Annotated in this window: 100 protein-coding genes and 2 pseudogenes (2 of these 102 running past the window's edge); 62 read left to right on the top strand and 40 right to left on the bottom strand. The window is 39.8% G+C overall.

The genetic code is table 11. The features are described from left to right. The 8 genes and pseudogenes from F955_RS16230 to F955_RS01280 all read right to left on the bottom strand — a co-directional run. Positions 1-31: pseudogene (locus F955_RS16230) on the bottom strand (thymidylate synthase) (its annotated part extends 152 nt beyond the left edge of the window); the annotation flags it as partial. 1 nt (position 32) lies between these two features. Next, on the bottom strand, positions 33-809 hold the full coding sequence (gene pcaD, locus F955_RS01310; protein WP_004890271.1) for a 3-oxoadipate enol-lactonase: 777 nt from the start codon (positions 807-809) through the stop codon (positions 33-35). A 93-nt stretch (positions 810-902) separates the two neighbouring features. Further along, positions 903-2,108, bottom strand: a complete 1,206-nt coding sequence (pcaF, locus tag F955_RS01305; RefSeq protein ID WP_004890268.1) for a 3-oxoadipyl-CoA thiolase — start codon at positions 2,106-2,108, stop codon at positions 903-905. 177 nt (positions 2,109-2,285) lie between these two features. Next, positions 2,286-2,936 carry a 3-oxoacid CoA-transferase subunit B gene (locus F955_RS01300; RefSeq protein ID WP_004890266.1) on the bottom strand — a complete coding sequence of 217 codons (651 nt, stop codon included), beginning with the start codon at positions 2,934-2,936 and terminating at the stop codon, positions 2,286-2,288. Between the two features lie 19 nt (positions 2,937-2,955). Further along, complete coding sequence (locus tag F955_RS01295) at positions 2,956-3,624, bottom strand: 3-oxoacid CoA-transferase subunit A (protein WP_004890264.1); 669 nt, start codon at positions 3,622-3,624, stop codon at positions 2,956-2,958. Between the two features lie 137 nt (positions 3,625-3,761). After that, on the bottom strand, positions 3,762-4,682 hold the full coding sequence (catA, locus tag F955_RS01290) for a catechol 1,2-dioxygenase (protein WP_004890262.1): 921 nt from the start codon (positions 4,680-4,682) through the stop codon (positions 3,762-3,764). Between the two features lie 130 nt (positions 4,683-4,812). After that, on the bottom strand, positions 4,813-5,103 hold the full coding sequence (catC, locus tag F955_RS01285; protein ID WP_004890261.1) for a muconolactone Delta-isomerase: 291 nt from the start codon (positions 5,101-5,103) through the stop codon (positions 4,813-4,815). 29 nt (positions 5,104-5,132) lie between these two features. After that, positions 5,133-6,242, bottom strand: coding sequence for a muconate/chloromuconate family cycloisomerase (locus F955_RS01280; RefSeq protein WP_004890259.1), 1,110 nt, complete (start codon positions 6,240-6,242; stop codon positions 5,133-5,135). Between the two features lie 113 nt (positions 6,243-6,355). On the opposite strand from F955_RS01280, the gene F955_RS01275 reads away from it, so the two are divergent. Next, positions 6,356-7,255, top strand: a complete 900-nt coding sequence (locus F955_RS01275) for a LysR family transcriptional regulator (protein WP_004890256.1) — start codon at positions 6,356-6,358, stop codon at positions 7,253-7,255. 108 nt (positions 7,256-7,363) lie between these two features. Here F955_RS01275 and F955_RS01270 read toward each other — a convergent pair whose 3' ends face one another. Further along, positions 7,364-7,831: a MarR family winged helix-turn-helix transcriptional regulator gene (locus F955_RS01270; protein WP_004890253.1), complete on the bottom strand. Its 468-nt coding sequence runs from the start codon at positions 7,829-7,831 to the stop codon at positions 7,364-7,366. A 142-nt stretch (positions 7,832-7,973) separates the two neighbouring features. Between F955_RS01270 and F955_RS01265 the strand changes: the two genes are divergently transcribed. The 18 genes from F955_RS01265 to F955_RS01180 all read left to right on the top strand — a co-directional run bounded on the left by F955_RS01265 (position 7,974) and on the right by F955_RS01180 (position 26,781). Further along, on the top strand, positions 7,974-9,107 hold the full coding sequence (locus F955_RS01265) for an amidase (protein ID WP_004890250.1): 1,134 nt from the start codon (positions 7,974-7,976) through the stop codon (positions 9,105-9,107). Next, positions 9,104-10,264: an acyl-CoA dehydrogenase family protein gene (locus F955_RS01260; protein ID WP_004890248.1), complete on the top strand. Its 1,161-nt coding sequence runs from the start codon at positions 9,104-9,106 to the stop codon at positions 10,262-10,264. Before F955_RS01265 ends, F955_RS01260 begins: the two co-directional genes overlap by 4 nt. A 52-nt stretch (positions 10,265-10,316) precedes the next feature. Then, positions 10,317-10,676, top strand: coding sequence for a hypothetical protein (locus tag F955_RS01255; protein WP_004890246.1), 360 nt, complete (start codon positions 10,317-10,319; stop codon positions 10,674-10,676). 25 nt (positions 10,677-10,701) lie between these two features. After that, on the top strand, positions 10,702-11,250 hold the full coding sequence (locus tag F955_RS01250) for a nuclear transport factor 2 family protein (RefSeq protein ID WP_004890243.1): 549 nt from the start codon (positions 10,702-10,704) through the stop codon (positions 11,248-11,250). Between the two features lie 28 nt (positions 11,251-11,278). Then, entirely contained in the window at positions 11,279-12,556 is a 1,278-nt protein-coding gene (locus F955_RS01245) for an aromatic ring-hydroxylating oxygenase subunit alpha (RefSeq protein WP_004890242.1), read from the top strand. A 10-nt stretch (positions 12,557-12,566) separates the two neighbouring features. After that, the gene (locus F955_RS01240) at positions 12,567-13,052 is read left to right on the top strand and encodes an aromatic-ring-hydroxylating dioxygenase subunit beta (protein WP_004890239.1); all 486 of its coding nucleotides are present in this window, start codon (positions 12,567-12,569) and stop codon (positions 13,050-13,052) included. Positions 13,053-13,062: 10 nt separating this feature from the next. Continuing rightward, complete coding sequence (locus tag F955_RS01235) at positions 13,063-13,800, top strand: SDR family NAD(P)-dependent oxidoreductase (protein WP_004890236.1); 738 nt, start codon at positions 13,063-13,065, stop codon at positions 13,798-13,800. Between the two features lie 19 nt (positions 13,801-13,819). Next, a complete protein-coding gene (locus tag F955_RS01230; RefSeq protein ID WP_004890233.1) occupies positions 13,820-14,773 on the top strand; it encodes a PDR/VanB family oxidoreductase in 954 nt (317 codons plus the stop codon). Positions 14,774-14,807: 34 nt separating this feature from the next. After that, positions 14,808-15,758 (top strand): p-hydroxyphenylacetate 3-hydroxylase reductase component, encoded by a 951-nt coding sequence (locus F955_RS01225; RefSeq protein WP_004890230.1) that lies wholly within the window; start codon positions 14,808-14,810, stop codon positions 15,756-15,758. Positions 15,759-16,102: 344 nt separating this feature from the next. Then, positions 16,103-17,371 (top strand): OprD family outer membrane porin, encoded by a 1,269-nt coding sequence (locus tag F955_RS01220; RefSeq protein WP_004890227.1) that lies wholly within the window; start codon positions 16,103-16,105, stop codon positions 17,369-17,371. A 41-nt stretch (positions 17,372-17,412) separates the two neighbouring features. Next, entirely contained in the window at positions 17,413-18,555 is a 1,143-nt protein-coding gene (locus F955_RS01215; RefSeq protein WP_004890224.1) for an ABC transporter substrate-binding protein, read from the top strand. Positions 18,556-18,653: 98 nt separating this feature from the next. Then, positions 18,654-19,691 carry a branched-chain amino acid ABC transporter permease gene (locus F955_RS01210; RefSeq protein ID WP_004890222.1) on the top strand — a complete coding sequence of 346 codons (1,038 nt, stop codon included), beginning with the start codon at positions 18,654-18,656 and terminating at the stop codon, positions 19,689-19,691. Continuing rightward, the gene (locus F955_RS01205) at positions 19,688-21,490 is read left to right on the top strand and encodes a branched-chain amino acid ABC transporter ATP-binding protein/permease (protein ID WP_004890220.1); all 1,803 of its coding nucleotides are present in this window, start codon (positions 19,688-19,690) and stop codon (positions 21,488-21,490) included. The genes F955_RS01210 and F955_RS01205 overlap by 4 nt, the downstream gene beginning before the upstream one ends. Continuing rightward, positions 21,487-22,266: an ABC transporter ATP-binding protein gene (locus tag F955_RS01200; protein ID WP_004890218.1), complete on the top strand. Its 780-nt coding sequence runs from the start codon at positions 21,487-21,489 to the stop codon at positions 22,264-22,266. Before F955_RS01205 ends, F955_RS01200 begins: the two co-directional genes overlap by 4 nt. A gap of 41 nt (positions 22,267-22,307) precedes the next feature. Then, positions 22,308-23,315 carry a ketopantoate reductase family protein gene (locus F955_RS01195; RefSeq protein ID WP_004890215.1) on the top strand — a complete coding sequence of 336 codons (1,008 nt, stop codon included), beginning with the start codon at positions 22,308-22,310 and terminating at the stop codon, positions 23,313-23,315. Next, a complete protein-coding gene (locus tag F955_RS01190) occupies positions 23,312-24,058 on the top strand; it encodes a class II aldolase/adducin family protein (protein WP_004890211.1) in 747 nt (248 codons plus the stop codon). The genes F955_RS01195 and F955_RS01190 overlap by 4 nt, the downstream gene beginning before the upstream one ends. A gap of 20 nt (positions 24,059-24,078) precedes the next feature. After that, positions 24,079-25,080: a TauD/TfdA family dioxygenase gene (locus tag F955_RS01185; protein WP_004890210.1), complete on the top strand. Its 1,002-nt coding sequence runs from the start codon at positions 24,079-24,081 to the stop codon at positions 25,078-25,080. Positions 25,081-25,929: 849 nt separating this feature from the next. Next, positions 25,930-26,781 carry a thymidylate synthase gene (locus F955_RS01180; protein WP_004890206.1) on the top strand — a complete coding sequence of 284 codons (852 nt, stop codon included), beginning with the start codon at positions 25,930-25,932 and terminating at the stop codon, positions 26,779-26,781. A gap of 393 nt (positions 26,782-27,174) precedes the next feature. On the opposite strand, the gene F955_RS01175 is transcribed toward F955_RS01180, so the two are convergent. Then, on the bottom strand, positions 27,175-27,666 hold the full coding sequence (locus tag F955_RS01175) for a lipocalin family protein (protein ID WP_004890204.1): 492 nt from the start codon (positions 27,664-27,666) through the stop codon (positions 27,175-27,177). A 419-nt stretch (positions 27,667-28,085) separates the two neighbouring features. On the opposite strand from F955_RS01175, the gene F955_RS01170 reads away from it, so the two are divergent. Beyond that, entirely contained in the window at positions 28,086-28,631 is a 546-nt protein-coding gene (locus F955_RS01170; protein ID WP_004890200.1) for a CHAP domain-containing protein, read from the top strand. A gap of 33 nt (positions 28,632-28,664) precedes the next feature. Here F955_RS01170 and F955_RS01165 read toward each other — a convergent pair whose 3' ends face one another. The 3 genes from F955_RS01165 to lgt all read right to left on the bottom strand — a co-directional run bounded on the left by F955_RS01165 (position 28,665) and on the right by lgt (position 30,326). Further along, positions 28,665-29,039, bottom strand: a complete 375-nt coding sequence (locus tag F955_RS01165) for a hypothetical protein (RefSeq protein ID WP_004890196.1) — start codon at positions 29,037-29,039, stop codon at positions 28,665-28,667. Further along, positions 29,032-29,421 (bottom strand): hypothetical protein, encoded by a 390-nt coding sequence (locus tag F955_RS01160; protein ID WP_004890194.1) that lies wholly within the window; start codon positions 29,419-29,421, stop codon positions 29,032-29,034. Before F955_RS01160 ends, F955_RS01165 begins: the two co-directional genes overlap by 8 nt. A 95-nt stretch (positions 29,422-29,516) precedes the next feature. Further along, a complete protein-coding gene (lgt, locus tag F955_RS01155) occupies positions 29,517-30,326 on the bottom strand; it encodes a prolipoprotein diacylglyceryl transferase (protein ID WP_004813235.1) in 810 nt (269 codons plus the stop codon). A gap of 94 nt (positions 30,327-30,420) precedes the next feature. On the opposite strand from lgt, the gene F955_RS01150 reads away from it, so the two are divergent. Further along, positions 30,421-31,203, top strand: a complete 783-nt coding sequence (locus tag F955_RS01150; RefSeq protein WP_004890192.1) for an NRDE family protein — start codon at positions 30,421-30,423, stop codon at positions 31,201-31,203. 114 nt (positions 31,204-31,317) lie between these two features. After that, entirely contained in the window at positions 31,318-32,199 is an 882-nt protein-coding gene (locus tag F955_RS01145; protein WP_004890190.1) for an AEC family transporter, read from the top strand. A 102-nt stretch (positions 32,200-32,301) separates the two neighbouring features. Here F955_RS01145 and rdgB read toward each other — a convergent pair whose 3' ends face one another. The 11 genes from rdgB to F955_RS01090 all read right to left on the bottom strand — a co-directional run bounded on the left by rdgB (position 32,302) and on the right by F955_RS01090 (position 49,559). After that, entirely contained in the window at positions 32,302-32,928 is a 627-nt protein-coding gene (gene rdgB, locus F955_RS01140; RefSeq protein ID WP_004890188.1) for an RdgB/HAM1 family non-canonical purine NTP pyrophosphatase, read from the bottom strand. 102 nt (positions 32,929-33,030) lie between these two features. Further along, positions 33,031-33,621, bottom strand: a complete 591-nt coding sequence (locus F955_RS01135) for a tetratricopeptide repeat protein (protein WP_004813225.1) — start codon at positions 33,619-33,621, stop codon at positions 33,031-33,033. Continuing rightward, positions 33,618-34,211 (bottom strand): methionine biosynthesis protein MetW, encoded by a 594-nt coding sequence (gene metW / locus F955_RS01130; protein WP_004890183.1) that lies wholly within the window; start codon positions 34,209-34,211, stop codon positions 33,618-33,620. Before metW ends, F955_RS01135 begins: the two co-directional genes overlap by 4 nt. Beyond that, complete coding sequence (metX, locus tag F955_RS01125) at positions 34,211-35,371, bottom strand: homoserine O-succinyltransferase MetX (RefSeq protein ID WP_004890181.1); 1,161 nt, start codon at positions 35,369-35,371, stop codon at positions 34,211-34,213. The genes metW and metX overlap by 1 nt, the downstream gene beginning before the upstream one ends. A gap of 112 nt (positions 35,372-35,483) precedes the next feature. Then, positions 35,484-37,181, bottom strand: a complete 1,698-nt coding sequence (gene leuA / locus F955_RS01120; protein WP_034429501.1) for a 2-isopropylmalate synthase — start codon at positions 37,179-37,181, stop codon at positions 35,484-35,486. A gap of 466 nt (positions 37,182-37,647) precedes the next feature. Beyond that, positions 37,648-39,939 carry a TonB-dependent receptor gene (locus tag F955_RS01115; protein ID WP_017401528.1) on the bottom strand — a complete coding sequence of 764 codons (2,292 nt, stop codon included), beginning with the start codon at positions 39,937-39,939 and terminating at the stop codon, positions 37,648-37,650. A gap of 315 nt (positions 39,940-40,254) precedes the next feature. Then, positions 40,255-41,361: an alpha-hydroxy acid oxidase gene (locus F955_RS01110; protein ID WP_004890172.1), complete on the bottom strand. Its 1,107-nt coding sequence runs from the start codon at positions 41,359-41,361 to the stop codon at positions 40,255-40,257. Next, positions 41,361-42,044, bottom strand: coding sequence for a Fe2+-dependent dioxygenase (locus F955_RS01105; protein ID WP_004890168.1), 684 nt, complete (start codon positions 42,042-42,044; stop codon positions 41,361-41,363). Before F955_RS01105 ends, F955_RS01110 begins: the two co-directional genes overlap by 1 nt. Before the next feature lie 79 nt (positions 42,045-42,123). Next, positions 42,124-44,379, bottom strand: a complete 2,256-nt coding sequence (locus F955_RS01100; RefSeq protein WP_004890164.1) for a catecholate siderophore receptor Fiu — start codon at positions 44,377-44,379, stop codon at positions 42,124-42,126. Between the two features lie 383 nt (positions 44,380-44,762). Continuing rightward, positions 44,763-47,093, bottom strand: coding sequence for a TonB-dependent receptor (locus F955_RS01095; protein ID WP_004890163.1), 2,331 nt, complete (start codon positions 47,091-47,093; stop codon positions 44,763-44,765). A 291-nt stretch (positions 47,094-47,384) separates the two neighbouring features. Beyond that, on the bottom strand, positions 47,385-49,559 hold the full coding sequence (locus F955_RS01090) for a TonB-dependent receptor domain-containing protein (protein ID WP_004890160.1): 2,175 nt from the start codon (positions 49,557-49,559) through the stop codon (positions 47,385-47,387). Between the two features lie 263 nt (positions 49,560-49,822). Here F955_RS01090 and tig point away from each other — a divergent pair, with 263 nt between their 5' ends. The 4 genes from tig to F955_RS01070 all read left to right on the top strand — a co-directional run bounded on the left by tig (position 49,823) and on the right by F955_RS01070 (position 54,173). After that, entirely contained in the window at positions 49,823-51,154 is a 1,332-nt protein-coding gene (gene tig, locus F955_RS01085) for a trigger factor (protein ID WP_004890158.1), read from the top strand. Positions 51,155-51,349: 195 nt separating this feature from the next. Beyond that, on the top strand, positions 51,350-51,955 hold the full coding sequence (gene clpP / locus F955_RS01080; RefSeq protein ID WP_004813202.1) for an ATP-dependent Clp endopeptidase proteolytic subunit ClpP: 606 nt from the start codon (positions 51,350-51,352) through the stop codon (positions 51,953-51,955). 29 nt (positions 51,956-51,984) lie between these two features. After that, positions 51,985-53,295, top strand: a complete 1,311-nt coding sequence (clpX, locus tag F955_RS01075) for an ATP-dependent protease ATP-binding subunit ClpX (protein ID WP_004813200.1) — start codon at positions 51,985-51,987, stop codon at positions 53,293-53,295. 164 nt (positions 53,296-53,459) lie between these two features. Then, positions 53,460-54,173, top strand: a complete 714-nt coding sequence (locus tag F955_RS01070) for a DUF2846 domain-containing protein (RefSeq protein WP_004890155.1) — start codon at positions 53,460-53,462, stop codon at positions 54,171-54,173. A 69-nt stretch (positions 54,174-54,242) separates the two neighbouring features. Here the strand turns inward: F955_RS01070 and F955_RS01065 are convergent, their stop codons facing one another. Next, entirely contained in the window at positions 54,243-55,769 is a 1,527-nt protein-coding gene (locus F955_RS01065) for a fumarate hydratase (protein ID WP_004813196.1), read from the bottom strand. A gap of 657 nt (positions 55,770-56,426) precedes the next feature. Here F955_RS01065 and F955_RS01060 point away from each other — a divergent pair. Together F955_RS01060 and F955_RS01055 are read left to right on the top strand one after the other, a co-directional pair. After that, complete coding sequence (locus tag F955_RS01060; protein WP_004890153.1) at positions 56,427-56,666, top strand: DUF2171 domain-containing protein; 240 nt, start codon at positions 56,427-56,429, stop codon at positions 56,664-56,666. A gap of 322 nt (positions 56,667-56,988) precedes the next feature. Beyond that, positions 56,989-57,741 (top strand): IclR family transcriptional regulator, encoded by a 753-nt coding sequence (locus F955_RS01055; protein WP_004890150.1) that lies wholly within the window; start codon positions 56,989-56,991, stop codon positions 57,739-57,741. Positions 57,742-57,794: 53 nt separating this feature from the next. Here F955_RS01055 and F955_RS01050 read toward each other — a convergent pair whose 3' ends face one another. The 6 genes from F955_RS01050 to F955_RS01025 all read right to left on the bottom strand — a co-directional run bounded on the left by F955_RS01050 (position 57,795) and on the right by F955_RS01025 (position 67,311). Next, entirely contained in the window at positions 57,795-59,291 is a 1,497-nt protein-coding gene (locus F955_RS01050; RefSeq protein ID WP_004890147.1) for a CoA-acylating methylmalonate-semialdehyde dehydrogenase, read from the bottom strand. A 49-nt stretch (positions 59,292-59,340) separates the two neighbouring features. Then, the gene (locus F955_RS01045) at positions 59,341-60,498 is read right to left on the bottom strand and encodes an iron-containing alcohol dehydrogenase (protein ID WP_004890145.1); all 1,158 of its coding nucleotides are present in this window, start codon (positions 60,496-60,498) and stop codon (positions 59,341-59,343) included. A 36-nt stretch (positions 60,499-60,534) separates the two neighbouring features. Further along, on the bottom strand, positions 60,535-61,923 hold the full coding sequence (locus tag F955_RS01040) for a GntP family permease (RefSeq protein WP_004890141.1): 1,389 nt from the start codon (positions 61,921-61,923) through the stop codon (positions 60,535-60,537). 248 nt (positions 61,924-62,171) lie between these two features. Continuing rightward, positions 62,172-64,310 carry a phosphate acetyltransferase gene (gene pta / locus F955_RS01035; protein WP_004890139.1) on the bottom strand — a complete coding sequence of 713 codons (2,139 nt, stop codon included), beginning with the start codon at positions 64,308-64,310 and terminating at the stop codon, positions 62,172-62,174. Between the two features lie 53 nt (positions 64,311-64,363). Further along, positions 64,364-65,587, bottom strand: coding sequence for an acetate/propionate family kinase (locus F955_RS01030; RefSeq protein WP_004890138.1), 1,224 nt, complete (start codon positions 65,585-65,587; stop codon positions 64,364-64,366). 461 nt (positions 65,588-66,048) lie between these two features. After that, the gene (locus F955_RS01025) at positions 66,049-67,311 is read right to left on the bottom strand and encodes a glutamate-5-semialdehyde dehydrogenase (RefSeq protein WP_004890133.1); all 1,263 of its coding nucleotides are present in this window, start codon (positions 67,309-67,311) and stop codon (positions 66,049-66,051) included. A 325-nt stretch (positions 67,312-67,636) separates the two neighbouring features. Here F955_RS01025 and F955_RS01020 point away from each other — a divergent pair, with 325 nt between their 5' ends. Continuing rightward, positions 67,637-68,974, top strand: a complete 1,338-nt coding sequence (locus F955_RS01020; RefSeq protein WP_004890131.1) for an alpha/beta fold hydrolase — start codon at positions 67,637-67,639, stop codon at positions 68,972-68,974. A 53-nt stretch (positions 68,975-69,027) separates the two neighbouring features. On the opposite strand, the gene F955_RS01015 is transcribed toward F955_RS01020, so the two are convergent. Both F955_RS01015 and nagZ read right to left on the bottom strand, forming a co-directional pair. Further along, positions 69,028-69,894: a class I SAM-dependent methyltransferase gene (locus F955_RS01015; protein ID WP_004890128.1), complete on the bottom strand. Its 867-nt coding sequence runs from the start codon at positions 69,892-69,894 to the stop codon at positions 69,028-69,030. A gap of 115 nt (positions 69,895-70,009) precedes the next feature. Then, positions 70,010-71,035 carry a beta-N-acetylhexosaminidase gene (gene nagZ / locus F955_RS01010; RefSeq protein ID WP_004890126.1) on the bottom strand — a complete coding sequence of 342 codons (1,026 nt, stop codon included), beginning with the start codon at positions 71,033-71,035 and terminating at the stop codon, positions 70,010-70,012. 200 nt (positions 71,036-71,235) lie between these two features. On the opposite strand from nagZ, the gene F955_RS01005 reads away from it, so the two are divergent. Both F955_RS01005 and F955_RS01000 read left to right on the top strand, forming a co-directional pair. Then, a complete protein-coding gene (locus F955_RS01005; protein ID WP_004890124.1) occupies positions 71,236-73,425 on the top strand; it encodes a carboxy terminal-processing peptidase in 2,190 nt (729 codons plus the stop codon). A 449-nt stretch (positions 73,426-73,874) separates the two neighbouring features. Then, positions 73,875-75,935, top strand: coding sequence for a bifunctional diguanylate cyclase/phosphodiesterase (locus F955_RS01000; RefSeq protein WP_004890121.1), 2,061 nt, complete (start codon positions 73,875-73,877; stop codon positions 75,933-75,935). Between the two features lie 38 nt (positions 75,936-75,973). Here F955_RS01000 and F955_RS00995 read toward each other — a convergent pair whose 3' ends face one another. Beyond that, on the bottom strand, positions 75,974-76,438 hold the full coding sequence (locus F955_RS00995) for a PaaI family thioesterase (RefSeq protein ID WP_004890119.1): 465 nt from the start codon (positions 76,436-76,438) through the stop codon (positions 75,974-75,976). A gap of 303 nt (positions 76,439-76,741) precedes the next feature. Between F955_RS00995 and F955_RS17050 the strand changes: the two are divergent. Together F955_RS17050 and F955_RS00990 are read left to right on the top strand one after the other, a co-directional pair. Further along, a pseudogene (locus F955_RS17050) lies at positions 76,742-76,813 on the top strand (hypothetical protein); the annotation flags it as partial. Positions 76,814-77,032: 219 nt separating this feature from the next. Beyond that, entirely contained in the window at positions 77,033-78,232 is a 1,200-nt protein-coding gene (locus tag F955_RS00990; protein ID WP_004890115.1) for a tyrosine-type recombinase/integrase, read from the top strand. On the opposite strand, the gene F955_RS00985 is transcribed toward F955_RS00990, so the two are convergent. Continuing rightward, the gene (locus tag F955_RS00985; RefSeq protein WP_000541018.1) at positions 78,225-78,446 is read right to left on the bottom strand and encodes a hypothetical protein; all 222 of its coding nucleotides are present in this window, start codon (positions 78,444-78,446) and stop codon (positions 78,225-78,227) included. The two genes, F955_RS00990 and F955_RS00985, sit on opposite strands and share 8 nt — an antisense overlap. Positions 78,447-78,660: 214 nt before the next feature. On the opposite strand from F955_RS00985, the gene F955_RS00980 reads away from it, so the two are divergent. Further along, positions 78,661-79,551, top strand: coding sequence for a hypothetical protein (locus F955_RS00980; RefSeq protein WP_004890113.1), 891 nt, complete (start codon positions 78,661-78,663; stop codon positions 79,549-79,551). A 57-nt stretch (positions 79,552-79,608) separates the two neighbouring features. Here the strand turns inward: F955_RS00980 and F955_RS00975 are convergent, their stop codons facing one another. Further along, positions 79,609-80,517 (bottom strand): hypothetical protein, encoded by a 909-nt coding sequence (locus F955_RS00975; protein WP_004890111.1) that lies wholly within the window; start codon positions 80,515-80,517, stop codon positions 79,609-79,611. Positions 80,518-80,715: 198 nt separating this feature from the next. Next, positions 80,716-81,762, bottom strand: a complete 1,047-nt coding sequence (locus F955_RS00970) for a YagK/YfjJ domain-containing protein (RefSeq protein ID WP_004782012.1) — start codon at positions 81,760-81,762, stop codon at positions 80,716-80,718. A gap of 414 nt (positions 81,763-82,176) precedes the next feature. Here F955_RS00970 and F955_RS00965 point away from each other — a divergent pair, with 414 nt between their 5' ends. Next, the gene (locus F955_RS00965) at positions 82,177-83,121 is read left to right on the top strand and encodes a YagK/YfjJ domain-containing protein (protein WP_004890109.1); all 945 of its coding nucleotides are present in this window, start codon (positions 82,177-82,179) and stop codon (positions 83,119-83,121) included. 179 nt (positions 83,122-83,300) lie between these two features. On the opposite strand, the gene F955_RS00960 is transcribed toward F955_RS00965, so the two are convergent. After that, positions 83,301-84,224, bottom strand: coding sequence for a hypothetical protein (locus F955_RS00960; RefSeq protein ID WP_004890107.1), 924 nt, complete (start codon positions 84,222-84,224; stop codon positions 83,301-83,303). Positions 84,225-84,233: 9 nt separating this feature from the next. After that, the gene (locus F955_RS00955) at positions 84,234-84,953 is read right to left on the bottom strand and encodes a YaaW family protein (RefSeq protein WP_004890105.1); all 720 of its coding nucleotides are present in this window, start codon (positions 84,951-84,953) and stop codon (positions 84,234-84,236) included. Positions 84,954-85,140: 187 nt separating this feature from the next. Between F955_RS00955 and F955_RS00950 the strand changes: the two genes are divergently transcribed. The 15 genes from F955_RS00950 to F955_RS00880 all read left to right on the top strand — a co-directional run bounded on the left by F955_RS00950 (position 85,141) and on the right by F955_RS00880 (position 101,801). Further along, positions 85,141-85,782: a tetratricopeptide repeat protein gene (locus F955_RS00950; RefSeq protein ID WP_017401524.1), complete on the top strand. Its 642-nt coding sequence runs from the start codon at positions 85,141-85,143 to the stop codon at positions 85,780-85,782. Positions 85,783-85,852: 70 nt separating this feature from the next. Continuing rightward, positions 85,853-86,341, top strand: coding sequence for a hypothetical protein (locus F955_RS00945; RefSeq protein WP_004890101.1), 489 nt, complete (start codon positions 85,853-85,855; stop codon positions 86,339-86,341). A gap of 133 nt (positions 86,342-86,474) precedes the next feature. Next, a complete protein-coding gene (locus tag F955_RS16220) occupies positions 86,475-86,762 on the top strand; it encodes a hypothetical protein (RefSeq protein ID WP_004890098.1) in 288 nt (95 codons plus the stop codon). A gap of 44 nt (positions 86,763-86,806) precedes the next feature. Beyond that, positions 86,807-87,850, top strand: coding sequence for a DUF932 domain-containing protein (locus F955_RS00935; RefSeq protein ID WP_004890095.1), 1,044 nt, complete (start codon positions 86,807-86,809; stop codon positions 87,848-87,850). 168 nt (positions 87,851-88,018) lie between these two features. Then, a complete protein-coding gene (locus F955_RS00930) occupies positions 88,019-89,059 on the top strand; it encodes a YqaJ viral recombinase family nuclease (RefSeq protein WP_004890093.1) in 1,041 nt (346 codons plus the stop codon). A gap of 184 nt (positions 89,060-89,243) precedes the next feature. After that, the gene (locus tag F955_RS00925; RefSeq protein ID WP_004890091.1) at positions 89,244-90,185 is read left to right on the top strand and encodes a recombination directionality factor; all 942 of its coding nucleotides are present in this window, start codon (positions 89,244-89,246) and stop codon (positions 90,183-90,185) included. Positions 90,186-90,487: 302 nt separating this feature from the next. Next, positions 90,488-92,281, top strand: a complete 1,794-nt coding sequence (locus F955_RS00920; protein WP_004890089.1) for a KAP family P-loop NTPase fold protein — start codon at positions 90,488-90,490, stop codon at positions 92,279-92,281. A gap of 27 nt (positions 92,282-92,308) precedes the next feature. Then, the gene (locus tag F955_RS00915) at positions 92,309-93,073 is read left to right on the top strand and encodes a hypothetical protein (RefSeq protein ID WP_004890086.1); all 765 of its coding nucleotides are present in this window, start codon (positions 92,309-92,311) and stop codon (positions 93,071-93,073) included. Beyond that, positions 93,066-94,391 (top strand): Qat anti-phage system QueC-like protein QatC, encoded by a 1,326-nt coding sequence (gene qatC / locus F955_RS00910; RefSeq protein WP_004890084.1) that lies wholly within the window; start codon positions 93,066-93,068, stop codon positions 94,389-94,391. Before F955_RS00915 ends, qatC begins: the two co-directional genes overlap by 8 nt. Next, positions 94,391-95,131 carry a Qat anti-phage system TatD family nuclease QatD gene (gene qatD / locus F955_RS00905; protein WP_004890081.1) on the top strand — a complete coding sequence of 247 codons (741 nt, stop codon included), beginning with the start codon at positions 94,391-94,393 and terminating at the stop codon, positions 95,129-95,131. Before qatC ends, qatD begins: the two co-directional genes overlap by 1 nt. 212 nt (positions 95,132-95,343) lie before the next feature. Next, complete coding sequence (locus F955_RS00900; RefSeq protein ID WP_004890078.1) at positions 95,344-98,028, top strand: class I SAM-dependent DNA methyltransferase; 2,685 nt, start codon at positions 95,344-95,346, stop codon at positions 98,026-98,028. Positions 98,029-98,032: 4 nt separating this feature from the next. Beyond that, positions 98,033-99,964: a DEAD/DEAH box helicase gene (locus F955_RS00895; RefSeq protein WP_004890075.1), complete on the top strand. Its 1,932-nt coding sequence runs from the start codon at positions 98,033-98,035 to the stop codon at positions 99,962-99,964. 3 nt (positions 99,965-99,967) lie between these two features. Continuing rightward, positions 99,968-100,255 (top strand): hypothetical protein, encoded by a 288-nt coding sequence (locus F955_RS00890; RefSeq protein ID WP_004890073.1) that lies wholly within the window; start codon positions 99,968-99,970, stop codon positions 100,253-100,255. Positions 100,256-100,259: 4 nt separating this feature from the next. Continuing rightward, on the top strand, positions 100,260-101,174 hold the full coding sequence (locus F955_RS00885) for a GIY-YIG nuclease family protein (RefSeq protein WP_004890071.1): 915 nt from the start codon (positions 100,260-100,262) through the stop codon (positions 101,172-101,174). Positions 101,175-101,561: 387 nt separating this feature from the next. Then, positions 101,562-101,801 carry a hypothetical protein gene (locus F955_RS00880; protein ID WP_004890069.1) on the top strand — a complete coding sequence of 80 codons (240 nt, stop codon included), beginning with the start codon at positions 101,562-101,564 and terminating at the stop codon, positions 101,799-101,801. A 7-nt stretch (positions 101,802-101,808) separates the two neighbouring features. Here the strand turns inward: F955_RS00880 and F955_RS00875 are convergent, their stop codons facing one another. Next, positions 101,809-102,741: an IS5 family transposase gene (locus tag F955_RS00875; protein ID WP_008302424.1), complete on the bottom strand. Its 933-nt coding sequence runs from the start codon at positions 102,739-102,741 to the stop codon at positions 101,809-101,811. Here F955_RS00875 and drt2 point away from each other — a divergent pair, their 5' ends adjacent. The 12 genes from drt2 to F955_RS00815 form a co-directional block, all read left to right on the top strand. Beyond that, positions 102,742-104,010 (top strand): antiviral reverse transcriptase Drt2, encoded by a 1,269-nt coding sequence (gene drt2, locus F955_RS00870; protein ID WP_004890065.1) that lies wholly within the window; start codon positions 102,742-102,744, stop codon positions 104,008-104,010. It abuts the gene before it with no gap. 115 nt (positions 104,011-104,125) lie between these two features. Next, the gene (locus F955_RS00865; protein WP_004890062.1) at positions 104,126-105,130 is read left to right on the top strand and encodes a Fic family protein; all 1,005 of its coding nucleotides are present in this window, start codon (positions 104,126-104,128) and stop codon (positions 105,128-105,130) included. A gap of 187 nt (positions 105,131-105,317) precedes the next feature. Continuing rightward, positions 105,318-106,079 (top strand): PP2C family protein-serine/threonine phosphatase, encoded by a 762-nt coding sequence (locus tag F955_RS00860; RefSeq protein ID WP_004890060.1) that lies wholly within the window; start codon positions 105,318-105,320, stop codon positions 106,077-106,079. A gap of 21 nt (positions 106,080-106,100) precedes the next feature. Further along, on the top strand, positions 106,101-106,310 hold the full coding sequence (locus tag F955_RS00855) for a DNA translocase FtsK (protein WP_004890059.1): 210 nt from the start codon (positions 106,101-106,103) through the stop codon (positions 106,308-106,310). Between the two features lie 13 nt (positions 106,311-106,323). After that, a complete protein-coding gene (locus F955_RS00850; protein ID WP_004890057.1) occupies positions 106,324-107,967 on the top strand; it encodes an McrB family protein in 1,644 nt (547 codons plus the stop codon). Position 107,968: 1 nt separating this feature from the next. Then, on the top strand, positions 107,969-109,396 hold the full coding sequence (locus F955_RS00845) for a 5-methylcytosine restriction system specificity protein McrC (RefSeq protein WP_004890055.1): 1,428 nt from the start codon (positions 107,969-107,971) through the stop codon (positions 109,394-109,396). A gap of 161 nt (positions 109,397-109,557) precedes the next feature. Next, the gene (locus tag F955_RS00840) at positions 109,558-111,147 is read left to right on the top strand and encodes a peptide chain release factor 3 (protein ID WP_004890054.1); all 1,590 of its coding nucleotides are present in this window, start codon (positions 109,558-109,560) and stop codon (positions 111,145-111,147) included. Between the two features lie 91 nt (positions 111,148-111,238). Next, complete coding sequence (locus F955_RS00835; RefSeq protein ID WP_004890050.1) at positions 111,239-112,075, top strand: hypothetical protein; 837 nt, start codon at positions 111,239-111,241, stop codon at positions 112,073-112,075. A 51-nt stretch (positions 112,076-112,126) separates the two neighbouring features. Next, positions 112,127-113,080: an RsiV family protein gene (locus F955_RS00830; RefSeq protein ID WP_004890047.1), complete on the top strand. Its 954-nt coding sequence runs from the start codon at positions 112,127-112,129 to the stop codon at positions 113,078-113,080. Further along, complete coding sequence (locus F955_RS00825) at positions 113,077-113,898, top strand: TatD family hydrolase (RefSeq protein ID WP_004890045.1); 822 nt, start codon at positions 113,077-113,079, stop codon at positions 113,896-113,898. Before F955_RS00830 ends, F955_RS00825 begins: the two co-directional genes overlap by 4 nt. Before the next feature lie 129 nt (positions 113,899-114,027). After that, positions 114,028-114,834 (top strand): enoyl-ACP reductase FabI, encoded by an 807-nt coding sequence (locus F955_RS00820; RefSeq protein WP_004890043.1) that lies wholly within the window; start codon positions 114,028-114,030, stop codon positions 114,832-114,834. 179 nt (positions 114,835-115,013) lie between these two features. Further along, on the top strand, positions 115,014-115,343 hold the 5' portion of the coding sequence (locus tag F955_RS00815; RefSeq protein WP_004890041.1) for a cytochrome b562. Its footprint extends 66 nt past the window's final position; 330 of the gene's 396 nt are visible here — the first part of the coding sequence; its start codon is at positions 115,014-115,016; its stop codon lies beyond the right edge, outside the window.

The raw sequence follows: 115,343 nt of genomic DNA, 5'->3' as shown, positions 1-115,343 counted from the left end.
GTTCAAAGTGGTTGGCATACAGGTGCTTATCACTAATTTAAAAAATTAATTATAGTATTATTAAAATCTTCAGGCTGTTCAAGGTTAGAAATATGAGATGCATTTATATTAAATAATTGGCTGTTAAAAATTTGCTTTTGAATAAACAAGCCATCTTCCATAGTCGTAACGGGATCTTGTTGACCAGCAATGATAAATACCGGAATTTTAACTTGCTTTAGTTGTTCTCGAAGATCTGCCTTCGCTAAAGCTTCACAGCAACTTGCATAACCTTCCGGGCTGCCAGCTCCCAAGTCGTTTTGAAGATTATTTACCACTGTTGCGTTGCTTTGAATAAAGGGTTCAGTAAACCAGCGTGATGCTGCAGTAGAAGCAATCGGTTGTAAACCTTGTTCACGCACCAGCGTGGCACGTTCCAGCCAGGCCTGTTCCTGACCGATTTTTGCTGCTGTATTGCACACCACCACCTGATTAAAGCGTTCTGGACGGTTAATCACCAACCATTGACCGGTTAAGCCGCCCATTGAAATACCGCAGAAAGCTGCTTTTTCAATATTTAAATGATCAAGTAGATTCACCACATCTTGACCAAGTTGATCAATGCTATATGGGCCTTGTGGTGCAGATGAAGCCCCATGACCACTGGTGTCGTAGCAAATCACAAAGAAATCTTGCTGGAAAAAATCAATTTGTGGTTGCCACATTTTGAAATTTGTACCCAGAGAATTTGAGAAAACCAGTGCAGGTTTTGCAGCATCACCAAAAGTCTGGTAATTAATTTGTGCATCATTTGATGTAAATGTTGGCATTAAAATCCCTCCCGACCTCCCTTTCTTGCATTTGATTCAAAGCAGTACTTTGAATCTACATTCAGGGAGGAGGTTTATATTTTTAATTGTCTTTTAGACACGTTCAATAATCAAAGCGATGCCTTGACCCACACCAATACACATTGAACACAGCGCATATTGACCACCAGTTTGTTCAAGCTGGTTCAGTGCAGTCGTCACCAGACGCGCGCCAGATGCACCAAGTGGATGACCCAATGCAATCGCACCGCCATTTGGATTGACTTTCTCTGAGCCGTCTTCGATACCCAAGTCACGGGTACATGCCAGTGCTTGGGCAGCAAAAGCTTCATTCAGCTCGATCACATCCATCTGCTCTAAAGTAAGGCCTGTTTGAGCAAGCAACTTTTTAATGGCAGGTGCAGGGCCAAAGCCCATAATACGAGGTTCAACACCCACAACTGTTGAGCCAATAATTTTGGCACGTGGCTTTAAGCCGTGTTGAGCAACCGCTTCATCAGATGCGATTAAAAGAGCAGCCGCACCATCGTTAATACCAGAAGCATTACCCGCCGTTACCGTACCGTCTGCTTTCACCACAGGTTTCAGTTTTGCCAATGCTTCTGCTGTGGTAGAGGCACGTGGATGTTCATCAGTATCGACAACCACCGCATCGCCTTTACGCTGCGGAATCACCACAGGCACGATTTCATTCTTAAAGAAACCATTGGCCTGCGCTGCTGCGGTACGTTGCTGGCTGGTCAGGGCAAACTTGTCCTGATCTTCACGGTTGATGTTGAACTGTTCCGCCAGATTTTCAGCCGTTTGCGGCATGGTTTCTACACCGTACATTTCTTTCAGTTTCGGATTGATAAAACGCCAGCCCATGGTGGTGTCTTCAATCTTCTGGCTACGGCCATACGCCGTTTCTGACTTGCCCATCACGAATGGAGCACGCGACATGCTTTCTACACCACCGGCAATAATCAGATTGGCTTCACCGGCTTTAATCGCACGTGCTGCCATCGCAACTGCATCCAGCGATGAACCACACAGACGGTTTACTGTCGTTGCTGGCACCTGATAAGGCACACCTGCAAGCAATGAAGACATACGACCGACGTTACGGTTGTCTTCACCCGCCTGATTGGCACAGCCATAAATCACGTCATCGACCTGTTCCCAGTTCACCGATGGATTGCGTTTCATCAAGGCTTTGATTGGTACAGCACCTAAGTCATCTGCACGGACAGGGGCGAGGCCACCGGCATAACGACCGAATGGGGTACGGATGGCATCGATAATATATGCGTTTTTCATGGAGTATTCTCTTCTTTATAAAGTTCCCTCTCCTTTGAAGGAGAGGGTTAGGGAGAGGATGTCTGGAAATTCCCCTCATCCTAACCTTCTCCCTGAACCATATATGGCGCAAGAGAAGGAACGTTCAATCTCTATTCAATGTGTCGTTTAAAAATAGCGATGTTTGTCTATTTATACTCATCGAGTCGCATCAATCAGTTTGGCACCGGTCAATGACTGCAATTCTTCAAATGACAGACCTTCGACTTTCTCAATAACTTTCATACCTTCAGGCGTGACATCAATCACGCACAGGTCGGTATAGATACGGTCGACACATTTCAGGCCAGTCGCAGGATAAGATAGTTCAGCGACAATTTTTGGCTCGCCTTTTTTGGTCACGTGATCTGTGGTAATAAAGACTTTCTTGGCACCCACAGCCAGATCCATCGCACCGCCGACTGCTGGAATTGCATCTGGAGCACCAGTATGCCAGTTGGCCAGATCGCCATTTTCAGCGACCTGGAATGCACCCAGTACAGCGATGTCTAAGTGACTGCCACGCATCATTGCGAAAGAATCGCCGTGATGGAAGAAAGAACCGCCTTCCAGTAAGGTTACGAATTCTTTGCCGGCATTGATCAGCTCAGGATCGCGGTCTTCTTCAGCAGGAGGAGGACCGAATGCCAACAGACCATTTTCAGAATGCAGGAAGACATCTTTATCGCTTGGCAGGTAGCTGGAAATTTTGGTTGGTAAACCGATACCCAGGTTCACATAAGCACCATCAGGAATGTCTTGTGCCACACGTTCAGCGATCTGGTCACGGGTCAGTTTGCTATAGCTCATTATTTATCTCCGATGCCAATTATTGTGCAGGCTTAACTTGAACAATGTGTTGAACAAAAATTCCCGGGGTGATGATGTGCTCTGGATCCAGTGCACCCAGTTCAACCACCTCAGAAACCTGTGCAATGGTCACATCTGCTGCCATCGCCATGATCGGGCCGAAGTTACGCGCAGATTTACGGTAGACCAGATTGCCCCAACGGTCGCCTTTAGATGCTTTAATTAAAGCAAAGTCAGCTTTAATTGGATTTTCTAAAACGTAGTCTTTGCCTTCATAGTTCATGGTCGGTTTGCCTTCCGCCAGCAAGGTACCAAAACCGGTAGGGGTGTAGATTGGACCTAAGCCCATACCAGCCGCCTGGATACGGCAAGCCAGATTACCTTGCGGTACCAGTTCCAGTTCAATTTTTCCTGCACGATAAAGCTCGTCAAATACCCACGAGTCAGACTGACGCGGGAATGAGCAGATGATTTTACGCACTGCACCAGCTTTGAGTAATTTAGCCAGACCGTAGTCGCCATTACCGGCATTGTTATTGACGATCACCAGATCTTTCACACCAAGTTTGATCAAACCATCAATCAGCTCAGCAGGCTGACCCGCTGTACCGAAACCACCGATCATAATGGTAGAACCGTCCTTGATTTGGGAAAGAGCTGTTTGTAATGATGTTGATTTATTAATCATAAAAATTGCTCAAACTAATATTAATTTATATTTAAATCATTATTAATCAGTATTTTTACTTATAGTGATTAGTAATGATTCAATTCAATTAGAGAGGAAAAGAATGGATAGTGTGGACTATCCATTCTTAAGAGTAATTAAGCGCTGACGCGACGACGCTCGATTTCTGTAGTTGGCGCAGATGCAGTTTCTTTTACTAGTTGAACATTAAATTGAATATGTTTGAATGGCTTATTTACGCCACGACGTGCAATTTCCACTTCGTCAGTAATGTCTACAGCTATTGCCACTAGGCCATCACGGGTAGCAAAAGCAAAGTCATCCCAAAGATATTGATCACCTTCGATGTTAAATTGAGTCGTCAACTTACGATAACCAGGTGCTGATACGAAGTAATGCACATGAGAAGGGCGGTTGCCATGACGGCCCAATTTATTTAAAACAAATTGAGTGGTACCTTCTGGCGGGCAGCCATAGCCGACAGGCATTGTGGTCTGAGCAACATATTTACCGTCTTGATCTGCATGGATCGTACGGCGAAGGTTGAAGTCTGATTGAGACTTATCAAAGAATGAATAATTGCCTAAGCTATTTGCATGCCAAACTTCAACTTTAGCACCTTCAATAATATTGCCTTCAGTATCAGTCACGGTACCTTCAATAAATAAAGTATCAACTTTGTCAGATTCCGATCCATCGTCCATGCGTGCGAAACCTACAGACTCTGGTGCACCTGCTACATACAGAGGACCTTCGATGGTACGCGGAGTACCGCCTGTCACTCCTGCTTTTGCATCAGCTTCATCAGCACGAAGGTCTAAGAAATGTTCTAAGCCTAGACCCGCTGCAAGAAGACCAAGTTCATTTGCTTGACCTGCATCAGTGAAATATTCAAGACCTTTCCAAACTTCTGATTGAGTTAAGTCTAAATCCTCAATGGCTTTAAATAGATCTGAAACCAAACGAACAACAACTTGCTGTACACGTGCATCTACAGGCCCAGTTGCAGTATCTACGTTCATTTTTTTTACTAAAGCATCGATTTCTTGATGGTTCATGCTACTTACTCCTTAAGTATTTTTTGTTAATTAGGACAATTTTTACTTTTGAAAAAATCTTGTCCTGATCCTTATTACTAACTATTTATCGTATTTATTAGATTGATCTTAAGATATTGAGACAAATCAATTAACTATCATTATCTCGAATTGAAGATGGATGACGGTTTAAGGCCATCACTTCAATTTTCATAAATGGATAAAGCGGTAAGCCTTGTAAAAGGTTGTGTAATTCCTCATTATTTTCCACATCAAAAATACTGATATTCGAGTACTGTCCCGTAATTCGCCAGATATGACGCCATCTACCTTGACGTTGCAATTCTTGTGAATACGCTTTTTCAACAGCTTTAATTTCGTTAACTTGCGCTTCTTGCAAGTCACGAGGAATATTCACATCCATTCGTACATGAAACAACATAGTTTCACTCCTTAATATCAATGTTCAAATTATTTACGTCGAAGTTGATCTAGTTTATCTTCATTAATTTCAATACCTAGGCCATTACCTTGGGGTAAATGCAGTTCAAAGTTTTCGTATTGAAGGGGTGTTTTTAAAATTTCTTGAGTCAAAAGTAGGGGGCCGAATAATTCGGTTCCATATGCTAGATTCTTAAAAGTAGAAAAAAGATGTGCCGAGGCCATCGTTCCAATGGATCCTTCAAGCATGGTCCCGCCATACAAGTCAATTCCAGCTAGATTTGCAATAGTTGCAACATCACGTCCCTCAAATAGGCCACCTGATTGCGCAACTTTGACAGCAAAGACAGATGCAGCATTCGTTTTTGCTAAACGATAAGCAGAAGCAGGGCCCATCAAAGATTCATCAGCCATAATGGCAATATCAAATCGATGGGTTAATCGTTGCATAGCGTCGATGTTATCAATTGCACACGGTTGTTCGATTAGATCGACACCACCGTCTTGGAGGAGTTGAATTCCTTTAATCGCTTCTAGTTCAGACCAAGCTCTGTTTACATCTACACGGATTGACACGTCAGGGCCGAGTGCTTTCTTAATGGTCAATACATGTTCGACATCAGCCTCAACTGGGCGTGAACCAATTTTTAGTTTGAAGAAATTATGACGTTTTGCTGCCAACATTTTTTGTGCTTCAGCAATATCTTTATCTGTGTCACCTGAAGCCAATACCCATAGAACTGGAACGCTGTCACGTAGTCGGCCACCTAGAACTTCTGATAATGGCAAACCTAAACGTTGTGCTTGAATATCCAGTAAAGCTGTTTGGATTGCGCATTTAGCAAAACGATTCCCATTGATATTTTTTTGAATAATCTGCAATGTTTGTGCGATATTCAAATGTGATAAAGTTTTGAGTAGAGGAGAGAAGTAAGTATCAATGTTTACCTTGATACTTTCAGGACTTTCTTCACCATAACCTAAGCCACCAATCGTGGTTGCCTCACCCCAACCTACAAATCCATCTTCAGTCTCAATTTTGATTAAGACTAATGTTTGGGTTTGCATTGTTGCAACGGCCATTTTATGAGGGCGAATTGTCGGTATCTCAGCGAGTATAGTTTCTATATTCTTGTACATATAGCGTTATAATCCATATATTGCTGTAAATACCTTAATTGATATTTTTCTTTTTAAATAGAAATGTTTTAGTATTTAAAAATACTTAAAAGGTATAATAGTGGGAAATTTCAATGGAATTGAGAAGTTTAAAGTACTTTGTCGCAGTGGTTGAGGAAAAAAGTGTTACCAAAGCTGCGGCACGATTATGTATCGCCCAGCCACCTTTAACGAGACAGATTAAAAATTTAGAAGATGAATTAGGGGTTACCTTATTTGAAAGAGGTACACGGCCGATAAAAACTAGCGAAGTCGGTGAGTATTTTTATCAATATGCTGTGCAAATTTTAACACTTACGGCACATGCTAAAACGATGGTAAGCCGCTACAATGTTAAGAACACTGCGATCAGAATCGGCTACGTGGGTTCACTGTTCTATTGGAAGTTGCCTGAAATCATAGATCATCTTCGTAAGAATATAAGAGATATTAAAATTGAACTTATCGAATGTGGTACGCGAGATCAAGTTGAAGCCTTGAAAATGGGTAAGATTGATATGGGATTCGGTCGTCTCGGTATTAGTGACCCATCTATACGTAGAACAATCCTAGAGCGAGAAAAATTGCTCTTAGCCGTACATAAGGATCATCCTCTAACTCAATATCAGCAGCAGGGGGTTTATCTATCACAATTTCTTAACGAAATCATCTACATTTATCCAAATGCTCCAAAACCAAGTTTCTCGACATTTATTCAGAGTTTATTTTCAGAGTTAGATTTAATTCCACAGAACCTTAGAGAAGTACGAGAAATTCACATGGCATTAGGATTGGTATCATCTGGTGAAGGGATTTGCATTATTCCGGCAAGTGCGAGTGCTATTGGTATGCGTAATTTGCAATATATTCCTATCCTAGATAATGAGGCATATAGTCCTATTTCAATTGCTTATCGCAGCATTGATAATAATATCTATATCTCTCAGATTTTAGATTATATGCATGAGCTTTCCCCAACAAATACATCCATATGAGTATGAGGGATGTTCATAAGATAATTTAAGTAATAGAGCAAAAGAGTTTTCAATCGCTGCCTTAGGAAAGAGAATTAAAGCAGCAAAGATAGCAAGTTAAATACCAATTTAGCGTGTAGGCATTAAATCAAAAATTTTCTTTAATTGGGTATTAAGCTGCAAAAGCTCCTCTTCTTCAAAAGAGTTTAAAATCCCGGCTAAAGTAATTTTGTTAATCTGATTAATCTGTTCAACGAGGTCATAACCTTTATCAGTTAACTTCACCATTGAGATCCGTTCATCGAAAGGTGAGGAAAAAATGGTCACAATATCTTCATCAACCAAACGGTAAATTGCTTTTGTAGCAGTCGTAAGCTTAATGGTAGATAAATTTGAAATCTCAGTAATATTCGCTTCATTGAGCGCATTTAAGCTGAGAATGATTTTACGCTTTGTATTGTCTAATCCAATTTTTTTTAAAGATTTATCAATTAGTTGAGCATATTTCCCATTCACCTGTGAGATCCAGAAGAAAGGAAACTTCTCGAGGCTTTTAGGGTCCTGGTTAGGTAAGAAACTCTCAAAATCTTTCAACATAATCGTACGCTAGTAAATTGAAATAAATCGTATTATACAAGCATTCATTATATTACGGAAAAATAAATAACTTATTTACTTGACAATTACATTGAATTTTCAGATATTGGATTTAATTAATAAAATTACATGGAAAAGTGAATTGAATAGTGTATATGAAGCTACGTTAATCGGTTCAGGCCGCCATCGTGTAATCATAAAAGACTCAATTGATATTAAGGGATTGCGAACAACTTTGGGAAGTTGTGCACTACTTGATGTAGCACCAGCTACAAAGAATGCAGATGTGATAAACCATTTACTAGCTCATGATTGTCAAATTGTCGGTAAGGCAGTCATGCATGAGCTTGCTTATGGCATTACAGGAATAAACTATCATTTTGGAACGCCAACTAATCCTAAATATCCTGAACTGATTCCTGGAGGTTCGTCGAGTGGTTCTGCAGCAGCCATTGCAGAAAATTTGGCTGAATTTAGTTTGGGTACAGATACAGGTGGTTCTATACGTATGCCAGCAGCGTGTTGTGGCGTATATGGTCTAAAACCGACTTTCGCACGCGTTAGCCGTAACGGAGTTCATCCTAAGGATACGTCACTTGACTGTGTAGGTCCATTTGCAAACTCTGTAGATGCAATTGAACTTGCAATGCAGTGCATTGATCCAACCTTCAAACCTTTCCCTCTTATTAATAAGCCGCCACGCTTAGCACTACTTGATGTTGATGCAGAAGAAGTCGTGAAATCGACTCTGTTACAGGAATTGGAAAATACAAGTATCGCTTATGAGGTTGTGAAAGCAGAGTCTTTTAAGGCTGCTTTCGAAGCAGGCATGCATGTGATTAATTATGAAACATGGCAAGCCTTTGGTCATTTAACTGAGACTGGAAAAATTGCAGATGATGTTCAGCAGCGTTTGCTTAAGGCATCTGCTACAACACTGGAACAAGTCGATAATGCAAATCAAATTCGAGAAAAATTCCGTAAAGAAATTGATGACATCTTAGAAAAATTTGATGCGATCTGTTTGCCAACACTTCCACAGATTCCACCTAAAGTAGTTGATGCTGCTAATACTGTTGCGTTCCTAAATTTAACGGCATTAGTAAGACCTTTTAATTTATCAGGTCATCCGGCTATCACTATTCCTTATGAAACGGCACAAGGTCAACCCGTAGGGTTGCAACTGGTCGCTAAACACCATGCAGATGAACAACTCTGTGCCATAGCAAAATATATTTCAGATGCGAATAAATCTGCACAAGGAGCTAGCTCATGAACGCTTTAGCTGAAAAAAAATCAAAAATAGAAATAACGGATATGACAGCGTTATGTCAGGAAATTAAAACACGTGCATGTACTGGCGAGTTTGATGATCAGGGATACGTGTCTCAAGATATTATCGAAAAATTAAAAGAAGTTGGGATTTATCGTGCTTTGGTTCCAGCACGTTTTGGTGGTGATGAATGTTCTCCAAGACAATTCTGTGAATGTATTGAACGTATTTCAATGGCAGATGGATCCGTAGGTTGGGTGGCAAGTTTTGGAATGAGCCCAGCTTATTTAGGGTGTCTACCAGTCCCTACTTTGGAAAAAATTTATCAAAATGGACCTGATGTGGTTTTTGCTGCCGGTATTTTTCCGCCACAACCTGCTGAGGTCACAGATAACGGTTTTAGAGTCAAAGGCCGTTGGAAATTCTCAAGTGGATGCTTAGGGGCGGACATTATCGGCGTGGGAATTGCACCGAAAAAAGTCAATGAAGCTTCAGGTCTACCTCGAATTGCAGTGATGCCTGCAAGCAAATTGAAAATTGAAATGACTTGGGACACCGTCGGTTTAAAGGGCACAGGTAGTCATGATCTTGTTGTTGATAACGTTGAAGTAAGTGAAGACTGGACATTTGTTCGAGGGGTGGCTTCACCTTTACCTGAACCTTTTTTTAAATATCCATCTTTATCATTTGCGACACAAGTTTTAACTGTGGTTGGAATTGGTGTGGCAGCAGCAGCACTGGAAGAATTTAAGGCTTTAGCGCCCGGAAAAGCTTCAATCACAGGTGGTTCTGAAATCGCAAATCGTCCTGTTACTCAGTACGAATTTGCTCAAGCTGAAGCTGAATTTCAAGCGGCTCGTTCTTGGTTCTATCAGACGATGGATAATGCTTGGCAGGCAATTTTGAATGGTGAAAAACCAAGCCCTGAACAAATCAGCAATATGCGTCTTTCATGTACACATGCAGCGAGAACCAGTGCCGAAGTCGCACGAAAAATACAAATGCTAGCAGGTATGACAGCCATTTATACCAACAACCCATTTAGCCGCTATGTCAATGATGCAAATGTGGTGACGCAACATGCATTCATGGGGGATGCAACATTATTAAATGCAGGAGCAATGAGCTTTGGCTTACCACCAACTCCAGGCTATTTGTAATTTAAAAGACAAAATTGATCACATTTTAAAATGAACTAAAAGGAAAAATCTCATGGAAAAAAAATCACCTTTACGCGTTTTATTCTGCATGGGCATTAACCAAAACTTTTTTGATGCTGCTCCAGAAGAAGCAAAAGCAGTGTGGGCAGCATTTGGTGAAATGTGGAATGGTATTCATGACCTACCAGGTGTACATGTATACGGCAATTTAGATGATGACCAAAGTATGGTTGGTCCAAGTACTGGTTTTCCTTGGACAACTTATCTGCTCGCAGATGTACCTGACATTGAAACTGTACATGCGGCATGTAACTTAGTGCGTACAACACTTGTGGGTGAAGGTCCTTATAAGTTGTGGAAGTACTGCAAAATTGAAGCACGTACAGGACGTGAATTGATTATCCAACGTTAAGTTTAGACCGTTTGAAGGTAGTGTTATGGATGTCAGCGAATTAGATCTTAATCAATTGATTAAACGTGTGGAGCATTTAGAAGCAGCTAATGCGATCCGAAATTGTATTAATCGCTATATGGAAATTTGTGACAATTTAGATGCAAATACAAATCTAGATGAGCTCATGGCGCTATTTGCTGCTGACAGTATTTGGGAAGGTATTGGTGAGAAATATAGTAAAAGTTTTGGACGTTATACAACGTGGCAATCTATTTACGACATGTTCAAAAGCTATACACAAAAAGATTCCCATTTTCTTATGAACGCTCATTTTTTGAGTTCCGAGCAGATTTATGTAGATGGCACGACAGCAAAAGGTAGTTGGTTAATGCTACAGACCTCTACCTTTAAAAGCCATCAGAGCCATCTCAATGCTGCAAAGTTAACGGTTCAATTTAATAAAAACCCAAATGGGCAATGGCAGATTAAACACTTTCAAACGGAAAACATTTTTAGTCGTCCTGTAGGTCACTGGAATAGCACTGCTGAATTACCTGTACCTCAAGCGCATAGCTCAGATATGCAAGCTTAAGACTAGTCAAAAAAAATAGGAAATAGATATGAATAGCCTTATTCCAACACAAAATATTGAACTTGATTACAACGAATTAGTCCAAAGTGATCGTGTGCATACATCACTTTATAAAGATCCAGCTATTTTCGAACAGGAAATGGATAAGATTTTTAATAATACTTGGGTCTGGGTCGCACATGTCAGTGAAATCCCAGATACGGGTAGTTATAAAACCATCAATATAGGTTTACAACCTGTTGTAGTTGTACGTGATCGTAAAAAACAAGTACACGTTTTACTAAACCGTTGTCGTCACCGTGCAGCAACAGTATGTGAACATAAAAAAGGTAAAACCAATAGCTTCGTATGTCCATATCATGGTTGGAGTTATGCATTGGATGGCACATTACGTGGCGTTCCGTCTCCAGAAAGTTATGGCGAATGCTTAGATAAATCAGAATTGCCAATGGTGAGTCTGCGTGTCGAAGAATATAACGGCATGATCTTCGCAACCTTCAAACAAGACATCGAACCATTAGCAGACTTCCTTGGTCCTGCGAAAAAATGGATTGATTTATTTATGAAACAAGGTGCAGGTTATCCAGTTAAAGTCTTAGGAGAACATCGTTTTACTTTCCCGGGCAACTGGAAAATCCAACTTGAAAATACAACAGATGCGTATCACTTCCCCTTGGTACACAAATCCTTCTTAAGTTCAGTTGATGAAAAAACAGAAGAACTCTTTAACTTCGAAAATCAGCCGGGTTACGTTGAAGATTTAGGTAATGGTCACAGCGTCATGGTGATGATTCCAGAACTTATTGATTTAGAAGAAGAGTTAATGGAGCGCCCTATTCAAGAACGCTTTGAAGAACTTGCTCAAGCACTACGCAACGAAGGTCATGAAGAGCTCGAAGTTCGTCGTATATGCCGTGCAGTGGGTGGATCGGGTTTTAACCTGAATATTTTCCCAAATATCGCATGCTCAATGGCATTCTTCCGGGTTATGCAGCCTTTAGCAGTTGATAAAACGGAAATTCATCATTCAGTCATCACTATGGATGGCGGTCCACAAATTGCCAACCAATATCGTTTACGTTTGCATGAACATTTCCAAGGCCCATTTGGTTTCGGCACGCCTGATGATGCAGAAGCATGGGAACGCGTGCAAAAAGGTTCAAGTGCAGGCAATGATCTTTGGATCATGTTACATCGTGGTCTACCAGGCGAAATCAAAACTGAAGATGGCTTGAAGAGTGATGTAAGTGCGGAAACAGGCATGCGTGCTGCTTACCAGCAGTGGAAAAAGATGATGACGGTCTAAGGAGAATGCAATGAAAATTGATGTGAATTTAGTGAATGAAGTAACAGCATTTATCTGGTCAGAAGCTGACATGCTTGATCATTCCGAGTATCGGACATGGTTATCACTGTGGGAAGAGCAAGGTCTCTATATTATCCCGATTGATCCTGCATTAACCGATTATGAAAATCATCTGAACTATGCCTATGACAATCACCATATGCGTCAGCTACGTGTAGAGCGTTTAGAAAATGGTGAAGCAATTTCAACTTCACCGAAGGCCACTACAATTCGTAGCTTATCACGTGTCCATATTCTTCAAAATGACAACAATGAAATCGTATTACGTTGTGCGCAAAACCTACGCGAATTCCGTAAAGAAAACTTGCGTCATTATACCGCAGACGTTACTTATCATTTAGTTCGCGATGGAGAACAAGGTTTTAAGATCCGTCGTAAAATCATTAATTTAATTAACTCAACTGATACCTTAGCTGGTATTAGCTATATCTTGTAATGGAGTGAAGATGAAAAAAGTCGCTTTAGTTACAGGTGCAGCATCAGGTTTAGGTTGGACGATTGCAGAACATTTTGCATCATTAGATTATCAGGTTATCGTCTCAGACATGAATCCTGAGCTCGCTCAGCAAAATATTGCTAAAAGTCAATTTTTGGCAAATATGTCTGTTTTGAAACTGGATATAGCAGAGTGTGCTGATTTTAAAAATGCGATTGTATTTATTGAGCAAAATTTTCAGCGTTTAGATGTCGTAGTGAATAATGCAGCAGTGACTAAAGCGACGCCGGTACTTGAAATTACAGCAGAAGAATTTGACTGGGTCTGTCAAGTCAATCAACGAGGTACGTTCACTGCCTGCCAAGTCTTTGGTCAATACATGGCAAGTAAAGGCTATGGCCGTATGATCAACCTGTCTTCGCTGGCGGGTCAAAATGGCGGAACTGCAACGGGTGCACACTATGCCGCATCTAAGGGTGCCATTACAACATTGACCAAAATTTTTGCTAAGCAGTTTGCAGCACAAGGAGTGACTGTAAATGCAATTGCGCCAGGTCCAATGGATTCACCAATGGTTCGTCAAGTTGTCGGCGAAAAAAATCTCGAGAAATTCGTGACCAATATTCCTGTCCAACAACTTGGTTCTATGCATTTTATAGCACAGACAATTGCTTTATTGGCTCAGCCAGAGGCGGCCTTTGTTACAGGTGCAACATGGGACATTAATGGTGGCTTATTTATGCGCTAAATGCGTATAAGGTGAAAATATGACTGAATTATTTGATGTAGTACTCCAAAGCCGCCGAGTAGAGGGTGGCACAATTGCTGTGCTAGAACTCACCTCAGCAAATAACGTTACATTACCAAGTATAGAAGCAGGGGCACATATCGATGTGCATTTGCCAAATGGTTTAATACGCCAATATTCCCTATGTCAGAATCCCAAGCAGACTGGAATTTTCCGTCTAGGTATTTTAAAGGATCCACAATCGCGTGGTGGGTCAACTTGTGCATTTGATGAGTTGACACCAGGCATGCATTTACAAGTGAGTGCACCCAGAAATTTATTTCCACTCGTAGACGCTTCTCATTCGATATTGATTGGTGGGGGCATCGGAATTACACCATTGATTACGATGGCATATGAATTACTAGCGCAAGGTAAATCATTTGAATTGCATTATTGCGGAAGTAGTCGTGAATGCTGTGCTTTTGTTGAAGAAATTGAACATGGTCCGCTGGGTGAGTTTACACAATTCCATTTTAAAGCCGAAGGTGCACGTCACCGTGACTATCTGACAGACCATTTTAAACAGCTCGATACTAAATCACATATTTATACTTGCGGTCCGAATGGCTTTATGGATTGGGTAATCGATTTAGCGAAGGCAAATCAATTTATAGATCAGCAAATCCATAAAGAATATTTCAACGTAGAAATAGATGTTACTGGCGATACCTTTGAAGTTGTGGCTCAACGAAGTAATAAAATTATTACAGTTGCAGCGGATGAAAGCTTAATTGATGCATTAGCAAGAGAAGGCATCAAAATCGAAAAATCATGTGAACAAGGTGTCTGTGGTACATGTTTGTGTGACGTATTAGAAGGCGAACCTGACCATCGTGATGTGTATTTAACGGATGAAGAAAAAGCAGAGAATGAACAAATCTTAGTATGTTGCTCTCGTTCTAAATCTGCTCGTCTGGTCTTAGATATTTAAGATCCGACTTTAGGAATAAAAAGGAAAGAATATTATGTCTACATTATCACAAGCGCAGTATAGCGTTGATCCAATGAAATTCAGACGTGCTCTAGGTAACTTTGTGACTGGTGTTACCATTATGACAGCACAAAATTCAGTGGGTGAGAAAGTCGGGGTCACAGCCAATAGTTTTAACTCCGTTTCACTTGATCCTTCACTTATTTTGTGGAGTATCGATAAAAAATCTTCAAGCTATTCAGTTTTTTCTGAAGCAACACATTTTGCGGTAAATATTTTATCTGCAAACCAAATTGAATTATCGAACAAATTTGCACGCCGTACTGCAGATAAGTTTGATGGTGTGAACTACGAACCAGGCAAGGGCAATGCCCCAATTTTAGCCAACTGTTCAGCTGTTTTTGAGTGTGAGCGTCATCAAGTTATTGAAGGTGGAGATCACTGGATTATTATTGGTAAAGTTGTGGCTTTCCATGATGAAGGTCGTAGCCCACTGGTATACCATCAAGGAGCTTATTCCGCTGTCACACCGCATCCCATGGTTCAATTGAAACAGTCCATCCAAGAAAGTGAATTGGGCAAGATGCATCACGGTTATTTAAACCAGAATGTTTGCTATCTCATGAGTCGCGCTTTTAAGTTTTACCAAAATGATTATATTCCTAAACAACTGGGTAGTGGTTTTAGAACCAGTGAGGCTCGCTTACTGTTAGTGTTGGGTAGTGGTACAACTTCAAGCAAAGCAGATTTACCTCGTGATATTGCTATGCCAATGCAGCAAGTAGAACAGGCTGCAGAAATCCTGAAAAAAGATGGTCTATTAATTGAAACCGAGCAATTCTTCCAACTCACTGAAAAAGGGCAAGAAACTGCACATACTCTATTTGATATCGCAAATAGGCACCAAAATGAGGTGTTCTCAAAATATAGTGAAATTGAAAAAGAAAATTTCACTAAAATATTGAGAGATATTGCCGGAATTTAGTCGTAAAAACGCTTTTCTTAAAGGTATAAGTTAGTGATATTTATAGAAAAGTATAATATAGATATCACTGTTGTAAAAAAGAATAAAAATCACGTAAAAATTTTAAATTGGCATGGAATTCGCTTAATTTAATTATTGCAAATTACATTGAATATTCTTTATTTTAAGTATATTAATATACTTATAAGATAATTGAATTTTCTATGGAATTATAAAAGAATCAAAGAGCATCATTAAGTATTGGAAACTTAAATATGCTGAGAGTTCTGCAATGGAATACATTTCTCGCCAGCTAAAAAAGCGCCAGTGAGAATAAAAATTAATTTGATAAAAAGGTCTAAATAATGGAATTAGCAGTCAAAGTGGGGAAACAAAATCGTCTCAAATTTATATCAGCCTACACATTATTAGCATTGAGCTGTAGCAGTGTTGCATATGCTGATTTTGTCAAAGATAGTGAAACATCTTTAAACTTTAGAAATTTTTATTTAGAACGAGATTTTGATAGTGCTCAACCTGACATTGGCAGTTGGTCTCAAGCAGCAGGTATTAAATTTTCATCTGGTTATACGGAGACCCCACTGCAAGTAGGTCTTGATCTCACGGCAAATTACGCACTTCGTTTGTCTGATCGAAATGAAGAGCGCCCAGATACCGTTTTGCCATTTGAAGATGGAAAACAGGTGAATCACTATCATAAGTTAGGTGCAACGCTTAAGCTTAAATATCAAGATTCTGAATTGCGTATTGGTGAGCTTATGCCACGTACTCCAGTGGCATTTATTGATGATTCACGCCAACTGGTGACAACCTATGCAGGTGTGGCACTTGAAACTAAAGCGATTGATAACTTGAAGCTATCTCTAGGACGCATTACCCATATTAATGCTCGTAATGATGATTCATTTGAAAAACTCAGTTTATTTGCACCGAATGGTCCGCGATTTGAAAGTGATGGTCTAAATTACTTGGGGCTGGACTACAACTTTACTCCAAGTGTCACGGGTGCATATTGGTATGGTCAATTAGAAGATATCTATCAACAGCATTATTTAAATGCTGCTTATAACACCACAATCGGTGAGAGTAAGGTGAAATTTGATGCACGTTATTTTAATAACAGTGAAGCGGGTGATGCTTATTACGGTAACATCGACAGCCAAACTTTTGGTATACAAGCCAATTTAAACAACGGTCCACATACTATTACAGCAGGTGTGCAAAAAAATAAAGGCGATAGCCCGTTCCCAACATTGGCAGGTTATGCACCTCAACCATTTTTACATACATGGTCATTACTTGGATTTATTAAACCAGAAGAGTTGACCTATCACATTCTTTATTCATACGACTTTAAAGCACTAGGTGTACCAGGTTTGCGTGCGACAGCACGTTACTTGCATGGTAGCGATATTGCTCGTGCTGGATTTAAAGATAATGAAGAAACTGAAACCAACTTCATTTTAGGCTACACCGTTCCTCAAGGCACATTCAAAGGGCTAGGTTTGGAATGGCGTTATATCGACACAACCACAAAATATGGCGCAGGTAATACACCAGGCACAGATTTCGTTGAAAACCGAATTATCACTACTTACACCTATAAATTCTAAGTACTAAAAAAGACAGAATAATCTGAATAATGGAGATACAGATGAATTTTAAAAAACTATTGATGGCAAGCTGTGTCATTGCTGCCGCAAGTACTACGCAAGCAGATATTACAATTGGCGTTGTCACGTCATCATCTGGTCCAGTTGCAATGGTAGGCATTCCGCAGAAGAACAGTATTGCCTTATTACCTAAAAAAATTGGTAATGAAAATGTGCGTTATATTTCACTTGATGATGCAAGTGATCCCACAGCATCTGTAAAAGCTGTTGAAAAGCTGATTAAAGAAAATAAGGTTGACGCAATTATCGGTCCATCAGGTTCACCGAATGCAACTGCAGTCATTGGAACAATTGCTAAAGCACAAGTTCCACTTCTTGCTCCTGTAGGTACCTCTTCAATTGTTCAACCAATGAATGAACAGAAGAAATGGGTTTTTAAAACTACACAAAACGATGAAATTATTGCAGAAGCTCTCGTTCAGGATATGGTGAAGCGTAAAATTAAAACCTTAGGTTTTATTGGAACAGCGGATCCGTATGGTGAGAACTGGGGTAAGGTACTTGCAAACCTTGCTGCAAAACATGGCATTAAGATTGTCGCTAAAGAGTCTTTCCAACGTCAAGATACTTCTTTGACAGGGCAAGCTTTAAAACTTATTAGTCAAAAGCCTCAAGCGATTTTAGTTGCCGCGCCTGGTAGCTCTGCCGTTCCACCACAAGCGGCACTTTATGATCGAGGTTATCGTGGGCAAGTCTACCAAACGCATGGTGCTGCACTGGATCAGTATCTAAAACTTGGTGGCAAGAAAGTAGAAAATACGATTTTAGCTGCAAGTTTAATGTTGGTTATTAACGAAGTGCCTAATACGCATCCTTCGAAAAAAGTGGCATTGAAATATATCAATGACTATAAAGCAAAATATAAACAGGTTCCTGCAACCTTTGGTGCCAATGTCTATGATGCTGGCTTGCTACTAGAAAAGGCGATTCCAGTAGCCTTGAAAAAAGCAAAACCGGGCACAGTTCAATTCCGTAAGGAACTACGCCAAGCACTTGAAAATACAAAAGAAGTAGCAGGTACGCAAGGTGTTTATAACATGAATGCCAAAGACCATAGCGGATTCGATAAACGTGGTCGTGAGTTAATTATTGTTAAGAACGGTCAGTGGAAACTTCTCAAGTAATTCCTCATTTTTTAAATATTATTCAATAACTACCCAAAAGTGATGATTCATTCATCACTTTGGGATGATTCATCCGCAAGAATGGTTAGGAAGATGTTATGGATTTGAATATCGCATTAATTCTTGGACAGGATGGGATAACCAGTGGTGCAATTTATGCATTATTGGCTTTATGCATCATCTTAGTCTTTACAGTCACACGTATTTTATTGATTCCTTTAGGTGAATTTTCAGTTTTTGGCGCATTAACATTAGCTTCGATTCAAGCAGGTCATCCTAGTTTAATCGTTTGGCTAGTTGCTGCGCTATTTTGCATCAATACGGTTTTAGATCTGTATGCAAAATTCAAACATAACGCAACCTTTAATCATAAAGTCACATTATTCAGTGCAATTTACTTCGGGCTCATTATTGCTGCGATGTACAAATTACCTTTAGCTGAACTTTCAATGTGGTGGCAAGTTATATTAACGCTTGCAGTCATTACTCCACTTGGTCCGCAACTTTATCGAACTTTCTTCCAGCCTTTAGTGGCTGCTAAACCATTAGTCCTTTTAATTGTTTCTATTGCTGTTCATGTGGTTTTAGTGGGTATCGGATTACTGATCTTTGGGCCGAATGGCGCTCAAACTCAACCTTTCAGTGATGCAACATTTGAATTGGGTAGCTTGATGGTCAATAGTCAAACACTAGTGATTATTGCAGCATTCTTTATTTTAATTTTTTTATTGTGGTATTTCTTCGAAAAAACCTTATATGGAAAAGCTTTACATGCAACAGCAGTGAATCGTGTCGGTGCTCAGCTTATGGGTATTTCACCAATTTTTGCAGGTAAATTGACTTTTATTCTGGCTGCTTTCATTGGCACCCTTTCGGGCATATTAATCGCGCCTATTACGACGCTTTATTACGATTCAGGTTTCGTGATTAGCCTTAAAGGATTTGTAGGCGCTATTATCGGTGGTTTGATTAGCTTCCCCGTTGCAGCAATAGGTTCTTTAGTTGTCGGACTCATTGAAGCTTTCTCTATGTTTTGGGCAAGTGACTACAAAGAAATTATTGTCTTCACACTCATTATTCCTTTCTTACTCTGGAAATCTTTGACTGCTCGTCACGTCGAGGAGGATGAAGAATGAAATCTAAATATTTATTTTTAGCCTTTGCCTTAGTGGTATTTGTGAGTCCATTTTTTCTACCAACCTATCAAGTGACCTTACTGAATTACATTGGTTTGAATGCGCTGGTTGTATTAGGTCTAGTGCTCCTGACGGGTGTTGGTGGTATGACCAGTTTCGGTCAAGCAGCCCTCGTTGGTATTGGTGCATACGCAACTGCGTATTTAACAGTGACCGAACAGCTTCCTTCGTTTTTGGCGTGGACAGGGGGTAATCCTTGGTTAGGACTCTTGTTAGGTATTGTTATTACGCTGGTATCAGCAGTTCTTGTGGGTGGTCTAACCCTTAAATTATCAGGGCATTATCTACCTTTAGGCACAATCGCTTGGGGCATTTCACTTTATTACTTCTTCTCGACCATTGAATCTTTGGGTGGGCATTCCGGGATTTCAAATATCCCTAGTATCTCTATGGCAGGTTATGCCTTTGATAGCAGCAACAAAATCTATTATCTCATTTGGTTAATTTTGTTCGGCGCAATCATTATTACGAAGAACTTACTTAATTCACGTGAAGGACGTGCGATACGTGCCCTGAAAGGTGGACAGCTCATGGCTGAGTCGATGGGCGTAAATACTTTCCGTTCAAAAATGATGGTATTTATTACGGCATCTTTATTTGCCTCTGTTTCAGGTTGGCTGTATGCCCATACCCAAAGCTTTATTAACCCAACTCCATTTGGATTACAAATGGGTATTGACTACTTATTTATGGCACTTTTAGGTGGTGTGGGAAGTATCTGGGGAGCAATACTGGGTGCGGGTATTTTTACTATGGTTCGTCAATGGCTTCAGGATATTTTGCCAATCATTTTTGGCAGTGAAGGTCATTATGAAACCATTTTCTTTGGTTTGATCATTATTATTCTGATGCAAAAAGCACCTGCTGGTCTTTGGGCATTTATTGTTAAATATACGCCAAGTCGTTTTAAACCAGTTGATATTCATCCGACGATCCAACCCGTCGAAAATACATTGAAAGAAACCGAAATTCCTGCAAAAGGAACAGTGATTCTTGAAGCGAAAAACATTACCAAAAAGTTTGGTGGTCTTGTTGCCAATAACGATATGAATTTAACAATTCATGCCGGTGAAGTACTGGCACTCATTGGTCCGAATGGTGCTGGTAAAAGTACCATGTTTAACCAAATTTCCGGTGTAGATGTTCCAACCAGCGGAGAAGTAATATTCCAGGGTAAAAAAACCAACGGAATAGCTTCTCGTGAAATTGCCAAATTAGGTTTAAGTCGAACTTTCCAACATGTCAAAATTTTGCCTGAAATGACCGTTTTGGAAAATGTCGCGATTGGGGCACATTTGCGTGGTGATAAAGGGGTTTTATCCTCCATGCTTTATCTAGATCGTGAACAAGAAAATATCTTGTTAAACGAAGCTAAAACTCAACTCGAACGTGTTGGTCTAGGTGACTATTTATATGCTGAAGCAGGCAGTTTGGCACTTGGACAACAGCGTATTCTCGAAATTGCACGTGCTTTATGTGCAAGCCCAAGTTTATTACTCCTTGATGAGCCTGCAGCAGGCTTACGTTTTAAGGAAAAACAAGCCTTAGCAGAATTACTTTCCAGATTACGTGAACAAGGTATGGCTATTTTATTGGTTGAACATGACATGGACTTTGTCATGAACCTTGCAGATCGCATTGTCGTGATGGAATTCGGTCAAAAAATTGCTGAAGGCTTACCGGAAGAAATCCAAAAAAATGAGGCTGTTCTAGAAGCATATCTTGGAGGTGTGGCATGACACTCATAAATACAAATCAAAATGATCAAGGTAAATCTTTACTCGAAGTAAAAAACTTGAGTGTTGCCTACGGCAAAGTTGAAGCTTTGATGAATTTTAATATGCGCGTCAATGAAGGTCAGATCGTCTCAGTGGTCGGTCCAAATGGTGCTGGTAAAACCACTCTATTGTCCGCAATCATGGGACTATTAAGTTCTAAAGGACAGGTCGATTTTGATGGGCATATTGAACAAGGGCCACAAGTTGAAACTATGGTGGTCAGAGGTTTAGGCTTAGTTCCAGAGAAACGCGAGCTTTTTGGTTCTATGAGTATCGAAGATAACCTTATGCTTGGCGCGTTCCAGCGTTATCGTCAAGGTGATCGTTCTTTGAAAGATACCTTGGATGAGGTCTATACCATTTTCCCACGTCTCAAAGAGCGTCGCGGACAAGAGGCGGGTACACTTTCAGGCGGTGAGCGACAGATGCTGGCTGTAGGACGTGCATTAATGGCAAAGCCTAAACTCCTGATGTTAGATGAACCGAGTCTGGGCTTAGCACCACTTATTACACGTGAAATCTTTAAAGTGATCGATCAATTACGTGGTCAAGGTGTTTCAATTTTACTGGTTGAACAAAACGCACGTGCAGCCTTAAAACTTGCTGATTATGCCTATGTACTTGAAATGGGCGAGTTGTCTATGCAAGGGAAGGGCAGTGAGCTTGTTGAAGATCCAAGAATCATTGAAAGCTATTTAGGCATTAATAGTAAGCACCAAGATATTCTGGCGGTTTAATCGCAACTGTTGGGTGCAACTCGGCAATAAAGGAGGCGATGATGCAACAATCAGCTAAAAAGATATTGGTTTATGGAGCAGGTGCGATAGGAAGCGTATTGACTGTTCGATTGACCCTGGCTGGCCATCAAGTCAGCGTGATTGCACGTGGGGAAAACTATCATGTGATTTCTCAAGAGGGTATCCATCTTGAAGATCTCACCGGTCATCACCACATCCGACCTTACCGTGTGGTGAGTGATGTGAGTGAACTTGAACCACAGGATTATATTTTTATTGCAACCAAATTTCATGCCTTGGCTGAGATTACACCGCAGTTAAAAGCTTTATTGCATGATGATACGGTGATTGTTCCATTAATGAATGGAATTCCATTCTGGTATTTTTATGGAATAGAGCATTCAAGTGAAAAGACTTATATCAAATCCTTAGATTCCAATGCGCAATTATCAACACAATTTCCTTTGAAGAATTTAATCGGGTCAGTTGTTTTTATTACTGCACAATTATTGCAACCTGGAAAAGTGAAGTCTATTAATCCTTATTTGTTGATTTTTGGTGAACCAGACCATCAACTTAGTAATCGATTAAAACAACTTATTGAACTGTTTGTGGATACCAATATTGAAGCTCGACCAGTTGAAACAATTCGTGATCAAATTTGGACTAAGGTGATGGCTAATCTGAGTTCTAACCCACTTTCAGTAGTAGCCAATACCAGCCTAGACCAAATTTATTCTCATCCATATTTACATCCTATCTCACGTGCTATCACCCAAGAGGTTAGGCAAGTCGCAGCGTGTTATGGCGCCCGTATCACTATTGATCCCACTACTTTTTTGAAACTTGGTACAGAAATGGGCGCAACCTATACGTCCATGTGGTACGACTATCAAAAAAAACATCGGCTGGAATTAGAAAGTATTGCAGACGCAGTTTTTGAACTTGCTGAAGTTTATGGCTGTGAAATGCCCATGACACGCTGTATTTACGACCTTACTCAATTTCTTAGCACACAATCACTTAAGCAAGAAGGAGCTGCATCATGAATTCAACTGTAAATCCTTTAAATGTTTCAGATACTGAATGGCAACTCAGAGTAAAGCTTGCTCATTGTTATCATCTTATTGATTTTTTTGGCTGGACAGAGACGATTTTTAACCACATTTCTGCTCGTCTACCAGGTGATGAACATTATTATTTAGTGAATCCATTTGGTCTCAATTACACAGAAATCACCCCTGAAAATCTATTAAAAGTGGATCTAAAAGGCAATAAAGTAATGCCTTCCGAATATGATGCCAATCCTGCAGGTTTTGCTCTTCATAGTGCGGTTCATGGTGCCCGCGATGATATCCGCTGTGTGATCCATACCCATACAACACCAATTAGTGCGATTACACAAAAAAAGCAGGGCTTTAAATACGATAATTTCTATGGTGCACAGCTATATGGTCGAATTGGATACCACACTTTTGAAGGTATTACGCTTTTCGAAGACGAAAAACAGCGCATGATTGAAAGTTTAGGCGATCATCATATTTTGGTTTTACGTAATCATGGTGTGGCTGTCGGTGAAAGCAGTATTGAAAAAGCATTTTTCTTGCTCTGGACAGTACAGCGTGCAGCGGAAATTCAGTGTCAGGCAGACGCAATGCAAGGAGAAGATGTTCATTTGACTGAAACAGTACAGCAAAAGTGTGCAGACCTCACACAAATGCTGATCAAGGAAAGTAGTTTTGCCGATAAATTTTTCAATGCCATGGTCAGAAAAATGCAAGAAAACCATTAAAGAATAGGGGGAGCGTAACAATGGAATCTAATCTTAATAAAAATATTATTTTGACAACACCAATCCAAGAAAGAACTGCATGGGTTGGAAAAGATCTAATCCATAAAGATGACTGGATTTATCATTTGTCAGCAAATGCAATTCAGGCTTTAGATGAAAATCTAACTTATATAGAATCGGAAAAACTTATGCTAGCACAGATCAATCATGAGCATCTGACCGTAAAAGATCCAGGAATTCTGGCGGAATTTTCCAAATGGTCAGACGAATTAGAAAATGGATATGGATTCTTCCTTTTAAAAGGATTAGATGTTAACCGTTATTCTGAAGATCAAATGGCTACGCTGTATTTTGTGATTGGTTTATATATGGGGCAACCTGTCACACAAAACGCACATGGTGATTTACTTGGCAAGGTTGAAAATGTAGGTGATTTAAAGAATAAGTCAACACGTGTATATGAAACCAATGCCTATCTTCCATATCACACTGATTTGTCCGATGTCGTTGGTCTATTATCGATTCGTAAAGCAAAGCAAGGCGGGCTTAGCAGTCTAGTTAGTGCAGCCACTGTATATAATCAAATTTTGGAAAAATACCCTGAATATCTCGGTTATTACTATCATCCGACCTATTGTGATCATTTAGGTGATCCAGAGCCAAGTTTAACGCCCATTTTTAGCTATTGGGAAGGTAAATTAAGCTGCCGATATATGCGAGCATATATCGAGTTAGGGCATGAGCGTCTCGGCATACCACTTTCTAGTGTACAAAAGCAAGCATTTGATATTTTTGATCATTTTATTAATAATCCTGATCTTCGACTAGACATGATGCTTGAACCAGGAGATATGCAGTTCTGTAACAATTATAGTGTCATGCATTCAAGAACAGCATTTGAAGATTTTGAAGAGCAGAGTCAGCGTAGAAAACTCCTACGTTTATGGTTGAAAATGTCGAATGCACGTGAACTAGCTAAAGATTTTCCTGGTCGAAATGGTATAGCGGCAAAAGTCGCATAGTCTATTCGCAATATGCGGTATTCAAACAAGAAAACAAGCACTGTATTTTTAGCATAGTTTATGAAGAATTCAGCGTAGGATGGCTTATTTTTTACTAGTGGTTAAGTCATCCTTATGCTCTCTTTGTAGATGGATTTCAATACCAAATTATGTACATTTTAATTATTTAAATCATGAATTAAATTAAAAGAAAATCATAATTTTACCTCTAGTTTATTTTTATAGAATAGCGAAATATAAATATGAACTCTCTTTCGTAAATCACTTTTTATGTATAGATTCCGGTGATTAAATTGAATCTCAAACCAAGTCTTTTGCCTCTATTTTGATAACACTCAACAAAGATTTTAGAGGTTTTGTGCTGCCAAATATGTGCTTAATACCTATTCTTCTTTTATTGATTTCTCGATTATAGATTTTGAGGTTAGTAACCAATTTAAAGTTTTTTAGCCTGATAATTTAAATCCATATTAACAATGAGAAAACTTAATGGTTATAGAGCAGTCAGCATTCTACTTTAAGGTTTATAAGAAAGTGTAAGATTAATCAATTCGGAGTCCAAAAGTTACTTGAATTTATTATAAGCATTTGATAATTATATTTTATTTTTTTAAGTGCCTTGTCTGTTGGTATGCTGGTTAATCAAAAATTAGGATAATCACTTATAGATTTGTGAAAAAGGGCTCTTAAACTCTATAATGTGAATTGATTTCGTTGGGGAGAAATTTTTTGTTTAAATGCCACAGAAATTGTGACCTGATGAGAAGTTAATTTAGCTGAGCGAATTTGATAATTACTTAAAATTAGGCAATAGTCAGATTGTTAAGCTATAACAATTAAGGTAGTTAAATGAAGCAATATCTAGATTTGTGTCAACGCATAGTTGATGAAGGCGTATGGGTTGAGAATGAACGAACTGGAAAGCGTTGTTTAACCGTTATTAATGCTGATTTAGAATACAATGTAGGGGCAAATGAGTTCCCTTTAGTGACAACTCGAAAAAGTTATTGGAAGGCAGCTATTGCAGAGTTGCTAGGCTACTTACGTGGGTATGACAATGCTGCTCAATTCAGAGCGATTGGTTGTAATACTTGGAATGCGAATGCTAACGAAAATGCAGCTTGGTTAGCTAACCCCCATCGTAAAGGTGAAGATGATATGGGGCGCGTTTATGGAGTTCAAGGACGTCATTGGCGTAACTCCGAAGGTCAAGAGTTTGACCAACTTCGTAAAATTTACGATGACTTACGTAATGGAATTGATGATCGTGGTGAAATTCTAACTTTTTATAACCCAGGTGAGTTTGATATGGGATGCTTACGCCCATGTATGCATACTCATACCTTTTCTTTAGTAGGGGATACCCTTTATTTAACCTCATCTCAACGTTCATGTGATGTGCCCTTAGGTCAAAACTTTAATCAAATTCAAGTTTTTACTTTACTCGCTCTGATGGCCCAAATCACAGGGCATAAGGCTGGAAAGGCATATCATAAGATAGTAAATGCACATATTTATGAAGATCAATTACAACTCATGCGTGATGTTCAGCTAAAACGTGAACCTTATCCATCGCCTAAGCTTCATATCAATCCTGATATTAAGAGTCTAGAAGATATTGAAACATGGGTGACATTGGATGATTTTGAAGTTGAAGGATATCAATATCATGAACATATCGCGTATCCATTTTCTGTATAGAAACATCTCATCAAAATAAAATGAGAATTGGTAGCAAACACGTTTACTTTGATTCTTGACATATAACTTTAGAAAATCACCTATCTTGATTGAGATTTAACCTCCTAGACAAGATAGGTGATTTTCTGCTATCGATATTATTATGTGAGCTGATTTGAATTAATACCTTTGAGTTCTAATAATTTTTTAACTTCTCAATTTCCTGTTCAGCATTAAAAAGAGACTCCCGATCCGCTTTATATAACATCTCATAATAATCTCAAGGCGCTTTCATCTTAAAATTGCGCTCATCATGACTTTTTCTCAGTTCCACATCGCCGGGAAGGTGACTGGAGGAGAGAGAAAATGCAATAAAAAAGGCATCCATTATCGATGCCTTTTTTATTGCCTGCTTTAAGCTGTTGGCTTGCCGGTATGTACTGTGTCAATCAGATCAGACAAGTCATAACCGAGCGATTGTGCATAAGCCAGATATTCCTGCTTAGTCGCTTCATCAATGGTTGGGGTGCGATGCAACAGCCACAGATACTTCATGCTTGGCTCACCGACCAAAGCCGTTTGATAACTAGCATCCAGCTTTAGTACCCAGTAATCTCCTTTGGTAAATGGCACCCAGCGTAAACCTTCTGGCAGGAAACTGACCTCAAGTTTGGCATTGGCAGCATCTACAATCGTTGCTTCACCAATGGATTCATCCAGCTTGCCATCACCATCCAGACAACGGTTCTGAACACGTACGCTACCACTTTCATTCAGGCTATAAACAGCTGAAATATCAGTGCTGTCTTCAGGTTGATGTTTCATTGGGAGGCGGGCAATTTCATACCAGGTGCCTAAATATTTGGTGAGATCAAAATTTGAAACGGTAGGGATATCATGATTCATTATTTTCTCCGTTTTATTTCAGTTCATTTTTTTTCGCTCAATCAGTCTAAACATGAAGCTGCTAAAGAAAAGATGTAATCATGTAGTGAAATGTTGTGTTTGTTTTCAATGAGATGGGAATGGGTAGAGCATATACAAGAAATGTTAAGTAGGTCGGAATCTAGTCATATTTTTATAATTTATTGCTTAAAAACATGTCGATTAATTAATTTATTATTCAATAAAATTTAATAATAAAAAATTTTGTAAATTAATACATTTAAATAATTCTATGCAGAATAATGGCTTAAATTTAATCAGTTAAATATTGATAAATTTATTTACATTTTGAACGTGAAAAATAACATTAATGGGGCTAGTATTTGGGCCTTTCAAAAGATATGAACGCCTGCTTAAGGGCGAGGAGTACTTGGTTTAATATGATTTATGATCATCAAGTGAATATGAGTGAAGTTCATGCTCCTGTTCAAGCGAACGTCATAATTCGTTCCCAGTCGGGACAAAATTCTAAACGTCAGCCTCAGCGTAACAGCTCTGAATCAGCTCGTAATACAAGTTCTGAATCACGCAAGACTTTTAGTGCGATGAATGGTCAGCGTTTTAATATTGAAAAATTCACCAGTTATCTGCAAGGCATTACCCGTAGTACCAGTACACAGAAATGTGCGCGCAGTATTCGTATCGGCTTGCAATCTTCAGGTGCAAAAATTGTGAATCATCCTGTAGCAGCAGCTGACTGGGGCAGTACCTTACAGAAATTGGGCTACCGCAAAATCAACCTGTCATTTGACCGTCCGAAAAAGGGTGATATCTATATCATTGACCGGACTTCCAAGCATAAGTATGGGCATATTGCAGCATACTCAGGTTCTGCATGGGTATCGGATTTTAGACAGTCAGGTTATGCGGTTTATCGTAATTCTGATGTGAAATACACTTATTACCGCCTGGATTCTCACCTTTAAGTTAGAAGTTAGACTTAGCATTTGCGAAATGGTTCAATCTTCGAAGCGTTTCGCACGATTCCCGTAAATAGACAGGATAAACAGTCCAAGTGCGCTGAAGCCAATGCATTGAATGCCTAAAGCTATCTTGTGCTGTTCAGGCAGATAGCCAAACAGGGTGATCAGGGCAATCAGCGGAATACAGAAAAACAGTCGTGTAAAACCTTCCCGATAGGGATTCTGCTCAGGCAGTTTCAAGGCGACTGTACGTAAACCATGACTAAGCATCCCAACTGCCAGGCTGATGCCGACAAATATTGTATTTAGTTCTGCAAAGGTAGAAGCGTAATAAATCACTGCACAGGTGGCGATACAGACGATCAGCCTGATCTGGCGTGTGCAGCGTTCGGAATACCAGTAATTAAGCATGAGGCGGTGGAGTGTCCGTGTTTTTATGCATTAAAGAGAGTGGCGAAAACAGGCAGATGGCAATCGCCATAAAGCCAATACCTTGTGCACCTGCAACGAGGATCTCGCCATCTTTCATATTCATGAAGACTAATGCCAATAATAGGGCAATTGGAATCCAGGTTAGTATGCGATAGAACAAGCCTGTCGGATTCTTTGCAGCAAAATGAATTTTGCAATAACGGCAGATCAGGAAAATAATTCCAGTACCGGCGAACATCAGAATCGCATCCAGCGGTAAAGGTTCTATCCAGTACAGCACTGCTGTCAGTACGGCAATCACGATAAAAATCAGTAATTTTTTAATGACAGAAATTTGCGGATTAAACCAGTATTCAAGCATGGCAACCGTGAAGATCCAAAAGAGTTGATCTGCACTTTAGCATATTTCAGATATAAAAAAGCGAGGCAGATGCCTCGCAATATGTTCAGGATGTCTTATACGTTTTTCTGTGGACCCCAGTCATAAATTTTTTTCTGGTAGGCATACCACATCATCCATAGGCCAATCAGAATCATTGGCAGGCTGAGGAATTGTCCCTTACTCATCCAGCCAATAAACAATTGACCATTGTCCGGTTCACGGAAAAATTCGACGATAAAACGTGCCAGGCCGTAACCAATCAGGAACAGCGCAGAAACTGCCATACGTGGGCGAGGTTTAGAGCTGAACCACCACAGTACAATAAACAGAATCAGACCTTCACAAAGTGCCTGATACAGTTGTGATGGATGACGAACCAGTTGGAGTGGATCGGTTGGGAAAATCATGCCAAAAGCAAAGTTTGGGTCAGTCACCTGACGACCATACAGTTCCCCGCCGATGAAATTACCAATACGGCCAAACATCAGACCGGTCGGTACACACGGCGCGATAAAGTCCAGAGTCTGGAACCAGGTCATGTTGTATTTTTTACACCAGAGCAGCATCGCCAGGATTACACCTAGGAAACCGCCATGGAAGCTCATGCCACCTGTCCAGATCTGGAACAGCCACAATGGGTCTGCCAGAAACTGGGAAAAACCGTAGAAAAATACATAACCAACACGGCCACCGATAATCACCCCAAGCGCCCCGAAGAAGATTAAATCCGAGACCATATCTGATGTCCAGCCGCGTTGTTTAGCGCGATACGTCGCCAGCCCCCAGGCAAATAAGAATGCCATCAGGTACATCAGTCCATACCAGTGGACCTGCAATGGCCCGAGCGAAATCGCTACAGGATCAATATTGGGATAGTTGAGCATGCATCTTCCTTTGTCTTTCTGTTTTGTCCTGATTTTAGCCTAAACTTGGGAAAAATGTTGTACATTCAATGTGTAAAGATCTAGAGCATCAATTATGTGTATCGTTGCCTTGGCCTGGCGTGTACTGGATGACACGCCACTTTGTCTGATTTCAAACCGGGATGAGTTTTATCAGCGTCCGACAGCCGCCCTACATGCCTGGCAAAATAGCCCAATTATTGCAGGTCAGGATTTGCAGTCTGGTGGTACCTGGATGGGAGTGACTGCTGCGGGCCGTTGGGCAGTCATTACCAATTTTAGAGATGGGCAGGACCAAAAGTCTTATCCGACTTCACGCGGTCATATTCTTCAGGATTTTCTCGAATCTGAATTAACACCAATTCGGTTTGCCCAAGAACTGGAAAAAAAGCAATGTGACTATGCAGGCTTTAACCTGTTTGTCGGTGATCGAGAGCAGGCGGTCTATATGAGCAACCGTGGTGAAGCACCGCAAGTGTTGGCACATGGTGTATATGTGGTATCCAATGGTTTGCTGACTGAACATTGGGAAAAGACCCGTCACTTACGCAAGCGTTTTACCCAGGAATTCCTGCCCATGATGCAGCATCCCGATATACCTGAGTTGGATCTTTATTATGCCGTCTGGGATATTCTGGAAGATGAACGCAAGATCATTCCGGAGTTGTTGCCGAAGACCGGGATTTCACATGAACTGGAACAGTTGTTGTCTTCAACCTTTATTCAAAGTCCGGCTTATGGCACGCGCTGTTCCAATTTCCTGAGAATGAAAACCGATGAGTGGCAGTGGCTGGAAAAATCCCAGCAGGGTGAAACAGCAGGGCAGATCGTTGAACAAGTTATTCCGATTATTAGCTAAATAACAGTATTGGTGATGATATTTATAAAGATATCAGTTTAAACAACACCCTTCTGAGTATATAGAGATATGCTAGGATAAAGCCTATCTACTACTCCTCACTTTATATTCTTTATGGCACTGCTCCTACCACTTATCTCATTTCTGATTGGATTCTGGGGCATCCATTATTTAAAGCCGGTTCGTCCATTTATAGCCGCTTTACTGGCTCGTCTGCTGATCCCGTTGATTATAATTTACAACATGGTGTTCTATAAGCAGGGTAGCTTGTGGCTGATTGGCTTTAGTATCTTTAGCTCGCTGTTTCTGTTCGGCCTGTTCTACTTTTTCTCCAAAGATAAATTACGTGCACTATGTTTTAGTTATTTGAATGGTGTCTGGCTGGGATTTCCTTTTGCCTTGGCGTTATTTGGTCCTGATGCTTTAAATACCATTGTTGCCTTATATATCGGCGGTTCTTTATTTGGAAATGTCAGTGCAGTTGTAGCAGTGAGTGCTGAAAAGCAGACACCGCAATTCATAATTAAAAATATGCTGAAGTCTCCACCGGTGATTGCACTGACGGTTGCAGCAGTTTTATCATCTTGGGATTTTAGTGCTTATGAATCGCATCCAGTGATTCAGTGGGGCTATGCCGCGAACAAGTTTCTGGTGACCTTTGCTGGCATGTGTATTCTAGGCATGTGGCTCCGTCATGTCCGGATTCAGCTGAGTGATTTGACCCGTAGTTTAATCTTGATTAGTGGTCGCTTTATTCTGGCTTTAGGACTGGCAGCAGGTGCTTATTTCTTATTGCCAATTCCGCATCAAATACTAACTTATGCTGTTTTAATGATGTACTTCCTACTTCCACCAGCAGCCAATATTGTGGCACTAGAAACCCATTATCAAGGCACAGGTTATTCAGCGAAATATATTGCTTCAGGAACGATTGCCAGTGCGATCTTGATCGGCGTATATGGAGTGGTGGTGCATGCGTTGGTGCCGGGTTTATAAAAATATCAGAAAAGTCCTTTTCCCCGAGAGAGAATAAGATGCATTTTAAATCCCTCACCCCAGCCCTCTCCCAACGGGAGAGGGAGCCATGAGAGATGAAACTTACTTTTCCAGACTCGCTTTAAATAGCTGCATTGCCTGACCACGGTGACTAATTTTATTTTTCTCTTCCTTGCTCATTTCCGCACTCGCAATACCCAGTTCAGGTAACCAGAACAGCGGATCATAGCCAAAGCCATTTTCACCACGGGCTGCTTCCAAGATCTCACCTTTCCAGATGCCCTGGAAGATTTGTGGTAGAGGGTCTTCGGCATGTTGAACTAAAGCCAGTACACACACAAACATGCCTTCAATCGGTTCACCGTCGTTACGCAGTGGTTTCAGGTCAGCCAGTAATTTTTCATTGTTCGCTGCATCATCACCATGTTCACCCGCATAACGTGCAGAGTAGATCCCAGGCGCACCGCCCAGAACTGGTACACAAATCCCTGAATCATCAGCAATCGCAGGTTTGCCAGAAATACGTGATGCATGACGTGCCTTGATAATGGCATTTTCAACAAAGCTCAAACCATCTTCAATTGCGTCTTCAATATGCAGCTTACCTTGAGGAATAACTTCAACTGGAAGTTTGAGTTCTGCAAACATCTTTTCAAATTCTGCAATCTTGCCCTTGTTATTACTTGCCAGTACCAGTGTGCCTTGGGATAACCAGTCAGTTGAAGCCATATCAATTACTCATCTTTCAAATTACATATATGTAGTGTAGCAACTTGCTACAGTTTTCAGGCCATAAAAAAGCACCCGAAGGTGCTCTTTTGCAGATCCAGCTTATTGTGCCTGAATCCAACGGTCTGCACGATCACGTGCCTGACGGATCTGTTCCTGGGTCAAGTTGGCTGCCAATGCAGTTTTCTTGCCTTCAGATAAAGTAATCACTTTATTGTCCAGCATGCCGTCACGGGTAGAGAGTTCATACCACTGATAAGCACCCATATAGTTTTTCTTTTTCTCTTCCATCATCGCCAGGTTAAAGCTGGCACGATTATCACCACGGCTGGCCGCTTTTTCAAAGTACTGGCGAGCCAGTGTTTCATCTTTCTTGGTGCCAATACCATCTGCCAGCATACGGCCTACATTCAATTGAGCAACTGCCAGACCTTGATCGGCTGCTGCTTTATACCAGGCAAAAGCCTGACGTTCATCTTTCTGAATGTCTTTGCCATACTGGTATTTGGTTGCTAAATAGAATTGTGCACCTGGCTGTCCTGCCTTAGCTGCCTTAATCAGGCTATTAATGTCCATGATGGAATATTGTGCGGCCTGACTTGCGACAGAAGGTGTTGGAGCAACATAGTCTGCATGGGCCTGAAAGCTAAAAAGTCCAGCCAGTAGCGTCGTACTTAGTAATAATTTTTTCATAGAGCGCTCACTCGATAAATTGCGACTTCACCAAACAGATTAGGGAGGTGCTTGCTGAGCATGCTGCCTTGTTGATTCCCATTCACAGCGAGTCGGTTAATAATTTTGATATTATTTTCCGCGCAAAGTGCTTCAAAGTCACGGAAAGTACATAAGTGGATGTTCGGTGTGTTATACCACATATAGGGTAAAGCTTCCGAAACAGGCATTTTCCCTTTTAGTGCCAGGAAAGAACGAGTCTTCCAGTGCGCAAAGTTCGGGAAAGTAATAATCGCCTGTTTACCCACTCGCACCATATCACGCAATAAAACGTCCGGTGCATCTACAGCTTGCAAAGCCTGTGCCATGACAACATAGTCAAAAGACTGGTCTGCAAAACGACTTAATCCCAGATTTAAGTCTTGCTGGATGATATTTAACCCACGACTGACTGCAATTGCAATCTTTTCTTGATCAATTTCTAATCCGTATGCACGAATATTGTGCTTTTTGCTCATATGAGCCAGTAATTCACCGTCACCACAGCCCAAGTCAAGGACGCGTGAACCCGGTTTAATCCAACGTTCTGCCAGTTGTTGATCAATACGCATTACACCGTCTCCTTCGGGGTTGATTTTAACAGTTCTTCACCACCCAGGAAGGCACGCAATGACTTCACATACAGTGGAATTGGGAACAGGAAGGAGTCATGGCCTTGCTCAGCATCAATATCCAGATAGCTGACAGGCTTATTATTGGTAATTAAGGCGTCTACGATTTCAACAGAACGTGAAGGTGAGAACCGCCAGTCAGTTGTAAAAGAGACCACGAGGAATTTACATTTGGTTTGGGCCATTGCCTTTACCAATGATTGTTGGTATTCACGTGAAGGATCAAAGTAATCCAGCGCCTTGGTCATAATCAGGTAAGTATTGGCATCAAAGTTACGGCTAAATTGTTCACCTTGATAGCGCAAATAGCTTTCGACCTGGAACTCCACATCGAAACCATACATAAATTTACCGGATTTTAAATCACGACCAAATTTCTGCTTCATGGCTTCTTCAGACAAGTAGGTGATATGACCGACCATACGTGCCAGAATCAGCCCACGTTTTGGATAACTGTCGTGTTCCAGATAACGGCCATTATGAAAATCCGGATCTGACAGAATTGACTGACGTGCGACTTCATTAAAGGCAATGTTCTGTGCAGATAATTTAGGTGCGCTGGCAATAATCACACATTTTTGCAGACGATCTGGATAATCTACCGACCATTGTAATGCCTGCATACCGCCTAATGAGCCACCGATGACGGAATACCATACATCAATGCCGAGACGGTCAGACAGCATGGCTTGGGTTTTCACCCAGTCACGTACAGTCACTAGAGGAAAATCAGGACCATAAGGGCGGTTGTCATTTTCAGGGTTTGGAGAAGTTGGACCTGTTGAACCATTACAGCCACCAATATTATTCAGGGTAACCACAAAAAAATTATTGGTATCAATTGCCTTGTTTGGACCAATACAGGCATCCCACCAGCCTGGTTTTTTATCATCTTCATGATGATAGCCAGCAGCATGATGATGACCGGAAAGGGCATGACAAATCAGAATGGCATTGGACTTATCGGCATTGAGTTCGCCATAAGTTTCAACCATCAGTTCAAAACGGGGGAGGATGCGACCGCATTCAAGCTCTAACGGCTGTTCGAATTGGAACTTTTGTGGGACAACAAGGCCCACTGAGTCAGCTGGAAAAGACACGGGAATGATTCGCCTTAAATCTTTAGTATGAATAAATAAAAGGATACCATTTGCAGGTATCCTTCTAAAGTCTTTTTAGTGCTATGAATTATCGCTAATTCTAATACCGTGTCTAGACGGCAGCAGCAATCACCTGTTCAGTGCTTAACACACCCTGGTCAATCAGGCGATTGGTACATGCGATAATCGCTTCAATTGAAGAGGTCACGATGTTGTCATGCACACCTGCACCAAAGGCTGATTTACCAGTACCTTTCACTTGAAGTTCAACCAATGCCAAGGCTTTAGCATGGGCACCAGAACTGATGCTACGTTCTTCATAGTTCAAGACATCGATTGGTAATTGTAAGGCATCTAAGATCGCAGAGATCGGACCGTTACCTTCACCACGTAAGCGCTGAGTTTCACCATTGACTTCAACATCTAGCTCAATCACCTGGTTGCCATTTTCATCTGACAATTTATAGTTCTTGGCAGCGTAATGTGCATCTTTGGCATCAACATAGGTGTCTTTAAACAATGTCCAGATCGCTTGTGCTGAAATCTCAGTACCGTCTTCATCGGTTTTTTGCTGCACGATTTGCGAGAATTCGATCTGTAAACGACGTGGCAAGGTCACGTTATAGTTCGATTCTAACAAGTAAGCGATACCACCCTTACCTGACTGTGAATTCACGCGAATCACGGCGTCATAGTCACGGCCCAGGTCTTTCGGATCGATTGGCAAGTACGGCATATCCCAGATTTCTTGGTTTTTCTGGAATTCGAAGCCTTTTTTGATCGCATCCTGATGTGAACCCGAGAATGCTGTAAACACCAAATCGCCCGCATATGGATGACGTGGGTGTACAGGCAAACCGGTACATTCTTCAACAGTCGCGATGATTTCGTTGATGTTGGAGAAATCTAATTCTGGTGCAACACCCTGGGTATACATGTTCAAGGCAATTGCCGCTACGTCCACATTACCGGTACGTTCACCATTGCCGAATACACAACCTTCGACACGGTCAGCACCCGCCATAATCGCTAATTCAGACGCTGCGATCCCACAGCCACGGTCATTATGACAGTGAACAGAAATGATCACGCCGTCGCGACGCTCAATGTTGCGGTGCATCCATTCCACCTGGTCGGCATACACATTGGGTGTAGAGACTTCGACAGTGGCTGGCAAGTTCAAGATCACTTTGTTTTCTGGAGATGCTTCCCAGATTTCAGTCACAGCGTCGCAAACGTCTTTCGCCACTTCCAATTCAGTTGCAGAGAAACATTCAGGGCTGTACTGGAAAACAAATTCAGTTTCAGGCTGTTTTGCTGCGTATTCTTTCACTTTTTGCGCTGCATTAATCGCCAACTGTTTTGCACCTTCAACGTCTACGTTCAACACTTTTTGACGGAATGTCGGTGAATTAGAGTTGTAGATATGCACGATTGCGCGTTTCGCACCTTGTAAAGATTCAAAAGTACGTGCGATTAAATGGTCACGTGCCTGAACCAATACTTCGATGTAGACGTCATCCGGAATATGACCTTCTTCGATCAATTTACGAGTGAAGTCGAAATCAATTTGCGATGCAGATGGAAAGCCGATTTCAATATGTTTGAAACCGATTTTTACCAACATCTGGAACATTTTGAACTTCTGCTCGATGTTCATTGGCTCGAAGATCGCCTGGTTACCATCACGCAGATCAGTACTCATCCAGATTGGCGCTTTAGTGATTTCATTGTTCGGCCATTGACGGTCTGGTAAGTCCACACGTTGATACATGCGACGGTATTTTTTACTTGGATCAGCCAACATCATGAGAGAGCTCCTTAGGTAGCCTGGCATACTCGCTTGGTGTAGCAGTTGCTCGGTCTACAGCATAGATTTTGTCTATATATTCGTTTACATGCAGGTGTGGGTAAATAAGATCAATCCTGTATTTTTTAAAGTCTTGATCATCAGGATCGACCAGACACCTGCATGGTGAACCTATAAGATTAATTTTAGTCCAGAAAACGTGAAAAGTTTTTGCTTTTTCTATGGATTTTAGTCGTATCTTAAAAAAGATTTTCTTATAAAGTTATTAATTGGGAAAATATTTCTTTGATCTATTTTAATTTTGTTGGATTTTTCTGTGATTAAGCAATATGGCTAAAATATTTCTCTATATGATAACTTTATTGAGAAGTTTTGAACAATCTATATATGAGATTATTCTGGTGAAAAAATAAGGAACAGCCTGATGAATTCAGACTATCCCTGAATCTGATGATAATTGGCTAGCTCAGTATTTAAAATGTAGGCCTAATACAGCACTGAGACCTTCGGCTTCAGTTGCATAGTGGGAAGAATAGGCTTTGGTAAAATAACGTGTGTCGGACAGGTTATTCACATTTAGCTGTAGATCTACATTTGAATTGACCTGATAACGCGCCATGGCATCGTTACGGACATAACCTGGAACAAATTTGGTATTGGTAGCATTGCCATATACTTTGTCCATTGCCACCGCACCGGCACCCAGTGTCAGTTGGGGCATGACCTGATAGGTTGTCCACAAGGTTGCACTGTTTTCCGGTACGTTCTGCACCTGATTACCATCATTAGTAGCAGTACCATCGTCAACAATTTCACTGTCCAGATAAGTGTAGCCTGCAGAAATTGCCCACTTGTCAGTGACATTTCCATTGATACCTAGCTCAATTCCATCAACACGAGTCTCTCCAATATTACGGGTGGTACCATCAGCATCGGTTGAACGGGTATTGGTTTTTTCAGTACGGAAAATGGCGGCGGTCAAATTGAGTTTGTCTTCCAGAATGTCCCATTTAGTCCCCAGTTCCATGGTACGGACTTTTTCCGGTTTTAAATTTTCAATAGCTAAAGTAATACTTTCGGAACCATCACCGCCATCGATGCCAACCGGATTCGAGGAAGTGGCATAGCTGATATAAATACTGCCATTTTCTCTTGGCTTAAAGACCAGACCAGCCTGATAGTTAATAAAGTCATCTTCATTTTCAAGGCTGAGCTGATCGCCTGGAACGGCTGTAATCGGCGTATTGTTGGCACCTGTCACCGCATTATTGAATCGTCCATAGGTTAATGTTTGCTGGGTCTTATAGTCATCCCAGCGCACTCCCAGATCCACAATCCATTGTGGATGCAGTTCGATGCTGTCCAGGAAGTAGATCGATTGGGATTTTGTCTCAATATGATAACTGTCTGCACCATCCGTACTAATCGTTCCCGTCCAGGTACTCCGATTTGGATTGTCTACAGAGGTACACCAACCTAAGATAATATTGGCAGGAGTACCACAGGCTGCATAGGAACTGCCAGTCGCATTCAGACCGTTAATAATATATTGAGTACGCTCAGTATCCTGATCCGAATATTCTGCACCCAGATTAAAGCTATGCTGGATGATACCGGTGTTGAATTTACCGGTTAAAGCCAGCAAATCAGTAAAGGTATCGGTATCTGCGATACGTGAATTGGCCCGAGCCCAGACATTACCATTTAAAATGAAGTTTCCGCGTGAATCATCAGGATTGGTCCAGAGGTAGTCATTTTTAGAACGGTTAAATACCGCCGTATTGCTGAGGGTTAAATTGTCATTTAGATCATGTTCCAGCTTGAGGGTGCCAATCTGGTTTTCCTGTTTCTGGAAATCACGATCTTTCCAGCCATAATACTGCCCTTGTTTGACGTTAATCGGTTTACCATTGCCATTTAATGGCCGGTTATCAGGGTTATTACCAGTAGGCGCCCCAAACGGATTGTTATAGGGAATGCCTGAGCCTGGAATATCATCAGTTTTTAGATAGTAATAACTCAAAGTACCACGCGTTGCATTGTCCAGACCAAAACTGAAGCTAGGTGCAATACCGGTGCGTTTGTATTCTGTACCGTCATGCTGTCCTGCTTTTTCATTCTGATGGCCCATGACCGCGACACGAGCCGCCATACCATTATCAAAGTCCTTGTTAGCGTCTAAAGTGATACGTGCATACATGTCTGTGCCACTTGCAATGGAGCCTTCCAGCGCATCTCCCTGTTTCGCCACTTTTGAAATCAGGTTAATACTGCCGCCAGTAGTACCAGCGCCGCCCATGGCAGAGGCAGAACCTTTGGTGACTTCGACCTGCTCAACGGCAAACATTTCCCGGTTTTGTGAAGTCGAATTCCGTACACCATCCACATACATCGAACTTTCCGAGTTATAACCCCGAATAAAAGGTCGATCCCCATTTGGATTACCACCTTCTCCCGCGCCTAGGGTAATCCCCGGCACAGTACGCAAAGCATCTGCCAAGGTCGTAACCTGCGTATCTTCAATCAGTTGCTGAGGGATCACAACCACAGATTTCGGGGTATCCAGGAGAGGGGCAACAAATTTGCTATTTGTCGACTGATCGATTTTTAAACCTGGCACAGATTCCACTTGCACTTCCTGACGGATGGTTTCAAGCTGCACCACGTTTTCTTGGGCAATTGCATGTGCGGATGCAAGAGAAAGGGAAGAAACGATTGCTGAAGAAACGATTTTTTTACGAGATTTTATCTGGCTCATCATAGTTCTTTTTTATTTTTAAGTTTGGATTCGCAAATAATAATTATTATTGTTATCGTTGCTATCCTTTCTGAATTGATATTGGCGATGAATAAAATTTAATCAATTTTAAAAATAGATGAAAGGATCAGAGGGTGGAGGATTAACTCTATGTTTTTGCTACAAATTGATAAAATATGGGTCTAGTTTAGTTTTAATTGATAATAATTATCGAGATATAAAATATTTAAGATGGTCTTAAATAATAGTTCAAGAAGTAGAACATAGCACTTCCGACTTCTTGAAACTTCATCTTTATTTTCAACTAAATCCTAATTAATCAATTCTATTCAACACACAGCCCGGCTGAATTTCAGTTACTGTTGCTGTTCCCATTAGCGCCATGGTGATTTCAAATTCTTCTTTGAGGATTTTAATCACATGTGCTACGCCTAAAGCTCCGGCAGTCGCCAGTCCATAAATATAAGGACGACCAATCAGCACCGCAGAAGCCCCTAAGGCAATCGCCTTGAAGATATCCGAACCTCGGCGAATACCGCCATCATAAAGCAGAGGAAAATCTGCTGGCACTACCTTCTTAATTAGTTGTAGGGCAATCAGTGGAGAAATGCAGGTATCCAGTACCCGGCCGCCATGATTGGAAATGATCAGACCTTTTACCCCATGCTGAATCGCCAGCTGGGCATCCTGAGGATGCACGATTCCTTTTAGAATGACCGGTAAATGGGTCTGCTTTACCATCCAGACAATATCTTCCCAAGTCGGAGCAATTTTCATCAGCCCATGAAAGACCGGATGATCACCTTCTTTTAATTCTGGCAGGGGAATATGTGCTGGTGTATGCGGGTGCTGCATGTCTTTCGGTAAATGGAAAAAAGCACGACGTTCACGATCACGGATGCCGGTATGTGGTGAATCCACGGTAATTACCAGCGCCGTATAATGGTGTGCTTCAGCTATTTTCACCAAAGCCAAAGATTTTTCTCGATTCCCTTGCCAGTAAAGCTGGAACCATTTGCGAGGATTATCCTGCTTGAGTGCCCGCATATCGGTATTCGTAAAAGTGCTGAGAATGATATTGCTGCCCATGACTTCTGCCGCAAGTGCAGAAGCGACTTCGGCTTCAGGATGAAACTGCTGCTGATGTCCAATCGGTGCCAGGAAAATCGGATGCGGAAATTTCTGTCCAAAAATTTCAATTTCAGTACTGCCTTGGCTCAGGTCCTTCAGCATTCGAGGTAATAACTGAATATCCTGAAACTGCTGTAGATTATCCCGGACACTGACTTCATCCATAGAACCACCTTGCAGATAATCCCAGATCATACTGGACAGATGTTTTTTTGCCTCCATTTCATAGTCGGCAATGGTTTGTAAGTAGGCGGGAATCTGGGTCAGTGGTGCGATTGGGTCCTGCGACATTATAAGTCACCCCATTGACGAATCAGGTTGTGATAATGATGGGTCAGCTGCAAGACTTCTTGCGTATCGCCAATTTGCTGACGCAGTTTGATAATGGTCATATCCAGATCAAATAGCATGCTACGTTTGGCATCTTCCCGAACCATACTTTGAATCCAGGTGACAGCTGCTATACGTTTACCTTGAGTTACCGGTTCAACCCGATGCAGGCTGGTCGATGGATAAACAATCACATCACCAGCGTCCAGTTTCACTTCATGGCAGCCATACTGGTCTTCAACGACCAGCTCGCCACCTTCATATTCATCGATTTCAGATAAAAATAAAGTCAGTGACACATCAGTACGAATGCGCTGTCCAAGTAGGGGAGAATAATGAATGGCATTATCCACATGATTGCGATAGGTACCTGAATCCTGATAACAGTTAAACAGGGGCGGCAGGATATGTTTCGGCAGGGCAGCAGAGGTAATTAAATGATGACTTTTAAGCGCCTGTAAAATGATAGGGCTAATCTGCTGATACAGGGCAGACGAAGAATCCAGCTGCAGGTTTTTTTTGATTTTCTGTGCCTGACTCCCGGCACTGAGTTGCCCATTGATCCAATGTTCTGAGGTATCAAGTTGTTGTCTCAGTTCGGCAACTTGTGCTTTGCTTAATACTGCCGGGATATGTAACATCATTTTAAAAGCATTCCTGCAATTGAAAATATCGTGCATTCAAGAGAATACACGATATTGATAGATAGAGATAAAAGCTGAATTAAAATTTATAGTTCAGGGTTAAAGCTGCTGAACGTGGTTGGCCTAAGATCACACGGCCACCTCCATTATTCAGCGTGCTGATGTACTCTTTATCTGCCAGATTATAAACATTCAGGTTTAAGGAAGTTTGGTCATTAAAGGTATAACCGGCCATAGCATCAAATACCACATAGCTTGGAATACTTGGCATATTCGCTGCTGCAATACTATCGGTAATCACACGTTTTTGCTCATCCACATAACGTGCGCCCAAGCCCAGTTTTAAACCAGCAATGTTATAGGTCGTCCATAAAGAAGCGGTCCATTCAGGTGACCAACGTACACTATTGGTCTGGGTCACTACACCCGTGTTGGAGTTGACACTGAACTGGTCTTTTTGCTCGATTTTCATATGGGCAACACCTGCTGAAATATTCCAGGCATCAGTAATTTTACCGACAGCACCCAATTCGATTCCTTTAACTGTAGTTTTACCTTCCTGAACAGACTCGCGGGTAATTGGATCTTGGGTAAACTGGTTTTCATTTTCGGTGTAGTATGCCGCAGCATTTAAAGCCAGATCACCCTCTAGCAGATCCCATTTGGTGCCAATTTCATAATGATGAGTTTCTTGAGGGTCTGCGGCTGAGCTGTTTATTCCTGTGGATGAAAGGCTAAAGTTACTGCTACCCGGTGGTGTCAGGGATTTGGCATAAGATGCATAGACACTGCTGTAGGCGGTTGGCTTATATAAACCACCGAGCTTCCAGCTGAATAAAGTGTCATGGGCTTTTAAATCTGTTTTGGTTTCAGTCACTGCCAAGGTATTGCTGTCGGTTGAGTAACCCAATGCATCGTAGTTGGTATCGTAATAATCGACACGGACGCCACCATTGAGTTGAAAACGTTCACCGAACTTGAGCGTATCAAAAAGATAAGCAGCCGCCGTCTGGGTTTCACCATCTGAATAAGCGCCCGTATACACAGGATCAGGCAGATTCTGGTGACGGTCAGGATGATATAGATTTGCGGGTGGCGTACTGTTAGTAGGCTGCCCTGGCATTTGTGTAGCCAGTGTTCTGGAATGTTGCTGTTCTTTTAATAGTTCTACACCAGCGACCATATCATGCTCCACTGAACCGGTTTTGATATTCCAGTTCACCGTGCTCTGATTAGCCAGAATTTTATTTTCCTGATCGACGCCCTGGCGTGAACGGCTTACTGTCCAGTCTTGAGGATGGGTAGAGTCATTTCTTGAAAGGCTATTAATCCCCGTCAAAGTGCGCTGCATATGGGTATTGCCTAGACGGGTAATATTGGTAAATTTCAGATTTTCAGCCCAGTCACTTTCGATTTTGGCTGTATACATATCGGCATCGACATCTTCATGGTCATCTGCATGGCCATAATAATTTTCACGGTCTACTTTAGGTGCGCTGGCGATTAGGGGATCTGCATTCCAGAAACCTTGCATGCCAATAGTCGGAATACCGCCATCCGGGATATTACGCTGACGAATGTGTTGTGAGTAAAGATATAAACGAGTATCGCTATCCAGACCAAAGGCGATAGAAGGGGCAACAGCCCAGCCTTGATTCTGGATAAAGTCGCGGCCTTCTACACCGCCATCTTGACCCATTGCATTTAAACGGACAGCAACGCTGTCATTAATGGCCTGATTAATGTCAGTGGCAAGACGCGTATGTTCAGCCGTATTGTAGGTGGCAGAGACTTCACGACTGTTTTCCAAATGAGGCAATTTGCTGACCAGATTCACATAACCAGACGCCGTACCACGCCCACCTTCGGCACTCGCAGGGCCTTTTACGACTTCCACCTGTTCCAGGTTAAACACATCACGACTTACAGCGCCGAGGTCACGAATGCCATCCAGATAGGTGGAGCTTTGAGTTGAAAAGCCGCGCATCTGGAAGGCATCGCCAGCACTGGTATTGCCATTTTCACCCAGTTGTAAGGTAATTCCTGGTGTATTACGCAGAGCTTCAACCAAGGTAGTCGCACCTTGTTCTTTTAATAAATTTTTGTTGATAATCGAAACAGTTTGCGGCGTATCTACCAAAGCTTGGCTAGATTTAACAGAGCTTAATTGATCTACTTTATATTCACTTACAGTTTTGTTTTTAACCGTAATTTCTGGAAGCTGAATAACGCCTTCATTGGTGGTGTTATCCGCATGAGCGATGAGAGGCAGAGTTGCAGCAAGTGCGACCAATGAAGTCTTATAATGATTTTTCCGGCTTTTGATATGCGCCATATTGCGAAATTCCTGAATTAAATAATATTTCCCTTACCACCTTGATATGCTCGAGTTCATCAAATAGCAGCAATTATGGAGTTATTGTTATGGCCTTTAACAATTTTGCGAATTGTAGTGATAATAATTATCATTAACAATATTGAATTTAGTCATTGTTATAACTTTGTGCATGGAATTACTGTTTAAATTTTAGAATTTGATTCAGGATTTCTATAGAAAAAAGGTAAGGTCTATATTTTCTTGAGGTTTTAAGCCATGACTTAAATAAGATAACTAACAGGTGTTAAAAACAGTATGTTCAAGTAGTCCTTGATATATAGGACAGAAATAAAGATAGCCTCATGAATGAGGCTATCTTTAAATAGGGAAGAAGCGAAAATTTAGTATTTAAAGTTTAGAGAAAGGACTGCATTGCGACCTTCTGCTTCAGTTGCATAGTGAGATGCATAAGCTTTAGTGAAATAACGTTGATCAGTCAGATTGTTTACATTCAACTGCAGGTCAACATTTTGATTCACGTTATAACGCGCCATTGCATCGTAGCGAACATAACCTGGAACGTATCTAGTGTTGTCGGCATTACCGTAAACTTTATCCATGGCAACTGCACCCGCACCAACTGTGAAAGCAGGGGTTAGGTCATAAGTCGTCCAAAGAGTTGCACTGTTTTCAGGAACATTTGGTAAGCGTTTGCCTTTTGCAGCATTCGGGTAGGTGCACACACCAGCACGTGTACAAGATGGACCTGGATCTGTTTGTTCACTATCTAAGTAGGTGTAACCTAGAGAAGCTGCCCATTTATCCGTGATGTTACCGTTCAAACCAAGTTCAAAACCGTCTACTTTACTTTCGCCGATATTTGCATAGGTGGTTGAATCAAGCTGGATACGGGCATTCTGTTTTTCAGTACGGAAAATCGCAGCGGTTAAATTCAAGCGATCATCGAATAAATCCCATTTTGTACCCACTTCAAAAGTACGGCTTTCTTCTGGGTCAAGGTTACTGTAAGCCTCTCCGATACCTTCAGAGCCATCACCTGCATCAACACCAACTGGGTTAGCTGAAGTTGCATAGCTTGCATAGATTGAACCATTTTCAACAGGTTTGAAAGTTACCCCTGCTTGGTAGGTGAAAAAGTCGGTATCGCTTGTTACCGTGTTTTGGTCACCAACATTCTTCTTAGGAGGAATGACAACACCATCTACGGTTGTTGGCTTTGTTGCAGCGTTATTCGCGCCATAAGTCATGGTTTGCTCTGTATCAAATTTATCCCAACGAAGACCTAGATCCAAAATCCATTGAGGATTAAATTCAATACTGTCTAAGAAATAGATCGAGGTAGATTTGGTTCTTGTGTTGTATTGATCAGCGCCCTCTGTACTAATTGTGCCAGTCCATGGGCCTCGGTTGGGATTTTGAACTGGAGTACACCAACCAGCTGGTGCACTATCAGGACATGTTTGATAGGCACTACCAGTAGCATTTAAGCCATTGATAATGTACTGAGTACGGTCATTTTCTTGGTCAGAATATTCGGCACCCAAGTTAAAGCTATGTTGTAGTGAGCCAGTATTGAATTTACCTGTAAGTGCTAATTGATCTGTAAAAGTATCTGTATCAGCTACACGTGAATTTGCACGTGCAAAAACACTATTATTTAGATAAATGTTACCTTTTGAGTCATCAGGATTGGTCCACAGGTAATCATTTTTAGATTTACTGTAGCTAGCAGTATTGGAAATTGTCAGATTGTCGGTTAAATCATGTTCAAGTTTGATCGTACCGATTTGATTTTCCTGTTTTTGGAAGTCGCGATCTTCCCAACCATAGTAAACGCCTTGTTTAACATTAATTGGTTTACCATTGCCATTTAAAGGTCTATTGTCTGTTGCACCAGCAGCTGGGGCACCAAATGGATTGTTATAAGGTACACCTGAATCTGGCGTGTCATCAGTTTTTAAGTAGTAATAACTTAAGGTTGCACGGGTAGGGGTATCCAGGCCAAAAGTAATACTTGGCGCAATACCTGCACGTTTATATTCAGTACCGTCTTTTTGACCGGCTTTTTCATTATGATGACCCATCACCGCCACACGTGCGGCAATGCCATTACCAAAATCTTTGTTACCATCTAAGTTAATACGTTGGTAATTATCCGTACCGCCAGCAACTGAACCTTCTAAAGAATCACCAGCTTTAGCAACCTTAGAGATCATGTTGATGCTACCACCAGTGGTCCCTGCACCGCCCATAGCAGAAGCCGAACCTTTGGTGACTTCAACCTGTTCTACAGCAAACATTTCACGATTTTGCGAAGTTGCACTACGAATTCCATCTACATACATTGAGCTTTCAGAGTTATAACCACGGATAAATGGACGATCACCATTCGGGTTGCCACCTTCACCGGCACCAAGGGTAATACCTGGTACAGTACGTAAAGCGTCAGCAAGAGTAGTAACTTGAGTATCCTCAATCATTTGTTTAGAAATGACAGATACTGATTTCGGGGTATCTAATAAAGGTGCAACAAATTTTTTATTGGCAGAATTATCTACTTTTAAGCTTTGTTGTTTTTCAGCAGCAATTTCTTGATGAATAGTTTCAAGTTGAACAACTTTTTCTTCAGCAACAGCGTTTACTGCGATCATGGAAAGAGAAGAAGCGATCGCAGAAGAAACGATTTTTTTACGTGACTTGATGAATGACATGGAATACTTAAATCATGTAATTTGTGATGTGCGAATAATAATTATTCTTATTTGTTTAATGTTTGTTTTTGTTATTGGTTTTGGCAATGTTTAGCTAGGCTAAACTTGGAAATGTAAATGTAATAGTGTAACAAAATATATCTAAGCTAATGAATTTAATAAATATCGGAGAAATAAGTGTTTAAAGTCTTTTTAATGGGGATTTTTTATATACATGAAATAGGGATTTTATAAGAATTTTCAAAATACAAAAAAACCTGCCGCAGCAGGTTTTTTATTGACTAGATATGATTAGAAATCATATGAAACAGATAACCAGTAGTTACGGCCTGGAATATAAGTACCTGTTGTACTAGAACCGATATCTAAATATTTATAACCGGTAGCAGTTTGTAGACGACCACGGTTGTCTAAATATTCATATGATTTTGCACCTTCGGTAAAATCTTTGTCTAGCAAATTGTTCACGGCCATATTCAGACGTAATTGATCGCTAACGGTATAACTTGCACCGAGGTTGAATATGCTATAGCCCGCTAACTTGTCACCAAATAATTTATATTCTTCATAGTCGCTTGAGCCTAAACCTGAAGCAGGTGCTGTTGGCGTAGTCAGGAAGCGTTGACGATCAGATTTATATTCGTACTGTAACCATAGGTCTACAGCAGGCACCAGATGCCATGTCGAAGTGAGGTTAAAGGCATTACGTGGCTGGTTATTATAATAAGTGCCTTCGTTTTCTCCATCCGTAATTTCACTTCTGGTATAGGTATAGGCAGCTTTCATATCCCATTCAGGCAAAATGCTGTATTGCAAAGTTGCTTCTGCACCATAAACTTTGGCTTTATTCGCATTCACGCTGGTTGAACATGAGCTTGCAGTCAAGCATTCAGCGGATACAGGAAGATTCTCTGAAACAATCGCATCTTTAATCTGGTTGTAAAAACCGGTTGCCGTAAAATTAATATCATCTGTCGGCTGTAAATTAAAACCTAATTCATAGTTGGTTGAAGTTTCAGGCTTTAAGTCAGGATTACCAAATGTCAGGTTTTGTCCCTGTCCACTGAGGCCAACAACGCCATCGTAGAGGGCTTTCGCGGAAGGTGCTTTATAACCTGTACTTACACCACCTTTCACAGTCAGCATGTCGTTGGTATTCCAGACAAGATATGCACGTGGACTAAAATGACCGCCAAAACCGGAGTGATCTTCAAAACGACCGCCATAGGTTAAACTTAAACTATCCAAAAGACGCCATTCATCTTCAGCATAAACTGACCAGGATTTTTTATCGAATTCGTCTACACCAGTCGAATACAGGGCGATATTATCTTTATTGGTTTGCTCTTTGTATTCCGTACCCACGGTCAGCTTATGCGCACCCAAAGTTGAAATAATATGGCTGTCTGCAATTAAATCGGTATTTTTTAACACACGATCTGCACCAATTTGTGCATTTCCGACAGGTAATGCAGCCGAAGGTATCGTACGACCTTTGGTTTCAGTTTCTGAGTGGCTGATATAAGTATTCCACTGACCAAAGCTATAGTCGCCATCATGCCCGATTGCAAACTGGGTACGATCAAAAATTAATTTATCTTTATAACCATTTGCTGTTGTTGCAGTATCTAAAGTCCCTAAACGGCTATCTTCATTCTTATAGTTTTGATGGCTGTAGAATGAGTCAAGCCACAAGGCATTTTGATCATCTACTTTGTATGTAAGTTTACCGCCTACATCATAATTATGTGCGGTGGTCGGGCGTGGATCTCGACCTGTTGAACCTTCGACACGCTCAGACTGACCCCGGTCATAATAACTACCACGAAGTTGCAGACCAAGCACATCATTGACCAATGGACCATTTACCAAGAAACTGGTTTTCCATGAATCTGCTTCAGCGCCATGCTCCATAACGTTACCACTGACAGTAACGTTCCCATTCCATTCGTCTGAAACTTTTTTGGTAATGATGTTAATCACACCACCCATGGCATCTGAACCGTAGAGGGTCGACATAGGCCCACGAATGACTTCAATACGCTCAATGGCTGAAAGGGGTGGCATAAAGCCTGTTGATGCTTCACCAAAACCATTCGGGGTAACATCGGTAGAGGTTGTCTGGCGACGACCGTCAATCAGGATAAGCGTATCATCAGCATTCATACCACGGATGCTCACATTTAACCCCGCAGTTTTGCCTACACCATTGCGCACATCGACACCCGGGACATCCACCAACAGGTCAGCAATATTAGTAGCATTCTTACGTTCAATATCTTCTTTGGTTATCACACTAATTGAAGCAGGCGCATTTTTTAGTTCTTGTTCAAAACCTGCTGCAGAAACGACAATCGTCGACATTTGATGTGTTGTTGTAGGCGTTAATGTTGTTTCAGCAAATACTGAGGATGATGTGACCCCAAGGATAGCCACTGCAAGAGGGCGAAGATTGAAAGTGCGCATAACCAAGATTCCAGAATAATGGAGATAAAATTAGAGTTGTGTATCAAATTTTTGCAATATTAATGATAATATTTATCATTTGCAACAAGGTGTATATAGATATTTTAATCAAATGAATAATTCATCGCATAAATAGGAATAATGTGAAGAAATCGGTTCTAAAAACTGTAACAAGGCTGTATGTTTTGTATATCTTTAAATGATGTCATATAATGTGGCACATTTTTTTATAACCTGTTATTACCAAATATATAGAGGAAGCCATGCAAGTAACTTCTGAAGCGGTTTCGGGCGTTGCCCGTCGTTTAAATGTTTCTGTACCGACGAGCCGAATTAATGAGCAATTTGAAGCTCGTTTAAAACGCACTGCTAAAACTGCGAAGATCAACGGCTTCCGTCCTGGTAAAGTGCCTTTGAACGTTATTCGTCGTGAATACGGCGCTGGTATTTACCAAGAAGTTGTTAACGACATCATTCGTGATACAGTTTTTGAAGCAATCCAACAAGAGAAAATCAACGCTGTTGGTATGCCAAACATCGAAAAAACTGAAATGAAAGATGATGCTTTAGTTTATGAAGCAACTGTTGAAGTTTACCCAGAAGTTGAAGTGAAGTTTGAAGGCCTTGAAGTTGAGCGCAACGAAGCTGAAGTAAACGACAAAGACGTTGAGAAGATGATCGAAAATCTTCAAAAACAACGTGCTGCTTGGGCTGAAACTAAAGGCATGGCGAAAAAAGACATGCAAGTAACTTTCGATTTCGAAGGTTCAGTTGATGGCGAAAAATTTGAAGGCGGTTCTGCAGAAGACTTTAAACTTGTTTTAGGTTCTGGTCGTATGATTCCTGGCTTCGAAGATGGCATCATCGGCATGAAGAAAGGCGAAGAGAAAGTTATCGATGTAACTTTCCCAGAAGACTACCAAGCTGAAAACCTTGCGGGTAAACAAGCTCAATTCAAAATCACTGTGAAACTTGTTGAAAAGCAAAAACTTCCAGAAATTGATGCTGAATTCCTTAAAATTTTCGGTTTAACTGAAGAAGAAGGCGTTGAAAAACTGAAAGCTGACGTTCGTAAAAACATGGAACGTGAAGTGAAAAACGGTCTTCGCAACCAGGTGAAAGGCGCAACTTTTGATGCACTTGTAGCTGCAAACGAAGTTGAAATTCCAGCTGCGATGCTTGCTCAAGAAGTTGACCGTCAACGTCAACAAATGATCCAGCAGTTCACTCAACAGTTTGGTGCTCAAGGCGCGAAAGCATTTGATTCAAGCATGCTTCCAGACGAACTGTTTAAAGAGCAAGCTGAAAAATCAGTGAAACTTGGCGTGTTGGTAAGTAAAGTACTTGCTGACGCGAAAATCGAAGTTGATCAAGCACGTGTAGAAGCTTACATCGAAGACATGGCTTCTTCTTATGAAGATCCTGCTGAAGTGATTGAATACTTCAAAAATGACAAGCAACAACGTGCTCAAATCGAAGCAGTTGTTCTTGAAGACCAAGTTGTTGATCACATCCTAGCTGCTGCTAAAGTGACTGACACTAAGGTTAGCTATGAAGACCTATTAAAAGCTCAGCAAGCTCGCCAACAAGGCTAAGTTTAGCTGGTCATAAAAAAGGCGCTTTAAGCGCCTTTTTTTAATACTTTAGCTTTCTATGACCTAATCCGTTTTTCACAAAACTAATGCAAAAAATATCATGGAATTCATGGCGAATATTTTGCAATTTAGATCATTATCCCTCATATTGTAATTATGGGTTAAGTCACAAAAAATTTAGGAATAAATAAACGTATGTATGTTCCAGCGATTGAAAACGCTTTAGTTCCAATGGTGGTAGAACAATCATCTCGTGGTGAGCGTTCTTTTGATATTTATTCACGTCTTTTACGTGAGCGGGTAATTTTCTTGACTGGTGAAGTTGAAGACAACATGGCCAACTTGATTGTTGCACAAATGCTGTTTTTAGAAGCTGAAAATCCTGACAAGGATATTCATCTATATATTAACTCGCCAGGTGGTTCGGTGACTGCAGGTATGGCAATTTACGATACCATGCAATTTATTAAGCCGGATGTTGTGACTTATTGTATGGGTCAGGCTGCCTCAATGGGTGCATTTCTGCTAAATGCGGGCGCAAAAGGCAAACGTTATTGCCTCGAAAATGCCCGTGTCATGATTCATCAGCCATTGGGTGGTTTTAAAGGTCAGGCATCTGATATTGAAATCCATGCCCGTGAAATCCTGTTTATCAGAGAGCGTTTAAACCGTCTGATGGCAGAACACAGTGGCCAGGACTTTGATAAAGTCGCGCGTGATACTGACCGTGATAACTTCATGACTGCTCAGCAAGCGAAAGAATATGGTCTCGTGGACGAAGTTCTAACGAAACGTCCATAAGTTTGAAAGATTGAGATATTGGAGAGACTATGTCCGAACATACTCAAGGACAAAAGCATTGTTCATTCTGCGGTAAAACGCAGTCTGAAGTCGGCAAGTTGATTGCTGGCGAAGACGCCTACATCTGTAATGAATGTGTAGACGTATGCTTGGATCTGGTTCAGACCAGTCAACAGGTAGAAACCAATGACTGGGCGAATCGTCCTTTGCCGAAACCGCATGAGATCCGTGCGGCGCTGGATCAATATGTAATTGGTCAGGACGTAGCGAAAAAGACGTTATCTGTTGCGGTATATAACCATTACAAGCGTTTAAAAGTGCAGACCAATGGTAAAAAAGCTGATGACAGCGTTGAAATTGCCAAAAGTAATATTTTGCTGGTCGGTCCAACAGGCTCGGGTAAAACCTTACTGGCACAAACCCTTGCACGTCTTTTAGATGTACCTTTTGCGATGGCAGATGCAACGACCTTAACCGAAGCAGGTTATGTTGGTGAAGACGTTGAAAACATTGTACAAAAGCTATTGCAAAAAGCCGATTACGATGTTGAGAAAGCACAAAAGGGTATTATCTATATCGATGAAATTGACAAGATTACCCGTAAGTCTGAAAACCCATCCATTACACGTGATGTATCGGGTGAAGGCGTACAGCAAGCGTTATTAAAAATGATCGAAGGTACGGTTGCTTCAATCCCGCCACAAGGTGGCCGTAAGCACCCGCAGCAGGAATTCATTCAGATTGATACTTCAAATATCCTGTTTATCTGTGGTGGTGCATTCTCAGGACTTGAGAAAATTGTGCAGCAACGTCAGGAGAAGGGTGGTATCGGCTTTACTGCAGAAGTACGCAATAAAGAGGAAACCAAGAAGCTATCTGACCTGTTCCGCCAAGTTGAAGCAACTGACCTGGTGAAATTCGGTCTGATTCCAGAATTCATTGGCCGTCTGCCAGTGATCGCAACGCTAGATGAGCTGGATGAAGAAGCTTTGATGCAAATCCTGACTGAGCCGAAGAATGCTTTAACTCGTCAGTATAAGCATCTGTTCGATATGGAAAATGTAGACCTGGTCTTTGAAGATTCTGCATTACGCGCTGTGGCGAAAAAAGCCCTGGAACGTAATACAGGTGCACGTGGTCTGCGTTCTATTCTTGAGAACTCATTGCTTGAAACCATGTATGACCTGCCAAGCCGTACCGATGTTGGTACTGTGGTGGTGAGTGAGGCTGTGATCAATGGCGAGGCTAAACCGGAATTCCGTCCGGAACGTCAGGCCGCTATTGAACAGACCGCTACTCCCAAGGCTGACTTAAAGGTAGTAAATAGCAAGTCTGCTTAACTGCTGTTCGTCTGAAACGTGCGAAAATGAACTGTTTTCGCACGTTTTTTATTTTCAAAAATAAATCACAATGTTAATCTCGTTTCTTAGGCGTGGACGCCTGATCATTCATATAAATTTATAAAAATGTACATAAAATAATAAAGACGCAGTGAGGGATAAGCATGCGTGGAGCCGCAATTGTACTCATCAGCAGTTTAGCTTTAATGGGGTGTCATTCGAAGCACGCCGTTCAGGAACAGCAACTGACATCAACACTGAAAAATATCGATCTGAACAAAAAACCGGGTTTTGTCGAGCAGCATAAGGTAGGCATGTTCACGATTGGTGGATGGGTCAATCAAAAGCTGGGTCAACGTTTTTCACCAGTGAAGCCGCAGCATGAACAGGCAGCAATGGTTTACTTATATCGTCCAGATTCGAAATGGAACCGCCAGGAAATTGTGGCTGCCAGTATCTTTATCAATCAGGAACGTATTCCAAGTCTGTTGCATAATCATTATTACTGGGTTGAGCTGCCACCAGGTACGTATCGTCTGAGTACCAGCCGTCCGCTCGGTGCACTGCATTTCCAGAAACCGAAATATCTGGATTTTAGCGTGGAATCCGGCAGATCTTACTTCATTAAATATGATGAAGAAAATATAACGACTCGCCGTACAGCTACAGGTCCGCTAATGCTGATGCCTGAAACTGTTGGTTTAAATGAAATTGCATTTACCCAGCTTAAGTCGGATAGTTTTAATTTTGTTGCCCAAGATCAGGATACGGGGAAACTTCGCAAGAAAGCCCAGAAAATTAAAGCCATCGAATATAATCCGACTGAAGACGTACAATTGACTACCCCATTTAAGTTATGGGATCCGCGTACTTGGTAATTAAACCTTTATAGGAAAAGAGTGTAATAAAAAAAGCACCCATCAAGGGTGCTTTTTTTGCAGATTAAATTAGCCTGCAGCAGCGTCAACTACTGGAATCTTGCCAATTTTAGCTTGCCAGATTTTTGGTGCAGTTGCATGTACAGAAGTACCGTTTACGTCAACCGCAACAGATACAGGCATGTCTTTCACCACGAACTTGTAGATTGCTTCCATACCAAGGTCAGCAAATGCTACAACTTCAGCCTCACGAATGGCTTTCGATACCAAGTAAGCAGCACCACCCACAGCCATGAGGTAAGTCGCTTTGTTATCTTTGATGGCTTCAACAGCAGCAGGGCCACGATCCGCTTTACCAATCATGCCAAACATGCCAGTTGCTTCAAGTACTTGACGTGTAAATTTATCCATACGTGTTGCAGTTGTTGGACCTGCAGGACCTACAACTTCGTCGCCTACTGGATCAACAGGACCTACGTAGTAAATGAACTTGCCTTTCAAATCAACAGGAAGTTCTTCACCGTTGTTCAACATGTCCACCATACGTTTGTGCGCAGCGTCACGACCTGTATAGATCGTACCGTTAAGCAGCAGTGTATCACCTGGTTTCCAAGCGTTCATTTCTTCTTGAGTAATCGTGTCTAGGTCAACACGTTTAGAAGAAGATGAATCCCAAGTTACTTCAGGATAGTCTTCAAGTTTCGGTGCAATAATGTTTGCAACACCTGAACCATCAAGCGTGAAGTGTGCATGACGCGTTGCAGCACAGTTTGGAATCATGCCGACTGGTTTGCCCGCAGCGTGACATGGGTAATCTTTGATTTTGATGTCGAGAACAGTGGTTAAACCGCCAAGACCTTGTGCACCGATACCCAGAGCATTTACTTTTTCGAAGATTTCGATACGAAGTTCTTCAAGTTTATTTTGTGGACCACGACGAAGAAGTTCGTCCATGTTGATCTCTTCCATCAATGCTTCTTTTGCAAGCATCATGGCTTTTTCAGCCGTACCACCGATACCAATACCCAGCATACCTGGTGGACACCAGCCTGCACCCATTGTTGGAACAGTTTTTAGTACCCAATCCACGATTGAGTCAGATGGGTTAAGCATTGCCAGTTTAGATTTGTTTTCTGAGCCGCCACCTTTCGCTGCAACAGTAATGTCAACTTTATTACCTGGAACAAGTTTGTGGTAGATCACAGCAGGGGTGTTGTCTTTCGTATTCTTACGACCGAATGCAGGGTCAGCAAGTACAGACGCACGCAAGACATTAGAATTTTCTAGGTAACCTTGACGTACACCTTCGTTGATCGCATCGTCTAAGCTCATCGTTAAATCGAATTTAACGTCCATGCCCACTTCAACGAATACGTTTACGATACCGGTATCCTGGCAGATTGGGCGGTGGCCTTCTGCACACATACGAGAGTTAATTAAGATTTGCGCGATCGCATCTTTAGCCGCTTTGTTTTCTTCACGGTCATACGCACGACTCATCGCCTGGATGAAATCTTGTGGATGGTAGTAAGAAATGAACTGAAGCGCATCTTTAACCGATGTGATCAAGTCATCTTGCTTGATAATAGTTGTCATACAAAAATCTCTTGAGCGGGCTGATAGCTAGCGGGCTAAATTATATGACAAAACATAAAAGTTGTGGGACGTTTTACAGGGCTTTTGGGCGAAAGTTTAATGTGCGCTTATCTATCTAGAGATAAAGTCTATCGCGTCATAATTTGAATAAAAAATGTCATAATAACTGTCATATTTCATGTTATAAAACTCAAAAAATAGTACTTATTTTTTTAAATATTTGAAATTTATAATTATTTTTAAAATAAAATACTTTTTATATTGTCATATAACTGTCATAAAACTTTCGCATAATGCACACATCGAAACGAAGAGATCCTAAGACAATGGTTACAGGTATTTTGATGGCTAGCGGTTTTTGTGTATATATCGCGGCAACTTGGATGTACGGTCAAAAAGAAGATCAAGCCTAAGCTTAATCTTCTTTTTTTATGCTAAAAAATTTATAAAAATATTATTCCCATATTTCTCTAAACAGACAATCCCCTAAATCTTTCCATCAATTCGTTACGCTACTCACTTGTTGAAACACACTGTATTTTTATCATTACACTATTAACCCAGTAATACTTAAAGTCTGATAACCCTTACACACAGTCGAATTTTTATTGCCTAGACTGATTTCTCTCAACTTCTATTAATAATAGGGCAATTGTAATGACTACAGTAAATCCAAATGACATCAAGGAACATGCATCAGTAATTGCTTCAGACGGAACACAAGTTGGAAAAGTGGACCATTTAGAAGGCCAAGATTCAATTAAATTAACAAGAAGTGATGACGAAAATAATGAGCATCATCTGATTCCGTTAAGCTGGGTCAGTGAAGTGAAAGGTGATCAGGTCATTTTGAATAAAGCGGCAGATGATGTCCGTAATGAATGGACCACGATGTAAGTCAAACTACTTTTCTTGAACTGATATCTCTTTTTATAAGAGTGATAAGAAAAGCAAATGATTTATCAAAGAATGCCAGTCAAATTGACTGGCATTCTTATATATGCAATTTTTAAGAACTGAAAACAAAAACCATCCACTGTGTCCATTGAATGATGAAAGCACAGATAGAGAATGGGGTTGGCAGGTTAGTGAGTTGCTTTAATCATTAATATTTTATTAATAGATAGTAAATTCGATTTTCATAGATTAATTTAAAAGGTAACTTTAAAATAAAGAGCGCGAATGAAAATCATAAATTGTATAATCTTATGAGGGATGAATGAAAAAGGGATCATCGATTACACGAGTATTGGATATTGTAGAAGCAATTTCTACAGCAAAGCATCCTCCAACTCCCTTGGATTTGTCCATTCAACTTGATATCCCTAAGCCTAGTATTCATCGACTGTTACAGACATTAGAACAGGAAGGTTTTGTTACCTATGATATGTATGGTGGTTATATTATTGCCGACCGTACCTATAAGATGCTGATATGCACATGGGAACAAGAGTCTCGAAAAGTTGAACGACTGGCGATTCTTCAGAAATTATCCAATCAGATTAATGAAACTTGTGGGATTGCTATTTTAAATAATAATCAGATGCTTTATACCGACCGTGTACAAACCAACTGGCCATTACAAATTTACTTACCTGTAGGCTCAGAAGTACCTTTATGGTGTACCTCGAGTGGAAAATTATTTTTAAGTTATCAGCCGAAAAATAAACGTAAAAATATTGTTGAGCATTTACCTATTACTCAACTTACCAAAAATACGATCACTAATCCTGAGCTTTTAGAACAAAACTTGGAAGAAATTTTTAATAAAAAATTAGGAACAGATAATGAGGAGTTTGTTGCAGGTATGGTAGCTTGCTCTGTACCTATTCAAAAAAATGACAATATTGTAGCCTGCTTATACACTCATGCACCCACGATAAGAAAGTCATTAGATGATTTGCTAGCATTTGAGCCATTATTAAGAAATGCAGCACATGAACTGAGTAAACTTATTGAAGATAAAGAGTAAAAATGAGCAAATCTTTAGAAGATTTGCTCATTCGTAGAGGTGAATAGTTGAAATTAATTTAAGGTTGGCATAGAGAATTGCGCACCTTCTCTAATATTGGCAGATGGCCAACGTTGCGTGATTGTCTTACGGCGTGTATAGAAACGAGCTCCGTCCGGACCATAAGCGTGTAAATCACCAAATAATGATCTTTTCCACCCCCCGAAACTGTGTGATGCAACTGGTACTGGTAGTGGGATATTAATCCCTACCATCCCAACTTGAATATGGTCTGAGAAATAACGTGCAGCTTCACCATCACGAGTATAGATACATGTCCCATTCCCGTATTCATGTTGATCAATCAGGTCCATCGCTTCTTGCATGGTATTTACTCGCAAGATTTGTAACACGGGGCCAAAAATTTCTTCTTTATAGCTCACCATGTCTGAACGTACCTGATCAATGAGTGTAGGTCCTACATAGAAACCATTTTCATAGCCTTCAGGGGCTACCTGACGGCCATCTACTACAATAGTGGCGCCTTGCTGTTCTGCACTATCGATATAGCCAATTACTTTAGCTTTATGTTGAGCGGTAATCACTGCACCAAAATCATTACTTTTGTCAGAAAAATGACCGAATTTTAATTTTTGAATCTCATTTTTTAATTTTTCAATAACTTGATCAGCAATTTCATCACCTACTGCGACAGCTACTGATAAAGCCATGCAGCGCTCACCAGATGAACCAAATGCAGCACCAAGCAAAGAGCTAACGACGTTATCTATATCAGCATCAGGCATAATAATGGCATGATTTTTTGCTCCGCCTAGAGCCTGACAGCGTTTGCCTTGTGAAGTAGCAGTTGTATAAATGTATTCAGCAATTGGGGTAGAACCTACAAAGCTGATCGCTTGTACACGAGGATCATATAATAAGGTATCTACCGCTTCTTTATCTCCATTTACAACATTTAATACGCCATCTGGTAAACCAGCCTCTTTTAAAAGTTGGGCAATAAATAGTGTAGAAGATGGATCTCGTTCTGAAGGTTTCAGTATAAAAGTGTTCCCACATACAATTGCCATTGGGAACATCCACAGTGGAACCATAACAGGGAAGTTAAATGGTGTAATGCCCGCAACCACACCCAAAGGCTGCATTTCACTCCAGGAATCAATATTAGGTCCTACGTTGTTACTGTATTCGCCTTTTAGGAATTCAGGAGCACCACAGGCATATTCTACATTTTCAATACCACGTTGTAGTTCACCTGCTGCATCATGAACAATTTTACCGTGTTCACTACCGATCAGCTCGCAGATTTTATCTGCATTTTTCTCAAGTAATTCTTTAAATTTAAACATTACCCGAGCACGTTTGAGTACAGGTGTGTTACGCCATTCTGGAAAAGCGGCTTCTGCAGCGGCAATGGCCTGTTCGACTGTCTGCTTACTTGCAATCGCAACTTCATTTTCTGAAGTACCAGTTGATGGATTAAAAACTGGTTGAGTGCGATGAGCTTCTAAGCAAGTTTCACCATTAATAAAATGTCCGATAGTTGTCATAATCTAATTCCTTAAATAAATATGATTAGGTGATTTTTTGAATCCTGGATTACCAAAGCTTGTTATAAAGTTCGACCATTTCTGGAATAGAGGGTACACGTGGGTTATTACCTGGTGAGCCAGAAGCTAAAGCTTGTTCTGCCATAGTCTGAACGACTTCATCAAAATATGTCTTTTCAACTCCAAATTCCGCAAGAGTAGGAACTTGTAGTTCTTGATTGATTTGAATAAGTGCAGATACCAATTTCTGGTTGGCCACATCATCATGATCATCAATATGTGCGACCCCAATGGCACGGGCACAATTAGCATAGCGTTCAGATGCAGCTGCAATTGAATATTCAGTAATCATGGGTAATAACATGGCATTGGAAAGGCCATGGGGTACATGGAAAAAAGCACCTAATGGTCGACTCATACCGTGAACGAGAGCCACGGAGGCATTTGAAAAGGCGATACCGGCCAAGGTAGATCCAAGCATCATGCTTTCTCGCGCAAGTTCATTGCTTGGTTCCTGGTAGACACGTTGTAAGTTAGGACCGATCAAACGCATAGCAGCGATAGCCTGTGCATCACTATAAGGACTTGCTTTTTTACTCACATAAGCTTCTATGGCGTGGGTTAAAGCATCAATACCTGTGTCTGCTGTTGTCCGGGCAGGTAAAGACATAGTTAATTGATAGTCTACGATCGCAGCAATAGGGAGAAAGCCTATTCCTGCACAGAGCATTTTTTCACTTGTTGCATCATTGGTAATAATCGTAAAACGTGTACATTCAGAGCCGGTACCAGCTGTCGTTGGAATGGCAATAATAGGCAAACCTGTTTCATTGACCTGGCGAGGAAATTTATAGTCATGAATCTCACCACCGAACTTTCCCAAAATACTAATAGCTTTGGCACTATCAATTGGGCTACCACCGCCAACCGCGATAATTGAATCGTATTGACTTGATTTAATTTTGACTACACCTGCTTCAATAGAGCCCGATGTCGGTTCTGGTATAGTTTCATCAAAATATTCAGATGTGATATTTGCTTCATTGAGAATATTCTGGATTTCTGAAACATAACCCAGCGAGACCATCACTTTATCTGTGATAATAAGTGGCTTGCTGCATCCTATGGTTTTTAATATTTCTGGGAGTTTAAATCTTGAGTTTTTACCAATTTCCATAATTCTTGGCAAATTAATAGTATGGGTCATTCATATCTTCCTTTATTAATAACTTTCCAACTTGTTTTAGAAAGAACCAAACATTGTTCCAAGTGTAATAACACCAGTCAGTGCAATTAATGGAATAATGACTGCGACGACAAACATGTCGTAATAGGATTGTTTATGTGTCAGTCCACATAAAGTAATAATGGTAATCACCGCGCCGTTATGAGGAAGAGAGTCTAGTGCACCAGAAGCCATGGAGGCGACACGATGCATAAGTTCTGGATTGATTCCGAATTCAGTTGCCAAATTCATATAGGTTTCACCCATCGTATTTAAGGCAATACTCAAACCACCAGAAGCAGAACCTGTAATACCGGCTAAGACATTAATTACGATTGCTTCTGAGATTAGAGGGTTATGAGGTGCAAGCCCTACAAGGAAGTCTCTAAGAATGAGGAAGCCAGCTAAGGAAGCGATGACTGAGCCATAACCTACTTCTGATGCTGTGTTAAAAATAGGCAAGAAAGAAGAAGATACACCTTGTTGTAGTGACTCTTTAACATCAGCAATCCTGTTCCAGTTACAGAAAATAATAGTTAAACAGGCAAGTACTAAGGCGCAGATAATGGCCCATAAACCAACAACAGAGTTAAGAGAGGTATTACCGAATTTATCTGTGGCTAAATATGAAACATCAAGTTGAGGTAAGATCAATTTAGTTAAAACAAGGTTTGCCACAATCACCACAATAATTGGGACAAATGCGATCATCAAGCTAGGACCTGCTTGGTGACGCGGGCCTTGATGATGCTCTATATGATTCCCATAGCCCTCATTATTTGCAGCAGCATGCGCAATTCTGCGATTAAGCCACCACATACCTGCAATTAGCATAAAGATTGAGGAAATTATTCCCAAACCAGGTGCTGCATAAAGATCTGTTCCAAAGAAAGGCATTGGAATAGCATTCTGAATCGCTGGTGTGCCTGGTAATGCAGTCATTGTAAAGGTCAATGCGCCTAACATGATTGCACCTGGAATCAACCGTTTAGGGATATTTAGTTCTCTAAATAATGCGGCTGCAATTGGAAAGACGGCAAAACCAACAACAAACAGCGAAACCCCGCCATATGTCAGTACTGCGCATGACAATACAATTGAAAGCATTGCACGGTGATGACCTAATTTATTTACAAAGAAGTTAGCAATAGTATTTGCTGAACCCGAGTCATCCATTAATTTCCCGAAAATAGCGCCAAGTAAAAACAACGGGAAATATTTGATGATGTAACCACCGAGGCCAGTCATAAAAACTTGTGAGTAAAACCCGAGTAATTCATGACTATACCCACTCCAAAGCACGGCAAATAATGCTAAAGCAGGTGCCAAAATAATTACGCTAAATCCTTTATATGCTAGATACATGAGCAATATTAAGGATAAGACAATTCCTATTAGTCCTATCATGGGCACACATCCTGTCTATTTTAAATATTCTTATAATTTCCATATAATGATACGATTCGTATCATTATTGATGTATATAATTTATACAAACGGAAGTCAAGATCTTTTGGTAATGTATTTCTATTACTAAACAAAATTATTAATAGATGAATTTTTACATGAAAAATAAATATATGTTTTAAATATAAAATTATTTAAACAGAATAAAAAACCACCCTTATGGGTGGTTATAAAAATTTAGAATATATCTATTGACCTTGCTGATCCGCCTGAATCGCAGTGAGTGCAATAGTAAATACGATATCATCTACCAAGGCACCACGTGACAAGTCATTTACTGGCTTATTCAGGCCTTGCAGCATTGGACCAACACTCACCACATTTGCTGCGCGTTGCACCGCTTTATAAGTAGTGTTACCTGTATTTAAATCCGGGAAGATGAAGACATTGGCACGACCAGCTACTTGGGAGTCTGGTGCTTTTTGACGACCTACACTTTCAACCGATGCAGCATCATATTGCAATGGACCATCAATCAACAGATCAGGGCGACGTTCCTTGGCAATACGGGTAGCTTCTGCCACTTTCTCTACATCAGCACCGGCACCAGAAGTTCCGGTAGAGTAGGAAATCATGGCAATACGTGGGTCAATACCGAAAGCTTTTGCCGAGTCAGCAGACTGGATGGCAATTTCTGCCAGTTGCGCAGCATCCGGATCCGGATTAATCGCGCAGTCACCATATACATATACTTCATCTGGTAACAGCATAAAGAACACCGAAGAAACCAGTGAATAATCTGGCGCAGTCTTAATCAGCTGGAAGGCTGGACGCACAGTATTTGCAGTAGTGTGAACTGCACCAGATACTAGGCCATCCACCTGATCAAGTGCCAGCATCATCGTGCCTAAAACAACAGTATCTTGCAGTTGTTCTTTGGCTTGCAGTTCATTCAGCTTACCTTTACGCAGCGTTACCATTTTTTCGACATAGTCGTCGCGAATCAGGTCAGGATCGACAATTTCTAAACCTTCTGGCAGTTCAATACCACGTGCTTTGGCAACTTCCAGTACAGCTTCAGGTTTCGCCAGCAGAATACAATCTGCAATACTACGAGACTGACAGATAGCCGCGGCCTGAATGGTACGTGGCTCATCACCTTCAGGTAGCACAATGCGTTTTTTTGCTGCAATCGATTTCTGTACCAATTCATGACGGAAAGCAGAAGGAGACAGGCGTGGCTTGTAGGTGCCATTTAGCATCTGAATCAGCCAGTCTGGATTGATATGGCTAGATACAAAACGGGTGACCTGATCAGCACGTTCTGTATCATCAACTGGAATTTCATTGCCAAGATTGGCCAGCTTCTGCGCAGTTTCGAATGTGCTTAATGGAGTATGTAAAATTGGCAGGCCATGTTTAATTGCAGACTGGCAGAAGCCTAGCACCTGTTCATTTGGCTGATGTTGTTCAGTCAGGACTAACCCCGCCAATGGAATACCATTACAGCTCGCCAGGCTACTTGCCAGCAGCACATCGACACGGTCAGAGGCACTAATGATCAGTTCACCCGCGACAAATTTATGCAGTTCATGTTCAATGCTGGATGCAATCAGGCTGCTATGCTGAACACGGCGTTGAGCCGCTTCACCTTGATGGATCCATAGCGCAGAAATATGTACAGCCAGATCGGACATACGTGGCACGCTCAGGGTTTTACTAAACGGAACCAAGCCAATCACTGGTAGTTTGTCAGAGCCGATATATGGATGGGTTTTCTGAATAGCTTGTACAAACTGTTCAGTTTCAGCAGTCAGACGCAGTTCTGGATCAATGGTCACTGGAATCTGGGCAGATTCTTCAGGTAAGCCTTTGGTACGCATGAACAGGATACTAGACAGGCGTGTTGAGCTTGCACCACCAAAATTGCGAATCTGATTTTCAACTTTTTCTGCTGTTTGTACTGGATGACGGATATCGGCATTGCTGATAATAACGACTTTGGCATCGAGCGCCTGAGCCAGAGAAGCATTCAGTTCATCGACAAAGCTGTCACGACCATTTGGCACTACACCTTCTACAATAATCAGGTCGTGATTGCGGGCAATTTCACGATGCAGACGCACGGCATCCTCTAGAAGTTCATCCTGCTCGCCATGACTGAGACGTTGCATCATTGCGTTATAGCTGATGGGTTCCACAGTCTTTGCATTGGAGATATGACGATACAGGGCAGTGGTACGGTCTGCCGTATCCGTAATTTCCTGAGAAAATGGTTTGACAAAACCAGCCTTTACACCTTGGCATTCCAGTGCGTAAATCAGGCCTAAGCATGCTGACGTTAAACCAACGCCTTCCCCAGTCGGAACTAATAGAATGGTCTTCATAGCGTATTCAAATATCTAAAATCAAATAGAAGGTATAGGAATCCTACGCTTGCTTAAGCAAGCGTAGCCTCAGGTTCAGACTTTTTTGCAGTGGTGTTCTCCACTTCCTGCTCAACCACGCTGTGGGTTTCTTTGGCGATACGGCCTTCTTCATCGGTTGGTACGACCCAGATTTGTGGGCCTGTACCATTATCGATGCGACCTTCAGTACCACGCTTTAATACATTATTAGCATCTTTATCGAGGTTAAAGCCAAAATGTGGCAGGTAAGCCATGGTTTTTTCACGGATATAAGCGGAGTTTTCACCGATACCACCTGTGAAGAACAGACCATCAAGACGCGGTAGACCACAGCTTAAAGCGGCCAATGATTTCGCTAGACGGTAGCAGAATACTTCAATCGCAAGCGTTGCATCTTCATTGCCATTTTCAGAAGCTTCGATCAGCGTACGCATGTCATTAGACAGATTGTCTGATAAACCGAGCAAACCACTTTCTTTATTTAGCATTCTGTCAATTTTATAGACGTCCCAGCCCAGATTCGCTGCCAGGAAGCTATGCAGACTTGGGTCAACATCACCACTACGGGTACCCATTACCAGACCTTCCAGTGGAGTCAGACCCATAGAAGTATCGACACTTTGCCCATTCCATACGGCACAGGTCGAACTCCCATTACCCAGATGTGCTGTTAACCAGCCACCTTGTTTGAAGCTGCCAGCCAGTTCAGAACCGCGCTCAGATACATAAGCATGGCTGGTACCATGGAAACCGTAACGGCGTACACCAAAGTCAGTGTAAAGGAATTTCGGCACGGCATAACGGTAAGCATGTGCTGGCATGGTTTGATGGAACGCGGTATCGAATACTGCAACCTGTGGCAGATCAGGGAACAGGCGTTGCGTTGCTTCAATTCCAATCAGGTGTGCTGGATTATGTAATGGTGCAAGCGGGGTAGCTTCACGAATTTTTTCAATAATTTCATCATTGATCAGTTCGGCTTTAGTCAAGCTGCCGCCGTGTACCACACGATGACCAATCGCATCTGGTTTATAATTGGCTAGACGCTCCAGACCAACTTCTAGTGCTTTTTTATGATCTGCAAATGGGATATGGATGTCTACCGGTTCATTGCCGACAGTCACACCTTTAATACGGGCATTTTCTGTGCCTAAGTTCTCAGCTAAGCCGTGAATACGGAAATTCTGTTCTTCAAGTAATAAGGCAAACTTGATTGAAGAAGAGCCACAATTAATAACTAATACTGATTTAGACACGATTGTTTACCCGATTCTAATTAAAATTCTCATCCATTTGATTGATCTATTTTGTGCGCCTAGGCGATGCAATTTAGATCAGTGATGCAGTTGTAACATGCGATATTTTTCTGTCCTAGATAGACTTTAGGTGATTAGACTTAAGCACTATCGATCATTTTGTCAGTTATAATTAAAATTTATCAGTTCATCGTTTTCATTTATCAATGAAATAGTAGTAAAAGCAGACCTCATTCAAAATAGCGTTGAGCCAATAAACCTTATAAAGCATGCTAAACAGATTCACTTTTTATAGTTTATACATTGAATTGCTGGAAATTTAAACAAGCTACAAATTTCCAAAGATAATCTTCATAAAAGGTGACCTAAAGGTTCACTGAGCTGGATTTTTATTTTCTTCATTTAGTTCTATAAAAAATCAGCCCTGCGAACAGAGCTGAAAATGATTTTTTACCGCATTGTTATTGACGAATCTGACCGTCACCAAATACGATCCATTTCTGTGAAGTCAGACCTTCAAGACCAACCGGACCGCGGGCATGAATCTTGTCGGTTGAAATACCAATTTCCGCACCGAGACCATATTCAAAGCCATCAGCAAAGCGGGTAGAGGCGTTAATCATTACCGAGCTTGAATCCACACCAGCTAAAAATTCGCGCGCAATACTGTAGTTTTCAGTGATGATTGAATCGGTATGATGTGAACCATATTTATTAATATGTTCAATCGCTTCCTCAACGCCAGAAACCACCTTGACTGCCAGGATCGGACCAAGATATTCGGTATACCAGTCTTCTTCTGAAGCAGGTACTGCATTTTCCAGAATACGGCGAGTTGCAGGACAACCACGCAGTTCTACCTGTTTTTCTTCATACAGTTCGGCAATACGTGGCAGGAACTCTTCCGCAACTTTTTCATCGACCAGCAAAGTTTCCATGGCATTACATACGCCGTAGCGATGAGTTTTAGCATTCAGGGCAATAGGTAAGGCTTTGAGCAAGTCTGCCTGTGCTTCTACATACACATGACAATTACCATCAAGATGCTTGATTACTGGTACACGCGCATCATTGGTAATGCGTTCAATCAGGCCCTTACCACCACGAGGCACAATCACATCGACATATTCAGACATGGTAATCAGCTGACCCACTGCTGCACGGTCTGTGGTATTGATCACTTGCACGGCTGCTTCTGGTAGGCCTGAAACCTGCAAGCCGTGCTGAATCGCTTTGGCAATGGCCTGGTTAGATTCAAGTGCTTCCGAACCGCCACGTAAAATAATGGCATTACCAGATTTCAGTGCTAAAGATGCTGCTTCCAGGGTCACGTTTGGACGTGATTCATAGATCATGCCGACTACGCCAAGAGGTACGCGCATTTTGCCCAGCTGAATACCAGATGGACGATAGGCCATATCGGTAATTTCACCAATCGGATCGACCAGGCTAATCACATCATTTAAGCCCTGTAGCATGCCTTTGAAGCGTGCGGGAGTCAGTTCTAAGCGATCGAGGAGAGCACTGTCCAGATTATTGCTATGAGCTTTAGTCATATCAATCTGATTGGCAGCCAAAATCGCAGCTTCACTGTTTTTTAAAGCAGTATAAATTGCTGACAATGCATCATTTTTTGTTTGGGTGGACGCACGCGCCAAGATGCGTGAAGCCTGACGAGCCTGCTGTCCTACCGTTTGCATATATTGTTCAATAGACTCTTGCATAGCGGTTCGATCACTTAGAAATATCCTTCTGATATTAACAGCCTGAGCCGATACAATGAAGTCTGCTGGCTAAATTTCATGTGCTTTTACAATCGTTAAACATTTTGAAATCGTTTTATCTTTAAAAGCAGACAAGCGGTTGCAAGATTAGTTGCTTGTAAAAAGAACCTCTGTATAGAATGAATGACAGCGACATTGATGTCGAATTCAATAATAAATAAAGAGTAGGACGCGTATTCAGGTCTTTCACATTTGATCTTGAAGCATGAAATCTCTCAATAATTGCTTGCACAATAAAAATAAGGCAAGGATGGAGGAAAGGAAGATGAATTCCATTATCCAGATGGACCACCACCGCATTGAGCAACACAGCCACTATGCGTTTTTTGATCTATACGATAGAAACAGTTTTAAACAGCCACCACGTACGACCTGGATGGATGGCTGGAAAATTGAATATATGGCAATCGCACGCCCTGAAACCCTGCATATGACACCGATGGTTATTATTGGTGGGGCATTTCAGAACTTTAATTCCTATAAATACTGTGTAGAACAGCTATTCGCTGCAGGTCCAATCATCCTGATTGACTTGCCTTCAATGGGTGCTAACCAGCAGATCACCAATGTGGATACTGGCATCTCTGCTGGCTCTCTGGAACTGGAAGATCTGGCAGGCATGCTAGGGCGCTGGCTAGAGCAAATGCGCTTGCCTAAGGTTGCAGTATTGGGCATGTCATTAGGGTCTGTCGTCGCTTCCTGTCTGGCGGATCAGCGTCCTGAGCTGGTGGATCGCATGATCCTGATGGGGGTGATGCAAAAAACCCGCAAGAGCTGGCGGATGTTGCTGGAAGAATCCCTGCACCTGATGAAAGAAGGGCGTATGGATGAGTTTGGTCAAGCTGTCATTTTGTATCTGGTCAATCATGCCCGTTTAAAAGAAACCCGTATGTCACCGACGGCCAAGCGTCTGTTTTTTAGACAGATGGCAGAGTTTACCGCAACTGAGCAGGATCGTTATGATGTTAACTGCAACCGTCTATTACGCCTGAAACATGTGCCCATTCCACAATGTAAAGTACTCGTTGCTTGCGGCCAATATGACAGTTTTACCCTGCCGCATGAAAATGCTGGCTTTGCCCTACAGTGCCCAGACATGCAGTATGTACAGATTGCCAGTGCCGACCATGTACCACAGCTGCAGCGCCGTAAAGAAACCATGCATCTGTTCGCCACTTTCCTGCGTGATGAACCTGTAGATCAGCTGGAAGGGATTATTCCCTTTACTCGGGAACAGATGCTGAAACTTGAACGTCGTGGTGAAGACCGTATTCCGGTACAAGAGCCAGAACGTTTCCTGAGTCATCGACACTCGGATCTGCGTTTGCCTATCACTATTGTGGATTTAAGTTTCTTTGGTGTCTTATTTGAAATGGAAGAAGCGCAGGTGCAGCAGGCCATCCAGTATCCAAGGGATTTGGCTTTGCATCTGGAAGATGAAGAAGGTGAGCTCAAAATTGAATGCCTGATTTTCCAGCATGATGAAACGCAGATTCGTGCCTTGTTTAAGCACGGTAGTTTTGAAGTGGCGGAACGTTTGCTAGGTTTTGTGCAGACTCAAAAAGCTCTACTTGAAGCACAAGTGCTGGATGCAGTCGTTTAGAATGCTCCCGACCTGAATTTGAAAGTTAAATAGATACTTTGAAAAAAACAGCGTTATTCAACGCTGTTTTTTTTGGTCGCATGAATCATCCAGACTAGATCACCTAAATGCTCATCTTGCTCAGATGCTGGATTGGACTGCTGAGGTTGGGCAAAATAGCGCTGCGGCTGTTTTACTTCTACCGCTATAAAACCGGTCTGCTGACAAAACTGCTGTAATTCTTGGGGGGACTTAAAGTGGAAAGTAAAAGCACTACGTGACATAAACTTCAGTAAACGGCTGCATGTCCAGATAAAGCTGGCTAATCGGTTCTTCACCGGTTCAGGGTAAATATCGCTGAGGTAATGAATTTCCGGAAAGCGTTGTCCATACTCGGTAATACCTTTTAATAAGGTGTGCAGCATGTCCTTGTCAAAGTAGTTGATCAGTCCTTCGCTAATGACCACTAGTGGTCGTTCAGAATCAAAAACCTGAAAAATATTGACAAGCTCTTCACTAAAAATATCAGCGGTCAAGACTTCTGGTGCATCCTGATCCAGAATTTTCAGCGCCTGAGTTTTGATCTTGGCCATATCTGGCAGATCAAGTTCACGGTAATTGATTTCAGGAAATTTTTGTCTGAAATTCCAGCTACGCGGAGATAGTCCGCAAGCAATTTCCAGTACTTGTAGCTGTGGGTGCTGAGTAATGAGCTGACAGAGATGTTCATCAATCATCTGGTGGCGCTGTTTTAAGGTAGTACGCATACTGCCGCCCACGTGCTTTTCAGCCCAGGTTTCCAAGGGATGAACCAATGCAGCGAGAAATTTACCTCGCCCAGTCGCAAACACTGGATGAGAAATTCCCATTTGGTACCAGATATAGCCGGTATAGTGCGCAGTAAAAGAGATATGTCGATGTTGCGAGAGTGGTTGTGTCATGTATTCCTGACCTTATTGTTATTGTATAAGTTTTTGTATTTTTACATCATAAACAAAAAGGAACACTTGTGGTGTTCCTTTTATCGTATTCCTGAATCGTACTAGCTAAATATGCTTATGAAGCCACCTGATTTCTAAATCCTGTAATTTCATCACGAACCTGACGCCATTCTTCACCAAGATCTAAAACGTCATCAATCTGAATCTGAGGAATACGACCGCGCATGCGTTGCAGACGTTCCTGATTCGGCAATGGTAAATCTACAATTCCCTCAAGGGCCAGGCATTGTGCTGCCCGGTCATTACAGACCAGACCCATATCACAACCTGCCTTCAGCGCTGCCTGAATACGGGCATCAGCGCCACCTGCGACACAGGCAGCTTGCATACTCAAATCATCCGAGAACAATACACCGTTAAAACCAAGTTCCTGACGTAAGATTTTCTGAATCCAGAATTCTGAAAAACCGGCTGGATTGGGATCAACCTGACTGTAGATCACATGCGCTGGCATCAAGGCATCCAGTTGTGGCTGTAGCTGAATAAAGGTCTGCATGTCTTTTTGCTGGATTTCTTCATAGCTGCGTGGATCTACAGCCGCTGCCACATGAGAATCGGCTTTTACAGAACCATGACCCGGGAAGTGTTTACCGGTCGATGCCATGCCAGCACGTTTCATACCTTTCAGGAAAGCGCTTGCCAGTGGAATGATGTCCTGAATATTTGTGGCAAAACTACGGTCACCAATAACATCGCTGATATCATTCAGATCCAGCACAGGAGCAAAGCTAAAATCAATGCCGACTGCCAGCACTTCAATCGCCATTAACCAGCCACATTTCTCTGACAATTCTAACGCACGTTCAGGTTTGCTTTGGTAAAGTTCTCCAAAATGACCCATGGCCGGGAGTAGAGTAAAGCCCTGTTTCAAGCGCTGAACGCGACCACCTTCCTGATCGACTGCAATCAGAATATCCGGGCGAATCTGACGCATATGATCTGTCAGGGCGCGAACCTGTGCAGGTGATTCAATATTACGGCCAAACAGAATGACCCCGCCAACCTGCGGAGCCTGTAGCAGTTCAATATCTTCCTGGGTAAGGTGAGTGCCAGCGATGTCGAGCATCAATGCGCCAATCATATGCGGTGTCCATATTAGAATTTTTCAGCGAAAACAATACCTGATTTCTGCAATCTTTTGCTACACTTTGACTGCACAGAATATGATAAAACTACACAACATAAACTTATTAAGTTGTTTAAGATCGCGGATACGTTTATTTCAGATCGGAAAACGACACGGTTAAATTGGTCAAAAGACCAAGGAAGTACGAATTATTTATGAAACTTCAAACAGTAGCTTGCGCAGTTGCAGTTGCGACAGGCGGATTCTTTTTTACCCATGTGGTGAGCGACGCGATTGCTGCTGAAAAATCAGAAGTCGTAAGCAAAGCCCTTCAACCATCTCAAGAACAAGCGCTCGTATCTAGACAGCTGGCTACTTTAGTGGATCGTCAGCACTATTTAAATATGCGTCTGGATGCTCAAACTTCACAGCGCATTTTTGATTTTTATATTGATAGTCTGGATCCGGAGCATAGCCTGTTCCTGGCACCTGAAATTGATAACTATAAAAAACGTTATGGTGCTAGTTTTGGTGCCAACTTGAAAGCAGGCAATCTGGCTGGTCCATTTGAGATTCATGCACATTATAGTGAACGCCTCAAGCAGTTCTATACCTTTATGCTGGATGAACTGAAAAAGCCTCAAAACCTGAATCAAAGTAATGTTTATATTGAGACTGACCGTGAGAAAGCACCATTCTTCAAGACACCAGAAGAACAACGCGCTTACTGGTCAAAAATGCTGGTTTCTCAGCTGATTAATCTGACCATCAGTAAAGAAGAAGAGCAGGCCAAACAGAAAGCATTAAAAGACAACCCAGAACTGGCCAATGGTCAGGATCTGAGTGGTCCAGAGGATTTGACACCGGCACAAACCTTAACCAAGCGTTATACCCGTCAGCTTGAACGTTTAAGTCGCATCAAGAGCGATGATGTGCTGGATAAAACGCTGAATGCCATGATGCTGACCTATGATCCACATAGCAATTATTTCCCGCCTGTGGATGCGATGGAACTAAACCGCCAAACGACTTTACAGCTTGAAGGTGTCGGTGTTTCAATTCGTCCAGAGCGTGGCAATGAAGACTACACCAAGATTGAAACTATTGTGGAAGGTGGTCCGGCGAGTAAATCAGGTCAAGTGAAATCCGGTGACCGTATTATTGGGGTCGCTCAGGATGGCGGACCAATGGTCGATGTCATTGGTTGGCCGAGTAATGAAATTGTCGGTCTGATTCGTGGTAAACGTGGTACTAAAGTTACTTTGAAATTGCTGGGCGCTGGCGCAACACTAGGACAGGCGCGTAATGTCACTATTACCCGTGATGTGATCCAGGAAGAAGATGCTGGCGTACGTACCCGTGTGGTCGAGATTCAGCGAGATGGCAAGAAGTATCAATATGGCGTGATAGAAATTCCATCATTTTACCTGAACTATCGTGCACGACGTGCAGGTACAGATTATCGTTCTGTATCTGAAGATACCAACAATGCCCTGAAAGAACTTTCGGCCAAAAATGTTGAAGGGATTATTGTCGATTTACGCAATAATCCAGGTGGTTCATTAGAAGAAGTTGCACGTATGCTGGGGCAAGTGATCAAGTCTGGTCCAGTGGTACAGATTCGTGATGGCAATGGCAATGTCAGTGTCTTTGAAGATGATGATGGCGGTGCACAGACCTATGCTGGTCCACTGGCGGTCATGGTCAACCTCGCTTCTGCATCGGCAAGTGAAATCTACTCTGCTGCAATTCAGGATTATGAACGTGGTATTGTCATTGGTAGCACCACGACAGGTAAAGGTACGGCACAAGTACAGCTGGATACCTTGGCACATGGACAGGCTACACTGACACAACGTAAGTTCTATCGTATCACTGGTGGCAGTACCCAGAACAAGGGTGTGGTCCCGGATATCAAACTGGTCGATATTTACAATGAAGAGTTTGGTGAGCGTAAGGCTAAAAATGCCTTGCAGTGGGATACCATTCCGACAGCACCCTTTAAACGTGAAGGTGAAGTACAGAAATATGTACCTGATCTGATCAAGAGCTCACAGGTTCGTGTCAATCTGGATCCACAATTCAAGTATCTTGAGCAACGTACAGCGATTGCCAAGAAAACTGACGAGAAAAAGCGTCTAGTATTGGATCTGAATCAGCGTAAAGCGGAATTGCTGGAACTTGAACGTAAGACCTTGGAATCTGAAAATGCACGTCGTGCAGCAACGGGTCAGAAACCTTATCCAAACTGGGAAAGCTATCAGGCCTCAATGGATGCATTGATTGAAGCACGTGCCAAGATGAAAGCTAAAGATCGTCCGCAGCTCCCTGAAGAGGAAGTATTTGTTGTAGAAGCTGCCAATGTTTTACATGACTATGCCCGTTTACAAGGAAAAGCGAAATAGTTATTCAGAATTGAAGAATTTAATTTGACTAACAGCCTGCATATGCAGGCTGTTTTTCTATTTTTTGTTGAAAAATAGTAAACAAGAAAAAGTTGATAAGTGTTAAAAATGCTATCTGTTTTGTTGAAATTCATAATGTTGTGATCTAGATCTGCTAAATTCTAGTCAATGAATGAATTTAACCATTTGCTAAAACTTGAAACACTTTTAATATATGTCACATATTTCTTATTTTTGTCAGATTTGGATTTAAGTCAGTAAAATTATAGTTTTTGTTGTGCTTTCAATATTGCGGTTCAAGTATCGATAAATTAAAAAATTTTTATGGGTCAAATATGACCAAGGGTGTATGGGTTGAGCAATGTTCTTGGGTGCCCTCGAGTTAGGCAGGTAAAGATGCAATGTGGGCTTAAGCAGTTCGGGAAAGCAAGCTTCTACAGGACTCTTATATGATTCATGTTCATTATGACATTAATCTGGTTATAGGCTCGCTCATTGTAGCTTTGGTGGTTTGTTTTCTTGCCATTTCAATTGAACAGCTGTTATTTGATAAAGCTCCTCCCAAATATGAAAAGCTGATTCTGGTTACAAGTGGTGCGATTTTAGGGTTCTCTATCTGGTGTATGCACTTTGTCGGCATGACCGCCAGTCATTTGCCAGACAATACCTATTTTGATTCCGGACTGACTGTTACCTCTTACATTATTGCTTTTATCGCCTCGACCTTTGCCATCTGGCTGACGACACGACAAACCCTGCCTTTTCCCCGTCTGGTACTCGGCGCGGTATTAATGGGGCTGGGAATTTCCGGCATGCACTACACCGGCATGATGAGTATGGTGGTGCAGGGTTATGTGATCCGCTATGATCCGGTACTGGTGATCTGTTCGGTACTCATTGCGATTAGCGGGGCTGGTTTAGGCTTCTGGATGCTGTTTAAGAATCGCAGTATTGCTCGCCGTAGCTTCTGGCTGAAAGCCGGTGTGGCATTGATGCTAACTTTCTCCATTGTCGGGATGCACTATACCGGGATGGCAGCGACCAGTTTTCATTCCATAGTGGGTGAAGGCTTGGCTGAAATGTCCACGCTTGAGCGCGAATTGCTGATTACTGTAGTTTTCATTACCTGTCTGGTTCTTGTTGCCGGTTTCTGTGTAGCCATGCTGGAACAGCGTCTTGAACATCGCAATCGTCAACTGGCTGAGGCCAATAAAGAGCTGGCCAATCTGGCTGTGCAGGATAATCTAACCAAGTTACCCAATCGTTTTTATCTGGCAGAGTATTCTCACTTTCTGTTTAATGATCATCATTACCGTAATGCACAGTTTGCCTTTCTGTATATTGATCTTGACCGCTTCAAAGCAGTAAATGATGTCTTTGGACATCATGTGGGGGACCAGCTCCTGATCCAGCTGGCTAACCGGATTCATAGTTTACTCAATGAGCACTCGAGATTGCTGCGAATTGGGGGTGACGAATTCTTGTTGATTCTAGAAAATGCAGAACCGCAACAGGCCGCTGAAGTCGCTGAAAAAATTTTAAGCATGATTCAGGAAAGCTTTACGATTGCTGGCAAGGTGATTAATGTTTCAGGGAGTATTGGTATTTCAATGTACCCGGAACATGGTCAAAATGTTCAGGATCTTCTGATCAATGCCGATTCAGCCATGCTGACTTCCAAAAATCAGGGGCGTAATACCTATTCATTGTTCAATTTCAGTAATGATGAAAAGGAATCCAGAAGTCAGAGTAAGCTGATTAATGACCTTTATAAAGCGGTTGAAGAACACCAGTTTGAGCTGTATTACCAGCCTAAATATCGTACCGAAGATTTGCAGATTTGTGGGGTTGAAGCCTTAATCCGCTGGCGGCACCCGGCACTGGGCTTGTTATCACCAGTAATGTTTATCCGGGGGGCGGAAAAAACCGGCCTGATTATTCAGATGGGGTATTGGGCACTGGAGCAGGCCTGTAAACAGATTCATCAATGGGAAACGGAAGGAACGAATTTCTTCCCGATTGCTGTTAATTTGTCTGCCGTGCAGTTTGAACATAAGAACCTGTTTAAAAATCTGGAAGAACTGTTAGCACGTTACCAGATTAATCCGAATCACTTGATGATTGAGATTACTGAATCTACAGCCATGCATCATATTGATAGCAGTGTGCGTACCCTGGAACGCTTGCGTGATATGGGGATTCAGCTGGCAATTGATGACTTTGGTACAGGACATTCCAGTTTCTTGTATCTGAAGAACCTGCCAGTGAATGAGCTGAAAATCGATAAAGAATTTATTGCAGACCTGACCGCAGGTTCCAAGGAAGAGATGATCCTGGAAAGTATTATCCATCTTGCAATTAAGCTAGGTTTACAGGTCACTGCTGAAGGGGTGGAAACTCAGCTACAGGCAGACATCCTGACCCGTTTGGGTTGTCAGCAGTTACAAGGATTCCTATTCAGTAGACCAGTTAGTGTGAAGGATTTACCCGAAGCCGCTATCGTTTCTTAATCTGTTTAATTTTATCAATCAGCCCCTCAATTCAGGAGCTACTTAATTTGAATAGCGAGCATTTCAGCTTTTGCACATTCAATCTGATCGGCAGACAGAGAAAGTACAATCTGGATTTTTCGGCCTTCAATTTTCAGTAATCGACCCGTCAACACCAATTCAGTATTCACAGGTACCGGTCGAATAAACTGAATATTCAGACTACCAGTGACACATCGAATTAAGGCTTCACCACCGTCAAAGGCGATGCCAGCTGTATGGCTTTTAAATGCTGCTGCAGAAGCTGTACCATGACAGTCCAGAAGAGATGCAATCAAGCCACCATACAGATGATCGGGTACACCGCCGGTATAATGAGAGGCGGGGCAAATATGTGCAATAGTCTGTACAAAAGGGACGTCCCAGTAACTTTTCAGTTGATGACCATGTGGATTGTCACGTCCACAGCCATAACAGTGGGTGTAGGGTTCAGCATACAGATCCTGAAAGGCAATCCTTGTCATTTTTTTATCCTTATTTAAATGCGATCAGTTGCTTCAATAAATTTATAAAGGTTAAATGATCTCTTAAAATATAAATCTATTTAAATAGGTTTCACCATGAGATAAAAGTCGATATTTCTCCCGAAATTTCAACCTGAAGACGGTATTCTTCTAAAACCTGTCCATTCTATAAACAAAAAGTACAGGAGAGGGTGGGCATTGAGGAATGAGTACTGCATTTAGAAATTCTGCTACAATATCGCCAATTTTTCATATTGATCGTGCTTGATCTTTTGCACTGCGGATCTGCAGTAGGTATTTTCCATGAGTTTTAAACAAGAGTTAGCGGCGCAGGTCGCTCAGCGACGTACATTCGCGATTATTTCCCACCCAAATATTTGATATCTATTCAAGCCCATTCAACCTATTTCAAATAGAATAATAAAAGCATTGTAAGTGCTGTAAAAATATAAAAATATTGATATTCTTTATCTGGTATATCTTTCAACCCCATTCAATAGATTTCAAGTCTAGTCAGTATGTTTGTGTATATATGTGTGTACACATTTTCTAGAATTTTCTATTTGAAAAAAATATGTACACAGGTGGAGTAAAATGCCTTTAACAGATACGTGGCTTAAGAAGAATCTAGATCGTGAACGTTCAGCTATACATACAGAGTCTGATCAAGATGGATTGAGCGTTCGTGTATCGCAAAAAGGAAAACTCACTTTTCAGATGCGTTTTCGATATAACGATAAGCAAGCTCGTTTAGACTTGGGAACCTATCCAAATATGAGCCTTAAAGAGGCTCGTATTGAATTGCAGAAAATGAAAGCAATTTTAGAAAAGGGACATGACCCGCGTATTCATAAAAAAGTAGAGCTTCACAAGATCACAGAGGCTATAACTTTTGAAGCGTTATTTCGTGAGTGGCATGCGAAATATAGTATTCCTAATAAAAAGAATGCAGATCAATATTTAAGATCATTTGAACTTTATGTTTTTCCAAAGTTAGGTAGCATACCTGCTGAGCAAATCACATTACATATGTGGTTAGATTTACTAGAAGAGCAATTTAAACAGTCGCCATCGATAACTGATCGCATTCTTACGAATACAAAGCAGTGTTTGGATTGGGGGATTAATCGAAAATTAATTGAGCAAAATCCCATAAGACATATCACTGGAAAGCGTGACTTGAATATTAAGAAAAATAAAACTGTTCGAGTATTACAAGATGATGAGTTGTCTTTAATTTTTAAAATTTGTGATGAGTCTAGAACATCATTAAGGAATGTTTTATTTCTCAAGTTATGTTTGTTTTATGGTAATCGATATAGTGAGTTGAGGCTTGCACGGAAATCAGATTTTGATTTTAGTAAAAATACATGGACAGTACCGTATGAAAATCATAAGACAGGAGAAAGTAAAGGGGACATTGTTCGACCTATTATTGATGAGATCAAACCGTGGCTTCAGTCTGCAATGGATTTGAGTAATTCTGAATACATTTTCCCACATGAAAATGGCAAAGAGCCAATGGGGCGTAGTGGGCCAACAGATACCCCTTATAACTTCATGCAATTTGCAAGGAAGAATTATAAAATTGAAATGGATCATTGGTCTATGCATGATTTACGGCGTACAGCAAGGACAAATTTCAGTGCGTTTACAAGTAGGGATGTTGCGGAACTGATGGTTGGTCATGTGATGCCTGGGGAACAGGGGACATATGACTATTATGATTATCAAAAAGAGATGTCGAAGGCTTATAAAAAATGGTGGAAAAAATTAAGTAATCTGTCTAGCTAGACAGATTACTCATTTGGTTGTTATTGAAATATTTGATTAACCATTCGTTAAACGTTTCTTCATCCCAAAGGCTAGTAGAGCCAGCGCATTTCTTAATAGGTTGAGGCATTGGTTGCTCGAACATTTTTTGATTAGGTTGTTGGTAACGCCATAAAGTAGATGCAGAGCAATTTTTGAGTTTGTGGCGAATTTCTTTAGATGTTAAGTAGCCCATATCTTTGATCCTTTTGTGATTATCGCAATTAGATAAAAGAACTAATTTTTTAACCTTAAATATTGGCTGGAAATCAACCTATAATGTTAAAACTATTAGATCAGTTCATTGATGGGGTAACTATAAAATTTAGAAAATGTTTAAAATAGAGCAGTACGCATATCTAGAAATATAGTAGTATTATGCTATGCAATTATCTGTATTTTAATAAATTATGATTGATAAAAAATTATCAAGGTTAGAGCAGCTTGAGCAGGATATATGGTTAAACTTTGGTTACTACTATCAGTGTGAATTGGATAATGAATTAATAGAAACGGAGAATCAATCATATATTGATCAAAAAGAAAAAATCATAAAAAGAATGCAGCAGAATGATTTTCCATTGAGTGAGCAGTCAGCTTTTCATTTAGAAATGATGGGAGATGTAGTTTCAATCCCTTTCAAGCCATTCCAGATTGCACAGCTTTTAATGCAGATAAATACATTAAGACCTGAGGTGAATAACTTGCCTGCCAAAATTTTCCAAAGGCAATATTCAGATATTTTAATTGCTTATGTGCAAATGCTTGGTGGGGCGGAGTTTATTCAGAATAGTACACTTGCCAAAAGTGCAAAGGCAATCATTGCAGTCAAAGCTCGTTACGACAAGCAGTTATACCCAAGACGTGAAATTATATATCGTATTTTAAGGGAACAAGTGGCATGTCATGGTAAATGGAAGAATCTAAATCAAGCTGTTCATTTTGTGCTTGATGATCTGGTCAAAGCTTTTGAGGTTAACGATATTGAGTGGCTTCAGTCTGAACTTGTGCTTAAGCAAAAAATGCTCAGTGAATTAGAGCAGGAGAGTAAGCAGTTGTACGCTAAAGCTCAGTCTGATGGCCTGCGCAGAAAGCCAGCATCAATTACGAAAAAAATAGAAAAATTACAGCTGGAACTTAACAATCTTAATCAGATACTGAAGGCAAAATATCCTTCTAGAGAGATGGAAAAGTTTGGGTATAAGATGCCTTACAGTGGTGGATACATTGCTGAAACAATCATCCATGAGTTAAGAAATCAGCCTGAAATATTAAAGGAAATTTTATTTAATAAAGATTAAATATGTGTTTTATATAAGACGCAGATTCAAATAATGGTCAATTAAGCTTTATACAATTCAGTGGTTGGAGTCACATTTTTTGTAAATAAATTTGGGTGATACGTATTCAGTTTCATAATAGAAATAGTTGTATTTAAGAAGTATTTCTCCGAAAATTGCTTTCCATGTCTTTTCATTTGTGCCCTCAACGCCTTGAATATCCATAGGATAATCAATTTCATGAGTGGTTAATATAATATTTGTATTTGGTGCAATGATGAGATACTTTTCATTTCTTAGAGGGATGAAATCTTTCATCGAAAGCGGTTTACATTCACGTTCTGTAGCACTATATACAGTTAGTACATAATTATTTGATAAATCACGTTGAACGTGAAAAAACAAATCTAAAATTTCAGATTGATACTTATCATGAAATTTATCAATCATTACTGAAATTTGTTGTGTAAGCCCTTGCTCAATAAATGATTTATCACGTGAATCACATTTATTCATATCGAATACATATGTAAAAATATTAAGGTTAAATCGTTGCTGAGTTTTGAAGAGCTTTTTCATTACTCGTGCATTTTCTTTTTTTAATTCATTAATAAGTTCTAAGCGTTGGAGTCTGTCAGCCATTGCTATTCGAGTCGTTGAATCTCTTTTTAATTCATTCACGAAAGAATTTACTGTAGGCAAAATATCATTGATATATTGTTCATTATGCAAATATAAATGATTGATTGGCCTATCTAATTCATATCCTAATTTTGAATAAGCTTTGTGTAATGCTTTTACACTTTGACTAAGTTTGAAAAATTTATGTTCGAGTAGCATTGGACTTATGCCGGGAAAATTTTGTAAATGTTCAAATACGTGATCGGTTTGAGGGGAGTTACTGACATAGTATTTACCCTTCTTACTGGATTTTAATTTGAATGCACTATAACTTGGATTTGTGATGATTGATGATATCTCTTGCATAATCGAAAGATTATGTTTATTAACACAGAAATGTATTTGATCGGGGGTATGTATCAAATTTATTTGGTTTGTTGGTGTGCTCATAGAAATTCAATTAATCAAGCTGATAGTGTTTCTATCCAGATGGAGGTGGATTCTAAAGTATTTTCAATTACTCTTCTGCAATAAATCTAGCTAAAGCATAATAAAGTATCTGATTTACCTTGTTGCATACTTGCGAGTGCTGTAGCCAAATGTTCGTTGATTAATTTGGCTCCTTTCAAGAATGAACTGCTCTGTTTTGGTTATGTGATCAATCATCTTATTTAAAGAGTCAATTTTTTCTTGATCATCATGAGTGAGTATACCAATAGCAAGATTTTTACGTACTTGCTCTTCATGATTGAAGCTTTGATAGATTCCTTTTTTTAAGGTTATTTTTTGCCATAATTCACCAAGTTTATAGGCAAAGTTTTTATCTTCTGTAAAAGTATTCGCATCCATGAAAAATAGAAAATGATAGTGATATCTTTTTAATGCTGAGTATTCTAATTTCCAAATAAAACCGATTATGGGGGGGACTTTATCATTTGGTGTATGAAGTTTTTTGATGAACATTCGAAGGTAGGTTTTTAATAATTCAAGCGTGACTGTATGATCAGTATGTATGGAGAAATCCATTTTAATTATGAGTAGCCTTCTGAATGTACTTAATAGTTTTTTAGCAAGCCTTTTAGCTTTCTTGTTCTGATTGAGACTTTTTTCTTGGCGTGACAGAAGTGTTTTTTGATAGTTTGTATCGCTTGCAATAGCACAGGCAAGCTGATGGCAAAAGTCATTTAAAATTTCAGCTTTTAACATAAATTGATTGGGTGCTAGGGCGATAGCATCATTATGACTTCTAAGCCAAAAATCACTCTGACTAACTGTTAAATGATGAAGTATTATATTTTCTTTTAATACCTTGCGAAATAAGTCCACTTCAGGACTTGTACATGTTCTATCTTCAAAGTAATGGGGGTCAATTCTTCGGAGAGAGTCATGTATATTTTTATCAGCAATCGAATAAATATTTTGCTTTTTTTGATGTGGTAAGTAGATAGGTTTTTTTTTAAATTTTCTTATATATAAAATGAGCTGAATGATTTCAAGTTGGCGATATGCCTCATTTTCATCAAATACTTTAAGCTCATAAGTTTTCTGAGATCCTATGCTTGTTGTTAAATCTTCATCTTGATTGGTAGAGGATGGATTAAGGTTGTTCATCATAGCTCTAAAATAAAAAAGTGGCGTAACTTTAGCCTAAGCAAAATCCGATAGATTGGCGATTAGCGTTATGTAGATGAACGAACTTATCGAAACTACAGGGTAGAGTGCTTAACAGGTAATATATATTATTATCTATAAGTAATATATATTAATAATATAAACAATATCTTATCTAGTTGAGTGAGTACTGTGAGGCACTTAACACAGTATAGCCCATACTCAAATGGGCTATAGACAATCTATAAATTACAATGAGTTCAAACAATCTGAATTAACCCTATAGTATGTTCCAAAGTCTATGAGCCTATTCAGCTAAGCAGGATGACTACAACATCCTGCTACAGAATCATGATCAGTAAAAAAATATATCTCTCACTTACATATGAGCCTTATGTTTCAGTGAGAACCTAAATGTACCAAAATATTCAATATGATCAGCTTTACCATGAAGCTGAAGTGCTGGCAGCAGTAGACCATTTCATTCAAGAAGTTTGCTTAGGTAGTTATGATCTATATCTTGAAAACCTGATGATAGACCTACAAAAATTAGTTAAGTCATTTAAGCCAATCTATAACGCTAATTTTTTCTATTGTAATACAGTGCAGATATTCATTGAGGTTGTGAACATCGTTGATCGCACACTCAGTCTAATGCCACAGGCAGACCATGATTGTATAGTCTGTTTTGATGATATGACAGTCTGGCATATTCTGACTTATATCCAATCATTATCAGGCTGTGTAAAACAGCAACTGATTGATTTTCAACAACGTGAATTAAAGAATCAGCAAAGCCTTTTTGAATATACATCCACACTCATTCATCATTATGCGAGAACACTGGTGGTTCGAGTGGATTTATCTATTAAGAAAGAATATCAAGCCTTATACAACATCCAAGTGTTCAATAAAGCGCTAGAAACATTGCTACGGCGTATAGCCGATCAAGATACTTGTTTTAGTGGGTTATATGGTTATGCATGGGCATTAGAGCATGGGGTTAGTAAGGGCTACCATTGCCATCTTTTGCTTATGTACGATGGAAATATGCATCAATGTGGTTTTGAAATGGGGCAGTGGGTAGGTGAGTGCTGGAAGCAGATTACACACGGATATGGTTATATTTTTAACTGTAACCATTCCGACTATATGGCGATCTATGAAGCGATGGGGACTTTAGGGATTGGTATGATTCATCGTAACAATGCCAGTGAAGTCTATAACTTTCTTAATTATATTGTCCCTTATTTGGTGAATGGCGAAAAAGAGCAGCAACACCCAAGGGTGAAAGACAAGTCGAATATGCGTAGCTTTGGCAGAGGGGTAGTCGATTCAAAAAATCGAAGAGGTTTATAAATTATTGACTTTTCAATAGAGAACACAACTATCAGCAGTGTTCTCTATAGGGTCGGGTTTGAGATTAAAATGATAAATTTACATTGCCTTGATCTGTAATCATTTCAGCTTCAAGTACCTGATCACAAGGGTATCTGAGTAAATGGAAAACGGTGGAGCTACTATACCTCAAAATTTTTTTAAGTCTTAATCAAGCTAGTTTGTAATTTCATATAAGTGATTCTTTCTTTCGCAGGCTTTTCAAGTAACTCTACATGAATTGAATATTGGAACAAGTTTTTTGCAGGTAGTCTGATTTTCTCAAAAAATGGAACTTGATCTTGCTTTATCCGAAACTCTTTCAGACCATTGTTAATCTCATTGAGATAATTGCGGTACTGACTCATCAAGCCTAAATATTGGCGATGGCTATCTTCAATCAAAATTTGAGAAAACTCATTTTGATTTAGGCGATGTGAAAGAATAAATTCTAGATGCATTCCAATAGGTAATATTTCCATCATTTGTTGGATAAATTGCATAATTAGCTCAACATGTTGCTGTGAACTAAGTTTTTGGGTTTCTACTAAACTTAGTAGGTTTCCAATAAAGGAGATTAAATGGTTTTTAAGCTGTATAGAGGATGACAAAGTATTATTGGCTAACTGATTAACATCTGTAAGTGGGGTTCTGTTGTCTAGTAATAGTTTAAAAGTCTGTAATAAAGCTAAATACTCGCTCGTTTTGTCTGTATAAAATAAAATGTTTTGTTCTCTGATATCCTGAGAAACCTTCAAGACGCACTGTTTTACAGCCTCAATTTTTTTACTTAAAATTTGAGTTTGGATTACCATTGCTACCATTAACGTCGCAGTAGAAATAGCTTGAGCTGCAACAATTGTGGTTTGCAATGTTGATTGCAAAGAGCCTAATCCTTGAACAAAAGTTTCAACACCTACAGAACTGACTTCTTTTAAAGGAATATGTTGAATAATGCCTACATGTTCGAGCCCCTTTTTCCAGTAGGCAACACCATCTCTAAAAATCACCTGGTCATTTGCTATAGCTTCTAAAAGCTCTTTTGAAAATTTTTCAATGTCGTAACTAAATAATTTATCTATCATGCTGATACCTTAGAACTCATTGTAGTTATTTTTATTTTCTTCATGCTTAATCCTCATCATCGCAACAATACAAGCAGCAGGTATTGTGACGCGATAAGCTGGAGCCGTAATATCTTTTGCAGTTAGAGGTAATGTTGCGGCTGCAACGAATGGATTTACCTTAATAAAATTTTTAGCCATATTTAATCCAGCTAAAAGTCCACCAGCTGTACCTGAAGCGGTTCCACCTCCAAGACTATTTTTAATCGTTTTAAGAGGGCTTTCTTTAATTGAGGTTAGTCCTAAGTATCCTTTTTCTTTCAATTTTTTATTAATGAAGTCCAGCTCATTAAGTTGAGTGATTCGACCAAAAAGGGTTCTTAGTACTTTTTCTTCAAGAAGACTGATATCAGAAGTATCTTTATGGAAATCTACACCTGTTTTTTTTGCAACATCTTCTAGTAGTTCACGATATACAACCCCTTTTCCTCTGACAAGGTTGACTACTGTATCTCCGCCAAATAGTTGAATTTCAGCAGCAATTGCTTTCCAGCTATTTTTATATAAATCGTCTTCAGTTGAGTACATGCTCATGTTTTTAACAAGTGTGCTTTTTAGCCCCCCTGTCCATTGTTCTGTACCTTCACTATCAGCGATTAGAGTATTTGACAATAACTTAAGATCTTGAAAATCACAATATTGTAGAAATGCTAGATCAGGATCTTCGCGAAATTTTGCTTCTGTTGCCATATGAAGTGTTCTCTTTATTACAAAATTTAAGTAAAGCTATTAGGGTGGGCAGTTTTTTAATTTAGGCGATAAAATTGATCTACCATACTAATAATATTAGAAATTTAATTTAAGTGTATCATTAAAAAATTATTAAAATTAATGTAATATTCAAAAGGATTGAATTAGAAAAAGCATAGTTGAAAAGATGGATAGAGATGATTTGATGAGTTTATTTAATAAAGCTCAAAATGGTGATATAGAGGCACTTTTTACATTGGGGCAATGCTTTCTAGTTGGAGAGGGTGTAGAAGAAGATAGTGAAACAGCTGCATCTATGTTTGCAGAGGCAGCTACCGGGGGGCATGCTGAAGCACAATATATGTATGGTTTAATGAACCGTTACGGGCAAGGTATTGATCAGGATTTTGAGGAAGCTGGATATTATTTTAATCAAGCCGTACAGCAAGGATATATAGAAGCAAACATTGAATTGGCAAAACTATTTTTATATGGATTAGGGGTAGATGAAGATTGTGACATTGCAGCAGCTTTGTTAATAGAAGCAGCTGATCATGGTTATAGCGAAGCAAAAGTTGAATTAGGTCTTATGTATGCTAAGGGTATATTCTTTGATAAAGATCCTAAACTAGCTGCAAAGTATTTTGGGGAGGCTGCCGAAGATGGAGATGCTAAAGGGCAGCTACATTTAGGTATGATTTTTAAGTTTGGTGTCGGTGTACCTAAAAACTATGAAATCGCAGCTTCACTATTTAAAAAAGCTGCGGCTCAGGGTGAAGAACAAGCCAATATTGAATTAGGTTTGCTATATGCTGAAGGCAATTTATAAATTTTCAATAAACTCATTTAAGATATAAGTTTATATAAATTAATATTTAATTAACCACAGGGGGAATCGTATGGGATTTTGGGATAAAGTTAAAGAATCAGCTAATAAAATTGCTGAATCAGAAAGTTGGGCAGCAATTAAAGAAACAGCTTCAAATGTTGGATGCAAAGTGGGTGTGCATTCAGGTAAACCTCAGCATGTTGAAGGGCAGCCTCAATGTTATATGGAATATACTTGTGATAAGTGTAATCAGCTAATTATTAAACAAAAACATAAGTTTCCAAGCAAATCGGATGCCAAATATCATAGCAATCGTTCATGTGAAAAGCGTTTAAAGTGTGAGTATTGTGATGCCGTTGAAACAGTTACAGTGCACGAGCATTGGAATTCTAAAGGGGTAGATGGTTATTGTAATAATGTTGAAAAATGTGCTCGTTGTCATACAGAACGTAAAAATGGCAAGCACCACAGCTTTATAAGAAGAGGCACGCAAGGGTCTAAGATTGTAGTGGAATGTATTAATTGTAGACATACTGAATTAAAAGATACTTGGAATTAAATGACTCCAAATTATTTCAGATACATAACATCCTAATGAGAATCATGAAGCTCTTTCGAGTACACATGAAAATATGAAATTAAAGCCTGTCATCGTACAGGCTTTTTTATGCCCTGAATTTAGGAGTCGAGTCATGAGCTTGAATTGCCCCTTTTGTCATTCAACCGAAATCATGATTGTTGAAGCAAACATACAACAAGCAAATTCAACATTATCAAATCTTGCATCACCCGCAGCATTAGGTGCCTTAGGCACAACCGTTGCGAAGTCTTTGAATTTGCCTCCCATCGTTGGAGGAATTGCAGGAACTGTACTCGGTGGTTTGTTTAATTCTTTTACAGAACAAAGCACACCTCCACAGCAAAGTTTGTGCTTCTGTCATAACTGCTACCAAAAGTTCCCCACTCAATATCTGAATTAAAAATAGATCCAATTTTTAGCATTATTTTAAAAAGGAATAAAACTATGGCACATCAACTTGAACAAATGGCTTATGTCGGTGAAACCCCTTGGCATGGACTAGGGAATCAACTAAGTCAAAACCAACCGATTGAAATCTGGGCACAGCAGGCAGGCATGGACTGGCGTATCGAGTCATCCAATGTCAGTTATATGGCACAGAATGAACGTGGGCAAAGCATCATCATACCGTATGAAGAACAGCGTGTACTGTACCGTTCTGATACCCATGCACCTTTGTCAGTGGTCAGTCAACGTTTTCAGGAAGTCCAACCTCGTGAGATCTTAGAGTTCTATCGTGATCTAACTGAACAATCAGGCTTTGAATTGGAAACCGCAGGCGTGCTTAAAGGTGGCAAGAAATTCTGGGCGCTGGCACGGACAGGTCAATCTACTGCACTTAAAGGCAAGGATGTCAGTAATGGCTATATTCTTCTTGCAACTGCATGTGACGGTACGCTTGCGACAACAGCACAATTCACCTCCATTCGTGTTGTCTGCAACAACACCTTGGCGATTGCTTTACGTGGTCAGAACAGTAATGCAGGTGTAGTGAAAGTTCCGCATAGTACCAAGTTTGATGCAGATAAAGTCAAACAGCAATTGGGCATTTCAGTACGTGCATGGGATGAACACATGTACGAAATGAAGCAGCTCAGCCAGCGTAGAGTCACTCAAGGAGAAGCAGCTGCTTTCTTTGATGCGGTATTTAATAACACCACAATGAGCATTGCAGATCAGGAAGAAAATATTATTCAGTTTTACCGTGATGTTGCGACTCAGGCAGCACAGGCAAATGCCAAGGAAAAAGCTGAGCCAAATGCCAAGGCGATGACTAAAGCAATGGACATGTTTAATGGTCAGGGACGTGGTGCAGAGTTGAGTTCTGCTAAAGGAACAGCCTATGGATTACTGTGTTCAATTACAGAATTTATTGATCATGAAAGACGTGCCATGAGTACAGATCATCGACTCGATTCAGCTTGGTTTGGTGCTGGCGCATCGATCAAACAACGAGGATTGGAACAGGCACTTAACATGCTTGCATAGTACGAAATATGCATTTTTCAATCATGGAAAGTTAGACCTAAATAAGCATTTTTAAATGGAATTTCTAATTTTAAAAATTATTAAAACCATAGCTTAGGCTGTGGTTTTTTTATGCCCATTTTTTGTGATCTCCATCATTTTACATAGCAAAATAATTAGGACTTCAATATGAATACCGCAATTTTAAATCCATCCATTCAACAGGCAAGTACTCCATTTATTGCCCCAAAATTATTCACAGCCAAACGCTTGGTCAATACCAAAAACATGACTCAAGCAGAATGGCTTGAAGTACGTCGTCAAGGCATCGGTAGTAGTGATTGTGCCGCAGCGTGTGGACTCAATCCTTATATGTCGATGCTTGAACTATGGATGATCAAGACAGGTCGAGTCAAACAATCCATTGAAGATGAAAGCGCAGGTCATGCCCCTTTATATTGGGGCAAACAACTTGAACCTTTGGTCGCTGAATACTACAGCATGCATACCAACAACAAAGTCCGTCGTATCAATGCCGTACTACAACATCCTGATGAGGATAAGCATTTTATGCTGGCTAACTTAGATTACTCGGTAGTAGGTAGTGAGGAAGTACAGATTTTAGAATGCAAAACCGCAGGAGAATATGGAGCAAAGTTATGGCGAGATGGCGTGCCTTTATACGTACTGTGTCAGGTGCAACATCAACTCGCTGTAACAGGCAAAAAGGCAGCACATATTTGTGTGCTGATTTGTGGGCATGAAACCAAAATCTTCAAAGTGACGCGCTCCGAATCCGTGATCAAACATATCATCAATGCGGAACGTTACTTCTGGGAGTGTGTGGAAAAAGACACGCCACCTGATGTGGATGCCAGTGAGTCGGCAGCCAAAGCTATACAGCAGCTCTATCCACAACATATTCCATTAACTGTTGAAGACTTGAGTCATAACGAACAAGCCAATCAATTGTTTGCTCAACTGATTCAAGAAAAGCATGACATTGAGCAGCATCAAAATAACTTTGATCAAATTAAGCATCAAATCCAGATGTTGATGAAGGATGCTGAACGAGCAACCTTTGCGAATGGTTCGGTGACGTGGAAGAAATCCAAAGATTCAATCAGTTTAGACAGCAAAGCCTTACTCAAACTTCACCCAGAAATGCTTGAGCAGTTTCCGCAAAACAAAGCAGGAACACGACGCTTTCAGATCTATACCAATGACTGAATTCATCACGTCGATATTTCCAGTCTTCAAAAAAGCGCAAAAAACCACCCCCGACCTACCGACTCCCGAAGGAACGGTAGGCCAACAATGGCGGTCTTTGCATTTCATCTGATCTTTAAACGGTTTTGTATTTGCTTACATAACAAAGGGTCAACAGTAAAATTTTATTTAGAGGAAAATTATCATGATTAAAGGTTTAGCAATCACACCACCGATCCTTGGACGTATCAGTATTGGTAAAGTTGTTGAAAAGAACGGTAAACGACTGCCTGAAAAGGACGACCAATTTACCATTACCAGTCAAATCCAAAGCAAAGAGGGGTGGATCAAACATCCGCTTGATGAGCAATTACGCAGTAAAGCACCGAATCAAAAACTCCGTACCATTCCAGTAAGGATGATCTTCAATGATCCTGAGCTGAATCTAAGGGCTGAGTACACCTTGTTTGACCGTCAAACAGGACGGCCTGTCTGTGTAGGCAATGGTGAAACCTGTCAGCGACTCACCAATCAAGGCGTAGAACAACATTCCTGCCCATCCCCTGATTTATGTCCTTTAGCTCAAGGAGGCAACTGTAAGCCTTATGGGCGTTTGCATGTGAACTTAGATGAATCGGATGAACTCGGTACATTTATTTTTAGAACCACTGGCTTTAACAGCATTCGGACTTTGGCAGCACGACTGAGTTACTACCACGCTGCATCGAATGGTTTACTTTCATGCCTACCACTGCAACTTATACTACGAGGCAAGTCCACCACACAAAGCTATCGTACGCCTGTGTACTATGTGGATTTAACATTGAAAGATGGGGTTAATCTGCAACAAGCTATTCAAATGGCGCAAGAGATTGACCAGCAAAGTAAACAAGCAGGTTTTAATCAAACGGCGTTAGATCAGACTGCAAGGCAGGGTTTTGCCAATGCACAGTTTGAAGTCAATGCAGAAGAAGGTTTGGATTTTGTGGAGGAGTTTTATAGTGATGAAAATCAAGAAACTAATATTGAACAAGTAAAGTCTGAAACTACAGCTCGAACCAAGGCAAAGCCTAAACCGAATCAAGGGGAAGGATTTGTGCAGGATATACAGAAAGGATTGCAGAGGAGTGTAAGGGCGGTGAATTAAATAGCTTAAGTGTTGATTGATCAGCTAGTGATTTCAATACATCTATGTTGAGGAATTTCTTTATAGTAGGGAGTACAAGCTCCCTTATTTTTTTGTGCACATCAATGGTTGCTATTGTCTAAAAAATGATTAGTACGTTAACTATATAAATTAACTTATGGGATTTAGGTTTTTGAGGGCATAGGGTATTTGTATTAGCATTTTTATATGGTATGAAATTGTACGTAGACTTTTTATTTATTGAATTTTAAATATTTATTGATAGATTGGAAGTCAAGTAGAAAAACTGCGAAACAAATATTATGTGGTCAGATATCGAATCAAAAAAGGATTTTTTAAATTATTCTGAAGCCTCTGAAATTGTAGTCAATGTATTAAGTAATCCTACAATGTTACCGATTTCAATAGGAGTATTTGGCTCTTGGGGGACAGGAAAATCAACAATCTTAAATTTGATTGAACAAAAGCTACAATCAGAAAATGAAAAAGATTATATTCTTATAAAGTTTGATGCATGGCTTTATCAAGGGTTTGATGATGCGAGAGCCGCATTAATTGAAGTTGTTGCTTTAGAGATAGCCAAACTTGTAGAGGACAATAAGACCCTTTTAGATAAAACGAAGACAATAACTAAACGAGTAAATAAATTACGTTTGTTAGCAATGGCCGCAGAAGGTGCTTCTTGGATGGCTGGAGTGCCAACTTTTGGTGCTGCATACAAAGCAGTTGAAGCTCTTGGTGATGGGATTAAAGGGAAAGCTGATTCAGAAGATGGTGAGGCAATAAGTAAAATAATAAAAGATGGTCAGAGTAGTTTAAAAGAACTTTTGAATGAAGAAATGACATCTGCACCGAAAGAAATAGCTGCTTTAAAAACAGAATTTGCAGATTTGCTTGTGGGATTTAACAAGAAAATAGTCATCTTCGTAGACAACCTAGATAGATGTTTACCAAAGCAGACTATACAAACATTGGAATCATTACGCTTATTTTTATTTATGCCCAATACCGCTTTTGTGATAGCAGCTGATGAAGATATGGTAAGACATGCTGTTAAAGAACACTTCAATGGTATAGATGAAAAACATATTACAGACTATTTGGATAAGTTAATTCAATTTCCAGTTAAAGTTCCAAAAATTAGTACTCGTGAAGTTAGAGCATATTTATTTTTACTTTACGCATCAATTCATGAAACCTATGGAAAGCAACAGGTTAAAATAGAAGCATTAAGAACTGGTTTAGAAAAGAATTTGAGGCTTTCTTGGAAAGAAGATCCGATTAGCGTGGAGAAAGCTTTGCTACTCTTAGATTCGGATGGTCCAAGTACATTCAATCTTTTAAATGATTTTACTGTAGCCGATCGAATAGCACCATTATTGGCAACCTCCAAAAGCGTTGAAGGTAATCCAAGAATTGTAAAGCGTATGCTAAATGTAATAAGTATGCGAAATATGATAGCAAGCGCCCGACAGATGCCTGTGGATTTGAAACTTATAGCAAAAATGGCATTGTTTGAAAGATGCTGTAAATCAACTGCGATATCTATTCTCTACAATGAAATTAATGCTACTGCCGATGGAAAGCCAGAACTATTTAGACAGCTTGAGGCTGTTAAAAATGATCTCGAAGCTTTTGAAGAAAAATTACCAAAAGATTGGAAAGAACACAAAGTCTTCCTTTTTGATTGGGTGAATTTGGAACCGTCTATTTCAGATAGAGATTTAAGACCACTTGTTTATTTAAGTAAAGAAACTGTCCCACTTCGCATAGTTTCTAGAGGTTTATCTGAAATTGCAGATAGTGCGTATAGGCTATTAATAAGAACATCCAAGGTATCTTCGCCATCTGCAATTAAAGCAATTGGAACAATTCCTCAAGGGGAAGAAAAAGATGTAATGCGTTTGATTTTAGAAGAATTAAGACAACATTCAAATTGGAGTGAAATACCATCAGGTTTTGCTGGTGCATTTTTACTAGCACAAGAATTAGAAGAAACTAGGGCTCAGTTCAAAGCCTTGATTTCAGAAGTTATGCCAAAACTTAAACCTTGGTTTAAAAGTCTTATTAAAGATGAAGTTTGGTTTAACAGCTAATTTATAAGTTATTAAAAGGAAGGAATTATGGGAACATCAACTTCAAGTAAGGGGCCAAATGGAAAGACTCCATTAGTGCCATCTTGGGCAAATGAGGGGGGAGGATCAATTGCATGTGGAATAGATAATACTCTAGGTGAATTTAGGGGGTATTTAGGGAAGGCAGCGAATAAACCATCGGGTCCAAGTGGTACAAACTTAAGAAAAGCGATTGGTCATTATGCTAAGAATGCAACAGGTGGAAAAAAGGTAGGTCCTCAACGCTACCAAAAACTTATTGCAACTGGTGGAGGTTTATTTGATTTATTCCAGAATATTCAAGCTGGAAATGACTATTTAAACCTGAAAATATCAGATCTAAATGGTAAACCTATTGATATTGTTATTGATCAAATTATAGAAAACCTTTTAGTTATTGATGGAGACTCTGAGCGAATCAGGGCAAGTTTAAATCAATCTTTAGCTGAATGTTTAGATGGGATAGATGAGTTTGATTTCAATCAAATTTCTAGTGATATGATTATTGATTTAATGCTGAATTACACAGAGCAGTATTTATTTCAACAAATTGTCTTAGATTCAAGAGCTGCTTTTGATAAAGCTGATACGCCTGAGAATGTTGCTAGTCTTGAGCAGGATCTACGTTCCTTAATAAATTCTTCAGTGGATAAGCATATGAGTAAGCAATTAAAGAATGGTACGAATTCATTAACAAGAAAAGATATTGAAAATATACAAATGAAAGCCTTAGAAGATATTTGGGGTGAATGGGAGGACTATTTAAATGATTGAGCTTTATTTTGAAACTGATAGTGCCAAATTACCACCTTTGTCAGATCGATTATTACCTGTTTTGATGTTTGGGAAGTCTGCCGTTTCTGGCAAATACAATAGTATTGGTGGAGCAGCACTAATTGAATTTAGAAGACTTCAAGAGGAATCGGATGAAACAGCTTTTGATTTAATGATGCTTTCATTAGCAGTAACGGCTGCTGATACTTTTGTAGAGAGAGATAGTCGAGCAGAAGATGCATGGTGTCGCCAATTAAAGATAAACCTTCCAATGTTAAATCCAACTCTTTGGGATAAACAAAAACCGCTCTTAAAGGAAACATTGCATTTTTTAAGTGGAGACTTGTGGGATTTTGAATTTAGACAAAGTGACTTTCAAATCCCTGAAATGATGAAAGGTATGAAAGCACGAAAAATTTTCATAAATAAGCATGATTCTGTTTGCTTATTTTCAGGAGGTTTGGATAGTACAATTGGTGCGATAGATTTGCAGTTTCAAGGAAAAAAATCAGTTTTAGTCAGTCATGCTTACCCAAAAGATAGACAAAAGCAAGATGGTGTGTACCACAAGCTTCGACTTAGTAATGCTAGATTTCAAGTTGTAGCAAATCCTCGGAAAGTTAAAGAAATTCCAGCAGATGTTCAAATGAGAACGCGCAGTTTTAACTTTATTGCCTTTGGAGCTTTAATCGCTACTGCTTTGAGTAAAAACCATCATTCAAATAAGATAATACCGCTTTACATTCCCGAGAATGGCCTCATTTCTATTAACCCTCCACTTACTCCTAGGCGAATAGGTTCATTAAGTACGCGAACAACACATCCATACTTTCTAAAAAAATTAAATGAACTATTTTCAAGTATAGATTTACCAGTAGAGTTATTAAATCCTTATCAGTTCAAGACCAAAGGAGAAATGATGCTCGAATGTAAAGATCAAAAGTTATTGAAAAAGGTTGCTACTGATACAGTATCCTGTGGGAAATGGAAGAGGTCAGGAGTGCAATGTGGTAAGTGCTTACCGTGTTTGATTAGGCGTGCCTCATTTAATGCATCCCAATTTAAAGATTTAACTGATTATCAATATTCTGTTTTAAGTGATGTGATTAAACGAGATAAGCAGAGGGATGACCTAATGTCTATGGTTATGGCGATCAGCAAAATTAAAAATACTGGAAACACAAATTTGTGGGTAGCAAAATCTGGATTTTTGCCAATAGAGCCTAAGGAACGTCAGCAAATCATTGATACTGTTTTAAGAGGGTTTGCGGAAGTAGAGCAGTATCTAAAAAAAGAGAATTTAGGTGTAAACATTTAATGTTTCCGTTGATCGATTTTCATTGTCATTTGGACTTATACGAAAATCCACAAGCTGTGGTCTCAGCTTGTGGAGAGTCAAATTATATTTTGTCTGTAACAACTACGCCAAAAGCTTGGTTTGGTACAAAGAAGCTTGCTGAAAATCATAAACGAATTCAGACAGCCCTTGGTCTTCATCCTCAAATAGCACATGAGCGTTATGACGAGTTAGATTTTTTTGATTTACTAATCAATGAAACAAAGTATATAGGTGAGATTGGTCTGGACGGCTCATCAGCACTGAAAGCTCATCAAAATATACAAAGTAAAGTTTTCCAACATATTTTGAAAACAGCTAATAGTTCTTCACCTAAAATATTAACTATACATAGTCTTAATGCTGTGGAAGCGACTTTAGATGGATTAGATACTTATTTTAATAATGGTATACCAATTTTACATTGGTATACAGGGAAACAGGATGGTTTAAAAAAAGCCATCGCTCAAGGATGCTGGTTTTCAGTTAACCAAAGGATGTTGTCTAGTGATAGAGGTCGGTTGCTTGTAAGTCATATACCAAAAGATAGAATATTAACTGAAACAGATGGACCTTTTGTTAGGAATGGGAATAAGCCGCTACAGCCAGCATCGGTCATGCCTGTTATTAATAAGTTAAGTGATATTTGGGGAGAACCCAAGGAAAATGTTCAGAATCAAATTTTTGAAAACTTAAGAAGGCTTTTAAGTGCAGTGAATTAAAGTCTTGGTTAGTTGTGTTTTGATAAATATGAGGTATTACACATAAATTAGCAAAAACCTTATTTTTGAAATATTAAATAAAACTAACAGAAGTTATCTATCGGGTAAGTATAAATGACGACAAAATATGTCGTGAGGATAAAATTTTGTTATTTATATATTTTTTTATTTATATAAAATATTAGACAGCTATTGAATGGTTCTGTGCCTACATGAATATTATCCAAATTGAAGAAAATATAAAACAACTTATTCACTTGATTTCTCAGGGTAAGTTGGCCCACAAAGATTTTATCTATGAATTGCTTTTAGCTTATGGTCATCGTAGTCAGTCTGTGTGGCGTGTACGTTCAGGTGAGCGAAATTTAGCTGAAGATAAAGAGAATTCCGTTTTTTGGAAGCGTCAGCTTTATTTTAAGATCGCAAGACAACAGGATCTACATGTTCTTATCGATGAAATGAAGAAAGAGAAGCGAACTGAAACCAACAAAATTCGTTTCTTGATTGTGACCGACTTTAAAACTATTTTAGCCATTGATACAAAAACAAATGATCCATTAGATGTTCCTTTCGCAGACTTAGCGAAGAAATTTGATTTTTTCTTGCCTTGGGCAGGCATGGAAAAAGCTGTATATCAGGGTGAAAACCCTGCGGATGTTAAGGCTGCTGAAAAACTAGCAAAGCTATTTGACGAAATTAAAGCCGATAATTTTGATGAAAATGACTTAAATAATAAAGATAACTTACATCAACTCAATATTTTCTTATCTCGACTTTTATTTTGTTATTTTGCTGAAGATACCGAAATTTTTAAGGACAAACAGTTCACTTCGGCAATATCCAAGAGTAATGAAGATGGATCAGATTTATCAGCTTTAATTAGTCGATTATTTAAAGTGTTAAACCAATCTGCTGAAGATCGTGAAGCAGATTTACCTGACTACTTAGCAGATTTTCCGTATGTAAATGGCGGTTTGTTTAAAGATGATATTCAAGTACCAAAATTCACACGTAAATCACGTAGGATTTTAATTGAGTGTGGCGCAGAGTTAGATTGGTCTGATATTAACCCTGATATTTTTGGATCAATGTTCCAAGCAGTAGTTCATACAGAACAACGTAGCAATATGGGACAGCACTATACGTCTGTTCCAAATATTATGAAGGTGATTGAACCTTTATTTTTAAATGATCTTTACGAAGAACTAGAAAAGAATCAGAACAGCATAAATAAATTATTGCAACTACAGCAGCGTTTAGGGCAATTGAAAATTTTTGACCCTGCATGTGGTTCAGGAAACTTTCTTATTATTGCTTATAAAGAGCTTCGTAAGTTTGAAATGGAGCTTTTAAAACGTATTCAAGAGCTTGAACTTGATAAAACAGGTCAGCTTTCAAAACCATTTTCAGTAATTCAGGTTTCTCAATTTTATGGTATAGAAATTGATGATTTTGCTCATGAAATAGCAATTTTATCTTTATGGTTGACTGAACACCAAATGAATCTATCTTTTAAAGATGAATTTGGTGAACTCATTCCTACTTTGCCATTAAAAAATTCAGGTTACATAATGAATGGAAACTCACTTCAAATGGATTGGAATGAAGTTTGTCCTAAAGATACTGAAAGGTTCATCTTAGGAAACCCTCCATATTATGGAGCTAAAAAACAAAATAAGGATCAAAAAAATGATATGGCATTAGTTTTTAAGGGATCTAAAACTTATAAAAATCTTGATTATATTTCCTGTTGGGTAAAAAAAGGGGCTGAAATAATTGATGTAAATACAAAACTAGCTTTCGTTACTACTAATTCACTAGTTCAAGGTGATCAGGTTGACTTACTCTGGTCACATTTACCTACAAATAACATTGAAATTGGTTTTGCACATCAAACATTTAAATGGGGAAATAGTGCCAAAAAAAATGCTGGCGTTAGTTGTGTTATTATAGGATTAAGATCAAAATCTGAAAATAAAAGACTTATTTTCACAGATTTAGTTGTGAAGTCTGTGAAAAATATTTCACCTTATCTTACTGATAATAATGATTTAATAGTTAAAAAAAGAAAGGAAAGTATTTCTAATTTACCTAGAATGGTATATGGTAACATGCCACTAGAAGGTAATTATTTAAAACTAGATGCTGATGAAAAATTAAAAATAGAAACAGAGTATCCTGAAGCAAGCTATTTAATCAGACCTTTAATTGGTGGAAATGAACATTTATATAATGAAAAAAGATGGTGTTTATGGATAGATAATTGTGATTTAGACTTTGCGATGTCTATTGAACCTATTAAAAATCGAATTGAGCAAGTTAGATTATTTAGAGAAACTGGTGGAGAGGTTGCGCAAACATTAGTTTCAAGGTCACATCAGTTTAGATATCGTCATGAAGCTAAAAATTCACTTTTACTAATTCCTTGTACTTCTTCAGAGAGAAGAGATTATTTACCAGTTGGTATTTATGATAGTAATTATATAACTTTAAATTCCGCTCAAATTATCTATGATCCCCCTATAGAGTTATTATCTATTTTATCATCCAAAATGCATATGCTTTGGACTAAAGCTGTTGCAGGAGCATTAGAATCACGAATTAGATATTCAAATATTCTTTGCTATAACACTTTTCCTTTCCCTAAAATTAACGAAAATCAAAAACTTTTATTAATCAATCAAAGTATTGCTATCTTGCAGGAGCGAGAAAAATATTCAGATAAAAATATAGCTGATATTTATGATCCTGAAAAAATGCCTCTCAGTCTGAAAAATGTTCATAAAGAAAATGACCTGTTAATTGAAAGTATCTATAGAAAGTCTATATTTCAAGATGACAATGAAAGATTAGATTATTTATTTAAGAAATATGAGAAAATGGTTGGGGATAACTAATGTTATGAAAAATTTAATAGAAGTAAATTATCAACAAACTGGAAAAAGCACCTCAATCAATAATATGGGGATGCGGGCTATGCAAGCTCGTGCATTTGAATCTCGCAATAGTCAGTATTTACTGTTAAAAGCCCCACCCGCATCAGGTAAGTCTCGTGCATTAATGTTTTTGGGATTGGATAAGCTACACAACCAAGGATTGAGCAAAGTTATTGTAGCCGTACCTGAACGCTCTATTGGTGGTTCATTTGCTAGCACTAAGCTGAGTGAAAGCGGCTTTTTTGCAGATTGGGACATCAAACCTGAAAATAATTTATGTACTGCTGGTGGCGATAAAAGCAAAGTAAAAGCCTTTAAACGTTTTATGGAAGGTACAGATCAAATTTTAGTATGTACACATGCCACACTAAGATTTGCTTTTGAAGAACTCGAAGATCATGTATTTGACAATACATTAGTGGCAATTGATGAATTCCACCATGTTTCAGCCGATGCTGACAATATTCTAGGTACTGTTCTTAAATCTTTAATGGACAATACCACGGCTCATATCGTTGCGATGACAGGTTCATACTTCCGTGGTGATAGCGTTCCTGTACTTACGCCTGAAGATGAAGCGAAGTTTGATAAAGTTTCTTTTAACTATTACGAACAACTTAATGGCTATACCTATTTAAAGTCTTTAGGTATTGGTTATCACTTCTACAAAGGACGTTACTTTGCAAAAGATGATGAAGGCGTTATTGCAATTGCAGAAGTACTAGATACAGATAAAAAAACCATCATTCATATTCCAAACGTAAATTCAGGTGAATCAACCAAAGATAAATATGATGAGGTGGATGCGATCCTCGAAATCATTGGTGAATTTGTCGCTAAAAATCCTGATACTGGAATTATCACCGTCAAACGTGCAGATGGTAAGATTTTAAAAGTAGCGGACCTCGTTGAAGAAGATGGTCGTGATAAAGTTGTTGAATATCTACGTAACATTAAAACCGTAGATGATCTTGATCTCATCATCGCCCTAGGCATGGCGAAGGAAGGCTTTGACTGGCAATTCTGTGAACATGCTTTAACGATTGGTTATCGTGGCTCTTTAACTGAAATTGTGCAGATTGTGGGACGTTGTACACGAGATAGCTCGAACAAATCACATGCGCAATTTACTAATCTTATTGCTCAACCTGATGCACAGGATACTGAAGTTAAATTTGCAGTAAACAATATGCTGAAAGCAATTACTGCATCTTTATTAATGGAACAAATACTCGCACCAAACTTTAAGTTTAAAACGAAACGTGATGATGAAGATATTGTTCCACCGGGTACGCTAACAATCAAAGGTTTTAAAGAACCAAGCACAGCAAAAACAAAGGCGATTATTGAAAATGATCTTGTGGACCTAAAAGCAGCGATTCTTCAAGATGCAAAGGTGATTGCAGGTTCAGCAGGTAAGGTTGAGCCTGAAGTGGTGAATAAAGTCCTTATCCCTAAGATTATCCAAACAAAATATCCTGACTTAACGAAAGCTGAACTTGAAGAAGTGAGTCAATACTTAGTAGTAGACTCAGTGATTAGTACAGCAGAAGTCAAAGAAGTTGGCGATAAAAAATTTATTCGTATGGCAGATAAATTTATCAATATCGAAGACCTTAATATTGATTTAATTCAATCTGTGAATCCATTCCAAAAAGCATTTGAAATCCTATCAAAAGAAGTCACAGTCAATGTACTAAAATTGATTAAGGAAGCAATTGAAGCAACTAAGATTAGTATGACTCAAGAAGAAGCCATTGAGCTATGGCCTAAGTTAAAAGCCTTCAAAGTTCAGTTTGGTCGTGAGCCTAGTCTAGAATCAAACAACTTAATTGAAAAACGATTAGCTGAATGCCTAATTTATATTCGTGAGCAACGTAGAAGAGCTGGAGTGTAATACGTGGAAGATTTTAGCTGGCTTCAAGATATGATTGCTGATGATGACTTAGGTCTTTTAAACGTAAAAAAAAAGACGTCTGCTCTAACGGCTGATGAACAATTAGTCTCTAAGTTTAATGAAATTAATAATTTTGTGACACAGCATGGGCGTGTACCTGCGAAAAATATGGCAAATATCACTGAATATATGCTCGCTAGCCGTCTAGAAGCGATGAAAGCCAATCCAGAGCAATACATGGCTTTAGCAGATTATGATGAACATAATTTGCTGCCACAACATCAGGATTAAAGATATGTCAGATATTAAATCACTTGAAGATATTTTTAACGATGATGATCTAGGTTTGCTTGATGATGGTAAAGATGGTGACATCTTTAAAATTAAGCATGTGCCTGTCCAACGTGCAGCAGCAGATGAAGTTGCTAAACGTAAACGTTGTAAGGACTTTGATCAGTTTGAGCATTTATTTAAAAATGTTCACAGAGAGCTTCGAGAAGGTAAGCGTAAACTATTGCCATTCCATGATAAAAGTTATCAGCTTGAAAAAGGCAGTTACTATGTATTAAATGGTCTATTAATTTATTTAGCAGACTTTACATTTACTAGGGAAGATAAGACTGTTAATAATGTCCGAACTAGGAAAGATGGTCGAACACGTACTATCTTTGAAAATGGTACAGAATCAACCATGCTGTACCGTTCATTAGCTAAAGCATTATATAAAGATGGACGTATTGTTTCAGAAACCAATGAGCAAGCAAATTCCAATTTCTATACTAATTTTGGCGGTATCACTGAAGATGACACATCGACAGGCTATATTTATATTTTAAAATCTAAAAGTACAGATCCTCGTATCCAATCGTACGATCATCTTTACAAAATTGGTTTCGCCACAACAACTGTTGAAAAACGTATTGCGAATGCAAAAAAAGAGCCTACTTATTTGATGGCTGATGTTGAAGTCATTGCTGAATATCAAGCTTTCAATATTAATCCTCAAAAATTTGAATATTACTTACATGCTTTCTTCGGTGAATCTTGCCTTGATTTATTGGTCGCAGATAAAGATGGTAAAAATCATCAACCGAAAGAATGGTTTATTGCACCTTTACACGTAATTCAGCAAGCTGTTGAGTTGCTAGTAAATGGGCAGATTATGAGTTATCAATACAATAAGTTTAAGAAAGAGATTGAGTTGAGATAGCGGTATTCTCAAAAGATAGTAATAAAACTATGTATTGATTTTAATAAATTTTTTGTGTAAATTTACTATGCCTTTGGAGTGGACTATCCAGCTCGCAGAGGGATGCAGTTTGAACTGTCCAGCAGTTTATTGAGAAATATTGTAATAAAGAACTGAACCATCAAGGTTGTAAGTTGTTCCAATAGTATCAGTACACAGTTGTTCATCATACTAGCTCCAATAGTATAGCATATTAAGTTAATGCGTTATCCGAGGATGTTTTTCGGTAAAATTAGTGCTGGATTTGAAGAAGTAAGAACATTTTCAGATCAAAGTTTAAAGACTCCGTAAGGGCGTAACGTGAGACGCGACACAAGCCCTTACGGATCTGCTAAATAGGGATTAGCATTGAATTTTGAAAAATATAAAAATGAAATCTATGATAAAAAACATATTCTAAGAGTTCAGAATAAGAAAATTCCTAAATCAAGAATTCATTTTGATACACCACTTGATGCTCAAGCCGCTTATTCTCTTGTCGCTCAGCCAGATAATGTAGCTAAACATTGGTTTTTACCTTTTATTGGATTTGAACAACGTACAGGCTTTGTTGCACAAAGATTTGAAATGCAAAGCGCCCCTAATTGAGCCAAATTTAAGGCGTAACTTGGGTAAGTGGGCGACCTAATTCCGTAAATCTGTTAAGGACTGCTACACGTGCATGGATCTCATTCACTTGGCTACCAAAACTCCTTGCGCTGAGTTTATCTCCTAATAATTTAATGCAGTGCATCTTAGTTTCAACCAAACTTCGCCGATGATAGCCTGACCATTTTTTCCATAGTGTCCTGCCTAAACGTTTAATTGTTCGAAGTAATTCATTTCGCTCTAGCGAGCTACTCTTTGTATCTTTCCATTGTTTCGCATTTTTTCTAGGTGGAATCACCGCATGCGCTTGCCGATCTGCAATGACCTGACGGCATTGCTTGGTGTCATAAGCTCCATCGGTATAAACAGAGTCAATCCGCTCATCTTGTGGAATCTGATCAAGTAAATCACCAAGCACCTGTGAATCACTGACATTATTGGTTGTAAGCTGAACTGCTCGTATTTGTAGGGTTTTGGCATCTATACCAATATGAAGTTTACGCCATTGGCGACGATATTCAGATCCATGTTTCTTGCGTTTCCATTCGCCCTCACCTAGAAACTTCATGCCTGTAGAGTCCATGAGTAGATGCAGCCCATCGCTACTTTTTTGGTAGCTGATTACAATATCAATATGCTTTTGTCTTCTACAAAGCGTGGTGTAATCTGGAGCTATCCAATTTAATCCGCAAAGTTTAATCAGACTTTGTACAAAGCCAGTAACCATACGTAAAGACAGACGAAATAAGGATTTAATCATTAAGCAGCATTGGATGGCTGCGTCGGAGTAGGTTTGATTTCGCCCTTGTTTGCCTTTTGATGGAGCATACCATTGCGTAGCAGGATCAAACCAAATGGCAATATTTCCGCGACTCATGAGTGCTCGGTTATATGCGGGCCAATTGGTTGTGCGGTAGATTTTGTGTGTAGGCTTCTTCATTTGAAAATTATATCGCTAAAAAAGCCTTTACAGATAGGTTTGTGCAACAAAGCCCAACGTACACGAAAAATTAAAAGTCATAATGGTTTAAGTCGTAGAGCCGCTAAAAAACGACCTTTAAGATATGCAGCTAACCAAGACGGTTATATTTATGCCTATTATTCACATCTTCTCACTGAAAAATATGAAAATTTCATAAAAGATACTCCTCTACAAAACTCAGTATTAGCCTATCGCGCATTGGGTAAATCAAACATTGAATTTGCTAAAGAGATTTTTGATTGGATCAGTCAAATAAGAGAATGTAATGTACTCACAATTGATCTATCAAGCTTTTTTGATACTTTAGATCATGGAATTCTGAAAGAACAATGGCAGCGTGTTAATGGCGTACCTTGCTTATCTAAAGATCATTATATTGTTTTTAAATCATTAACTAATTACTCATTTTTAGATATAGAAGAAGCTCTGGTTGCTTTAGGATGGCCCGATAAGTCAAAAAGAAAAGAGAAAGGTGAAAAAACTACAAATCCTTTGAGAAAAAAAACTAGCAAGCCTTACCAAGCCCTAGATGATTTTCGAAGCATTCGAAAAAAACAAGTTACTAATGCTGATGGTGTTGTTAGATATCTAATCCAGAAACCAAAAAAAATAGATGGGAAAAGATATGGAATTCCTCAAGGTTCTCCTATGTCTGCCATACTTTCAAATATTTATATGTTGGACTTTGACAAATATTGTTGTGAGTTAGCGAATAATTTTGGTGGAATATATAGGCGTTATTGTGATGATATTATTTTAGTTTTTCCTCAAAACATAGAAATGAGCAATGTTTATAAAACTATTGAAGAGCTATTGCTTAATCATGGAGGAAAAGAGTTAAAGATAAATCCAAGTAAGGTTGAAAAAATAAAATTTACTTGTATTTCAGGTGAATTGAGAGCTATCAACGTAGATACTAACATTGATAAGCCCCTACAGTATCTTGGATTTATATACGATGGTCAAAAAATATTGATCAGATCATCTAGCTTATCGAATTATTATCGACGTTTGATTTCCAAAATTAGAGCATCAAAAAATAAAGCTAAACGAAATGAATCAAAAACTTACCGTAGAAAAATCTATCGAATGTATAGTCATCTAGCTCATAAACAACGAAATTTTATAACTTATACATATAGAGCTTCAGAGATCATGAATGATTTATCTGTAAAAAAACAGTTATCCAACCACTGTAAGCGCATCCATAATGAGTTGGAAAAATGAATAACGAATTATAATGGTAGAATTAAATAGACTTTAAATGATTGAATAATTGTAAAATCAATATTTTACAATAGATCGTATAATTCTAAAATAAATTTGTAGGAATAGCCTCCTTATGAAATACCAACCGCCTTATACCATCACATCTAAAATCATTCATCTAATTGCACAGATTAGTGAGAATATAGGGCGCTTGACTGTTTTAGAAGAAATCCAAGACAGCTTAAAACTACGAAAAGCTAATCGTATCCGTACCATTCAAGGTTCACTGGCGATTGAAGGTAACACCCTCAGTACCGAACAAATCACGGCGATCCTGAATGGTAAGACCGTAATTGCACCTCCGAAAGAAGTACAAGAAGTTCGTAATGCCATTAAAGCCTATGAAGCCTTTCAGCAATGGAAACCGAGTCAAGAAGCAGACTTGTTACAAGCGCATCAAATTTTAATGACTGGCTTAATTGATGAAGTCGGTCAATACCGTCATGGTGGTGTTGGTGTGATGTCAGGTGATCGCGTAGTACATATGGCTCCTCCAGCTAATCAAGTACCACGCTTAATGATTGATTTGCTGGAGTGGTTGAATGATAGTGAAGAGCATCCATTGATCCAGAGTTCAGTATTCCACTATGAATTTGAGTTTATACATCCATTTGCTGATGGTAACGGTCGAATGGGTAGACTATGGCAAACATTGATTCTTAGCCGATGGAATCCAATCTTTGCCAATATTCCAGTTGAAAGCTTGATTTACCAAAATCAAAAAGCTTATTACGAAGCATTGCAAGCAAGTACAGGTCGTACTGATTCAGCCCCGTTTATAGAATTCATCTTACAGATGATTTTAGATGCAATTCTTAGTTCAACTGATACCTCTCAAGATAGCGATCATGTTACCGCTCAAGTTAACGTACAAGTGAGCGACCAAGTTCAGCGTTTAATTTCAGCAATGAAGCTAGAAGACTACACTTTGGCTGAGTTGATGCAATTGGTTGGTTTAAACCATCGGGCAACATTCCAAAAGAATTATTTGAATCCAGCAATAGAAGCAGATTTGATTGAGCGTACTATTCCAGATAAGCCGAAAAGCCCTAAGCAAAGGTATCGTCTTAAATCATGATTTAGCTTGAAAAAATATTTTGTTACATTTTTACTTAAACAGTTAGACATGAATGAGAATTAAAAAGCGTAAAGTAAGTTTTTTAAATTAAATAATTCATTATTAATCAGTAACTTATACAAAATTTTTCTTGATTGTGTTATCGGGTTTTGGTAAAAAAAGTACTATTAAGTTTGAGATCAATGTGATGAGTACTTTTGAAATGCAAGGTCTGACATGGAAGGCGAGGTCAAAGTATCAACAAGATGCCATTTTGATTGAAAATAAAGTTATTCAACATGATGGACTCATCACTAAACTATATAGCCATTCTGAAAAAGAACAGTGGTGTGTTGCTGTAGCGGATGGGATTAGCAATAGTCCAGTAGCTGAGCAAGCAGCCTATACAGTTTTAAATGCTTTAATGCAAAATAAAAAGATAGAAACTTGTCAAGCATTTACCATTCAGCAGTATCTTGTTGATCAATTAGCACATCAAAAAAATAGTTTTGGAGCCAGTTCAACACTTGCACTCATTCAAAATAATGGCGAACAAGGTTTTGTGACAATTCAACATATTGGGGATAGTCGAGTATATTTGTTTAGCCAGCATGATCAAAAGTGGCACTGCCTGACGAGAGATCATAATTATCTTGAACAGTTAAGAGAAAATGGCGAGATAAAAGAAGGGGGAAACTATGCCAGTATTTATGGTGCATTATTACAATACTTTTGTGCTGATCCTTTGCATGAAGTGATGGATTTTACAACAACAGAAGAATATTTGACTGAGAATGATGCCTTATTAGTTTGTACCGATGGTGTGCATGATGTGATGGAGTGTACGGAATGGCCTGCTTTAAAAGTAGATATGGAACTTCGAGCATGGTTAATCGACATGAAAGCGTCATTAGATTCTAAACAGGCGTATGACAATGTCAGCATGATCTTAGTACGAGCAAAATTTTAATTCATTGAGAATGGGGGAATTATGCAATCAGACGATCTTTTTGAACGTGCCAAATTATTCATAGAGGAAGTAGGTGTCGTTTCGGTATCGAGTTTACAACGTAAGTTTTTAATTGGACATACTCAAGCAGAACAAGTGCTAAATCAGTTAATTGAAGAGAATATTTGTGAGAGCCACTTTGTTCAAGAGCAAGGCTATATTTTAAAAAAATTTCGAAGTAAGGTAATTTAGAAAAGGATACGGTATGTCGATCAGATTAAAAAATCTTTATAAGCTTTTGATTGAGAATAGGAAGCATGAAGTTTTGGGATGGAATAAAGCATATAAAAATTTTTATAATCAGGTCGAAAAAAAACGAGAATGCATAAAACAAGGAGAAACATTATCAGAGAGGGGTGAAAATTTTCTACAGCAGCTTCTCTATGATAAAAATAATGGTATTGCTTCTCGTGGGCAGTCGACTTTGAGTGAAATCGACTTCCGTAAGGTTATTAAAAATAAAGAATTTTTAACAGCCTTAGAACAATTGATTCTTGAGCCTAATATAAGAAGCTACAAAATATTTCAAGATCTTTGGTCTGAATATATAGAAAAAAATAATCCAGTGCTTGTTAATAGGGTAGTTGCTGCATGTACTCTTGATGTTTCTACAACGGTAGACTCAGGTAAATTTAACCAAGTTTTTAGTTGGTTAATGCGTGAAAAAATTATTCCAATTTATCCAGATAGTGAACCTCAAGATTGGTTTTCAAAAAATCAATTTTTGATGGAGATTTTGAAACAGGTATTCAGTGAAGAGATGCAGAATCAAGAGACAGACGAATTTTTTTTAAGCCAGTTTGTTTGGGAGCTCTATGAAAATTTGTCAAACCCATTCAGTTTAAAAAAACAAATTATTAAATACGGTGCTCCTGGAACAGGTAAGACTTTTCAGGCTCGTCAGCAAACTTCACTTTTGTTTGATATTTGGAAAGAGGAGTTTGCTCCTGATACTGATTTTACTCATCAAGGTCAGATTGAGTTAGTGCAATTCCATCCGTCTTTCAGCTATGAGGATTTCATTGAAGGACTACGCCCTATTTTAGATGAGAATGGACAAGCCCAATTAACATTACAGAATGGGATTTTTAAAGAGTTTTGTTTAAAGGCTGGTAAATGGGAAATTGATGTATTTAATTTGCATCTAGATAAAGAATGGGATGAGATAAAAATCCTTGATTTACATCCTTATAAAGATCAACTCAGTAATTCATATTGGGACTATATCTTTAGAGTAGAGGACCAAACTAAATTAGTTTCTAATGCTATCCCTCCATTCTTTTTTATTATTGATGAAATTAACCGTGCGGAATTATCTCGTGTTTTTGGCGAGTTAATGTACTGCTTAGAATATCGTGGTGTTAAGGGCAGTGTTAAAACCCAATATGCTAATTTGAATACGAAGAAAACAGGCATACTGGAATTAGGACAGACCTATCAATTTTTCATTCCTACCAATATATATTTAATTGGCACAATGAATACGATTGATAGAAGTGTGGAAAGTTTTGACTTCGCTCTTCGGCGTAGATTTTCTTGGCAAGAGGTGAAGCCAGATACAAGGTTGTTGAAATTCTACCTTTCAGAGCATTGTGCTAAATGGATTGAATTAGCAAGTAGTCTTGAAGAGCTTAATGAAAATATAAAAGCTCAAGCTTTACTTGGTAATGATTACCAGATTGGGCATGCTTATTTAATGAATTTGAAATACCCTAAAAGTTTAAGCTTAACTGAGGTGAAAGCTTTGATTTGGGAAGATAGTATCAGACCATTGTTGCAAGAATATTTACGTGGTACAGGTGAAGAAGCAGAGTTAATAAGATCTTTTAGTAAATCTTTTGGGGTCTAATGTGTGGCTCTTTAATGTCATTAAAAATGGAACTCTGGTCGACAATCAAATTTATACAGTTCAAGATGGAATACTGTATAACCGACGATTAGATAACCCTGTTAAGCTAAATAAAAGGGCTAGTGGACAATGGACGTATCCTTATAATAACGACCAAGCAGTTTGGCACTTTATTAATAGGTTATCTACTGATGTCAATGATTCCTTAATGGAGCGTGGTGCTGATGCTTTGGTTCTCTTTAACGATAGTGAATATGAGCATAATACTGATGACGCTTTATTAAGAGTTAGTGGTATTAATGCAGCTAACTTTACTCTTACCACAGGAAATCTTATTGGCTTTATTAAGCAGGGAGATTATTCATTAAAGATTAGTTCGCGATTTGGGGATAATTTCTTAAGATTTATTATAGCTGACGCTGACGGATTTCTTGAACTGGAGAATTTCGGAGGTCAAAATATAGGGGAGGGTTATGAATGGCTCCTTGCATATCTTTGGAACATTAAATTTAAGCGGGCGTATCGATTAGGGCTTCCAAAAACATATATAACAAAAAATGAGAAGTTAGGGCGAGTGCGTGGGAAGATTGATGTTGTTGATTATTTTAACAATAAGATGTTAGGAAAACATTTATGTAGTTATAGAGAGCATAGCTATGAAAACCCTTCAGCTTCACTTTTCCTTGCTGCTTATGAAATTATAGAACATTACTCATTTTGTCAGCATACGAGGAATATCTATAATACATTTCTTATTGCTAATAAAGGGATAAAAAGGACGAGACAGGAGATTTTGCGAACGCAATATTTCACAAATCCATTTTATAATGATTACAACGTTCTTATAGATTTATCTAAGAAAATCATAAGTCAAAAAAGTTCGGATTTTAGTTCAGATGAAGCATCGAGCTCATTTCTATTTGATGTATCTATGCTTTTTGAATATTTTATTCGTAAGTTAATAAAAAGAGCAGGAATAATTGTGCGTAGTAAATATGCGCAAATTCATAAAATATCAGCAGGTATCAATACTGGATATATGAGGAAATTAGAGCCAGATCTTGTTCTGGAAAGTGCTGAAGGTCTTTATATATTTGATGTTAAATATAAAACTTTCGATAGTAGATTTGGCGTAGGTCGAGAGGATCTATTTCAGCTCCATACTTACATAGGTCAATACGCTAATGAGGCGAAAATCAAAGGATGTGGCTTTATATATCCAATATCAGAGAAAAGATGGGCATCACTTCATTTAGACAGTACTAATGGAGTAATTTCTACTAATATAAAACAACATGGCGTGGATATTCCTTTTCATGTTGTATTCTTTAAAATTACTGAATGTGATTTAGAATTTAATCTGTCGATGAGGAATGAGTGTTTAGATTTTTGTACACGCTTAAAAGAAAAAATTATACAAATGGTTTAACTTACTTTCAGTAATAGGATCTAGATTCTTCAATAGACAAGACTTGAATATAGCGAGTTTAAATCTGCTACAATTGCGCCAATTTTGAATTCCCACTTTTTCAGTTTTAGTACATATTTAGAAATGTGTACATAACTGTGTACATATTGTAGATTTTTCTCATGTTTAAAGATCAATTAGCTAGAGAGGTAAAGGCTCGTAGAACCTTTGCTATTATTTCCCACCCTGATGCCGGTAAAACGACCATGACAGAAAAACTGCTGTTATGGGGGCAGGCAATCCAGGTTGCCGGTATGGTAAAAAGCCGTAAGTCTGACCGTGCGGCGACTTCGGACTGGATGGAAATGGAAAAGGAACGTGGTATTTCGATCACGACCTCGGTCATGCAGTTCCCGTTTAAAGACAAGATGATCAACCTGCTCGATACCCCGGGGCATGAAGACTTCTCGGAAGATACCTACCGTACCCTGACTGCTGTGGACTCGGCGCTGATGGTGATTGATGGTGCAAAAGGTGTCGAGGACCGTACCATTAAATTGATGGAAGTGTGTCGTATGCGCGATACACCAATCATCTCTTTCGTCAACAAAATGGACCGTGAAATCCGTGAGCCGCTTGAGCTTCTGGACGAGATCGAAAACGTCCTGAAAATTAAATGTGTACCAATTACCTGGCCGCTGGGTACTGGTCGTGACTTCGCTGGCGTATACAACCTGATCGAAGAAAAATTCTATGTCTATAAGGCGGGTTTCGGTTCAGTGATTACTGACATCGAAGTACGGGATGGTTATGACCATGCAGACCTGCGTGAAAAAGTAGGTGAGCTGGCATGGGCAGCATTTGAAGAATCTCTTGAACTGGTTCAAATGGCCAATGAGCCATTAGACCGTGAAGAATTCCTGGCAGGTCGCCAAACACCAGTGTTGTTCGGTACGGCATTGGGTAACTTTGGTGTAGACCATGTCTTGAATGCATTTAGTGAATACGCACCGGAGCCGAAAGCGCATCCAACCCAAAACCGTAAAGTTGAAGCAACTGAAGAAGGTTTTAGTGGTTTCGTCTTCAAGATCCAGGCCAATATGGATCCGAAGCACCGTGACCGTATTGCCTTCATGCGGATCTGTTCAGGTAAGTATGAAAAAGGCCTGAAAATGAAGCATGTGCGTCTGGGTAAAGATGTACGTATTAGTGATGCATTGACCTTCCTGGCGGGTGACCGTCAGCATCTGGAAGAAGCATGGCCAGGCGATATTATTGGCCTGCATAACCACGGTACTATTCAGATTGGTGATACTTTTACTTCAGGTGAAGATCTGCAGTTCACAGGTATTCCACACTTTGCGCCGGAAATGTTCCGTCGTGTACGTCTGAAAGATCCATTGAAATCTAAGCAGTTACAAAAAGGTCTGAAAGAGCTTTCTGAAGAAGGCGCAACCCAGGTCTTCATGCCGCAACATAATAATGACCTGATCGTTGGGGCAGTGGGTGTGCTACAGTTCGAAGTTGTCGCATATCGTCTGAAAGAAGAATACAAAGTAGATTGCGTGTATGAGCCTGTGAGTATTAATACTGTGCGTTGGGTTTCTTGTGAGGATGAAAAGAAATTTAATGAATTCAAGAAAAAAGCCCATGACCAGTTGTCTGTTGATGGTGGCGGCCACCTGACTTATCTGGCACCAAGCCGTGTCAATCTGCAACTGATGCAGGAACGTTACCCTGACATCGTGTTCCGCAATACCCGTGAACATTAACTAATAAAATGATTTAAAAATAAAACAGCTTCTCAGGAAGCTGTTTTATTTTGTGCTACATTCACTTATCTTTTCAAATTTGCTTGGGAATATGAAACTTAGCAATGCAGTCATGCTGAGTTCAGCAATCAGTTTAGGATTATTGCTGGGCGCCTGCGATCAAAAAAAATCAGAACCAGAAACAAAAACTCAGGATGCGGTAGTCGAAATTGAGCAAGTAGAAAAGGCAGATGTATTGCCTTATCTAAATATTCAGGAACAGCCGGCCAAGATTGCACTCCCATTTTGTGAAACCAAAAACTGTATCGAACTGGATATTCAGACCCTAGATACGGTAGATCCATGGCTGAACCAGTGGATGGAACGTAAACAGGCACTGGTGATTCAGGATCAGATTCGGGATAAAGATCAGCAGCAGGACATGAGCTTACAGCAGGCCGTCAATGCCTATGTAAAAAAGTCAGATGCTTGGCAGGAACAGATTAAAATCAATAAAGCCTATCAACTCTCCATGTATACCCGCATCCCTTATCAGCATAATCAGTATGTGTTAATGCAGATTGGGGTGGATACAGAGCAGGAAAATGTTACGGTGAAGGAACGCTATTATTTTTATGTGGCAGACCGCCGCAGTCAAAAAAATCTGACTGCCTTAGATATTATTGATCCACAAAGACGGGTCACGATGGACAAGATCGTGCAAGATGCTTATGCAAAATGGCTAAAAGAAAATAGTAAAGAAGTCCGACAAACTGCCCCGAAAAAACTGTATTGGGGGCAAGCTGACTGGTTCTTTGATCAGGAGGGGATTGGGCTGCATTATCGTGGTGGAGAAATTGTCAAGGATGCTAAACAACTTGATATTTATCTTAGTCAAGAACAAACACAACAGCTCTTGAAAGCTGAAGTGTATCAGCATATGTTTTAGGATTGATGCCCGAGAACGGGTGGAATGTGATGTAACACAAAAGGGTATTGAATGCCAAAATATAACAAGATATTCGGCCTGTCTGTACTGGCGACAGCGATTCTGTTGACTGCCTGTCAACCTCGAGAAAAGGAAGCCAAAGAGGTTAATCCACCGGAAGTCACTCAGGCAGAGCCTGAAATCGTCCAGCTCAAGGGTGAAACCGAAAAGCTTAACCTGGATCTCCCGGAATGTGATGGTAAAAGCTGTCCTGAAATCACCATTGAACGTCTGAACAGTAATCAGCGTTTTATTGATGAATTTATTGATCAACAGATTTTAGCCCGACTGAAGGGTATGCTTGATGTTGATGCGATTACGTCAGCGAAAGTACAAGCTGCCAGTGAGCCAACACCTGTTCAATCCGCAGCTTCAGAGGCAGCTGTAACTCAACCCCAGCTCAGTGCACGTCAGCAGCTGGAAAAGCAGACTATTCCTTATATGCAGACTTTCCTGAATCTGGACAAGGAGCTGAAAGCACTCAGTGCCAATCACAGTATTAGCCTGATGATCAAGCCGAAGATCCTGAATCCTGGAAATCCGCTGGCAACAGTAGTATTAAATAGCACACATTATCTGGGTGGGGCACATGGTTCTACTGCACAGAACTATTATAACTTTGACCTGGACAGTAAAAAGCTGGTCAAGCTGGATGATATTGTCCTGCCAAAACAAAAGACTCAGCTGGAAGCCAAAGCGCATGAAGCCTTTAAAACCTGGGTAATTGATTCAGAGCTGGCAACTGATGTTGCAGAATACGAGCAGGCCTGGAAATTCAAGTTAACGGATAATTTCTTCCTCACCAAACAAGGTCTGGCACTGCAATATGCAGAATATGAAATTGGACCTTATGTGGTCGGCTTGCCGCGTTTAAATATTCCTTATAGTGATTTACAGGGAATCTTAAAACCAGAGTATCTGCCGAAAACTGAACAGGCTGCTTCAGAAGCCCAAGTTGCAAAATGAGCCTGAAACTGTTTGATACGCATACCCACTTCGATATTCCTGATTTTGATCATGACCGGGAACAGTTAGCTTATGCTGCTAAAAAGGCAGGCGTGGAAGGGCTAATCCTGATCGGTTTTTTACAGCAGCGTTTTCAGGACCTGATTCAAACCCAGCATTTTTTAAATGATCTTGCCGATGCGCCAAGGAGCTATTTAGCCCCCGGCTTACATCCTTTTTATATCGAGCAACATCAGCAGGATCATTTGCAGGATTTAGAGCAGATCCTGCAAACTGAAGACTGTATTGCCATTGGTGAAATCGGTCTGGATACGTTTCTGAAACAGCATAAGCAAGCAGAAATTTTCCAGAAGCAGAAAGACTTTTTTGCTGCTCAGATTGAACTGGCACAGCAATATGACAAACCGATTTTACTGCATATCCGTAAATCCCATGCGGAAGTACTCAAAATACTGAAAGAGCATCAATTTCAACAGGGCGGTATTGCGCATGCCTTTGGTGGGGGAATTGAAGAAGCCAAGGCTTTTGTCAAACTGGGTTTCAAGATTGGGGTGACAGGACAAATTACCAATTCCAATGCCAGAAAACTGCATCAGGTGGTACAGCAGATGGGCCCGGAACATCTGGTCCTTGAAACCGATTGTCCAGACATGACGCCCTTATGTTGTCAGCATTCTACTGAACAGCGTACCCGCAATACGCCTGCAAATCTGCCCTATGTGCTGCAAGGACTGGCTAAAAGTTTGCATATGGATCAAGAGGAACTGGCAGAACAGCTCTGGAAAAATACCCATCAGGCTTTGCATCTGGATATCTAATATAAAATCCTTGCATCAGTCGAAAACTGTATTTCAATGTATGATCCAATGAAAAAAGGCGCATTATGCAATTTCTAAAATACTTTAGACTTGGCATCATGCATATAAATTATTTTGAGTGAGATTCACATGGCACAAGGACTATTGGCGGGTAAGCGCTTCCTGATCGCAGGTATTGCAAGTAAGTTATCAATTGCTTTTGGTATTGCTCAGGCATTACACCGTGAAGGTGCAGAACTTGCTTTTACCTATCCAAATGAAAAGCTGAAAAAACGTGTAGATGATTTTGCTGCACAATTCGGTTCTGAATTGGTATTTCCTTGTGATGTGGCGGTAGATGCAGAAATTGACCATGCATTTGCAGAACTGGCAAAACACTGGGATGGTCTGGATGGAGTCGTGCATTCAATCGGTTTTGCACCTGCACATACCTTAGACGGTGACTTTACTGATGTGACGGATCGTGAAGGTTTCAAGATTGCACATGACATCAGTGCTTATAGCTTTATCGCGATGGCACGTGCTGCAAAGCCACTTTTAGCTGCACGCCAAGGTTGTCTACTCACTCTGACTTATCAAGGTTCTGAGCGCGTGATGCCGAACTACAACGTGATGGGTCTGGCGAAAGCATCTCTAGAAGCGGGTGTACGTTACCTGGCATCTAGCTTGGGCGCAGACGGTATCCGCGTTAATGCCATCTCAGCTGGTCCAATCCGTACCCTTGCAGCGTCTGGCATTAAATCTTTCCGTAAAATGCTGGATTTGAATGAAAAAGTGGCTCCGCTTAAACGTAATGTCACTATTGAAGATGTTGGTAATGCTGCATTATTCCTGTGCTCACCATGGGCGAATGGCATTACTGGCGAAATCATGTATGTTGATGCCGGTTATAATACGGTTGGCATGAGCGCAGAGCTGATGCTGGATGCAGAATAAGATTTTTAATACTTATTTCAAGCAAAGAAAACCCCTCAATTGAGGGGTTTTTATTTTTTATGCTAATGGACAATGATGTAAATCTGATGACATCAAGTCTAAAAAATAGGATGAAGATAATTTATCTTTTAATACTTTGCCATTAAGATGCTTAAAACAAAAAAACCAGGAAAATAAACATGTTTAAATCACTGTGGATTAGCATCATTTTCATCATAGGCTTAGGTCTGGGAACTTCGGCTATGGCAGTAGAAGAGCACCAGCATTACAGCATGCGTGACCTGGATAAAAATTTGAAAAAATTTAAAGCTGCAGAGGATTCTAAAGAGGCACAAGCAGCATTACAGATCATGCAGCAAACTGTAAAAAGCTACCAAAAACATTTACCATCCAAGCTGCAAAAACTGAAAGCCGAAGATGCACATGTAGTGGCCTATCAGGGATTGCTAAAGGATTTACTAATAGAGATTAAAAAGGCAGAACAGCTGCTTGCTGCTAAGCAGTTGCAG

It is taken from the genome of Acinetobacter schindleri CIP 107287 (genome assembly GCF_000368625.1).
Classification (GTDB): Bacteria; Pseudomonadota; Gammaproteobacteria; order Pseudomonadales; family Moraxellaceae; genus Acinetobacter; species Acinetobacter schindleri.
This window is presented reverse-complemented; position numbering and strand designations above follow the sequence as displayed.

Coding starts and splice junctions, on each gene's coding strand:
- pcaD (WP_004890271.1), bottom strand. CDS start 809: ATGCCAACATTTACATCAAATGATGCACAAATTAATTACCAGACTTTT.
- pcaF (WP_004890268.1), bottom strand. CDS start 2,108: ATGAAAAACGCATATATTATCGATGCCATCCGTACCCCATTCGGTCGT.
- F955_RS01300 (WP_004890266.1), bottom strand. CDS start 2,936: ATGAGCTATAGCAAACTGACCCGTGACCAGATCGCTGAACGTGTGGCA.
- F955_RS01295 (WP_004890264.1), bottom strand. CDS start 3,624: ATGATTAATAAATCAACATCATTACAAACAGCTCTTTCCCAAATCAAG.
- catA (WP_004890262.1), bottom strand. CDS start 4,682: ATGAACCATCAAGAAATCGATGCTTTAGTAAAAAAAATGAACGTAGAT.
- catC (WP_004890261.1), bottom strand. CDS start 5,103: ATGTTGTTTCATGTACGAATGGATGTGAATATTCCTCGTGACTTGCAA.
- F955_RS01280 (WP_004890259.1), bottom strand. CDS start 6,242: ATGTACAAGAATATAGAAACTATACTCGCTGAGATACCGACAATTCGC.
- F955_RS01275 (WP_004890256.1), top strand. CDS start 6,356: ATGGAATTGAGAAGTTTAAAGTACTTTGTCGCAGTGGTTGAGGAAAAA.
- F955_RS01270 (WP_004890253.1), bottom strand. CDS start 7,831: ATGTTGAAAGATTTTGAGAGTTTCTTACCTAACCAGGACCCTAAAAGC.
- F955_RS01260 (WP_004890248.1), top strand. CDS start 9,104: ATGAACGCTTTAGCTGAAAAAAAATCAAAAATAGAAATAACGGATATG.
- F955_RS01255 (WP_004890246.1), top strand. CDS start 10,317: ATGGAAAAAAAATCACCTTTACGCGTTTTATTCTGCATGGGCATTAAC.
- F955_RS01250 (WP_004890243.1), top strand. CDS start 10,702: ATGGATGTCAGCGAATTAGATCTTAATCAATTGATTAAACGTGTGGAG.
- F955_RS01245 (WP_004890242.1), top strand. CDS start 11,279: ATGAATAGCCTTATTCCAACACAAAATATTGAACTTGATTACAACGAA.
- F955_RS01240 (WP_004890239.1), top strand. CDS start 12,567: ATGAAAATTGATGTGAATTTAGTGAATGAAGTAACAGCATTTATCTGG.
- F955_RS01235 (WP_004890236.1), top strand. CDS start 13,063: ATGAAAAAAGTCGCTTTAGTTACAGGTGCAGCATCAGGTTTAGGTTGG.
- F955_RS01230 (WP_004890233.1), top strand. CDS start 13,820: ATGACTGAATTATTTGATGTAGTACTCCAAAGCCGCCGAGTAGAGGGT.
- F955_RS01225 (WP_004890230.1), top strand. CDS start 14,808: ATGTCTACATTATCACAAGCGCAGTATAGCGTTGATCCAATGAAATTC.
- F955_RS01220 (WP_004890227.1), top strand. CDS start 16,103: ATGGAATTAGCAGTCAAAGTGGGGAAACAAAATCGTCTCAAATTTATA.
- F955_RS01215 (WP_004890224.1), top strand. CDS start 17,413: ATGAATTTTAAAAAACTATTGATGGCAAGCTGTGTCATTGCTGCCGCA.
- F955_RS01210 (WP_004890222.1), top strand. CDS start 18,654: ATGGATTTGAATATCGCATTAATTCTTGGACAGGATGGGATAACCAGT.
- F955_RS01205 (WP_004890220.1), top strand. CDS start 19,688: ATGAAATCTAAATATTTATTTTTAGCCTTTGCCTTAGTGGTATTTGTG.
- F955_RS01200 (WP_004890218.1), top strand. CDS start 21,487: ATGACACTCATAAATACAAATCAAAATGATCAAGGTAAATCTTTACTC.
- F955_RS01195 (WP_004890215.1), top strand. CDS start 22,308: ATGCAACAATCAGCTAAAAAGATATTGGTTTATGGAGCAGGTGCGATA.
- F955_RS01190 (WP_004890211.1), top strand. CDS start 23,312: ATGAATTCAACTGTAAATCCTTTAAATGTTTCAGATACTGAATGGCAA.
- F955_RS01185 (WP_004890210.1), top strand. CDS start 24,079: ATGGAATCTAATCTTAATAAAAATATTATTTTGACAACACCAATCCAA.
- F955_RS01180 (WP_004890206.1), top strand. CDS start 25,930: ATGAAGCAATATCTAGATTTGTGTCAACGCATAGTTGATGAAGGCGTA.
- F955_RS01175 (WP_004890204.1), bottom strand. CDS start 27,666: ATGAATCATGATATCCCTACCGTTTCAAATTTTGATCTCACCAAATAT.
- F955_RS01170 (WP_004890200.1), top strand. CDS start 28,086: ATGATTTATGATCATCAAGTGAATATGAGTGAAGTTCATGCTCCTGTT.
- F955_RS01165 (WP_004890196.1), bottom strand. CDS start 29,039: ATGCTTAATTACTGGTATTCCGAACGCTGCACACGCCAGATCAGGCTG.
- F955_RS01160 (WP_004890194.1), bottom strand. CDS start 29,421: ATGCTTGAATACTGGTTTAATCCGCAAATTTCTGTCATTAAAAAATTA.
- lgt (WP_004813235.1), bottom strand. CDS start 30,326: ATGCTCAACTATCCCAATATTGATCCTGTAGCGATTTCGCTCGGGCCA.
- F955_RS01150 (WP_004890192.1), top strand. CDS start 30,421: ATGTGTATCGTTGCCTTGGCCTGGCGTGTACTGGATGACACGCCACTT.
- F955_RS01145 (WP_004890190.1), top strand. CDS start 31,318: ATGGCACTGCTCCTACCACTTATCTCATTTCTGATTGGATTCTGGGGC.
- rdgB (WP_004890188.1), bottom strand. CDS start 32,928: ATGGCTTCAACTGACTGGTTATCCCAAGGCACACTGGTACTGGCAAGT.
- F955_RS01135 (WP_004813225.1), bottom strand. CDS start 33,621: ATGAAAAAATTATTACTAAGTACGACGCTACTGGCTGGACTTTTTAGC.
- metW (WP_004890183.1), bottom strand. CDS start 34,211: ATGCGTATTGATCAACAACTGGCAGAACGTTGGATTAAACCGGGTTCA.
- leuA (WP_034429501.1), bottom strand. CDS start 37,181: ATGATGTTGGCTGATCCAAGTAAAAAATACCGTCGCATGTATCAACGT.
- F955_RS01115 (WP_017401528.1), bottom strand. CDS start 39,939: ATGAGCCAGATAAAATCTCGTAAAAAAATCGTTTCTTCAGCAATCGTT.
- F955_RS01110 (WP_004890172.1), bottom strand. CDS start 41,361: ATGTCGCAGGACCCAATCGCACCACTGACCCAGATTCCCGCCTACTTA.
- F955_RS01105 (WP_004890168.1), bottom strand. CDS start 42,044: ATGATGTTACATATCCCGGCAGTATTAAGCAAAGCACAAGTTGCCGAA.
- F955_RS01100 (WP_004890164.1), bottom strand. CDS start 44,379: ATGGCGCATATCAAAAGCCGGAAAAATCATTATAAGACTTCATTGGTC.
- F955_RS01095 (WP_004890163.1), bottom strand. CDS start 47,093: ATGTCATTCATCAAGTCACGTAAAAAAATCGTTTCTTCTGCGATCGCT.
- F955_RS01090 (WP_004890160.1), bottom strand. CDS start 49,559: ATGCGCACTTTCAATCTTCGCCCTCTTGCAGTGGCTATCCTTGGGGTC.
- tig (WP_004890158.1), top strand. CDS start 49,823: ATGCAAGTAACTTCTGAAGCGGTTTCGGGCGTTGCCCGTCGTTTAAAT.
- clpP (WP_004813202.1), top strand. CDS start 51,350: ATGTATGTTCCAGCGATTGAAAACGCTTTAGTTCCAATGGTGGTAGAA.
- clpX (WP_004813200.1), top strand. CDS start 51,985: ATGTCCGAACATACTCAAGGACAAAAGCATTGTTCATTCTGCGGTAAA.
- F955_RS01070 (WP_004890155.1), top strand. CDS start 53,460: ATGCGTGGAGCCGCAATTGTACTCATCAGCAGTTTAGCTTTAATGGGG.
- F955_RS01065 (WP_004813196.1), bottom strand. CDS start 55,769: ATGACAACTATTATCAAGCAAGATGACTTGATCACATCGGTTAAAGAT.
- F955_RS01060 (WP_004890153.1), top strand. CDS start 56,427: ATGACTACAGTAAATCCAAATGACATCAAGGAACATGCATCAGTAATT.
- F955_RS01055 (WP_004890150.1), top strand. CDS start 56,989: ATGAAAAAGGGATCATCGATTACACGAGTATTGGATATTGTAGAAGCA.
- F955_RS01050 (WP_004890147.1), bottom strand. CDS start 59,291: ATGACAACTATCGGACATTTTATTAATGGTGAAACTTGCTTAGAAGCT.
- F955_RS01045 (WP_004890145.1), bottom strand. CDS start 60,498: ATGACCCATACTATTAATTTGCCAAGAATTATGGAAATTGGTAAAAAC.
- F955_RS01040 (WP_004890141.1), bottom strand. CDS start 61,923: ATGATAGGACTAATAGGAATTGTCTTATCCTTAATATTGCTCATGTAT.
- pta (WP_004890139.1), bottom strand. CDS start 64,310: ATGAAGACCATTCTATTAGTTCCGACTGGGGAAGGCGTTGGTTTAACG.
- F955_RS01025 (WP_004890133.1), bottom strand. CDS start 67,311: ATGCAAGAGTCTATTGAACAATATATGCAAACGGTAGGACAGCAGGCT.
- F955_RS01020 (WP_004890131.1), top strand. CDS start 67,637: ATGAATTCCATTATCCAGATGGACCACCACCGCATTGAGCAACACAGC.
- F955_RS01015 (WP_004890128.1), bottom strand. CDS start 69,894: ATGACACAACCACTCTCGCAACATCGACATATCTCTTTTACTGCGCAC.
- nagZ (WP_004890126.1), bottom strand. CDS start 71,035: ATGATTGGCGCATTGATGCTCGACATCGCTGGCACTCACCTTACCCAG.
- F955_RS01005 (WP_004890124.1), top strand. CDS start 71,236: ATGAAACTTCAAACAGTAGCTTGCGCAGTTGCAGTTGCGACAGGCGGA.
- F955_RS01000 (WP_004890121.1), top strand. CDS start 73,875: ATGATTCATGTTCATTATGACATTAATCTGGTTATAGGCTCGCTCATT.
- F955_RS00995 (WP_004890119.1), bottom strand. CDS start 76,438: ATGACAAGGATTGCCTTTCAGGATCTGTATGCTGAACCCTACACCCAC.
- F955_RS00990 (WP_004890115.1), top strand. CDS start 77,033: ATGCCTTTAACAGATACGTGGCTTAAGAAGAATCTAGATCGTGAACGT.
- F955_RS00985 (WP_000541018.1), bottom strand. CDS start 78,446: ATGGGCTACTTAACATCTAAAGAAATTCGCCACAAACTCAAAAATTGC.
- F955_RS00980 (WP_004890113.1), top strand. CDS start 78,661: ATGATTGATAAAAAATTATCAAGGTTAGAGCAGCTTGAGCAGGATATA.
- F955_RS00975 (WP_004890111.1), bottom strand. CDS start 80,517: ATGCAAGAGATATCATCAATCATCACAAATCCAAGTTATAGTGCATTC.
- F955_RS00970 (WP_004782012.1), bottom strand. CDS start 81,762: ATGAACAACCTTAATCCATCCTCTACCAATCAAGATGAAGATTTAACA.
- F955_RS00965 (WP_004890109.1), top strand. CDS start 82,177: ATGTACCAAAATATTCAATATGATCAGCTTTACCATGAAGCTGAAGTG.
- F955_RS00960 (WP_004890107.1), bottom strand. CDS start 84,224: ATGATAGATAAATTATTTAGTTACGACATTGAAAAATTTTCAAAAGAG.
- F955_RS00955 (WP_004890105.1), bottom strand. CDS start 84,953: ATGGCAACAGAAGCAAAATTTCGCGAAGATCCTGATCTAGCATTTCTA.
- F955_RS00950 (WP_017401524.1), top strand. CDS start 85,141: ATGGATAGAGATGATTTGATGAGTTTATTTAATAAAGCTCAAAATGGT.
- F955_RS00945 (WP_004890101.1), top strand. CDS start 85,853: ATGGGATTTTGGGATAAAGTTAAAGAATCAGCTAATAAAATTGCTGAA.
- F955_RS16220 (WP_004890098.1), top strand. CDS start 86,475: ATGAGCTTGAATTGCCCCTTTTGTCATTCAACCGAAATCATGATTGTT.
- F955_RS00935 (WP_004890095.1), top strand. CDS start 86,807: ATGGCACATCAACTTGAACAAATGGCTTATGTCGGTGAAACCCCTTGG.
- F955_RS00930 (WP_004890093.1), top strand. CDS start 88,019: ATGAATACCGCAATTTTAAATCCATCCATTCAACAGGCAAGTACTCCA.
- F955_RS00925 (WP_004890091.1), top strand. CDS start 89,244: ATGATTAAAGGTTTAGCAATCACACCACCGATCCTTGGACGTATCAGT.
- F955_RS00920 (WP_004890089.1), top strand. CDS start 90,488: ATGTGGTCAGATATCGAATCAAAAAAGGATTTTTTAAATTATTCTGAA.
- F955_RS00915 (WP_004890086.1), top strand. CDS start 92,309: ATGGGAACATCAACTTCAAGTAAGGGGCCAAATGGAAAGACTCCATTA.
- qatC (WP_004890084.1), top strand. CDS start 93,066: ATGATTGAGCTTTATTTTGAAACTGATAGTGCCAAATTACCACCTTTG.
- qatD (WP_004890081.1), top strand. CDS start 94,391: ATGTTTCCGTTGATCGATTTTCATTGTCATTTGGACTTATACGAAAAT.
- F955_RS00900 (WP_004890078.1), top strand. CDS start 95,344: ATGAATATTATCCAAATTGAAGAAAATATAAAACAACTTATTCACTTG.
- F955_RS00895 (WP_004890075.1), top strand. CDS start 98,033: ATGAAAAATTTAATAGAAGTAAATTATCAACAAACTGGAAAAAGCACC.
- F955_RS00885 (WP_004890071.1), top strand. CDS start 100,260: ATGTCAGATATTAAATCACTTGAAGATATTTTTAACGATGATGATCTA.
- F955_RS00875 (WP_008302424.1), bottom strand. CDS start 102,741: ATGAAGAAGCCTACACACAAAATCTACCGCACAACCAATTGGCCCGCA.
- F955_RS00865 (WP_004890062.1), top strand. CDS start 104,126: ATGAAATACCAACCGCCTTATACCATCACATCTAAAATCATTCATCTA.
- F955_RS00860 (WP_004890060.1), top strand. CDS start 105,318: ATGAGTACTTTTGAAATGCAAGGTCTGACATGGAAGGCGAGGTCAAAG.
- F955_RS00855 (WP_004890059.1), top strand. CDS start 106,101: ATGCAATCAGACGATCTTTTTGAACGTGCCAAATTATTCATAGAGGAA.
- F955_RS00850 (WP_004890057.1), top strand. CDS start 106,324: ATGTCGATCAGATTAAAAAATCTTTATAAGCTTTTGATTGAGAATAGG.
- F955_RS00840 (WP_004890054.1), top strand. CDS start 109,558: ATGTTTAAAGATCAATTAGCTAGAGAGGTAAAGGCTCGTAGAACCTTT.
- F955_RS00835 (WP_004890050.1), top strand. CDS start 111,239: ATGAAACTTAGCAATGCAGTCATGCTGAGTTCAGCAATCAGTTTAGGA.
- F955_RS00830 (WP_004890047.1), top strand. CDS start 112,127: ATGCCAAAATATAACAAGATATTCGGCCTGTCTGTACTGGCGACAGCG.
- F955_RS00825 (WP_004890045.1), top strand. CDS start 113,077: ATGAGCCTGAAACTGTTTGATACGCATACCCACTTCGATATTCCTGAT.
- F955_RS00820 (WP_004890043.1), top strand. CDS start 114,028: ATGGCACAAGGACTATTGGCGGGTAAGCGCTTCCTGATCGCAGGTATT.